Annotated in this window: 110 protein-coding genes, 3 pseudogenes and 2 riboswitches (2 of these 115 cut by a window edge); of the genes and pseudogenes, 82 read left to right on the forward strand and 31 right to left on the reverse strand. The window is 40.3% G+C overall.

What is annotated here, in order from left to right; genetic code table 11:
• Window positions 1–2: a 2-nt sliver of a multidrug effflux MFS transporter gene (locus tag QNH43_RS06530; RefSeq protein ID WP_283917222.1), read on the forward strand. 1,231 nt of this gene lie to the left of the window's left edge; just 2 of its 1,233 coding nucleotides fall inside the window; its start codon lies off the left edge, out of view; the stop codon is cut by the window's left edge — 2 of its three bases fall inside, at window positions 1–2.
• 49 nt (window positions 3–51) lie between these two features.
• Here QNH43_RS06530 and QNH43_RS06535 read toward each other — a convergent pair whose 3' ends face one another.
• Complete coding sequence (locus QNH43_RS06535) at window positions 52–837, reverse strand: SDR family oxidoreductase (protein ID WP_283917223.1); 786 nt, start codon at window positions 835–837, stop codon at window positions 52–54.
• 204 nt (window positions 838–1,041) lie between these two features.
• Here QNH43_RS06535 and QNH43_RS06540 point away from each other — a divergent pair, with 204 nt between their 5' ends.
• The 20 genes from QNH43_RS06540 to QNH43_RS06635 all read left to right on the forward strand — a co-directional run bounded on the left by QNH43_RS06540 (window position 1,042) and on the right by QNH43_RS06635 (window position 22,776).
• On the forward strand, window positions 1,042–2,028 hold the full coding sequence (locus tag QNH43_RS06540; protein WP_283918298.1) for a Gfo/Idh/MocA family protein: 987 nt from the start codon (window positions 1,042–1,044) through the stop codon (window positions 2,026–2,028).
• 109 nt (window positions 2,029–2,137) lie between these two features.
• Window positions 2,138–2,446 (forward strand): iron-sulfur cluster assembly accessory protein, encoded by a 309-nt coding sequence (locus QNH43_RS06545; RefSeq protein ID WP_230303648.1) that lies wholly within the window; start codon window positions 2,138–2,140, stop codon window positions 2,444–2,446.
• Between the two features lie 21 nt (window positions 2,447–2,467).
• Window positions 2,468–3,595, forward strand: coding sequence for an NADH-dependent flavin oxidoreductase (locus tag QNH43_RS06550; protein ID WP_283917224.1), 1,128 nt, complete (start codon window positions 2,468–2,470; stop codon window positions 3,593–3,595).
• A gap of 314 nt (window positions 3,596–3,909) precedes the next feature.
• Window positions 3,910–5,319, forward strand: a complete 1,410-nt coding sequence (locus QNH43_RS06555) for a GH1 family beta-glucosidase (RefSeq protein WP_283917225.1) — start codon at window positions 3,910–3,912, stop codon at window positions 5,317–5,319.
• Between the two features lie 550 nt (window positions 5,320–5,869).
• Window positions 5,870–7,510 carry a SulP family inorganic anion transporter gene (locus QNH43_RS06560; protein WP_283918299.1) on the forward strand — a complete coding sequence of 547 codons (1,641 nt, stop codon included), beginning with the start codon at window positions 5,870–5,872 and terminating at the stop codon, window positions 7,508–7,510.
• Window positions 7,511–7,594: 84 nt separating this feature from the next.
• Complete coding sequence (locus QNH43_RS06565) at window positions 7,595–8,008, forward strand: MerR family transcriptional regulator (RefSeq protein ID WP_283917226.1); 414 nt, start codon at window positions 7,595–7,597, stop codon at window positions 8,006–8,008.
• 224 nt (window positions 8,009–8,232) lie between these two features.
• Window positions 8,233–9,738: a carboxylesterase/lipase family protein gene (locus QNH43_RS06570; RefSeq protein WP_283917227.1), complete on the forward strand. Its 1,506-nt coding sequence runs from the start codon at window positions 8,233–8,235 to the stop codon at window positions 9,736–9,738.
• Window positions 9,739–9,770: 32 nt separating this feature from the next.
• Window positions 9,771–11,057 (forward strand): kynureninase, encoded by a 1,287-nt coding sequence (gene kynU, locus QNH43_RS06575; protein WP_283918300.1) that lies wholly within the window; start codon window positions 9,771–9,773, stop codon window positions 11,055–11,057.
• 14 nt (window positions 11,058–11,071) lie between these two features.
• Window positions 11,072–12,418: an amino acid permease gene (locus tag QNH43_RS06580; RefSeq protein ID WP_283917228.1), complete on the forward strand. Its 1,347-nt coding sequence runs from the start codon at window positions 11,072–11,074 to the stop codon at window positions 12,416–12,418.
• A gap of 17 nt (window positions 12,419–12,435) precedes the next feature.
• The gene (kynA, locus tag QNH43_RS06585) at window positions 12,436–13,281 is read left to right on the forward strand and encodes a tryptophan 2,3-dioxygenase (protein WP_283917229.1); all 846 of its coding nucleotides are present in this window, start codon (window positions 12,436–12,438) and stop codon (window positions 13,279–13,281) included.
• A gap of 316 nt (window positions 13,282–13,597) precedes the next feature.
• Window positions 13,598–13,768, forward strand: a complete 171-nt coding sequence (locus tag QNH43_RS06590; RefSeq protein ID WP_283917230.1) for a hypothetical protein — start codon at window positions 13,598–13,600, stop codon at window positions 13,766–13,768.
• A gap of 151 nt (window positions 13,769–13,919) precedes the next feature.
• Window positions 13,920–14,573, forward strand: coding sequence for a nicotinate (nicotinamide) nucleotide adenylyltransferase (gene nadD / locus QNH43_RS06595; RefSeq protein ID WP_283917231.1), 654 nt, complete (start codon window positions 13,920–13,922; stop codon window positions 14,571–14,573).
• A 253-nt stretch (window positions 14,574–14,826) separates the two neighbouring features.
• On the forward strand, window positions 14,827–15,855 hold the full coding sequence (locus QNH43_RS06600) for a sulfate ABC transporter substrate-binding protein (protein ID WP_283917232.1): 1,029 nt from the start codon (window positions 14,827–14,829) through the stop codon (window positions 15,853–15,855).
• A 70-nt stretch (window positions 15,856–15,925) separates the two neighbouring features.
• Window positions 15,926–16,765 carry a sulfate ABC transporter permease subunit CysT gene (gene cysT, locus QNH43_RS06605; RefSeq protein WP_283917233.1) on the forward strand — a complete coding sequence of 280 codons (840 nt, stop codon included), beginning with the start codon at window positions 15,926–15,928 and terminating at the stop codon, window positions 16,763–16,765.
• Window positions 16,766–16,776: 11 nt separating this feature from the next.
• Window positions 16,777–17,661 (forward strand): sulfate ABC transporter permease subunit CysW, encoded by an 885-nt coding sequence (gene cysW / locus QNH43_RS06610; RefSeq protein ID WP_283917234.1) that lies wholly within the window; start codon window positions 16,777–16,779, stop codon window positions 17,659–17,661.
• A 10-nt stretch (window positions 17,662–17,671) separates the two neighbouring features.
• Window positions 17,672–18,736: a sulfate/molybdate ABC transporter ATP-binding protein gene (locus QNH43_RS06615; RefSeq protein WP_283917235.1), complete on the forward strand. Its 1,065-nt coding sequence runs from the start codon at window positions 17,672–17,674 to the stop codon at window positions 18,734–18,736.
• Window positions 18,737–19,257: 521 nt separating this feature from the next.
• Window positions 19,258–20,652: a C40 family peptidase gene (locus QNH43_RS06620; protein WP_349654806.1), complete on the forward strand. Its 1,395-nt coding sequence runs from the start codon at window positions 19,258–19,260 to the stop codon at window positions 20,650–20,652.
• 201 nt (window positions 20,653–20,853) lie between these two features.
• Window positions 20,854–21,288 carry a hypothetical protein gene (locus QNH43_RS06625; RefSeq protein WP_283918301.1) on the forward strand — a complete coding sequence of 145 codons (435 nt, stop codon included), beginning with the start codon at window positions 20,854–20,856 and terminating at the stop codon, window positions 21,286–21,288.
• Window positions 21,276–21,575 carry a YxcD family protein gene (locus tag QNH43_RS06630; protein ID WP_076366987.1) on the forward strand — a complete coding sequence of 100 codons (300 nt, stop codon included), beginning with the start codon at window positions 21,276–21,278 and terminating at the stop codon, window positions 21,573–21,575. Before QNH43_RS06625 ends, QNH43_RS06630 begins: the two co-directional genes overlap by 13 nt.
• A 226-nt stretch (window positions 21,576–21,801) precedes the next feature.
• A complete protein-coding gene (locus QNH43_RS06635) occupies window positions 21,802–22,776 on the forward strand; it encodes an aldose 1-epimerase (protein WP_283917237.1) in 975 nt (324 codons plus the stop codon).
• 40 nt (window positions 22,777–22,816) lie between these two features.
• On the opposite strand, the gene QNH43_RS06640 is transcribed toward QNH43_RS06635, so the two are convergent.
• Window positions 22,817–24,205: an amino acid permease gene (locus QNH43_RS06640; RefSeq protein WP_283917238.1), complete on the reverse strand. Its 1,389-nt coding sequence runs from the start codon at window positions 24,203–24,205 to the stop codon at window positions 22,817–22,819.
• Between the two features lie 520 nt (window positions 24,206–24,725).
• Between QNH43_RS06640 and QNH43_RS06645 the strand changes: the two genes are divergently transcribed.
• The 3 genes from QNH43_RS06645 (at window position 24,726) to QNH43_RS06655 (ending at window position 26,554) form a co-directional block, all read left to right on the forward strand.
• Window positions 24,726–24,893, forward strand: a complete 168-nt coding sequence (locus QNH43_RS06645; protein WP_283917239.1) for a YezD family protein — start codon at window positions 24,726–24,728, stop codon at window positions 24,891–24,893.
• 170 nt (window positions 24,894–25,063) lie between these two features.
• A complete protein-coding gene (locus QNH43_RS06650; protein WP_283917240.1) occupies window positions 25,064–25,849 on the forward strand; it encodes a serine hydrolase in 786 nt (261 codons plus the stop codon).
• 90 nt (window positions 25,850–25,939) lie between these two features.
• A complete protein-coding gene (locus QNH43_RS06655) occupies window positions 25,940–26,554 on the forward strand; it encodes a YdcF family protein (RefSeq protein WP_283917241.1) in 615 nt (204 codons plus the stop codon).
• 34 nt (window positions 26,555–26,588) lie between these two features.
• On the opposite strand, the gene QNH43_RS06660 is transcribed toward QNH43_RS06655, so the two are convergent.
• A complete protein-coding gene (locus QNH43_RS06660; RefSeq protein WP_076366977.1) occupies window positions 26,589–26,849 on the reverse strand; it encodes a hypothetical protein in 261 nt (86 codons plus the stop codon).
• Window positions 26,850–27,129: 280 nt separating this feature from the next.
• Between QNH43_RS06660 and cspC the strand changes: the two genes are divergently transcribed.
• Complete coding sequence (gene cspC, locus QNH43_RS06665; RefSeq protein ID WP_010331195.1) at window positions 27,130–27,330, forward strand: cold shock protein CspC; 201 nt, start codon at window positions 27,130–27,132, stop codon at window positions 27,328–27,330.
• Window positions 27,331–27,455: 125 nt separating this feature from the next.
• On the opposite strand, the gene QNH43_RS06670 is transcribed toward cspC, so the two are convergent.
• On the reverse strand, window positions 27,456–27,623 hold the full coding sequence (locus QNH43_RS06670; protein WP_179086028.1) for a hypothetical protein: 168 nt from the start codon (window positions 27,621–27,623) through the stop codon (window positions 27,456–27,458).
• 333 nt (window positions 27,624–27,956) lie between these two features.
• On the opposite strand from QNH43_RS06670, the gene QNH43_RS06675 reads away from it, so the two are divergent.
• From QNH43_RS06675 to QNH43_RS27720, 4 genes are all read left to right on the forward strand, one after another.
• Window positions 27,957–28,148 carry a hypothetical protein gene (locus QNH43_RS06675; protein ID WP_283917242.1) on the forward strand — a complete coding sequence of 64 codons (192 nt, stop codon included), beginning with the start codon at window positions 27,957–27,959 and terminating at the stop codon, window positions 28,146–28,148.
• 416 nt (window positions 28,149–28,564) lie between these two features.
• Entirely contained in the window at window positions 28,565–29,152 is a 588-nt protein-coding gene (locus tag QNH43_RS06680) for a matrixin family metalloprotease (RefSeq protein ID WP_283917243.1), read from the forward strand.
• A gap of 19 nt (window positions 29,153–29,171) precedes the next feature.
• Window positions 29,172–29,972, forward strand: coding sequence for a hypothetical protein (locus tag QNH43_RS06685; protein ID WP_283917244.1), 801 nt, complete (start codon window positions 29,172–29,174; stop codon window positions 29,970–29,972).
• A 59-nt stretch (window positions 29,973–30,031) separates the two neighbouring features.
• A complete protein-coding gene (locus tag QNH43_RS27720) occupies window positions 30,032–30,358 on the forward strand; it encodes a phage integrase SAM-like domain-containing protein (protein WP_434060185.1) in 327 nt (108 codons plus the stop codon).
• A gap of 975 nt (window positions 30,359–31,333) precedes the next feature.
• On the opposite strand, the gene QNH43_RS06690 is transcribed toward QNH43_RS27720, so the two are convergent.
• The gene (locus QNH43_RS06690; protein ID WP_283917245.1) at window positions 31,334–32,167 is read right to left on the reverse strand and encodes a glycerophosphodiester phosphodiesterase; all 834 of its coding nucleotides are present in this window, start codon (window positions 32,165–32,167) and stop codon (window positions 31,334–31,336) included.
• A 302-nt stretch (window positions 32,168–32,469) separates the two neighbouring features.
• Between QNH43_RS06690 and QNH43_RS06695 the strand changes: the two genes are divergently transcribed.
• Window positions 32,470–33,858 (forward strand): M28 family peptidase, encoded by a 1,389-nt coding sequence (locus QNH43_RS06695; RefSeq protein WP_283917246.1) that lies wholly within the window; start codon window positions 32,470–32,472, stop codon window positions 33,856–33,858.
• 553 nt (window positions 33,859–34,411) lie between these two features.
• Here QNH43_RS06695 and QNH43_RS06700 read toward each other — a convergent pair.
• A pseudogene (locus QNH43_RS06700) lies at window positions 34,412–34,708 on the reverse strand (IS66 family transposase); the annotation flags it as partial.
• Window positions 34,709–34,721: 13 nt separating this feature from the next.
• Here QNH43_RS06700 and QNH43_RS06705 point away from each other — a divergent pair.
• Window positions 34,722–34,882 (forward strand): annotated as a pseudogene (locus QNH43_RS06705) (tyrosine-type recombinase/integrase); the annotation flags it as partial.
• A gap of 111 nt (window positions 34,883–34,993) precedes the next feature.
• On the opposite strand, the gene QNH43_RS06710 reads toward QNH43_RS06705, so the two are convergent.
• Window positions 34,994–36,226 (reverse strand): aminopeptidase, encoded by a 1,233-nt coding sequence (locus QNH43_RS06710; RefSeq protein WP_283917247.1) that lies wholly within the window; start codon window positions 36,224–36,226, stop codon window positions 34,994–34,996.
• A 352-nt stretch (window positions 36,227–36,578) separates the two neighbouring features.
• Window positions 36,579–38,066 carry an aldehyde dehydrogenase family protein gene (locus QNH43_RS06715; RefSeq protein WP_076366967.1) on the reverse strand — a complete coding sequence of 496 codons (1,488 nt, stop codon included), beginning with the start codon at window positions 38,064–38,066 and terminating at the stop codon, window positions 36,579–36,581.
• 271 nt (window positions 38,067–38,337) lie between these two features.
• On the opposite strand from QNH43_RS06715, the gene QNH43_RS06720 reads away from it, so the two are divergent.
• Window positions 38,338–39,543, forward strand: a complete 1,206-nt coding sequence (locus QNH43_RS06720) for an MFS transporter (protein WP_283917248.1) — start codon at window positions 38,338–38,340, stop codon at window positions 39,541–39,543.
• Window positions 39,544–39,581: 38 nt separating this feature from the next.
• Here QNH43_RS06720 and thiE read toward each other — a convergent pair whose 3' ends face one another.
• The 5 genes from thiE to tenA are packed head-to-tail and all read right to left on the reverse strand — an operon-like array spanning window position 39,582 to window position 43,008.
• Window positions 39,582–40,214, reverse strand: coding sequence for a thiamine phosphate synthase (gene thiE / locus QNH43_RS06725; protein WP_283917249.1), 633 nt, complete (start codon window positions 40,212–40,214; stop codon window positions 39,582–39,584).
• Complete coding sequence (gene thiM / locus QNH43_RS06730) at window positions 40,195–41,010, reverse strand: hydroxyethylthiazole kinase (protein ID WP_283917250.1); 816 nt, start codon at window positions 41,008–41,010, stop codon at window positions 40,195–40,197. The genes thiE and thiM overlap by 20 nt, the downstream gene beginning before the upstream one ends.
• A complete protein-coding gene (gene thiD / locus QNH43_RS06735; RefSeq protein ID WP_283917251.1) occupies window positions 41,007–41,813 on the reverse strand; it encodes a bifunctional hydroxymethylpyrimidine kinase/phosphomethylpyrimidine kinase in 807 nt (268 codons plus the stop codon). The genes thiM and thiD overlap by 4 nt, the downstream gene beginning before the upstream one ends.
• Window positions 41,782–42,303 (reverse strand): energy coupling factor transporter S component ThiW, encoded by a 522-nt coding sequence (gene thiW / locus QNH43_RS06740; RefSeq protein ID WP_283918302.1) that lies wholly within the window; start codon window positions 42,301–42,303, stop codon window positions 41,782–41,784. The genes thiD and thiW overlap by 32 nt, the downstream gene beginning before the upstream one ends.
• 15 nt (window positions 42,304–42,318) lie before the next feature.
• Window positions 42,319–43,008: a thiaminase II gene (gene tenA, locus QNH43_RS06745; RefSeq protein ID WP_283917252.1), complete on the reverse strand. Its 690-nt coding sequence runs from the start codon at window positions 43,006–43,008 to the stop codon at window positions 42,319–42,321.
• A gap of 89 nt (window positions 43,009–43,097) precedes the next feature.
• A riboswitch (TPP riboswitch) is annotated at window positions 43,098–43,202 on the reverse strand.
• 158 nt (window positions 43,203–43,360) lie between these two features.
• Window positions 43,361–43,465, forward strand: a riboswitch (SAM riboswitch).
• 176 nt (window positions 43,466–43,641) lie between these two features.
• Here tenA and QNH43_RS06750 point away from each other — a divergent pair.
• Entirely contained in the window at window positions 43,642–43,830 is a 189-nt protein-coding gene (locus QNH43_RS06750; protein WP_283917253.1) for a Fur-regulated basic protein FbpA, read from the forward strand.
• Window positions 43,831–44,091: 261 nt separating this feature from the next.
• On the forward strand, window positions 44,092–44,286 hold the full coding sequence (locus QNH43_RS06755; protein ID WP_283917254.1) for an aspartyl-phosphate phosphatase Spo0E family protein: 195 nt from the start codon (window positions 44,092–44,094) through the stop codon (window positions 44,284–44,286).
• A gap of 68 nt (window positions 44,287–44,354) precedes the next feature.
• Here the strand turns inward: QNH43_RS06755 and QNH43_RS06760 are convergent, their stop codons facing one another.
• Entirely contained in the window at window positions 44,355–44,861 is a 507-nt protein-coding gene (locus tag QNH43_RS06760) for a GNAT family N-acetyltransferase (RefSeq protein ID WP_076366951.1), read from the reverse strand.
• Window positions 44,862–45,079: 218 nt separating this feature from the next.
• On the opposite strand from QNH43_RS06760, the gene QNH43_RS06765 reads away from it, so the two are divergent.
• Entirely contained in the window at window positions 45,080–45,781 is a 702-nt protein-coding gene (locus QNH43_RS06765; protein WP_283917255.1) for a GDSL-type esterase/lipase family protein, read from the forward strand.
• Window positions 45,782–45,829: 48 nt separating this feature from the next.
• On the opposite strand, the gene QNH43_RS06770 is transcribed toward QNH43_RS06765, so the two are convergent.
• Complete coding sequence (locus QNH43_RS06770; protein WP_283917256.1) at window positions 45,830–47,647, reverse strand: ABC transporter ATP-binding protein; 1,818 nt, start codon at window positions 47,645–47,647, stop codon at window positions 45,830–45,832.
• Window positions 47,648–47,858: 211 nt separating this feature from the next.
• On the opposite strand from QNH43_RS06770, the gene QNH43_RS06775 reads away from it, so the two are divergent.
• The 3 genes from QNH43_RS06775 to QNH43_RS06785 all read left to right on the forward strand — a co-directional run bounded on the left by QNH43_RS06775 (window position 47,859) and on the right by QNH43_RS06785 (window position 49,627).
• Complete coding sequence (locus tag QNH43_RS06775; RefSeq protein ID WP_283917257.1) at window positions 47,859–48,341, forward strand: DinB family protein; 483 nt, start codon at window positions 47,859–47,861, stop codon at window positions 48,339–48,341.
• Window positions 48,342–48,448: 107 nt separating this feature from the next.
• Window positions 48,449–48,955, forward strand: coding sequence for a M15 family metallopeptidase (locus QNH43_RS06780; RefSeq protein WP_434060186.1), 507 nt, complete (start codon window positions 48,449–48,451; stop codon window positions 48,953–48,955).
• Window positions 48,956–49,084: 129 nt separating this feature from the next.
• Window positions 49,085–49,627 carry an acyl-CoA thioesterase gene (locus QNH43_RS06785; protein ID WP_076366945.1) on the forward strand — a complete coding sequence of 181 codons (543 nt, stop codon included), beginning with the start codon at window positions 49,085–49,087 and terminating at the stop codon, window positions 49,625–49,627.
• A gap of 208 nt (window positions 49,628–49,835) precedes the next feature.
• Here the strand turns inward: QNH43_RS06785 and QNH43_RS06790 are convergent, their stop codons facing one another.
• The gene (locus tag QNH43_RS06790; protein ID WP_283917258.1) at window positions 49,836–50,471 is read right to left on the reverse strand and encodes a Bax inhibitor-1/YccA family protein; all 636 of its coding nucleotides are present in this window, start codon (window positions 50,469–50,471) and stop codon (window positions 49,836–49,838) included.
• A gap of 493 nt (window positions 50,472–50,964) precedes the next feature.
• Between QNH43_RS06790 and QNH43_RS06795 the strand changes: the two genes are divergently transcribed.
• The 8 genes from QNH43_RS06795 to QNH43_RS06830 all read left to right on the forward strand — a co-directional run bounded on the left by QNH43_RS06795 (window position 50,965) and on the right by QNH43_RS06830 (window position 58,185).
• Entirely contained in the window at window positions 50,965–51,990 is a 1,026-nt protein-coding gene (locus tag QNH43_RS06795; protein ID WP_283917259.1) for an ABC transporter ATP-binding protein, read from the forward strand.
• Complete coding sequence (locus QNH43_RS06800) at window positions 51,968–52,894, forward strand: ABC transporter ATP-binding protein (RefSeq protein ID WP_053534228.1); 927 nt, start codon at window positions 51,968–51,970, stop codon at window positions 52,892–52,894. The genes QNH43_RS06795 and QNH43_RS06800 overlap by 23 nt, the downstream gene beginning before the upstream one ends.
• Window positions 52,895–52,909: 15 nt before the next feature.
• Complete coding sequence (gene opp4B, locus QNH43_RS06805) at window positions 52,910–53,875, forward strand: oligopeptide ABC transporter permease (RefSeq protein WP_214743605.1); 966 nt, start codon at window positions 52,910–52,912, stop codon at window positions 53,873–53,875.
• Window positions 53,876–53,897: 22 nt separating this feature from the next.
• On the forward strand, window positions 53,898–54,797 hold the full coding sequence (locus tag QNH43_RS06810; RefSeq protein ID WP_076367933.1) for an ABC transporter permease: 900 nt from the start codon (window positions 53,898–53,900) through the stop codon (window positions 54,795–54,797).
• Between the two features lie 18 nt (window positions 54,798–54,815).
• A complete protein-coding gene (gene opp4A, locus QNH43_RS06815) occupies window positions 54,816–56,579 on the forward strand; it encodes an oligopeptide ABC transporter substrate-binding protein (protein WP_283917260.1) in 1,764 nt (587 codons plus the stop codon).
• 109 nt (window positions 56,580–56,688) lie between these two features.
• Window positions 56,689–56,877 carry a hypothetical protein gene (locus QNH43_RS06820; protein WP_034314269.1) on the forward strand — a complete coding sequence of 63 codons (189 nt, stop codon included), beginning with the start codon at window positions 56,689–56,691 and terminating at the stop codon, window positions 56,875–56,877.
• A gap of 31 nt (window positions 56,878–56,908) precedes the next feature.
• Window positions 56,909–57,046: a hypothetical protein gene (locus QNH43_RS06825; RefSeq protein ID WP_283917261.1), complete on the forward strand. Its 138-nt coding sequence runs from the start codon at window positions 56,909–56,911 to the stop codon at window positions 57,044–57,046.
• A gap of 92 nt (window positions 57,047–57,138) precedes the next feature.
• A complete protein-coding gene (locus tag QNH43_RS06830; protein WP_283917262.1) occupies window positions 57,139–58,185 on the forward strand; it encodes a M42 family metallopeptidase in 1,047 nt (348 codons plus the stop codon).
• A 192-nt stretch (window positions 58,186–58,377) separates the two neighbouring features.
• Here the strand turns inward: QNH43_RS06830 and QNH43_RS06835 are convergent, their stop codons facing one another.
• Entirely contained in the window at window positions 58,378–58,800 is a 423-nt protein-coding gene (locus QNH43_RS06835) for a pyridoxamine 5'-phosphate oxidase family protein (protein ID WP_283917263.1), read from the reverse strand.
• A 174-nt stretch (window positions 58,801–58,974) separates the two neighbouring features.
• On the opposite strand from QNH43_RS06835, the gene QNH43_RS06840 reads away from it, so the two are divergent.
• On the forward strand, window positions 58,975–59,787 hold the full coding sequence (locus QNH43_RS06840; protein WP_283917264.1) for a cyanophycinase: 813 nt from the start codon (window positions 58,975–58,977) through the stop codon (window positions 59,785–59,787).
• Window positions 59,784–62,405: a cyanophycin synthetase gene (gene cphA, locus QNH43_RS06845; RefSeq protein WP_283917265.1), complete on the forward strand. Its 2,622-nt coding sequence runs from the start codon at window positions 59,784–59,786 to the stop codon at window positions 62,403–62,405. Before QNH43_RS06840 ends, cphA begins: the two co-directional genes overlap by 4 nt.
• Window positions 62,406–62,493: 88 nt before the next feature.
• Here the strand turns inward: cphA and QNH43_RS06850 are convergent, their stop codons facing one another.
• Window positions 62,494–63,018, reverse strand: a complete 525-nt coding sequence (locus QNH43_RS06850) for a HEAT repeat domain-containing protein (RefSeq protein WP_283917266.1) — start codon at window positions 63,016–63,018, stop codon at window positions 62,494–62,496.
• Window positions 63,019–63,296: 278 nt separating this feature from the next.
• Here QNH43_RS06850 and QNH43_RS06855 point away from each other — a divergent pair.
• Window positions 63,297–63,398: pseudogene (locus QNH43_RS06855) on the forward strand (IS3 family transposase); the annotation flags it as partial.
• Window positions 63,399–63,461: 63 nt separating this feature from the next.
• Here QNH43_RS06855 and yidC read toward each other — a convergent pair.
• From yidC to QNH43_RS06870, 3 genes are all read right to left on the reverse strand, one after another.
• On the reverse strand, window positions 63,462–64,247 hold the full coding sequence (gene yidC / locus QNH43_RS06860; protein ID WP_283917267.1) for a membrane protein insertase YidC: 786 nt from the start codon (window positions 64,245–64,247) through the stop codon (window positions 63,462–63,464).
• Between the two features lie 29 nt (window positions 64,248–64,276).
• Complete coding sequence (locus QNH43_RS06865; protein ID WP_076366923.1) at window positions 64,277–64,564, reverse strand: hypothetical protein; 288 nt, start codon at window positions 64,562–64,564, stop codon at window positions 64,277–64,279.
• 802 nt (window positions 64,565–65,366) lie between these two features.
• A complete protein-coding gene (locus QNH43_RS06870) occupies window positions 65,367–66,188 on the reverse strand; it encodes a glycerophosphodiester phosphodiesterase (RefSeq protein WP_283917268.1) in 822 nt (273 codons plus the stop codon).
• A 178-nt stretch (window positions 66,189–66,366) separates the two neighbouring features.
• Here QNH43_RS06870 and QNH43_RS06875 point away from each other — a divergent pair, with 178 nt between their 5' ends.
• Window positions 66,367–67,683 (forward strand): MFS transporter, encoded by a 1,317-nt coding sequence (locus QNH43_RS06875; RefSeq protein WP_283917269.1) that lies wholly within the window; start codon window positions 66,367–66,369, stop codon window positions 67,681–67,683.
• 52 nt (window positions 67,684–67,735) lie between these two features.
• Here the strand turns inward: QNH43_RS06875 and QNH43_RS06880 are convergent, their stop codons facing one another.
• Window positions 67,736–68,152 carry an organic hydroperoxide resistance protein gene (locus QNH43_RS06880; protein WP_283917270.1) on the reverse strand — a complete coding sequence of 139 codons (417 nt, stop codon included), beginning with the start codon at window positions 68,150–68,152 and terminating at the stop codon, window positions 67,736–67,738.
• Window positions 68,153–68,333: 181 nt separating this feature from the next.
• On the opposite strand from QNH43_RS06880, the gene QNH43_RS06885 reads away from it, so the two are divergent.
• Genes QNH43_RS06885 through QNH43_RS06895 form a run of 3 tightly spaced genes read left to right on the forward strand, consistent with a single transcriptional unit; the run spans window position 68,334 to window position 71,555 of the window.
• Complete coding sequence (locus QNH43_RS06885; RefSeq protein ID WP_076366917.1) at window positions 68,334–68,717, forward strand: GntR family transcriptional regulator; 384 nt, start codon at window positions 68,334–68,336, stop codon at window positions 68,715–68,717.
• Entirely contained in the window at window positions 68,714–69,613 is a 900-nt protein-coding gene (locus QNH43_RS06890; RefSeq protein ID WP_283917271.1) for an ABC transporter ATP-binding protein, read from the forward strand. The genes QNH43_RS06885 and QNH43_RS06890 overlap by 4 nt, the downstream gene beginning before the upstream one ends.
• Window positions 69,588–71,555, forward strand: coding sequence for a DUF6449 domain-containing protein (locus tag QNH43_RS06895; RefSeq protein ID WP_283917272.1), 1,968 nt, complete (start codon window positions 69,588–69,590; stop codon window positions 71,553–71,555). The genes QNH43_RS06890 and QNH43_RS06895 overlap by 26 nt, the downstream gene beginning before the upstream one ends.
• Before the next feature lie 91 nt (window positions 71,556–71,646).
• Here the strand turns inward: QNH43_RS06895 and QNH43_RS06900 are convergent, their stop codons facing one another.
• Entirely contained in the window at window positions 71,647–71,850 is a 204-nt protein-coding gene (locus tag QNH43_RS06900; RefSeq protein ID WP_061462203.1) for a cold-shock protein, read from the reverse strand.
• An 890-nt stretch (window positions 71,851–72,740) separates the two neighbouring features.
• On the opposite strand from QNH43_RS06900, the gene QNH43_RS06905 reads away from it, so the two are divergent.
• From QNH43_RS06905 to nhaC, 6 genes are all read left to right on the forward strand, one after another.
• Window positions 72,741–74,315, forward strand: coding sequence for a peptide chain release factor 3 (locus QNH43_RS06905; protein ID WP_076366909.1), 1,575 nt, complete (start codon window positions 72,741–72,743; stop codon window positions 74,313–74,315).
• Between the two features lie 1,003 nt (window positions 74,316–75,318).
• The gene (gene dcuS / locus QNH43_RS06910; protein WP_283917273.1) at window positions 75,319–76,914 is read left to right on the forward strand and encodes a DcuS/MalK family sensor histidine kinase; all 1,596 of its coding nucleotides are present in this window, start codon (window positions 75,319–75,321) and stop codon (window positions 76,912–76,914) included.
• Between the two features lies 1 nt (window position 76,915).
• Entirely contained in the window at window positions 76,916–77,623 is a 708-nt protein-coding gene (locus tag QNH43_RS06915) for a response regulator (RefSeq protein ID WP_283917274.1), read from the forward strand.
• Window positions 77,624–77,917: 294 nt separating this feature from the next.
• On the forward strand, window positions 77,918–79,612 hold the full coding sequence (locus tag QNH43_RS06920; RefSeq protein ID WP_283917275.1) for an NAD-dependent malic enzyme: 1,695 nt from the start codon (window positions 77,918–77,920) through the stop codon (window positions 79,610–79,612).
• A 121-nt stretch (window positions 79,613–79,733) separates the two neighbouring features.
• Window positions 79,734–80,681, forward strand: a complete 948-nt coding sequence (locus QNH43_RS06925) for an AEC family transporter (protein ID WP_076366901.1) — start codon at window positions 79,734–79,736, stop codon at window positions 80,679–80,681.
• A 727-nt stretch (window positions 80,682–81,408) separates the two neighbouring features.
• A complete protein-coding gene (gene nhaC / locus QNH43_RS06930) occupies window positions 81,409–82,788 on the forward strand; it encodes a Na+/H+ antiporter NhaC (RefSeq protein WP_283917276.1) in 1,380 nt (459 codons plus the stop codon).
• A gap of 102 nt (window positions 82,789–82,890) precedes the next feature.
• On the opposite strand, the gene QNH43_RS06935 is transcribed toward nhaC, so the two are convergent.
• A complete protein-coding gene (locus QNH43_RS06935; protein ID WP_283917277.1) occupies window positions 82,891–84,084 on the reverse strand; it encodes an FtsW/RodA/SpoVE family cell cycle protein in 1,194 nt (397 codons plus the stop codon).
• Between the two features lie 469 nt (window positions 84,085–84,553).
• On the opposite strand from QNH43_RS06935, the gene QNH43_RS06940 reads away from it, so the two are divergent.
• From QNH43_RS06940 to QNH43_RS06955, 4 genes are all read left to right on the forward strand, one after another.
• Window positions 84,554–86,326 carry an aldehyde dehydrogenase family protein gene (locus tag QNH43_RS06940; RefSeq protein WP_283917278.1) on the forward strand — a complete coding sequence of 591 codons (1,773 nt, stop codon included), beginning with the start codon at window positions 84,554–84,556 and terminating at the stop codon, window positions 86,324–86,326.
• A gap of 259 nt (window positions 86,327–86,585) precedes the next feature.
• A complete protein-coding gene (locus QNH43_RS06945; protein ID WP_283917279.1) occupies window positions 86,586–87,368 on the forward strand; it encodes a TerC family protein in 783 nt (260 codons plus the stop codon).
• 352 nt (window positions 87,369–87,720) lie between these two features.
• Window positions 87,721–88,464 (forward strand): RNA polymerase sigma factor SigI, encoded by a 744-nt coding sequence (gene sigI / locus QNH43_RS06950; protein WP_283917280.1) that lies wholly within the window; start codon window positions 87,721–87,723, stop codon window positions 88,462–88,464.
• Window positions 88,461–89,714, forward strand: a complete 1,254-nt coding sequence (locus tag QNH43_RS06955) for an anti-sigma factor domain-containing protein (protein ID WP_283917281.1) — start codon at window positions 88,461–88,463, stop codon at window positions 89,712–89,714. Before sigI ends, QNH43_RS06955 begins: the two co-directional genes overlap by 4 nt.
• A gap of 55 nt (window positions 89,715–89,769) precedes the next feature.
• Here QNH43_RS06955 and QNH43_RS06960 read toward each other — a convergent pair whose 3' ends face one another.
• On the reverse strand, window positions 89,770–89,961 hold the full coding sequence (locus tag QNH43_RS06960) for an alpha/beta-type small acid-soluble spore protein (RefSeq protein ID WP_034314196.1): 192 nt from the start codon (window positions 89,959–89,961) through the stop codon (window positions 89,770–89,772).
• A gap of 232 nt (window positions 89,962–90,193) precedes the next feature.
• Here QNH43_RS06960 and QNH43_RS06965 point away from each other — a divergent pair, with 232 nt between their 5' ends.
• The 14 genes from QNH43_RS06965 (at window position 90,194) to QNH43_RS07030 (ending at window position 104,029) form a co-directional block, all read left to right on the forward strand.
• Window positions 90,194–91,546, forward strand: coding sequence for a TrkH family potassium uptake protein (locus QNH43_RS06965; protein WP_283917282.1), 1,353 nt, complete (start codon window positions 90,194–90,196; stop codon window positions 91,544–91,546).
• A gap of 197 nt (window positions 91,547–91,743) precedes the next feature.
• Window positions 91,744–93,066: an ATP-binding protein gene (locus tag QNH43_RS06970; RefSeq protein ID WP_283917283.1), complete on the forward strand. Its 1,323-nt coding sequence runs from the start codon at window positions 91,744–91,746 to the stop codon at window positions 93,064–93,066.
• Between the two features lie 105 nt (window positions 93,067–93,171).
• Entirely contained in the window at window positions 93,172–94,401 is a 1,230-nt protein-coding gene (locus QNH43_RS06975; RefSeq protein ID WP_283917284.1) for an acyl-CoA dehydrogenase family protein, read from the forward strand.
• Window positions 94,398–95,171, forward strand: coding sequence for an SDR family oxidoreductase (locus QNH43_RS06980; protein ID WP_283917285.1), 774 nt, complete (start codon window positions 94,398–94,400; stop codon window positions 95,169–95,171). Before QNH43_RS06975 ends, QNH43_RS06980 begins: the two co-directional genes overlap by 4 nt.
• Window positions 95,172–95,205: 34 nt before the next feature.
• Window positions 95,206–96,819: a long-chain-fatty-acid--CoA ligase gene (locus tag QNH43_RS06985; protein WP_283917286.1), complete on the forward strand. Its 1,614-nt coding sequence runs from the start codon at window positions 95,206–95,208 to the stop codon at window positions 96,817–96,819.
• Between the two features lie 72 nt (window positions 96,820–96,891).
• On the forward strand, window positions 96,892–97,455 hold the full coding sequence (locus QNH43_RS06990; RefSeq protein ID WP_283917287.1) for a TetR/AcrR family transcriptional regulator: 564 nt from the start codon (window positions 96,892–96,894) through the stop codon (window positions 97,453–97,455).
• Window positions 97,456–97,498: 43 nt separating this feature from the next.
• Entirely contained in the window at window positions 97,499–98,383 is an 885-nt protein-coding gene (locus tag QNH43_RS06995; RefSeq protein WP_076366879.1) for a 3-hydroxyacyl-CoA dehydrogenase family protein, read from the forward strand.
• The gene (locus QNH43_RS07000; RefSeq protein ID WP_283917288.1) at window positions 98,383–99,162 is read left to right on the forward strand and encodes an enoyl-CoA hydratase; all 780 of its coding nucleotides are present in this window, start codon (window positions 98,383–98,385) and stop codon (window positions 99,160–99,162) included. The genes QNH43_RS06995 and QNH43_RS07000 overlap by 1 nt, the downstream gene beginning before the upstream one ends.
• Before the next feature lie 15 nt (window positions 99,163–99,177).
• Entirely contained in the window at window positions 99,178–99,579 is a 402-nt protein-coding gene (locus tag QNH43_RS07005) for an acyl-CoA thioesterase (protein WP_283917289.1), read from the forward strand.
• Window positions 99,580–99,609: 30 nt separating this feature from the next.
• Window positions 99,610–100,671: a phosphotransferase family protein gene (locus QNH43_RS07010; protein ID WP_283917290.1), complete on the forward strand. Its 1,062-nt coding sequence runs from the start codon at window positions 99,610–99,612 to the stop codon at window positions 100,669–100,671.
• A 4-nt stretch (window positions 100,672–100,675) separates the two neighbouring features.
• Window positions 100,676–101,434: a 2-phosphosulfolactate phosphatase gene (locus tag QNH43_RS07015; RefSeq protein WP_283917291.1), complete on the forward strand. Its 759-nt coding sequence runs from the start codon at window positions 100,676–100,678 to the stop codon at window positions 101,432–101,434.
• Between the two features lie 28 nt (window positions 101,435–101,462).
• Entirely contained in the window at window positions 101,463–102,239 is a 777-nt protein-coding gene (locus QNH43_RS07020) for an SDR family NAD(P)-dependent oxidoreductase (protein ID WP_076366872.1), read from the forward strand.
• Between the two features lie 16 nt (window positions 102,240–102,255).
• Complete coding sequence (locus QNH43_RS07025) at window positions 102,256–103,035, forward strand: enoyl-CoA hydratase/isomerase family protein (RefSeq protein WP_283917292.1); 780 nt, start codon at window positions 102,256–102,258, stop codon at window positions 103,033–103,035.
• Between the two features lie 16 nt (window positions 103,036–103,051).
• On the forward strand, window positions 103,052–104,029 hold the full coding sequence (locus tag QNH43_RS07030) for a quinone oxidoreductase family protein (RefSeq protein ID WP_283917293.1): 978 nt from the start codon (window positions 103,052–103,054) through the stop codon (window positions 104,027–104,029).
• Window positions 104,030–104,089: 60 nt separating this feature from the next.
• On the opposite strand, the gene QNH43_RS07035 is transcribed toward QNH43_RS07030, so the two are convergent.
• Window positions 104,090–104,425, reverse strand: a complete 336-nt coding sequence (locus tag QNH43_RS07035; protein ID WP_283917294.1) for a DUF3905 domain-containing protein — start codon at window positions 104,423–104,425, stop codon at window positions 104,090–104,092.
• A gap of 121 nt (window positions 104,426–104,546) precedes the next feature.
• Between QNH43_RS07035 and QNH43_RS07040 the strand changes: the two genes are divergently transcribed.
• Both QNH43_RS07040 and QNH43_RS07045 read left to right on the forward strand, forming a co-directional pair.
• Window positions 104,547–104,705, forward strand: a complete 159-nt coding sequence (locus QNH43_RS07040; RefSeq protein WP_098371175.1) for a hypothetical protein — start codon at window positions 104,547–104,549, stop codon at window positions 104,703–104,705.
• Window positions 104,705–104,851 (forward strand): hypothetical protein, encoded by a 147-nt coding sequence (locus QNH43_RS07045; RefSeq protein WP_283917295.1) that lies wholly within the window; start codon window positions 104,705–104,707, stop codon window positions 104,849–104,851. Before QNH43_RS07040 ends, QNH43_RS07045 begins: the two co-directional genes overlap by 1 nt.
• A gap of 37 nt (window positions 104,852–104,888) precedes the next feature.
• Here QNH43_RS07045 and QNH43_RS07050 read toward each other — a convergent pair whose 3' ends face one another.
• Together QNH43_RS07050 and QNH43_RS07055 are read right to left on the reverse strand one after the other, a co-directional pair.
• Window positions 104,889–106,649, reverse strand: coding sequence for a B12-binding domain-containing radical SAM protein (locus tag QNH43_RS07050; protein ID WP_283918304.1), 1,761 nt, complete (start codon window positions 106,647–106,649; stop codon window positions 104,889–104,891).
• 203 nt (window positions 106,650–106,852) lie between these two features.
• The gene (locus QNH43_RS07055; protein WP_283917296.1) at window positions 106,853–107,878 is read right to left on the reverse strand and encodes an acyltransferase family protein; all 1,026 of its coding nucleotides are present in this window, start codon (window positions 107,876–107,878) and stop codon (window positions 106,853–106,855) included.
• A gap of 276 nt (window positions 107,879–108,154) precedes the next feature.
• On the opposite strand from QNH43_RS07055, the gene QNH43_RS07060 reads away from it, so the two are divergent.
• Both QNH43_RS07060 and QNH43_RS07065 read left to right on the forward strand, forming a co-directional pair.
• A complete protein-coding gene (locus QNH43_RS07060; RefSeq protein WP_283917297.1) occupies window positions 108,155–110,314 on the forward strand; it encodes a PAS domain-containing sensor histidine kinase in 2,160 nt (719 codons plus the stop codon).
• Window positions 110,315–110,738: 424 nt separating this feature from the next.
• A complete protein-coding gene (locus QNH43_RS07065) occupies window positions 110,739–110,981 on the forward strand; it encodes an aspartyl-phosphate phosphatase Spo0E family protein (protein ID WP_076366858.1) in 243 nt (80 codons plus the stop codon).
• A gap of 309 nt (window positions 110,982–111,290) precedes the next feature.
• Here QNH43_RS07065 and QNH43_RS07070 read toward each other — a convergent pair whose 3' ends face one another.
• From QNH43_RS07070 to QNH43_RS07080, 3 genes are all read right to left on the reverse strand, one after another.
• The gene (locus tag QNH43_RS07070; RefSeq protein WP_076366856.1) at window positions 111,291–112,022 is read right to left on the reverse strand and encodes a ZIP family metal transporter; all 732 of its coding nucleotides are present in this window, start codon (window positions 112,020–112,022) and stop codon (window positions 111,291–111,293) included.
• Window positions 112,023–112,143: 121 nt separating this feature from the next.
• The gene (locus QNH43_RS07075; RefSeq protein WP_283918305.1) at window positions 112,144–113,367 is read right to left on the reverse strand and encodes an MFS transporter; all 1,224 of its coding nucleotides are present in this window, start codon (window positions 113,365–113,367) and stop codon (window positions 112,144–112,146) included.
• A gap of 142 nt (window positions 113,368–113,509) precedes the next feature.
• The gene (locus QNH43_RS07080; protein WP_283917298.1) at window positions 113,510–115,006 is read right to left on the reverse strand and encodes a sensor histidine kinase; all 1,497 of its coding nucleotides are present in this window, start codon (window positions 115,004–115,006) and stop codon (window positions 113,510–113,512) included.
• Window positions 115,007–115,162: 156 nt separating this feature from the next.
• Here QNH43_RS07080 and QNH43_RS07085 point away from each other — a divergent pair, with 156 nt between their 5' ends.
• Window positions 115,163–115,343, forward strand: partial view of a MarR family winged helix-turn-helix transcriptional regulator gene (locus tag QNH43_RS07085; RefSeq protein WP_076366852.1) — the 5' portion only. The gene runs 257 nt beyond the window's last position; the window shows 181 of its 438 coding nt (coding positions 1–181); its start codon is at window positions 115,163–115,165; its stop codon lies off the right edge, out of view.

Here is a 115,343-nt window from a genome sequence, read left to right on the forward strand (position 1 = left end):
AAAAAGGAAAAGCTGAGATCCTGATGTGGATTTCAGCTTTTCCTTTTTGAATCATAATAGTGATTCTGCTCCATCGATATAAACTTCCGTGCCCGTAATATGGGAAGACATGTCTGATGCTAGAAACAATACGAGATCACCAGCTTGTTCGGTAGTCCCCGCTTTCCTCGCCAGGGGCTGAGAGCCTTCCGGATATTCAATGGGAATCGTGATTTTTTTTAAGTTTTCATCTTCCGGGAATGTATTATCGTGAATATTCGTATCGATGGAGCCGGGACAAATGGTATTTACCCGGATTTTATATCTTGCCAATTCGAGTGCAGCCATTTTACCGAAAGCGACTTGACCGGCTTTGGATGAACTATAAGCGGAAAAACCAAAATTCTTGAAAAATCGGTTTCCATTGATGGAGCTGTTGATTACGATGCTGCCTCCCGTTTCCTTCATGTAGGGAATGGCGTATTTGATGGTGAGAAAGGTGCCTTTGAGGTTTATGGTATGTGTCTGATCCCAATCTTCCGGCTTTATATCTTCTATAGGGGCAATTACTCCGTTAATGCCTGCGTTTGCAAATACAAAATCAATTTTCCCAAAATGTTCATGGGCCGTCTTGTAGGCATGTTCAACTTGCTCAGCCTTGGAAACATCCGTTTTAATGATTAAAGCCTCTCGACCAAGGTTTTCCACTTCTTCCTTCACTTTTTCGGCATTTTCGACTGTACGGTCAAAAAAGATGATGTTCGCGCCGTTTTCAGCTAGTTTCAGTGCGGCACCCCGGCCAATTCCCGATCCTCCACCAGTAATGATGGCAACTTTGTTTTTCATTAATTCTGTCATACACTTCACACGCTCCTTTTAAGTTTGCATTCCCGTTAGGGAGTATGTAGAAACATCATGGCAGTGGTATTATAGAAAAATTATAAACGAACATTGCCTAAAAAATCCAATTTAAACAGTTGGAGTGTTCATTATACTTTGTTTTTCAGTGAAATGTCTGTATATTGAGGACATGATTAGGTTAGTTTGAAAGGGGATAGAATGTTGATAAGATTAGGGATAATAGGTACAAATTGGATCACGGAACGATTTTTGGAGGCTGCAAAGCATGTAGAGGATTTATCGTTAACTGCCGTGTACTCACGTACAGAAGAGAAAGCCAAGGAATTTGCCAATAAATACGAAGTACATACGACTTTTACGAATTTAGAAGCCATGGCCGCTAGTGATGAAATCGACGCAGTATACATAGCAAGCCCTAATTCTCATCATTGCAGGCAAGCCGTGTTGTTTTTACAAAATAAAAAACATGTATTATGTGAAAAACCAATGGCTTCAAATGCGGAAGAAGTAAGGGAAATGATTGAGGTTGCAAAACAAAACGATGTTCTATTGATGGAAGCGATGAAATCGACCATCATGCCGAATTTCGAAAGTATAAAGGGAAATCTGGATAAAATCGGGAAGGTAAGGCGTTTCTCGGGAAGCTTTTGTCAATATTCATCTCGATATGATTCGTATAAACAAGGCACTGTGCTGAATGCATTCAATCCTGAATTCTCCAGTGGCTCTTTAATGGATCTTGGTATTTACGTACTTTATCCGCTTGTTGTTCTGTTCGGTAAACCAAATAAGGTACAGGCATCAGGAACGATGCTTGAATCAGGAGTCGATGGGCAGGGTACGATTCTGCTTTCCTATGATGAAATGGAGGCAGTCGTCATGTTCTCCAAGATTACTGAATCCAATCTGCCTTCGGAAATTCAAGGTGAACATGGAAGCATCATCATTCAGAAAATTTCAGGACCGCAAGCGGTTGATATTCAGTATCGGGATGGAACCACTGAAAATATTTCGGTTAAACAGGATATGCCTACCATGTATTATGAAGCGAAAGAGTTTGTTGAATTGATACAGCAGGGGAAAACGGAGTCCGATATAAATTCATATTCGAATTCACTATTAACTATGGAAATCATGGATGAAGCAAGAAAGCAAATCGGCATCGTCTTTCCTTCAGACCGCTTATAAGCATTTGAGTGGACATGGCCAATAAGGAAGGGTAAAAATGGATGTTACTGATAACCCGTAATTGGGTAGAATTCAGTACAGGGATAATTTTATTGTTGGAGGAATGGACATGAAATGCAAAATTAATCGTAATGCAGCAAAGGTCTTACAAAAAATGCTGAGCACTGAAGAAGCTGAAGGGAAAATGATTCGTGTATATATCACCCATATGCATGGCGATCATGCCCATTATGACATGAAACTAGATACACCGGCAGAACATGATGAAATCGTCAAAACAGATAAAGATATCGATATTTTACTTGATTCACGTGAAGAATTTCTGGATGGTGTCTGGATTAAATATTTTTATGTACCTGAAGAAGGCTTTGAAATCACGAACCCTTCTAAAGAACCGCACGGACATCATCACCACTAAGAGTAAAGGGGGAGGATTGGCATGAATCAAAAATACGAAAAGATCTTTCAACCATATAAATTTCCATCTGGGGTAGAAGTGAAAAATCGTATCATGATGGCTCCTATGACCACTTATTCTTCGGATGATCAAGGCGTTGTAACCGATGATGAACTGGCCTATTACGCTGAGCGCTCGGCTGGTGTAGGTGCGGTGGTCACGGCATGTGCCTATGTATCTGCTGGAGGGAAGGGATTCCCGGGCCAGCTTAGTGCAGATGACGATTCCTTTATCCCATCCTTGAGAAAACTAGCCGAAACGATCCAATCCAATGGGTCCAAAGCGATTCTGCAAATATATCATGGAGGCCGTCAAAGTCCGCCGGAATTATTGCCTGATAACCAACCTGTTTCTGCAAGTGCCATTGCATCCAACGAGGAAGCACCTGTACCGCGGGAAATGAGTGAAGACGAGATACAATACGTCATTAAGGCATTTGGCGAAGCAACAAGAAGGGCCATCGAAGCAGGATTTGATGGTGTGGAAATCCATGGTGCCAATACGTACTTGCTTCAACAATTCTTCTCGCCACACTCGAACCGTCGTACGGATAACTGGGGTGGAACACTGGGACAACGATTGATTTTCCCGCTTACCATTGTGAATGAAGTCGAGAAAACGGTTGCCGAGCATGCGAAAAAGCCGTTTATCATCGGCTACCGCCTTTCTCCTGAAGAAGGCAGCAATCCTGGAATCACTTTAGATGATACAATCCAATTCGTTGACAGACTAGCTAATCAAAACCTGGATTATCTACATATATCTGTAGGTCACTTCTGGAATGGCTCATTCCGTGAGAGTAATAGGACAAAGTCGCGCATCGTTAAAATTTACGATAAAGTAGGTAATCGTATCCCTGTGGTCGGTGTAGGGTCACTGCATACACCTGATGAAGTTGCAGAGGCAATGGAAACGGGTGTCCCTTTTATCGCCCTTGGCCGTGAGCTTCTTATGGAACCGCATTGGATTGAAAAAATCAGGTCTGGAAAAGAAGCGGAAATACGGACTACCCTCTCAAAAAAAGATCAGGATGAACTGGTCATTCCAGATCCGCTTTGGGAAAAGTTGATCGGGATAAAAGGTTGGCTCCCGGTTGTGAGTGATTGTTAATGTCTTTAATAATATGTTACCCGTCCTCCAAAGGAGGACGGGTTTTGTATGTGTTCATATGAAACTAACAACTGGATGTAAGCCATTCATCTTTTGCTAAAAAAGTGAGATTGGTTCTGCAGAATCGATTTCATTTATTTTCGTATGTTATTGATTCTGGATTTATTCATTCTTCATAGTAAATACTATCTTTAATGCAAAGTTAATGTAGTCAAATATGAATGAAAGTAATATAATCATATTATTATTTGTACCAATGAATAAAATATATTATTATCAATTCTATAAGTAGGCATGAAAATGGAGGGTTTGCAATGAAATTTCCACACGATTTTTTATTCGGAGCAGCTTCTGCTTCTTTTCAAATAGAAGGAGCATGGGATGAAGATGGAAAAGGTATAACGAATTGGGATGTCTTTTCAAAGATTCCAGGGAAAACATATGAAGGTACAAACGGAGATGTAGCGATAGACCATTATCATCGTTACAAAGAAGATATAAAATTAATGGCGGAGATGGGACTTGAATCGTACCGGTTTTCCATTTCATGGGCACGCATTTTGCCGACAGGTGACGGGGAAGTAAACGAAAAAGGCGTGGAATTTTATAATAATGTTATTGATGAATGCTTAAAATATGGGATTGTTCCATTTGTTACGCTGTATCATTGGGATTTGCCTTTGACGCTTGAACAAGATGGGGGATGGATGAATAAGCGAACAGCTGAAGCATTCGTCAAGTATGCGGAAATTTGCTTTCGCGCATTCGGAGACCGCATCAAACATTGGATCACGTTTAATGAAACGGTTATGTTTTGCGGTCTGGGCTATTTAAAAGGAGCGCACCCGCCTGGAATCCAAAACGATGAAAATAAATACTTTCAAGCGACACATTATGTTTTTTATGCACATGCAAAAGCGGTAGAGGTATACAAGTCATTGAAGCATTACGGTGAAATTGGGATTACCCATGTTTTCCTGCCTGCTTACAGTATAAATGACAAACATGAGAATGTATTGGCTGCCCGGCATGCCAATGAATATGAAACTTTTTGGTATTATGACCCTATTTTAAAAGGTGAATATCCGGTTTATGTGGTTGAGCAATTAAAGGAAAAAGGCTGGACGCCAAGTTGGACCGAAGAAGAACTGGATACGCTAAAAAGAAATGCGGAGAAAAATGATTTTATTGGACTCAATTATTACCAGCCCATTCGCGTGGAAAAAAATCGGGAAGCCGTTTCAAACATGGAGCATTCAAGAGAAACATCTACTCTAGCTCCAGGGAACCCGTCTTTTGATGGCTTTTATCGGACCGTAAAAATGGATGATAAAACATATACAAAATGGGGCTGGGAAATTTCACCTCAAGGATTTTTAGATGGGCTGCATATGTTAAAAGAACGTTATGGTGATATTAAAATGTATGTTACAGAGAACGGACTTGGTGATGAGGATCCGATTATCGATGGTGAAATAGTCGATGTTCCCCGTATTAAATATATTGAGGAACACTTAAAAGTGATTAAACGTGCAATTAATGAAGGCATCCATTTAAAAGGATATTACGCATGGTCTGTCATTGATCTATTAAGTTGGTTAAACGGGTATAAGAAGCAATACGGATTTATTTACGTCGATCATCATGATCAGTTAAACCGGAAAAAGAAGCTGTCGTTTCATTGGTATAAGCATATTATCGAGACGAGAGGAGAAGAGCTGTAAACTAAAAAGAAAACCTCTTGATTTTAATCAAGAGGTTTTTGTGTATATGTAGAGCCTGAGCCGAAATACGAAATTAGGTTTATAGAGCATGGTTTGAGAAACCTTTCTCAAACCATGCTTTTTCTATTGTAATCAAGGTTTCCGGTATGGGGAATTAGTCTAAAGTTCAAACCTCCTGATTCGTAGTCTGAATCTCCGGCTTCATATTAACCAGACTGGAAGTATGGTCCCAAATTGTAATGTGAATGTAAAAAAATGCAAAAAGTTGTAAACAAATGTTAACGTTACTAACAATGTACAGTTCTACGTTTTACTGTATAATGTTGAAGCGTGGTCGAGACCATGTCAAATAACTTAACAAAGGAGATTACATATGACGATTAATTCTTACTTTTGAAAAGTCCCCCGCATGGTTTGTCCCGTTGAAAGAACTACAATAATTAGATTAATTTCGATCAAGCAACTCCCTCAAAAATGAAAGAACGTCATTTTTCCTGATGATGGTAGATTCCAATTTTAAAAAACGACTAAGGATGTGAGTTTGAAAAGGATGATAAAAGATTCTAGATTTCAAGGATATAATATGAAGGGTTTTCAAAAGGACGTAACGGCAGGATTGGTTGTAGGTGTTGTAGCCATTCCTTTAGGATTGGCTTTTGCAATTGCTTCAGGCGTCGAACCGATATATGGGTTATATACGACCATCATCGCTGGAATCCTCATATCGATTTTGGGTGGCTCCAAGTATCAAATTGGAGGACCAACCGGGGCGTTTGTTCCTTTATTATTTGGAATCGTTATGCAATACGGGTATGAAAGTCTGCTTATTGCCGGGTTTTTAGCGGGGATGATATTGGTCTTGATGGGTCTTCTTAAGTTGGGCAATTTGATGAAGTTCATTCCCCGTCCAGTCATCATTGGATTTACAACAGGAATTGCGATAATAATCTTTTCAGGGCAAATTGCCAACTTCTTTGGCATGAAAGTGGAAAAAAATGAAGCGTTCATGGATAACATGAAGGAACTGGTGATTAAAGCAGACACGATCAATATATATAGTGTGATTGTTGCAATTATATGTTTTGTCGTCATACTGCTGGCACCTAGACTTCTGCCCCGAGTGCCGGGACCGCTTCTGGGTCTGCTAATATCAACAATGGCAGCCTACTTTTTATTTCCCGATAAGGTGGCTACGATTGGTTCCACGTATGGAGCGATTCCGAAAGGATTTCCGGAATTCCAAGTGCCGGAGCTATCAGTGGAAGTCATTATCACACTCCTTCCCGTTGCATTTACAATTGCCTTGTTAGGCGGTGTCGAGTCATTGTTATCCGCTACCGTGGCCGATAACATGGGGGGAACCAAGCATGATAGCAATAAGGAATTGGTTGGACAAGGAATCGCGAACATCGCAACCCCATTCTTCGGCGGGATACCTGCAACAGGTGCTATTGCCAGGACAGCTACCAATATAAAAAGCGGGGCAGTCTCCCCGATGTCCGGAGTCATTCATGGTATCGTCGTTTTACTAGTGTTGCTGGTGTTTTCTCCATATGCAGCACATATACCTTTGGCTAGCATGGCGCCCATATTGATGTTTGTTGCCTGGAATATGAGTGAAAGAAAGGAATTCGCTCATGTATTGAAAACGAAGACGTCAGATTCTGCGGTTTTGCTGGTCACCTTCCTCGTCACTGTCTTCACTGATTTAATCATGGGAGTAGGAATCGGCTTATTGATTGCATTCATCACCTTCATTGCAAAAATGAGCCACACGTTAAAGGTTAGGGAAAGAAGTAATGAGATTACTGAGATTGTTCCAATTGATAATTCGGATTCAAAGATCAATGTATATAACTTGGAAGGTCCCCTCTTCTTTGGTTCGATAGACGTCCTGGAGTCATCGATATTGGAGAACTTGGATAATAAGACGAAAGTGTTGGTATTAAGCATGCGCCGGGTAACATATATGGACACTTCAGCAGAGGCTGCACTATTGGCGATTGTTAATCGCATCGGTAAATATAAGGGGAAATTAATCATTTCCGGAATCCAGCAGCAACCAAAGGAATTGTTACTCAGCACAGGTTTGTATCATAAGATAGAAAAACAGCACTTTTTTAAATCGAAGGAAGATGCCCTGTATTTTGCCAAGAAGCAGTTGAAGGGCAATTCGGATAAAGTAGTCTAATAGATTCATCCTCGAAGTCACCTTTTAGGCTAGTTATGTTATAGTATCGTTAACAGTAGATTTTAAAAGAAGGTGACTATCTGGGTGAATGTATATCGGATTGGCCAGCTTGCTGAACTTGCGAATGTTTCGCGAAGAACCATTGACTATTACACACAATTAGGAATGCTGAACTATGAACAAACTGGGTCAAGATATCGATATTACACAGAAGATGCTTTAAATCGTCTTCAAATGATTAATCGGTATAAGGAACAGAATATGCCATTGACTGAAATCAAGGAACGGTTACAAGTCTTGTCTGAAACCACAGTTGAGTCCGAGCAAGTACTCTTGATGGTGGACAAGATATCTACAGATCTTAAAGGACTGGAGAATGAATTGCTTGAATTAAAGCCGTTACTGGAACAGCTCGATGAGCAGCAATTAACATATGCTGCACAACAGCTTTCCGTTCGGGGGAGCTCTTTATTGAGCATCATTGCCATGCTCACCTAAGCTAATTGCCGAGTTCAACAAAAAGGACCTGATTGGGTCTTTTTTTGTTGAACTGGTCATTTGAAAATCTATATCCAAACTCATAACCTGAGCTTTATACGATAGCAGTACTTATTTTTGGCTGAATTGACTCTATAGATCTTTTTTCGATAAAGATGGAGGATATAAGGGAATGGAAAAAGAAGAACTTAAATATCTACTACTATATGAAGAGGTGAAAGGGAATGATTGGATCAATAGTTACGACGGTAAAAGGACATCTTCAAGGCACTATGGAAAACGATATATGCGTATGGCGTGGAGTCAGGTATGCGAAAGCTCCGATTGATGGTCTGCGTTTCCGCTCACCGGAACCAGTTGATAAGTGGAGCGGCGTCATGGATGCAGTGGATTTTGGTCCCATTCCCCCGCAGCCGATGGATCGGGCGGTAAGAACAGGAATGGCTGGAAATGAAAAAATGGATGAGGATTGTTTGTTCCTGAATATTTGGTCACCTAGAGCTGATGATAAAAAACGCCCGGTCATGGTCTGGATTCCTGGAGGAGCATATATAACGGGAGCTGGATCCATTGATATGTACAATGGACATTTACTGGCTAAAAATGGGGATGTAGTCGTAGTGAGCATCAACTATAGGCTGGGGGCACTGGGATATCTGGATTTTACCGAGTATGGGGAAATATTTGAAACCAATTTAGGTTTACGTGATCAAGTTGCGTCTCTTAAATGGGTTAAAGAGAATATAGAAGCGTTTGGAGGCGACCCTGATAATGTTACGATATTTGGTGAATCAGCGGGAGGCAATGCGGTTACGACTTTACTTACTGTTCCATCAGCGAGAGTTCTTTTTAAACAGGCCATTGCCGAAAGTCCCGCTCCGACATCTGTTTATGGAAAAGGATTTGCGCGCCAATTCAGTGAAAGGTTTCTTGAGATATTGGGCATTGGAAAGAATGAAATCCATCGCTTAAAAACACATCCAGTTCAAGAGATTGTCGCGGCCTCCTACCAACTCTTACGGGAAAACTCACAAGCCATGCCAGGCTCACTATCATTTGGACCTGTCGTAGATGGTGACTTCCTGCCCGATTATCCACTAGATTCGGTTCGATCCGGAAAAGCAAAGGGAATATCCTTGCTTATAGGAACAAATAAGGACGAAGCGACATTATTCGACCAGATGGATCCCCCATTAATTCCAACTAATGCGGCAATGATTCATAAAATGTTCGAAAATACAGATCCAGAGGCGAAAGCCCGAATTACGAATGCTTATATAAACTACCCAGAAAAGAAAGCTGTGCTTGGCATTGGCCGTGATGCGACTTTCCATATTCCCTCCGTTTGGTATGCGGAGGCATACAGCCGCTTTGAAAAAACTTGGATGTACCGTTTTGATTATAAAACGGCGGCAATGCGCATAAGTAAATTAGGGGCAACGCATGGTATGGAAATCCCTTTTGCCTTCCAGACTTTCGACTCGGCATTTGGAAAACGGATTACTTCATATGGTTCAAGGTCAGCTGCACTAAAGGTTTCCCATAGAATGCAGGAACATTGGGTCAACTTTGCGAAATATGGAAACCCCAATCCCCCGGAAGGTGAAATTTGGCCGAAATATGATGAAACCAACCACTACACCATGATTTTTGATAAAAAGGATTATATTGAAAAAGATCCTGACAGAATGATAAGGTTGGCATGGGAAGGGGTAGGGATTTACAAGTGAAAAAAAGTGGATGGGAAGAAAGCGGGGAGAGCATGGATATTAATAATTTCATGTCGACGAAAGATTATGCGAAAGCTTTGGATAAGGAAGATCCATTAGTTTCTTACAGAGAGGAGTTCTATTTGAACCAAGGGATGATTTATATGGATGGCAACTCATTGGGACTTTTATCGAAGCGGGCTGAGAAAAGTTTAATGAAGTCATTGGAAGATTGGAAAAGGTATGGAATAGACGGCTGGACGGAAGGGGCCGAGCCCTGGTTTTACTTTTCTGAGAGATTGGGTGAATTGAGTGCCCCATTGGTGGGGGCTTTAGAGGATGAAGTGATAATGGGAGGATCTACTACAGCTAATCTGCACCAGCTTGCGGCCACTTTTTTTGAACCGAGAGCTGGCAGGAATAAGATCCTTGCGGATGAACTAACATTTCCGAGTGATATCTATGCACTTCAAAGCCAACTCCAATTGCATGGGCTTGATCCCTCGGAACATTTAGTTCAGGTAAAAAGCCGAGATGGCAGATTCCTCGAAGAAGATGACATCATTGCAATGATGACCGGGGAAATCGCGTTGATTGTCCTTCCGACGGTTTTATATCGCAGCGGTCAGATCCTTGATATGGAGAGGTTAACGATGGAAGCGCATGCGCGTGGAATCATGATAGGTTTCGATGCCTGTCATTCCGTGGGTGCTGTTCCGCATTGGTTTGACAACTGGGAAGTGGATTTCGCGTTTTGGTGTAATTATAAGCATTTGAATGGCGGGCCAGGTTGTGTAGCGGGGTTATATGTGAACCGTAAACATTTTGCAAGGCAGCCCGGGTTGGCTGGATGGTTCGGCTCTAGGAAAGATAAGCAGTTCGATATGGAACATACCTTTACCCAGGCAAATACGGTTGGTGCCTTCCAGATTGGAACTCCCCATATATTAAGCATGGCCCCCCTTTTAGGCTCGCTTGAAATGTTTGCGGAAGCGGGGATAGAACAAGTCCGGAAGAAATCCTTGAGGCTGACCCAATATCTTATGGATGTAATACAATCGGAGTTAACGGGATATGGATTTGAAATCGGGAGCCCAATTCATGAAGCAAAAAGGGGCGGACATATCATCCTTGAACATCCAGAAGCTGCAAGAATATGTAAAGCATTGAAACAAGAGGCCATCATCCCCGATTATCGTGAACCGAATATGATTCGCTTAGCACCAGTTGCCCTTTACACCTCTTTCCAGGAAGTCTATGAAACGGTACAGGTACTTAAAAAGATCATGGACGGCAGATTATATGAAAACTATGAAAATAAAAGGGGAATCATTGCCTAGAATGGGAGCAACATATGGAGAAAAATAAGCTGCATCGTGAATTATCATCGAGTCAAATCACAATGATTGCCATGGGGTGTGCGATTGGCACCGGATTATTTTTGGGGAGCGGCCTTGCAATTTCTACGGCAGGTCCAAGTGTACTCATCAGCTATGCAATTGGTGCATTCATTGTCCTTCTGCTGATGGGCTGTTTGGCGGAAATGACTGTAGCCCATCCAACTTCGGGATCTTTTGGAACCATTGCTGAAAAATATATAAGTCCATTTGCGGGTTTTGTTGTGAGATATTCATATTGGATAGCGAATGTCCTTGCCATAGGTGTCGAAGTGAGTGCCATCGCTGTTTATATGAAATATTGGTTCCCGGATGTACCTGGGAGCGTTTGGATCTTCCTTTTTGCTGCACTGCTAATCTATGTAAATGCGACGAGTGTCAATACATTCGGGAATTTTGAATATGTATTTTCCATGATCAAAATCAGTGCCATTGTCATTTTCATACTACTGGGCGCCTACGTGGTGATTGGCGCCGAACCTTCAAGCGGGATTGGTGTAGAGAACTTTGCCAAAGATGGCGGTTTTATGCCTTTCGGTTTTTGGGGGCTCTGGGTCGCCATATTCATTTCTCTCTTCAGCTTTTTAGGAACTGAGTTGATTGCCGTGACGGCGGGGGAAGCAAAGGATCCGGATATTGCCGTCCCTAAAGCATTGAAGGCGACTGTCTTCAGGCTTGCCACTTTTTATGTACTGACAATCGGGATCATGTTAATGATTGTTCCCTGGCAATCGGCCGGTATTGATAAAAGCCCATTTGTTAGGGTAATGGAAATCCTGAATGTTCCCGGGGCATCGGGGATCATGAATTTCATTATTTTAACCGCTGCAATATCTGCAATGAACAGTCAATTATATGCCTCCACCAGAATGATATTTTCATTATCCGAGCAGAAGCAGGCTCCAGCCCTATTTCAAAAAGTGAGCAATAAAGGAGTCCCGGTAAGAGCCCTTCTCATATCCACTTTGGGCATATTTCTTGCTGCAGGAGTAAAGGTCCTGCTTCCTGATACTTCATATGCATTCATGATGGGCATATCGATGTTTGGAGCCATTTTTACCTGGTTCATGGTGTTCATTTCCCACTTGTTTTTCAGAAAAAGGTGGGAGAAATCAGGGCGCAAATTACCGGTTAAAATGTATGGATTTCCATATCTAACGATTCTTGGTGCATTTCTTTTGTTTGCTTTGACGGTATCCACCTGGTTCACTGGCCCGTTTAAAATTGTACTCCAGTTCGGTGTACCATGGCTGATCTTTCTTTGCATCGTATACGTATTGATGTCGAAAATCAAAAGAATGTAAAGGGAAAGAGGGATAGTATGGATAAGGGTCCAAGAGATGAACACCGTTTGGAAGAAAGTATGGTAATTGATTTTGAAAAAGATATGTCCTATGGGGACTACCTTCATTTAAACCAAATATTATCAAGTCAGCATCGGCTTTCCGGTCATCACGATGAAATGTTGTTCATCATCATTCACCAAACAAGTGAATTATGGATGAAATTGGTCCTCCATGAATTGACTGCAGCAACAGCCCTTATTGAGGCAGGACGATTGGAGCCTTCCTTTAAGATGCTATCCCGAGTGGCCAGGATCCAGCAGCAACTTGTTCAATCCTGGAATGTGCTTTCGACCTTGACGCCATCCGATTATATGGAATTCCGGGAGAAACTAGGAAACTCTTCAGGGTTTCAATCATTTCAGAACAGGTTGATAGAATTTGCAATGGGTCAAAAGAATTCACAAATATTGGCCGTTTTCCGTCATAAAACAGAGCTTTATGAGTCGATGATGGCAGCCTTGAATAAACCTAGTATTTATGATGCGGCCATAGGGGCTTTGGCTGCAAGAGGGCTTCCCATTGATCAATCTGTCCGAAACAGGGATTGGTCTGTAATTTATCAGGAAAATGCAAGTGTTGAAAACGCGTGGCTGACAGTTTACCATGATGTGCATAAATACTGGGATTTGTATGAGTTGGCCGAAAAGCTCGTTGATATTGGAAGTCAACAACAATTCTGGAGATTCAATCATATGAGCACCGTTGAACGGATCATCGGTAATAAAAAGGGAACTGGCGGATCGTCCGGTGTAAGTTATCTGAAGAAAGTGGTCGAACAGCCATTTTTTCCTGAGCTTTGGACATTAAGGACCAAACTGTAAGCTTGGACTTGCGGGAGAAATACATGAATCAACGGTTAGATATTATCAGTGCCGAATGAAAATACAGCATATTGGCCAGGAGATACGCAATAATCATATCGGCTGAAATCATTAATGGCTGAAGGGGCAACTGTCAATGTAGGGAAATCCGGATGAGTGGACATTAGGAACTCAAATTGATGCCCCCTTTCATTTTGATGGAAATGGGAAGAAATCATATTTATATATTGGCACTGCTACTGTAGTAAAGGTGGATGCAGCTGAAAGTATTGGCATTAAAGATTTTGAAGGTATCGAATTGACAGGGGACTGGCGGTTGTTGCTGGCAACAGGTCAATGGAAGGACTTCAGCCGTTTGCCTGAATGGATTTCACCGGTTGAACCATATTTAGCCCCCTTCCTTGCAAATAAAGGAAGGGTTGGGCTCGATTTGCCTTCCGTTGACTGTCTCGTCAGCAAAAAGTTGCCTGCCCGCAATAAATTGTAAGGATGTGGGATTCATATCCTCGAAGGGCTGGTCCTTGACGGTCTGGAGCCTGGACTGTACGATTTGTCTGCATTGCCGCTTGCATTAGAAGCAGGGGACGGATGTCCGGTCAGGCCGTGTGAAAAAGAAAGGCAGATGGGGGGAGATAAGGATGGGCAAAATTGGAGTTTATGGATCTTCCTTCGATCCGGTCACGAATGTGCATTTATGGACAGCATCGACCATTGCGCATCGTGCTAAGCTAGACAAGGTGATTTTTTTGCCTTGTGCAAATGGCCGTATCGATAAACAGATGAAAACGAGCAATGAACATCGTTGGGAAATGCTAAATTTGGCAATAGGAGGCAACCCGCTATTCGAAGTTAGTGATTATGAAATCAATGAACGCGCCGGAACGAGTAAACAATATACTTGGTATACGATGGAATATTTTAAATCCCGATTTCCAAAGGACGAAGTTTATTTCATAATGGGTGCAGATTTACTTGAAGATATTGATAATCAAGATTTACCGGTACACTTACGATGGAAATTCAGGGAGAAATTGATTGCCAATCATAAATTCATCGTCATGGCAAGGGATGGGATCGATATGCTGAAAATCATATCCAAAAGTCCATTGCTAAGAAATTATGATGATGGCAATACATTTCACCTTATAGATAAAGGTCTTTCCATGGAAATCAGTTCTACATATATAAGGGATGAATTCGCGATGGGCGGGGAACCAAGATATTTACTGCCTGATCAGTGTTATCAGTATATCGTGGATAATAAGCTGTATCATAAAGCATCTAATCCATAAGTGCTCGCCAGGTATTAAAGGGCTCGTTCTCAGGAACGAGCCCTTTTCGTTTGGGAAGTTCTTTAACTTTCTATAAATTTAAATAAAAGGACATGTAATACCTAGTTGACAACTATGTAAACTTTGTTTTATGGTAAGGATATACAAAAATCAGAATATTTGCTGATCAGAGAACTGAAGGCATACTATCTCCTGAATTAATGAATGAATGGAAATAGCATGCCTTTTTTGTTGTATAAAAAGGGGGAAGCTCATGAAAAAGTTGATGTTATTGACAAGTTTGATTTTATCCTTCGGTGTACTTGCTGGATGCAACTCGGAAAAAACGGAAGGGGAAGGGACATCAAAGTCAGTCGAGCTTTTGAATGTTTCATATGATCCGACACGGGAATTGTACCAGGAATTCAATGAAGCGTTCGTGAAGCATTGGAAAGAAGAATCCGGTCAAGATGTAACGATTCAACAATCACATGGCGGATCGGGTAAACAGGGCAGGGCCGTTATTGATGGATTGGAAGCGGATGTCGTTACATTGGCATTGGCTTATGATATTGATGCCATTTATGAAGCTAGTAACCTATTAGCGAAGGATTGGCAAAAACGTTTACCGGAAAACTCGACACCATACACATCAACGATTGTGTTTTTGGTGAAAAAAGATAACCCTAAAGGCATTAAAGATTGGGATGATCTTATTAAAAAGGATGTATCCGTCATAACACCAAATCCGAAGACAAGCGGAGGGGCAAGGTGGAATTATCTGGCTGCCTGGGCTTATGCGGAGAAGAATTTCGATAATGACGAAACAAAAGTGAAGGATTTCATGAAAAAACTTTATCAGAATGTTGAAGTCCTGGATTCAGGGGCCCGCGGTGCAACCACCACTTTTGTAGAAAGGGGAATTGGTGACGTACTTATCGCTTGGGAGAACGAAGCCTATTTAACACTGGAAGAATTCGGTGATGACAAATATGAAATCGTTAATCCTTCAATCAGTATATTAGCAGAGCCACCAGTAGCTGTTGTTGATGAAGTCGTTGACAAAAAAGGAACAAAGGAAGTGGCTGAAGCTTACCTGAAATACCTATATACGGTTACCGGTCAGGAAATTGCCGCGAAAAACTTCTATCGTCCAAGGGATGAGAAGGTTCTAGCTGAATACGAAGACCAATTTGCAAAAATCGATATGGTGACTGTTGAAGATACGTTTGGCGGTTGGAAAAAGGCCCAGGAAACACATTTTAATGATGGCGGTACATTTGACGAGATTTATCAACAGTAATAAGCATGAAGAGGGAGAGGGCTTTATCACCTTCTCCTTCATAAATCGGAAAAAGAGCTGAGGCGAAGCTATGAATATAGTGACAGAAGGTAAACAGACGAAAAAGAGGACCATACCCGGTTTTGGCTTGACGATGGGTTTTACGTTGCTGTATCTCTCCATCATCGTTTTGATCCCGTTATCCATGGTTTTTCTAAACACATTTTCAATGGGGCTTCACGACTTTTGGGCGACCATCACTGAGCCGAGGGTTGTTGCTTCGTATAAATTGAGTTTCATGACAGCGTTAACTGCGGCCTTTGTGAACGCAGTTTTTGGTGTGTTAATTGCCTGGGTGCTCACTCGTTATGAGTTTCCCGGCAAACGGATCATCGATGGACTGGTGGATTTGCCTTTTGCCCTCCCGACTGCCGTGGCAGGAATTACTTTGACCACCTTGTACTCACCGAACGGATGGATCGGGCAATTTTTCGGGTTTAAAATCGCTTTCACTCCTGCCGGGATCATCATCGCCCTAATATTCATCGGTCTTCCATTCGTGGTGCGGATGGTCCAACCGGTGCTTGAAAATATCGAAAAAGGGATGGAAGAAGCTTCTGCTTCTTTAGGGGCGAACCGAATGCAGACATTCATTAAAATTATTTTCCCTGAATTGATTCCAGCGATATTGACGGGTTTTGCACTTTCGTTTGCGAGGGCACTTGGAGAGTATGGTTCCGTTGTCTTCATTGCCGGAAATATGCCGTTCAAAACGGAGATTTCCCCGCTGATCATCATGACAAAGCTTGAACAATATGATTATGAAGGGGCAACAGCTGTTGCTGCCGTCATGCTCATGATTACATTTATAATTTTGTTCACCATCAATATCTTGCAATGGTGGACCGGCAAAAGATATTCAGGGAAGTAGGAGGGGATAGGATGGAACATGGTAATTCAGTTGTTGCTAAAACGAAGCACCCAGTCAGCATTACGAGAAACGCAACAAAAGAGCCTAAATCGATACAATGGGTCCTTATCTCCATTGTTTTGCTATTTTTGACTTTATTTTTAGTTGTCCCATTAATCGCAATCTTTGTAAAAGCTTTTGAAAAAGGTGCAGAAGCTTATTTTGCGGCCATTGCCCATCCTGATTCCTTGGCTGCGATTAAGTTAACATTGATTGTTGTCCTCATCACCTTGCCACTTAATGCCATATTCGGGGTTGTGGCTGCGTGGACCATAACAAAATATGATTTCAAGGGAAAAAACTTCTTAATAACACTGATAGATTTGCCTTTTTCCGTATCACCCGTCATTGCCGGGCTGATATTCGTCCTTCTGTTTGGCTTACATGGAACATTTGGTCCACTGCTGCAATCCTTTGACATTAAAGTGATTTTTTCAATACCAGGGATTGTCATCGCCTCCATTTTCATCACCTTCCCATTCATTGCACGCGAATTGATCCCGCTCATGCAAAGTCAGGGGACGTCTGAAGAAGAGGCCTCACTCACGCTGGGTGCTGGAGGGTTTAAGACATTTTGGTATGTGACGCTTCCCAATATAAAATGGGGACTACTATATGGAGTCATCCTTTGCAATGCAAGGACAATCGGGGAGTTTGGAGCTGTATCGGTCGTATCGGGCCATATACGTGGCATGACAAACACGATGCCGCTTCATATTGAAATCTTATACAATGAATATCAATTTTCGGCTGCTTTTGCCGTTGCATCCCTGATGTCCATCTTTGCAATCATGACCTTGATCATTAAAAGTTTCATTGAATGGAAAACGGACTTTAAATCGACCAAAGCGAGTTAGGAGGAATGAAATGAGTATCATCATTGAAAATGTTACAAAATATTACGGGTCCTATCAAGCACTTCAAAACATCAATTTGGAGATAAAGAGCGGTGAACTCGTAGCCCTCCTCGGCCCTTCCGGATCGGGAAAAACGTCATTACTGCGTATCATCGCCGGTCTTGAACAAGCAGAAAACGGGAAGATCCTCTTCAATGAAGAGAATTATACGCATAAACATGTAAAAGATCGAAATGTGGGTTTCGTCTTTCAGCATTATGCCCTTTTTCGTAATATGACGATTTTTGATAATATCGCCTATGGATTAAAGGTCCGCCCTAGAAAAATAAGGCCCAGTAAAAACGTTATTGGACAAAAGGTCACCGAATTGCTTCAGCTTGTCAAGTTGGAAGGATATAAAGATCGTTATCCATCCCAATTATCAGGCGGCCAGCGCCAGCGTGTCGCATTGGCAAGGGCACTTGCGGTTGAACCGAATATCCTTTTGCTTGATGAACCATTCGGGGCATTGGATGCCAAGGTTCGCAAAGAACTTCGGCGTTGGCTAAGAAGACTTCACGATGAATTCAATGTTACAAGTGTGTTCGTGACGCATGATCAAGAAGAGGCGATGGATGTTGCCGATCGGGTCGTAATCATGAATGAAGGGAAAATTGAACAGATTGGAACTCCGGAAGAAGTATATGATCACCCTGAAAATCCCTTTGTTTATGATTTTCTCGGCAGTGTCAATCTATTGAAGGGCAACGTCCATAAAGGGAAATTGGTAACTGGGAATGTGGAAATGAATGCACCGGACATTGAAGATGGAATGGGCACTGGTTATGTAAGGAATCATAACTTCATCATAGAAAGAGAACCATCGGAAAGGGACTCGATTGCATCCATCATTGACCATATCCATACAATTGGCCCCATCGTCCGGATTGAAGTCATTCGTCAGGATACAAACGAACCGCTGGAAATCGAACTGACGAAAGATCAATATTTGAATCTAGGAATAAGCAAAGGGGAAAGGGTATATGTCCGCCCGAAAGAATTGAGAGTTTTTGTCGACTTTATGGCTGGGATTTAAGAATGGGTCGAATATTGACGGAAAAACCGCTTAGAGCGGTTTTTTTGTTTTTTTAATGGTGCTGACAGCAGGATTTTCCTGTACGAAAGGTAAATATTCTTCAAATTGTTGCAAAAGGGCTTCCGTGCATTAGGGAATGGTGAGTTTTTACCCGTCAATAGTCTATGGTCACATGGAGCTAAACACTAGATAAAAAGTCTTGCATCAAAATAAGAAGAATGTTATGTAAGATATTGGATGTTTTATCACGAGAAAAAGTCGAATTTTTATGGTTAATGTTAAAATTGAAATATAATTGTAATATTGTTATTACGCATTTGACAAAATCTGATGATATACTACGACTTAGATGAAAACATAGTAGAGTTTAATAAATGTATTTAATATAATCACAACCTTGAAGATTACATAAAGAGTAAAAAAAATAGAGAAGAGTTCCCAGCAATTTATTTTGACTAATCATTTTTCATAGAGAAAAAGAAGTGGGTCGATGGAAATGCAAGGGGAGGAAAGCAGGGGAAATGAGTTTGAAGAAAAAACTTATCGTATTGAACACGACAATTATGCTTGGCTTAGGAAGCGCTTTTGCCATACCATCTGTAAAAGCTGAATCCATCTCGGATATTCAATCACAACGCACAGGAATACAATCAGATATTTCAGAGGCAGAACAAGTTATTCAGGAATTGAAAAAAGAACAAACGAAGATGAATGCCCAAATTGCCCAGATAGAATCGGCAATGAAAGAAAATGACCAAAAAATCAAAGATACTAAACAAGAAATTAAAGACACCGAAAAAGACATAGATTCTTTAAAGAAAGAAATTAAAGCTTTGGAAGAAAGAATCGCAAAACGCGAGGAAGTCTTGAAAGAGCGCGCGCGTTCTTTCCAAGAGAGCGGCGGGGATGTTGAGTACCTAGAAGTTGTTTTAGGTTCTAAAAGCTTTGGTGAATTCGTTAATCGTGTTGGAGCGGTAGCCACTATCGTGGAAGCTGACCAACAGATTCTTAGCGAACAGGAAGCGGATAAAGCTGACTTAGAAAAAAAACAAGCGACTGTTGAGAAAAAATTGCAAAGCCTAAAGGATATGGAAGTAGAGCTTAAAGGCATGCAATCTCAAATTAAAGATCAAAAAGCTGAAACTGTCAATATGAAGGCTAAGATTGAAGAGAAAGAATCGGAAACAGAGGCCGTAAAACAAGCTTTAGAGAATAAAGATGCCGGTTTAGAAGCACAAATTGCCTCCATTCGTGAAAATATCAAAAAAGAGGAAGAGCGTAAAGCATCAGAAAAAGCAGATCTTGACCGTGCTGCTGATGAAGTTAATTCTTCAAATGCTTCTAGTGAAGGATCATCAAGTTCTTCTAGTAAAGAATCATCAAGTTCTTCTAAAGCTGAATCGTCAGCATCTAGTTCGTCTAAAGGTGAATCATCATCAAATTCATCTGAAAACAGTTCTTCTGATAAACCTGCAGCAGCTAGTAAGCCTGCAGCCAGTAAAACTGAAACATCAAGCAAGCCTAGCAGTGCAAATACAGGCTCTGCAATTACAGCAGGTTATAAATATATCGGTAACTCCACATATAAATTTGGTGGCGGAAGAACGGCATCCGATATCGCTAATGGTCTTTTCGATTGTTCAGGATTCGTTGCATGGGCTTATAAACAAGCTGGTGTGAACCTTCCAGCCAGTACGGATGCATTGAAAAGTGCAGGACGTCAAGTATCTAGTAGTCAAAAACAACCTGGAGATTTAGTGTTCTTCAATACCTACAAAACTGATGGGCATGTCGGTATTTATGTCGGCGGCGGCAAATTTATCGGTTCCCAAAGTTCAACAGGTGTTGCGATCGCCAATATGGCAAGCGGATATTGGGCAGATAAATTCAACGGCCGTGTCGTTCGTGTAAACTAATCGTTCTTTAAGTAAGCAGGGGGAAAAATGCCCCTGCTTATTTTTTTTTTGAAAAAAATCGAAAAAAAAATGAAACTTATTTTGAAATTAAACGTAAATACTATAAGATTAAACAAGGATAGGTGATGTGGACTTTCAGTAATCTGGGTATAGATATAATGAAACAACATTCCATACTATTAAACGGAGGCAAAAAACATGATGAAAAAATTTATGGCTGCATTACTTACGATTACACTAGCATTCTCGCCAGTCGGCACTTATGTATTCCAAGACCATACGGAGTCAGTCGATGCAAGGGGTTACAAGTCTGGAAAAAGAAGCTTTAACAGCAACAACAATAATAATTCGAATTTCCAAAATAAACAAACGAAGAAATCCGATGCTACTACTGCCAATAAAGCCAAGACTGGAAACACATTCGCAAAAGGCGGCTTAATGAAAGGACTTATGCTAGGTGGACTGGCAGGTTTGCTTTTTGGTAGCCTATTCGCTAATATGGGAGCCCTCGGTTCTATACTTGGTCTATTAATCAACGTGTTAGCGGTCGTTGTATTGATCGTTGTAATCCGTAAAATATTCACCTATTTCAAAGATAAGAAGAAGAAAGAGGATACAAACCCATGGAGAGGCTAAAGATTTCCGAACAAGATATCATCAATGCGGTTTGTGTTTACATTGCCCGTAAAAAGCAGGTACAACCTAATGAGGTAGAAGTGGAGTTAATGTATGATGATGATTATGGCTTTTCGGCGGAAGCGTTCGTCGATGGCCGGAAACAAGTGTTAATTACCATCAACTTGATAGAAGCGCTTCGCTTATGGCTGGATGAATATATGAATAAAGATCCATACTCGGGTATTGAACTTGTTTTGGATGATGAAGAAGGCATAGTGGCTTTAGTAAGTGAAAGTAATAGATAAGTAAAAAAGGATGCCGTAAACGGCATCCTTTTTATTTTTAATATGGCACAAGTCGATTCTTTGGGAGGAAAAGGATAAAAGAGATAGAAAAGTAGTGAAGCGAACTAAGCAAAATCCAGATTACCAACACTTATTTCAGACTCTGAAATATATATTTTCCATTTGTTGCAAAAAATGGTCCGTGGAAGTAGGATGGATATATGTTCAAGTCAAAGGAGGAGAAAAAGTGAAAGGTTATATTGAAGATATCACTTTTTTAAATGAAAAGGCCATAAAGTTCGGCAATGAAAAAGTTGAAGCGATACTTGCGCCATCTTTAGGAAGCAATCTGCTTTCGTTGAAGTACAAGCATAAGGATATTGAGTTGCTGCGCACTCCGGAAAGTGTGGAAGAGTATAATAAAGCCCCCGTTTTGTATGGAATGCCAATCCTGTTTCCTCCTAATCGAATTGAAGATGGTCAATTTACATATAAGGGGACTGAGTATAAGTTTCCAATCAATGAAATGAAAAAATCCAATCATATTCATGGTTTTTTGCATGACAAGCCGTGGCAGGTCTGCAAAAAGGAAGTGAACGGGAAAGCGATCGTCATTCATACTGAATTTTCAAGCAGCGATTTTGATCTAAAAGGTAGCTTTCCGCAAGATATCACTGTGAATATGTCTTTCTCTTTAAAGGCAGAAATATTGGAAATACAATTGGAAATCACCAACAAGGGCATTGAACCCTTTCCGTGGGGAGCAGGTTATCACACTGTATTCAATTTTCCATTTGGACCAGGGAGTAACTTGGAGGATTGCAGAATATCTCTTCCTGTCAATAAACATTGGGAATTGAATGAAAGGTCATTGCCCACTGGTGCAATTCATGAAACGGCCAATACATTGGAAATCCAAAACGGTATTAGCTTGGATGGCAGGCTATTTGATGACCTATTTGGCTATGATGAGGAAAGAGCGCTGGAAAACGAGTGCATACTCACTGACCAAGAAGCTGGCGTACAGGTCATCTATCATGGCGATCAACATTTTAAGTTTTGGGTATTGTTCAACCAGGAAGGTTTCGTCTGTCCTGAACCATATACATGGGTAACGAATGCCCCTAATTTGGATTTGTCTGCAAAAATGACTGGATTGAGGGAGTTATGCTCAGGGGAAACGGTTCAGCTGAAAACTAGATTGATTATGAAAGATATATAAAAAAACACCTTGGCACTTATGGATGCCAAGGTGTTTAAGGTTATGCTTTTTTTCTCATCCATAGTGGGTATAGGACGATTCCGAATACATATAAGGCTATGCCAAGTATGAATGTATTCATATCAGCCGTACCGGTCTTGATGACCCAGATCGAGTAAATTAACGCCAAGATGGTGATGATGCCATCGCGTACCCTTGAGCCTTTCATGATGTCATAGGTTTCCCCCGTCATGACTAATTTCAATTGATACAGAACCGAAGCAAGATACGGGATCAAGTAAGCGAGTGTAGCGACGATCATCGAGAATTTATAAGCTTCCAAGATCGTACCCGAAATAGTGGAGAATAAGAATATCTGTGTCATGATATTTGTTATTGTCATAGAACGGACGGGTGTGCCATTTTTGTTCGCTTTTGCAAAATAGGCAGGAAACAGATCCGATTTTGCTGCCTGGTATGGAACCTCTGATGCAACGACAATCCATCCGATTGTAGATCCCAATAAGGAAATGACGGCAAGAGCAGCCATTAAATACGTGCCGCTTGAACCAACTACTGCTTGAAGTGCGTCAACAAGCGGTTTTTGTGATATTTTCAAATCGTCTTGTGATATGGCACCCATCGTCAATAAAGTAATGCCGATATAAATGGCAACAGCGATAAGTAAACCAAGAATCGTCGCTTTCTTTACATCATTTTGTGACTTGGCCCGGTTTGAAAGCATGACGGCAGCTTCAATACCGATGAAGGCCCATAATGTTGATATTGCAGCAGCATTCACTTGATCACCTAAAGAGATAGCAGATCCCGCCTTATCATAAAATTCAGCTCCGTTCCCTAGATTGGAAGTATCGAAGATGAATATTGTGATAATGATGAAAAATAAGAATCCAAGCACTTTGGTCACCGTAGCAAAAAGATTCATTTTCCCAGCACTGTTAAAACTTCTTACCAAGATTGCCTGAATCCCCCACAGGGCAACGGAACATACCGCAAACGTTAATGCTTTACCCAGTTCAAGCTGAAAAGAACCCGCTGTATAAATCACTTTCGCACTATGCATCACCGGGAAAAACGTTGATAGGTAACCAGCAAATGAAATGATGACAGAAGCTGTCGCTGCCCAATTCGCAGCCCAATAGCCCCAAGCCATGCTATACCCAGAAACCCTTCCTTTAGAAGGGGATTTAAATAATGATTGAGCATAACTTTGCGGTCCAGCCTTCAAATCCGGTTTCCGGACTGCCAGGTTCCCAAACACCAAAGCTATTAGAAAAACTCCCAGTCCAGTAACGATCCATGCCAATGTGGCCCCTAATGGACTGGATACCTGTGCTAATTGAGCAGGGAGCATGAAAATTCCGCCGCCGACCATATTCCCAATTACGAATGTGGTCAAAATCAATAAACCCCATTTTTTATTTACCATTTATATCGAACCTTTCTTAAATACAGTGTGTGTTTATACCGACAACTTATACTAAAATAGTATATCTCAAATAGTTTAGTTTGGTAAAGTGGTAAATAAGTAAAATATAAAACGCAGACTAATCAGAAAATTATAATTTATATTGACAAAACGAAGGAATTGGATTATATTAGTAAATACCAAGTTAGTTGGTAAGAATAATGCGGTTTTTGTTTTGAATCGTATTTTTCTATAATGTATGCAACTCCCGAATATTGCCGATTAGTCAACTAAAGGCACCCTTACATCTAATTCTGTTAGATGGCGGGTGCCTTTTATTTTTTATAGTGAGGGGAGGGGAATGTGGAGTTCCTATTAACTGGTTATTCTTATATGGAAAGTAATGATGAGGATATGATAGGTAAACCAAGTTCCTCAAGAAAACATGGAAAGCGGGAAGCATACGTTTGCTTTTCGTGCGAACGCTTTAAACATTTGGCATGCAACGAAGCTTTATTACCAGTAGTAAAGGGGAGATATTATGGAAAAGAAAGAAGAATTGAAAATCAGGCATATCATTTCAAGCTTGGAAGATTTGCAATATGGATCCGTGATAATAACCATACATGATGGTGAAATCACACAGGTGGATACAACCGAGAAGAAACGATTCCCATTAGTGAAGGGAAGGGCAATTAAATCTAGATGAATAATAGTTATTAACGGAGCTTTCGATATGAAGGCTCTTTTTTATGCAAAAAATTATTCAATTGGAATTTAGAAGAAGATTGTACTGCTTTTAACATGGTAGAATAAGTTAGGGAATAAGGGTGTTTTTTATAGAGGTTTAAATGATATCTAAGGAGGAACGGGGAATAGATGACCTTACAAACTATAGAACATGATATCTTGGCATTAATTGAATCATTTAAAGGGAAAATCGCATATAAAATTGAAAATGGTCATGGGGACATGATTGGATACCACGAGAATGAATCTTTTCAATCAGCGAGTCTTATCAAAATACCGATGATCATCGAAGGTTATCGTCAAAGTGAACAAAAGAAAATCTATTTGAATCAACCAGTGACCATCCCGCCTAATGAAGTGACAGGAGGATCTGGAGTCCTGCATGTCCTATCGAATAAGGTATTTTTAACTGTAGAGGATTTATTGACATTGATGATAACTGTTTCTGACAATACATCCACGAATATGATGATGAACCTGCTGGGATTTGAGGAAATTAATCAATGCATCAAGGAACTCGGGTTGAAAAATACTGTCCTTGAACGAAAAATGCAGGATTTTAAGGCATTAAAAGAAGGGCGCGACAATACCATATCGGCGGAAGATACGATTACCTGCTTGAAAGCGATACATACAGGAAACTTTTTAACGAAAGAAAGCCAGGAAAAAATATTGCGTGTATTTGACAATCAGCAACTAAGGGATAAACTTCCATCACTGATGGGCAAAGGGGTCAAGGTCGCCAGCAAAACGGGCGGAATTCGTGGAGTTTCCCATGATTGTGCAATCATTCGTTCAGAAACACAAACTGTTTATGCTGCAGTTCTTACTGAAGGTATGAAATCAGAGGAAGAAAGCCGTCAAGTAATCAGTAAAATTGGAAAATTGATATATGATGATATGGTCGCAGAATAAAAATGTCGTTTGAATATTTTTGGAAGAGCGGGAAGTCTTTTATGATTTCGCGCTCTTCGATCTTGGCCATAGAGGAGCCGGTGGGGAATAATGTTAAATGAAAGGAAAATGAAGCGGGGGAAAACCTTGAAAAGGGCGATGAAGTTAGTGGTAATGAGTGTTGTTATATTACTGGGGTATTTTGGTTTTTTACACATGAAAATTCAAGAAAGCATTCACCAGCAAGTTCCGGAAAATGCCGATTACCTCATTATTCTTGGAGCAAGGGTCAAAGGTTCGGTTCCATCATTATCCTTACAATACCGGATTGATAAAGCTGCAGAATATTTAACGGCCAATAAACATACAGTTGTCATTGTATCTGGCGGCAAAGGACCGGGGGAAGACATTTCGGAAGCGAAAGCAATGCAGCAGGGGCTGATCGCCCAGGGAATTGAAGAAGCGCGCATCATGATGGAAGACAAATCTACAACAACTCACGAAAATATTGTATTCTCAAAAGAACTCATTCCTGATACAGCAGCTTCAGGATTGATCGTAAGCAATGACTTTCATATCTACCGGGCAGTTGAAATAGCAAGAAAAGAAGGCTTGGACATGAAGGGAATGCCGGCAAAAACACCCAAAGTGTCACTGGTGAAATCATATTCCCGTGAATATCTTGCCATTACCAAATACTATTTGACAGAGTTGATTGGGAGATAACATCCAGTGGCTATAGATGGGGAGGTTGCTTTCTTTATTCAACTTCCACGACAACATTAGGAACTTCCCAAAAATCTTTCTCTTGATATAGTTCCTTAAGTGTCTTAAAAACGGGAAAACCCGTATAGGAAATCTCGACTTGTTCATCAGCATCCACTTCTACTACATCTATATCATCAACAAAACCAAGTTGATCATTGCTTTCCATTAAATAAAATCCGAGTGCCTCATACCCGCTATAGGCTACAATAACCTTACTGTCAAAACCGCTATTGGATACCTTGTAATATTTCATTGATTGACCTCCTTGTTGATCATACTTGGTACTGTTTCTTATTACTCTGATATACCCATTAATTGATATCTGAATCATTAAATTGGATAAGTAAAGAAAATGGGAAGGCAAAAAGAATGTGAACCCTGTCTTTAAAATATCACTGCATAATTTGCTATCTTCATCAATTCATGTTAATCTAATAAAGAATTGTTTTTGATTGTGGAAGAGGATAGTGATTATTTTCCAAATGATTAAAAATAGTAATACAATGTGTGTTATGCACTAGGAGGCAACAACAATGGAACAAGGTACAGTTAAATGGTTTAATGCAGAAAAAGGTTTTGGATTTATCGAACGTGAAAACGGAGACGACGTATTCGTACATTTCTCAGCTATCCAAAGCGAAGGCTTCAAATCTTTAGACGAAGGTCAAAAAGTAACTTTCGACGTTGAGCAAGGTGCTCGTGGAGCTCAAGCTGCTAACGTTCAAAAAGCTTAATTTTCAAATTAAATCGTAACCGATATGAACAGACTTCCTCGATGGGAGTCTGTATTTTATTGTGCTAAAAAATCAAAGCGAAAAAAATCCCACTCTGAAATGAGTAGGGTTTTAGTGACTTGTCATTAAGCTTTTTTTAATTCTTCTTCAAAGAAAAAAGTAGTTGGATGTTCTTTGACAGTATAAGAATATCTCTTCATATTCTTTACATATGCCCATTTATTAATGGTTACTGATTCATTAGTATCCTGAATGGTTACTGTTTCACCAGTATTATACTTATTGCTTCTCAATTTAGCCACCCTCTTTATTAATAGTATAACATATTTGCGAATGAAAGATGTGTTCAAGATATTCCAATGATATATTGGGGTTAAAAAATCAGGCTATGTATACGGAACTAGCCCAATTATTTTGGCTGGACCAAGCTAAAAGCCTGATGGTGATTTTAACAGTGCATAAAAAACAGCCACATGTTGCTAAGGAATCACGTGGCTATAATCAGTAAGTTATCAAGAATGTCAGTTATTTAAAACGCCCAGTTCCCATTACGGAAGACAGGTTCGTCGAACGGTTTAAGAATGATGAATTTGTGTTTTTACATGAGAATGAGGTTAATAAAGAAAATGGTTGTAGTAGAAAATGCAGAGAAGGAAGAAGAAAATCTCCTTAAACCAAGAGTGAATAAATTGAAATCTAAATTTGGCGGTCAAACCAAAAATACAGAACCAACTAGAAGCGATTACGTTTATGATGAAGATTATTATGCTTTGTATTTTGACAGGTTATATGCCAGACGAATCAAGGAACTTCAATAATTTTATGGACATAACTTTCAAAAATGGTTACCTCTCGTCAACAGGCAAAAAATTATGTATTGGAACTTATCAACTTTGAAGAGAAAACACTTGATGAACTTATTGATATATACCATTTTCTTTGTGATAAGGAAACAAAAGAACTTTCCAAGAAAATTAGGTGATTATGTCTACCGTCTTCATATCGCCTTAATAGGCTTATTCAGTTGGTTACAGTGTAATAAATGTCTAAGATAAACTTATTCATTTATTACACTGTAATTTTTTATGTCAAAGATAAAAGATGATTTTAATAATATAGATAATCGTTATTTTCATATTTTTCTCAATTTTTGGTAAAAATAGATTACTTATACACTTAAAGATAGTTATAAAATGTATATGTAACCATTTTTAAAAAAAGAGGAGTGAATTTTATGAGAAGACTTATGAGGAATAGCGTATTATTAAGCACCATTCTTGTTTTTCTGATTCCAGTTAGTGCAAATGCCTATAATACATTTAAAGGGCATAAAATGTCTTCAGGAATTGGAAACTATGGTAAAAGTACAAAGTTTTATTGGGTGGATTCATCTGCAAGTACTTACTCTACAAAAATAGCAAATTCATTTGACAGGTGGATATATTCTTCCAAATATGCAGGAATATTAACCCCAATATCTTATAGAAAGACAACAACTAAGAGTGCTAGTACTATTGATTTTTATCGTGTCAACTCTCTTTCTGGAACAAATGTTATTGGGCGAACTACATTTTTTGTTAACCAAAAAAAAGTTCTTCCTCAAAATCAAAACTGGTATTGGTCAGAAATTAAATTATCAAAAAGCCTAATGACTTCTATACCTAAACTTCAACAAGTAACGATTAGTCATGAAATCGGACATGCTTTTGGTTTGGCTCATACGGATAATCAATTAATGGATTCAAATGTAGATGATGCTTATAGGCTAGGAATTCAATATCCTAGAAAAGATGAATACAATGGTATCAATTACCTTTATTAAATAGTGGAGGAGAAGAAAAATGAATAAGATCAAATTTCTATTTTTTTGTTTGTTATCATTTTTCGCTTTAACAGCGTGTAGTAGTACTAATGATGAATCTCAAAATAAGGAACAAGACAATTTGGCAATAATGACTGAAGACGTTAAGTCAAGTGATTCTACCAAAGAAGGTGTTGTTACAGATAATGAAAATATTTCTAGGGATAATGTAACAGTCGTAGAATCTGAACTTGCCTTTGCTTTTAATTATGAGGAAGTTGAACGGTTAATAGAAGATTCAGAGTTAGCTGTTGAAGGAATAGTCGTGTCTACTGAAAACTATGTGTATATCGATAAAGATACTGGACAAGGTGAACCATTTACAAAACTATCCTTTAAAATTAATAAAGTTTTAAATGGGGATTCAAGATTAGAAGGAAAAGAGATAACAGTATTAGAGATGGGCGGATATATTACTGCTGAACAAAGTGGAATGGGAGATAAATTTCCAGATTTAACAGAAGAGGAATTAAATGAAACCTTTTTTGTAATACCTGATGGACATAAGCCATCTATAAAAGGTGATGAAATGGTTGCCTTTTTAACTAGTGAGACAGAGGGATTTGAAACTGGATTTGATTTCTATACATTTATTGGAGTATACCAATCAAAATTTGAATACAATGAAAATAGTGAAGAATATGTAAGACCATCTGAGGATTTCGAAGAATTGATAGAAGGTGCAGAAACAAAAAAGGAAAGAAGTATTATTGAAGAAGAGGAACAAATAGAAGAAAGTATTAATACTGAGGTAACTAAATTAGTAGAAGAAGCGGAATAAACATAATATTGCTTATAGAGAAATTACTTGATGAACAATGGCTCCATACCAATCCTAGAATGGGGCATTTTAGAGTACAAAAAATTGAACCTTTAATAATCCAAAGATTTATTTATGATTTGGTAGAGGAAACTGCTTTAAGTTCTAATACGATTAAGAAAATTATTGATATGTTGAAGGTTGTTTTTAGAAAGGCTGTTAGTTTAAAGTTAGTAAATGAAAATCCAGTTTTAAATGTGACGTTGCCAAAGCGAAACAATCTTGAAATGACCGCTTGGGATACTGAACAGGTTGAATATTTCATACAAGAGTCAAAGAAGCACCGAAACTTGATAATTTGTTTTATAAGGAAATGTGACCAATTCTGTGACCACTCAAGGTTTTAGACCTTCAAAACCCCTACGCCCTAATTAAAACGTCCAATCCCATTACGGAAAACAGGTTCTGAAGTGCCGTCCTGTTTGATGCCGTCGATGTTGTCTGGAAACGTTGATATATAAGGGTTTTGTAATTTTTAAATGAAAGGATAAAAATGGATAAGTGTAAGAAAAACTAATTTTCTGTGACCACTGCGTGACCAGAAATAGTCCAGTTATAATCAGCCTAAACAGTAAATATTGTTCCCTTACAATAAGCCTCTCCCAAACTTAGAGAGAGGCTTATTCGTATTCCTTATTAATTTGGAATACAAATAAATAGTAATGAATAATTGTGCTTCTTGATCGGGCGGTGCTTTTCACCAAAACCATGGTCTCATTTTTATATTCAATGATTAGCACTTCCACTCCCACACTCGAACTGCTATTTGTAATGATAATGGTATTATAGTTTTGTTCTCTTGTGGTTGAAACTCCGTTGCCCGCTCCTTACATTCAAAAATGGAACATCAAAATCCTTTTGCATTTAAGAAAGGTTTTTGATACGTAAAGGGAACAGGAACCTACGGAATGTAGGCGTTAGCCGTACAGACTGTGGTTATCGGGCCATTTAATGCCGAAGCGACAAGTACAGAATGACAGAAAGATGTTCTGCCTTTCTGATCAGTCTGTAGTGCTGCCGCCCAAATTATTTTTTATCCCTAAACGATTATATAAAAGCTAAACGCAAACCTAACTGAAAGTGAAAACATACCTTTTACCAGTCAAAAACACCTGTTTTTTAAATAATTTAAACTGAGAAACGCTCTACAACGAAATTAACTACCTTTAGACTTATAATTACCTATTCGATTCAAATAAATAGGGTCATACATTCCATAACGTCCGGAAAATGGGGATTTCAAACGTTAAGAAGGTTTCAACCCAAAAAAAGATCAATCTCCTGTAGAAATCGACCTTTTTTCTAATAACTATACAAAAATATTAGTTTCTTGGATCTACATAATCTGGATAATCCGTAATAATTGCGTCAACTCCCATATCTAATAGGAAATCTGCTGCCTCTTGACTACGTACTGTCCATGATCCAATTTTCATATCAAGAGAGTGAACTTGATTCACTAATTCTTTAGTAACAATTCCATAGCTTGGATTAAAATAGTCAGCATATGTTGAAAATTCCTGTAAGGCTTGTTCTGTTGTGTCAGCTCTTGAAGATGTTAACACACCGATTGGAACTTTAGGAACGAGATCATTCATTTTTTCCATTGATTCATGGTTAAATGATTGGAGAATGATTTTTTCATTTTGTGGTTTATCAAGATTTCGTTCTTTTAATTCTTCAGCTACACTTTCTTCCATCCCAGGATATAGCTCTGGAGCCTTTAATTCTATTAATATTCCAATTTTCCCGTGGTAACGATCAAGAATCTCATCAAATGTTGGGATTTGTTCACCAGCAAATTGCTCACCTTTCCAGCTGCCTGCATCAAGGCTTCTTAGTTCTTCAAACGTGAAATCACCAACCTTTCCAGATCCATCCGTTGTTCGATCAACTGTCGTATCATGGATAAGTACTAATTCTCCATCCTTGCTTCTTTGAACATCAATTTCAATATAATCTGCCTTCATTTTTACTGCTTTATCATAAGCAGCAATCGTATTTTCAGGTGCATATGCCGATGCACCACGATGGGCAACATTATCAACCTTTCTTAAGTCTCCCATTGTTATTGTTTCTGATGCAAAAGCTTGACTTAGTGGACTGAATAACAACGTAAACGCTACCCCGGCACCTGCTAGTAATTTTTTGTTCATTTTCTCCATCTCCAATCTAAAATATGTATACAGCTATAATTATAGAAAAGAAATGTTGAAGCAATATGTTTATAATGTATTGATTTTATATGTCTAATATCCTTTTTAATCAATTGTAGATTTACGGTTTAGATTCCCTATCAAGTATACTGTGAAATTAGGATTTCTTAATGTCTCATAAGACGTGTGAGAGCGGGGGTGTCAGACACCGATTGATAGTTAGGATTTAAAGACTTATGACTCATTTACAAACTATTCAGTTAAATACATAATTAGGTATATTATGGATAAGGTGGGATTACATGTATAGAAAATCACTAACAGTACTATTAGCTGCGGGTATGGTTCTATCAACTGGTACAGTATTTGCACAAACAAACGGGGCAACAAGTGCCCAGTCTGACACAGCTTTTGATAACAAAGTTATCAAAAAAATTAGTGCGGACAATATGTATAATACGATTGCCTATCTATCAGAGCAACCGAGGGCTGCTGGTACAGAAGGGGAGCTCCGTGCAGTCAAATACATAGAAAGTCAGTTTAAGAGTCTTGGTTTTGAAACAAAGGTACAGCCTTTTCCCATCTATGATACGGTGCAAAATGTAAAAGTGAAAATTGGTGACAGTGATTTAGGAGGAACACCGCGTGCCATTAGCGGCAGCATCAGCGGGAAGGTAACGGCCGAACTTGTTAATGTTGGAAAAGCAAAGCCAGAGGAAGTTGGAGAAAATGTATCTGGGAAAATTGCACTAGTTGAACGTGGTGACATTACCTTTGTTGAAAAGGTTCAGAATGTCCTGAATAAAGGAGCGGTTGGCGTTTTAATGTACAACAACTCACCATCAGGAAATAATTTTGGACAAGTATCAGCGGGGCAAAACATACCTGCTGTAGCCATTACCCAAGCCCAAGGGTTAGAGTTGGTCGAACAGCTTAAAACTAAACAAATTACGTCCACTCTGGAAGTGGGAAAAGCTGAAAGAATCGAAAAGACATCCTACAATGTCATCGCTTCCCTAAAACCAAAAGCTAATAAGGATAATGGTCAAATCGTGACTGTTGGAGCCCATCATGATTCTGTCCCGGGCGGCCCTGGTGCAAACGATGATGCTTCGGGTGTATCAGCTGTGCTGGAACTGGCAAGGATCCTGGCCAAAACGCCAATTGACACTGAAATTCGCTTCCTCACGTTCGGCTCTGAGGAAAGAGGGCTCGTTGGATCATCTTTCTATGCAGATTCCCTTCCCAAAGAGGATGTAGACCGCATGGTGGCTCACTTCCAAATGGATATGATAGGCGGACGTGATGCTGGCGAGGATAATCCTGCAGGTGGTTTGATTATGTATACCATTGATGGAATGAAAAACCTTGTGACGGACCTGGGTTCCTCAGCAGGGGCCAGAACGATGGATGTTCCGATTCCTTATGGACAGCTGGGCAGGAGTGACCACCAACCATTCCATGAGCTTGGCATTCCATCCGCCTTGTTTATCCATTCCCCTGTAGAGCCTTGGTATCACCAGCCTACAGATACACTGGATAAGATATCGAAAGAAAAATTGCAGCAAGCAGCTGAAATTGTCGGTGCCAGTGTGTATCAAATTGCCCGTCCGGAAACGCCGGCATTAACAAATGCACGTGTAGCTCCTGGCACGGTAGACTATGATTTTGATGACCGTCCGGTAGATTAAATACTTCATTGTACAGAATTACGAGATTAATAATGGATCTTGGAGATAATCAGGAGGGCAGCTGTGTAGTTTACAGATGCTCTCTTCTTTTTATCGGCCAGTGCCTCGTGCTTAATTTTTTCACTATTACTAAGTCTAAGTCTAGTGAAAATCCTATATGAAATATGTAATAAAACATACATGCTTATCCAACTCCAATATCATTCCCACTTAAATACTCAATATTATCAGTGTACCTCTCCAATACTACTTCACAGAAATAATTTCAACAATCAATAGATAGAAATCAAAAAACAGCTCAAACTTTAAAGGATGAGCTGTTTTTTGAAATTTTAGGTTACAAACTAAATTCATAGCGCTTTCTAAGTCGCAAGTAATATAGCCATGTTCTAACTGTGAATGAACTAAAGATAAAAATGAAAAATACAAACATAACCGGGTTCAGTAAACTCAAATTCGATGTATTGTTATTAATCAGCTGTCAACAGCTGACCCCATAAGAAAGTGAACGTCAAGTAGCCCCCAAATGCTACATGGGTGGTGTATTTCGGGACTATGTTTTGTTTGCTTCACTTTTTATCGGTACTCTGCATGCCGAGGGTAAACTAGATGACCACGGCAAGACTTTATCTATTTCTATTTTATTCCTTAGATCCATATTTGGCAGCGTCTCAAACAAATAGCGAAGATAATGATAGGGACTCAAATCTTTCTCTTTTGCCGTTTCAACCACACTATACATGATGGCACTCCCTCTAGCACCTCGCGGTGTATTAGAAAACATCCAATTTTTTCTCCCAATCACAAACGGCTTAATGGAACGTTCACTTCTGTTGTTGTCACAACTTAAAGCCCAAGCGGTAAAGCTAGGGTTACCCACAATCCGCTTTCATGATTTAAGACATACACATGTAACGATGTTATCAAACAAAATGTGAATGTAAAGGTCATTTCGGAAAGGTTGGGACATACATCCATTCAAATTACGCTAGACAAGTATAGCCACGTGCTTCCCAGTATGTAGAAACACGTGGCTGATGAACTTGATAATTTGTTTAAGGTTAAAGATATGTGACCAATTTTGTGACCACTCAAGGTTTTAGACGTTCAAAACCCCTCTATATCAACGCTTTATTTAAAACGCCCAGTCCCCATTACGGAAGACAGGTTCCGAAGTGCCGTCCTGTTTGATGCCGTCGATGTTCATTTTCTCTGATCCAATCATGAAATCGACATGTGTAAGGCTTTCATTCAGTCCGTTTTCTGCAAGCTCTTCTGGGCTCATGTTTTTTCCGCCTTCAATACAGAAAGCATAGGAGCTGCCGATAGCGAGATGGTTTGATGCATTTTCATCGAATAATGTGTTGAAGAATAAAACATTCGATTGGGAAATCGGTGAGTTGAATGGAACAAGTGCCACTTCTCCAAGATAGTGTGAACCTTCATCCGTTTCAACCAATTGTTTTAGGATTTCTTCCCCTTCTTCCGCTTTTACTTCAATGATCCGTCCTTCCTTAAAGGTCACGGAAAAATTATTAATGATGTTGCCGCCGTAACTAAGGGGTTTCGTGCTGGAAACCGTACCGTTAACACCCGTTTTCAATGGAACCGTAAACACTTCTTCGGTAGGCATGTTAGCCATGAATTCATGACCCTGTACGTTGACGCTTCCTGCTCCGACCCATAGGTGTTTGTCGGGTAACTCGATAGTCAGGTCGGTTCCAGGAGCCGTGTAATGCAATTTTTGGTAATGCTTGTCATTTAAATAATCAACCTTTTCATGCAGGGTATCATCGTGTTTTTTCCAGGCCTCCACAGGATCCTTCACATCAACACGAACTGCTTTGAAAATGGCTTCCCATAGCAGATCAATACGTTTTCCTTCTGTCTCTTCAGGGAATACTTTATCAGCCCAAGCCTTTGAAGGGACGGCAACGATGGACCAGCTTACTTTATCGGATTGCATATACTGGCGCCACTTCTTCAGTGCAGTCCCGGATGCTTTTTGGAAGTTGGCAATCCTTTCTGGCTTTACACCTTTTAATAAGTCAGGGCTGGAGGAGATGACGGATAGATAGGCAGCTCCATTTTCTGCAAGTTCGATCGTTTCTTCCGCTCGCCACTTTGGATACTCGTGGAAGACCTCATCCGGAGCCAGTTCATATTTGGTACGTGAAACGATATCGTCATTCCAATTAACGATGACATTACGCGCACCGTTCTCATAAGCCTTTTTTACAATGAGACGCACAAGGTCAGCACCCTCTAATGTCGTGTTTACGACGAGGGTTTGATCTTGTTGGATGTTTACGCCGACTTTTACGGCAAGTTCTGCATATTTTTCTAAATTCGTTTGAAAATCACTCATCATTTCAAAACTCCTTTTCCATTTTCTACATATATAATTGTACTTAATTGTCATATAAAAAAGAAACTTTTTACATCGTCTGAGAAAACTTATCGTTAAGAGGAGAAGGAGGTCATTATAACCGGCAAGGAGATGAAATCAGTTAAGGTTCATTCACTTTAGCACAAACCCCGGCATCATTATCGTATGAACCCAGCTCGAGCAGTCTATCTTCTGCATTCTACCAAAATAATAGAAGGAAAGACTATTGAAAAGGTTTGAATAGTTGAATAATTTAATTATTTGGGACAGTGGACAATGGACTGAAAGAAAGAGGGCCTCTTTGAGACCCTCTTTCTTAATAGTCAAAAAATCACTTACCCAAATTGATCCAGACACTTTTCACTTCAGAATAGTTGTCGAGTGCATAAGATCCCATTTCACGTCCGATTCCGGATTGTTTGTAACCGCCGAAAGGGGAAGCTGCGTCGAACGCGTTATAACAGTTCACCCATACAGTACCGGCACGGAGTTTCCCTGCAACATAATGGGCATTGGCTATATCGCTAGTCCATAAGCCGGCAGCCAATCCATATTCACTGGCATTTGCACGGTTAATGACATCATCTAAATCCTCGAATGGCATTGCCGCTATGACCGGCCCGAAAATCTCTTCTTTGGCTATCGTCATATCCTCTTCGACACCAGCAAATATAGTAGGGGAAACAAAGTAGCCTTGTTCACCCGGTTTATTTCCGCCGACAAGAACTTCCGCACCCTCATTTTTCCCTTTTTCAATATAGCCCATTACCCGATTTTGCTGCTCCTCGGAAACAAGCGGTCCAATTTGTGTACTTGGATCTAAACCTACCCCTTGTTTGATGTTTTTTGCATGGCTTGCCATATCGGCAACAACATTATCATAATGTTTCTTTTGGATATAAACCCTGGAACCGGCACAGCATACCTGACCTTGGTTAAACATGACCCCATTCAAAGCTCCAGGGATGGCTTTTGAGAAATCCGCATCAGGTAGGATGATGTTTGGCGATTTCCCTCCAAGTTCCAATGTGACCCGTTTCAATGAATATGAAGCGGAGCGCATGATCAGTTTTCCAACTTCGGTCGAACCGGTAAATGCAATTTTATTTACTTGCGGATGGTCGACAAGTGCTTGTCCAGCGGTTTCACCAAAACCGGGAACGATATTGACGACCCCATCCGGGAAACCGGCTTCAGCCAATAATTCAGCCAGGTAAAGAGCGGAAAGCGGTGTTTGCTCAGCAGGCTTTAATACAACCGTACAGCCTGTAGCAAGTGCCGCTCCCAGTTTCCACATCGCCATAAGAAGCGGAAAGTTCCATGGGATGATTTGGCCGACAACACCAACAGCCTCGTGTTTTGTGTAGTTAAAGTAATTTCCGCTTACTGGAATGGTCTGTCCGACAATCTTGGTGGACCAGCCGGCAAAATATCTCATATGTTCTATAGCTAAAGGAATGTCGGCATTGGTAGTTTCACTGATTGGTTTACCATTATCCAACGTTTCCAATTGAGCAAGTTCAGTTTTATTTTCTTCCATTAAATCGGCAAGTTTATACATTAGCCTACTGCGTGAAGCTGCGCTCATTCTTGACCAAGGCCCCTCATCGAATGCTTTGCGTGCAGCTTTGACGGCTAAGTCGATATCTTCTTTATCAGCTTCATAAACATCGGCAAGTTTTTGTCCTGTAGCAGGATTAGGTGTGGAGAAGGTTTTTTTTGAAGCACTTTCTACAAACTGACCATTAATATAGAGCTTTTTTGGTCCTGTTAAAAATTTTTGCAGCTTTCCACTTACTTCTAACGTTAGATTTGTCATAATTACCCTCCTGAATAAAATGTTTATCTTGGGCAAAACATGATGACTTATTGTTAACGCTATGATTTATGCCAATTTTTATGATAAATGAAAAAAAGGGAATATTCAATCTATATCATTCGACAGAATATTCAAGATTTCTTCATCATAAAAAAAATGAAGGATTATTTTGTCATGACATGTGTAAATACTATAGCAAAAATGAAAGTTAATAGTTAAAATGAATAAGGATAAAATAACAAGAAGGTCTAAAGTTCTTCAGGAGGAATATATGGGAAATGATGCAAAAATGATATCGCAACGTAAGATACTAGGTGTTGCGGGTCTTGGATGGATGTTCGATGCACTTGATGTCGGTATGCTTTCTTTCATTATTGTTGCTTTGAAACAGGACTGGAACTTAACCAGTGAGCAGGTTGGCTGGATTGGGAGCATAAACTCAATAGGAATGGCTGTTGGGGCCGTATTCTTTGGTGCGATGGCTGACAGGGTCGGACGGAAGAATGTCTTTATCATTACATTATTATTGTTTTCAATCGCAAGTGGCCTGTCTGCAGCAGTCAGTACACTCAGCTTGTTCTTGATATTGCGATTTTTGATTGGAATGGGACTTGGAGGAGAACTTCCGGTTGCCTCGACATTGGTCTCTGAAAGTGTTGAAGCAAGTAAAAGGGGAAGGGTTGTCGTCCTTCTTGAAAGTTTTTGGGCGGTTGGCTGGATTTTGGCAGCACTCATCTCCTATTTCATCATTCCGGCTTATGGTTGGCGCGTTGCATTGTTATTGAGCGCAGTTCCTGCTTTATATGCGCTGTATCTGCGCTTGAAACTGCCGGATTCACCGAAGTATACGGAACTAGAAAAAAAGCAGAGGCCATCTGTATTAAGCAATATGAAAAGTGTCTGGAAAAAGGAATACTCCCGTCAGACCCTTGTATTGTGGATTCTATGGTTTTGCGTGGTCTTTTCTTATTATGGGATGTTTTTATGGCTGCCAAGTGTGATGGTCCTAAAAGGCTTCAGCATGATTCAAAGCTTTGAATATGTTTTGATCATGACGCTTGCACAGCTTCCGGGCTATTTTTCAGCTGCATGGCTGATAGAGAAGATGGGACGTAAATTCGTTTTGATCACATACTTAATTGGAACGGCCGTCAGTGCCTTTTTCTTTGGATCATCAGAGGGGCTGGCACTGCTGATAGTTTCCGGGATGTTCCTATCTTTCTTCAACCTAGGGGCGTGGGGGGCACTATATGCATATACACCTGAGCAGTATCCAACAGCAGTTCGTGGTACAGGTGCTGGGTTAGCTGCAGGGATCGGGAGGATTGGCGGTGTCCTGGGACCGTTGCTTGTAGGGTATCTAGTTGCGGCAGACACCCCGATTTCATCGATTTTCACCATTTTTACAATCGCTATTCTAGTGGGTGCGATTGCCGTAGCTTTTGGGAAGGAAACAAAGAATACCGTTTTGAGATAAACAAAAGGAAGGGGACTGTAATCAGTCCCCTCTTTTCATTAAGTAAAGTCTTTTATGATTTTTAAAAGGGATTCAGAGGCGCTCTTCGGACTTTCTGCATTCATGATCGCCGATACGACAGCGGTACCGGATAGCCCTCTATCAGAAAGAGCGGAAATGTTATCTGCAGTGATACCCCCGATGGCTACGGCGGGAATGGATACGCTGCGGCAGATTTCCTCCAAATCCCCAATGGCCATCAGGGTTGCATCTTGTTTGGTCTTTGTAGGGAAAATGGAACCGACTCCGATATAGTCTGCTCCATTTCGTTCGGCTTCGAGAGCTTCTTCAAGTGTGGAGACAGATACACCGACAATCATGTCTTCAGGAACCATTTGTTTGACGACAGTCAGTGGAAGGTCATCTTGCCCAATATGAATTCCGTCCGCGGCAACCGCAAGTGCTATATCCACCCGGTCGTTGATGATAAGGGGAATGGATAGCTCATTCAATAACTGTTTTAATGCAGAAGCTTTTTTATAAAAGGAAAGGGAGGAATTGTTTTTCTCTCTAAGTTGTACGATCGAGACTCCTCCTGAAACTGATTCTGCAATGATTTTGGTCAATTCATCTAATGCTATGGACTCTTCCGTAACTAAATAAAGGCTTAAATCAATTTGGGACTTCTTCATTTATTTTCACCTCATGCATCCAGATTTCCTTATCCATTCTTGATATTGCATCGATTAATCGCATACGAAACGTTCCTGTTCCTTCATCATTTTGAAGGTTTGCGGCAGCTAGTTCCCCTGAAATGCTCATGGTTGAGATACCGGCAATTGCCGCAGAATAGAAATCGTCGGTGACTCCGGAAAAAGTGCCGATAAGAGCGGTGGACATGCAACCGGTACCTGTAACATCAGTTAAAAGGATGTTCCCATTGTTGATGATGGACGTATGTTTTCCATCGCTGATTGCATCCTTGGCTCCGCTGACCACGACGATACTATTCAATTTATTGGCTGCTCGTGCAGCCAGCTCTGCATTGCTAATCGCTAGTTCCCCCGAATCCACCCCGCGTGTAACGGTATCCCCACCCATCAATGAAAGGACCTCACTCGCATTCCCGCGAATGATTTGGAAAGTAACCTTACTTAGGAGCTCTTTGGCCTGCTCTGTACGATAGGGGGTGGCACCAACTCCCACCGGGTCTAAAATGACCGGGATATCCATGGTATTTGCCGTCTTACCTGCTATCTCCATCGCTTCCAAGGCTTTATCATCGATCGTACCGAAATTCAGTACCAATGCATCTGCTAATTTGACCATATCCGCCACTTCACTTGGGCTCGATGTCATTACTGGTGAACCCCCGATGGCAAGGGTGGCATTTGCACAGTCGTTGACCGTAACGAAGTTTGTGATTTGGTGAATGAGTGGTTTTCTTTCTTTTACCTTCACGAATAAATCGGCTGCAGAAACCTTCATATTAATTCACTCCGTTCTTTTTTTGAAAATGAATGAAAATGATGGACAGGCCCATGACCTTTACCGATGGAAAAGCTATTGCGTATCGCTTCAGAAATATAGGTCTTGGCCTGTTCGATCGACGCTTGCAATGACAGCCCATTTGCCATGTTTGATGTAATGGCGGATGATAGGGTACAGCCCGTGCCATGTGTGTTTTTTGTATGAATCCGCTCACCCTCGATCCAATGGAAGTCAGTCCCATCATAAAAAAGATCATTTGGATTTCCTGCTGCATGGCCTCCTTTAAGTAAAACGGCTTTGGGACCCATTTCTTTTATTGAAATGCATGCCTTGTAGAAATCTTGTTCCGTTCGAATCGACAAGCCAGTAAGTACTTCCGCTTCCGGTACATTTGGGGTTACAAGTGTTGCAAGCGGAAGCAAATCCATTTTTAAGGCAGAGACAGCCTTTTCGTCGAGCAAATGGTGGCCGCTTTTGGATATCATGACAGGGTCAAGGATAACGATGGCAGGCATGAAGGTTTTAAGGGACGCAGAAACTGTTTCCACGATTTCTTTTGATCCAAGCATGCCTATTTTTACTGCATCGACAGTAATATCTTCAAAGATAGCTGCAATTTGATCTGATATGATAGCTGTTTCAATTGGCTGTACTGAACGGACTTCCATTGTATTTTGTGCGGTTACGGCTGTGATGGCAGACATGCCAAAGACACCATGTGCAGAAAATGTTTTTAAATCCGCTTGGATTCCAGCCCCGCCCCCTGAATCAGAGCCTGCGATGGTTAATGCTGTTTTCATAAAAAAACCCCTTCATATAAGTATTTTTTAGAAGTATTTTAAGTAATATGAAAGCTAAAATCGCACCAGCGAATGAACTGAGCATAAAGGCCGGTAAAAAACCGAAAAGAGCAGCTTTTTCTCCCAATAGGAGGATGGCAAGTGGATAACAGGCTAGGGAACCGATAATGCCGGTCCCGATCACTTCCCCTAAACAAGCGAATTTTAAGCTTAGTGTTTTTTGATAAAGGATTGCGGCCAAAAGTGCACCGATCATGCTCCCGGGAAAGGCGAAAATTGAACCGGTACCAGACATGTTTCTAATGATGGAAACTAAAAAAGCTTGTGTCACAGCATAAGCCGGCCCCAAAAGAACGGCCGTCAGGACATTTGCCAGATGCTGAATAGGAAAGACCTTTGCAAATCCTGCAGGTATGAAAATAAATGAACTGGTCAGCGTCGTAATAGCCGTGATCATGGCAGTCAACGTCAGTTTCTTGATGGGATTCATCGTCATGTCAACGCCCTACAGCGGCCAATCCTGCTCATTATGAACCATATCCCAGAATAAATATTCATATCGGGAAGTAACCAAAAAGTGCTTTTCCAATCTAAGAAGTTCCGTTTCTGGCATGCCTTCCGTCAATTCTTCCAACAAAGCGATCAGCCATTTGTGTGCTTCCCCGAATTCAGGAGATGAATAGGACCTTATCCAATCTGCGTAGCGATTGTTTTCCAATGCCGCTCCATTTTGTTCTTTTAAAAGCAAACCGATTTCATAATAATCCCAGGCGCAGGGCAGGAGACAGGCGATCAAGTCTGCCAAAGTCCCATGCTGAGCAGCATTTAGCATGTATCCTGTATAGGCTAGAGTGGTTGGAGTAGGTTCTGTATCTTCCAATTCCTTGGAACTGATACCGAATTCGGAAGCATAATGCCGATGAATATCCATTTCCACTTGAAGGGTTTCATTTAAAATACTCGCAAACTTTGCCATCGTTTCGATGTTATGAGCTTTGATGACACCTAAAGCAAAGAGCTTGGAATAATCCATGAGGTAGATATAATCCTGCTTCAGGTAATAGGCAAATTTCTTTTCAGGAAGCGTACCATTTCCAATTGCCTGGACAAAGGGATGTGAATGGTTCTTTTTCCAAATCTCCTTTGACCGTGCATGTAGTCTATCACTGAATGTTTCTAATTTAACATTCTCCATTGTTCATCCTCCTTTAGAATGGATCCCCTTGTTAATGAAAAAACCCGTTCCTGAATTCGGAACGGGGTAGATGGATATAGTCTGTAAATGGACGATATCATCCACTTCCCTCCGCCGGTATGAGCCGGTTCAGGTTCAAAGGGTCCGGAACTAATTCCATCTCAGTCTTAAAAAAGACTCCCCTAGTGGTGTGAATTGTATGTAATTACTGACATCATATCAGAAAGACAAGAAAATGCAACCCGTATTTGAAAGAGGGACCATTTTATGCCCAGGGAAAAAGGGAGAACCAGGTAATTGACTTTTGATGTTTATTAGGATAAAATCATGTCTACATCATTTATATATCGATTTCTTATCCAGAGAGGTGGAGGGACTTGGCCCAAAGAAACCTCGGCAGCGGACCCGTTTTGGGAACTGTGCTAAATCCAACAAGCATATGCTTGGAAGATAAGAAGAGCCGTACGGACACTGTCAGCCTCTTCTTGAATTAGAAGGGGCTTTTATTTTTTGGAAATAACGTTTAGTGACATAATAGAAAAGGTATATATAATTTGGTGAAAATCAAACAAGTTGTTAAAGTTTAGCTAACTAGAAGCAGGCTCTAGGATGACTAGGAAAGGAGCCATTTCCATGGCAGAATTATTTAAGAGGATTGAACAGAGGAAGGCAGAGCTTATTGAAGAGTTATTGGCCAATGGAGTATACAAAACCTCTGATGAAAGGCACCTTTATGATGCCCCATTAAAAGTTCTTGAAGATGAATATAAGATTGTTATAAATAGACCCAATACCGAGTCACCTTCTGAATGGATGACATAGTAAACGATAAACGATGGGCTATAGTTGGGGATTTTGGATAAGGGATATGATGTAAGCATTCGCAGTCTACACTAGTGGATGCTTTTTTTGCGTTTGCTAGAAAATGACACAAAATATACATAATTATAGAATTAATAGTCATTTTGTCACATTTGACCTGTAAAATAACACATTTAATTTCTGAGAAATAGTTGATTTTAACTAGTAGTTTCATTATGATGAAGGTGTAAAAAAATTGAATAAATGGGAGGTGGCTATATAATGCCCTGCCGTAAGATAACTATAGAAAAAGTAGAAGAAAAGAGAAAAGAAATGATCAACTTGGCAGCAATTTACGGCTTATCAAGTCTGTTAACTGTTCAAGCCAGTCAAGAATTGGATACGCTATTAAATGCGTTAACAAGTAAAAGAGATTCTGAACGTTATCCCCTCCGTAAAGCATATAGGTATTTTTAAATTAGCCAATTCGGCCCCGATTAATATGAAAAAGCTACTGCTCAAGGCAATAGCTCTAAAGAATGATATTACATATCGACACGTTTACCAAGTATGACCAAATCCCGCTCAATGCCATCAAGCTCGGCAACTTGAGGTAAATGTGCCCATTCTTCAAACCCGAATTTGGAAAAAAGCTTAAGGCTAGGTGTATTGTGGGCAAAAATGAAACCCAATAGAGTCTTAACACCTAATTTTGGACTCAATTCAATTGCCTTTTGAATCGAAATTTGTCCGATTCCTTTTCCCCGGAAATAATCATCAATATAAATGCTGATTTCGGCAGTGGAATTATATGCCGGTCGGCCATAGAAGGATTGAAAGCTCATCCATCCAGCAGTTTTCCCTTCTATAGTAATGATAAATAGCGGTCTACTTTCTGAATGATGTTCCTCAAACCATTTCACCCTAGATTGGACGGATACAGGTTCCGTATCTGCCGTGACCATTCTTGAAGCAATTGTCGAATTATATATTTCAACAATTCTGGGTAGATCAGATAGTTCTGCCTCTCTAAACTCTATGTGCTCTTCCATGATGTAAACTCCTAACTATCATTTTATTCAATCTCCAGAATGAAGGGTAATCCCGTTTTTTGTTTAAGGGACGGTGAATGACACCCAATCCATTGAAAGTTTTTTATTATCATACACTCTTTACTCTTTATCTGACAATTTTTTTATGTTAAGACTGCAGATTTTTTGGGTATGTAAAAGATTAAATACTTCTAGTAAAGAGACAAAAGGAGAACGAAATGAAAAAATTGGCAGGTTTATTGATTATTGTATTGGTTATATGTTTTGCTGCATATGAATTTCAGGCCTCGGAGTCGGAAGATGTGCAAAGGGTGATGGCTTTTGGAGATTCATTAACCTATGGAAAAGGGGATAAGGACGGGGAAGGATATATAGAAGGCCTTGAGGATGAATTGAATAATCCGCAATCGAAACAAAAAGTGAGTTTTTGGAATTACGGTATAAAAGGCCAGGAAACGGATGGTGTGATGAAACAGCTTGATGATTACCGCATTAAAACGAAACTTGATGAAGCCGATACTTTCATCGTTTATATTGGAACGAATGACTTGATCAATAGTAATGGAGGGAACTTGGAGAAAATAAGTGACCGAAAAATCATTGAAGGTAAACGGGAGTATATCAGCCATCTGAAAAAGATTACATCAACATTGATAGAGGCAAACGATAAAGCGGATATCCTGGTAGTAGGACTATATAACCCAATTAAAGACAATCAAAAACTTGAAAAGCACATTCGAGATTATAACCTGTCAATAAAGGGAATAGCGGATAAAGATAAAAGGATGTTATTCATTCCTACTAATGATCTTTTTGAAGGTAAAAAGAAAACAGAGTATTTCAGTGATAAGTTACATCCGAATGAAAAAGGGTATCAGCTCATTGCGAATCGGGTTTTGGAAAGTTATGATTTCAAATGAGAAAAAATGCACAGGAAGTCTTTCTGTGCATTTTTGCCCGCTAAGTAGTTAGGAGCATGATAAAGCTTTTAGTTGAGGGAACTGCAAGTCATGGAGTTGCTTGTATCTGCCGTTGTTTTGCAGTAACTGTTCATGTGTTCCTTGTTCATGAACCTGCCCTTTTTCCAGAACGAAAATTTGATCGGCATCATGAATGGTTGATAAACGATGTGCTATTACTATTGAAGTCCGGTTCTTCATTAAACGTGATAATGCTTGCTGGATCAAATGTTCGGATTCTGTATCCAAGGCGGCCGTTGCTTCATCGAGAATGATGATTTGCGGATTTTTCAAAAGTGCCCTGGCAATGGCAATTCGCTGTTTTTGTCCTCCTGAAAGCTTGACTCCGCGCTCTCCAATCTGAGAACCATAACCATCAGGAAAGGCACTTATAAAGTCATGCGCATTTGCCGCTTTGGCGGATTCTATGATTTCATCATCAGTAGCATCAAGTTTGCCATACACGATGTTATCACGGATGGAACCATTGAATAAAATGATATCCTGGGAAACAATACCCATTTGTCCCCGTAATGATTTCAGTGACACTTCTTTGATATCATGACCATCCATTTTAATCGTGCCATCTTGCGGATCATAAAATCGGATCAAAAGGCTCGTGATGGTCGATTTTCCAGCGCCAGAGGAGCCGACCAGAGCAGTTACTTGACCAGCTTTCATGGTCAGCTTTAAATTGCTGAGCACAGGTACAATCCCGTCATAAGCAAAATCGACACATTGGAATTCAATTTGCTTTTTTAGGGCAGGGAGTTCAATGGCATTTCCCTTGTCACTTATTTCAGGTTGGGTTTCCAATATTTCAGTTATCCGCTCAAAGGCGGCTGCTGATTGCTGGACAATGCTGATGACCCGGCTGAAATTGCGAACCGGACTCTGCAGTAACCTCAAATAGGCGAGAAAGGCCACGATTAACCCAATTGTGAATTCACCTTCCATCACTTGCCAAGCACCGAACACAATGACTGCTACAAGACCGATATTGTTCAATAAATCAATAATCGGACCGAACATGGAACGTAGCCGAACGGACTTAAGGTTTGCAGCCATATTTTCCTGGTTACGCTCCCCAAACCTCCTTGATTCGAATTCTTCATTTGTAAAAGATTGAATGAGCCGCATTCCTGAAATGGAATCCTGTAACTGGTTGCTGACATCTCCTGCGGAACTTTGCACAGACCTAAATGACATCCTGATGCGTTTCCCGAATGCCCTTGTGATATAGAACATGAAAGGGAATGTAAAAAGAAGGACAATGGTCAGCTTCCAGTTAATGAAAAGCATATATACCGCCACGGCAATGAAAGTCACCGTGTCAGTCAAGACCTGGAGCATGCTCGAAGAGATGAGCTGCTGCAGTAAATTGACATCATTGGTCAACCGCGACATTAAGTCACCAGTACGGTTTTTATCAAAGAATTTCATATCCAGTGTTTGAATATGGTCATACATGCTATTCCGTATATCCATAATAGCCTTTTGACCGACCTTGGAAACGATATAGCTGTTAAAGTAGTTCAGTAAAGCCAATAAAATGGCAGCACATAGAATTCCTGCGCCAATCCAGATTAACGAGTCATATCTTTTTTCGGGAATGATTGTATCAATCGTAAATTGCGTCAACTGGGGGATGGAGAACTCAAGCAATGAAATGAAAAGCATGATACATAAAACCAAAGAGCAAAACTTCCACTTCGATGGTACCCGATTGAACATTTGCTGGAGCATCAACCAAATGCTTCCTTTTGAGGGTATTGCATGCATGGTACTGCGGCCTTTGTGGCTGAATGGAATATGTCCTCCACTCATAGCGATCACTCCTATTTAGACTATCCTTGATGTTTTGAAAGTCATTTGAATTAGATGATTTTTGCCTTTTTGACTATCATAGAGCTTTTCAAAAATTAGACAACATTTAAGCGGTTCGTTTCAGTCAAAAAGTATTATTATTTTACACTTTCCTATAGGACATGGAATAATTAAAGGAGATTAGCGAGGCTGATAAGAGGGGATGCTATAAGTGAATGAAAATGAAAAAGTCAGGGAAGAACTTTTAAATGCGGTCATCGGACTAACGGATGAACAGCTGAACACCCTTCCTGAACCAGGACGATGGAGCATCATGCAGGTTTTGGATCATTTATATTTAATGGAGAGGGCCATAACAAAGGGCATTTCCGATAAATTGAAAAGCGATGATAGCATTCCTGCTGTGGACAAACCGATCGAGCTTACTTTAAATCGTGAAATGAAGGTCCAGGCCCCGCCATTTGTCATTCCGTCAGGATCATACCAAACTTTGAGTGAGATTAAGGAAAAGTTGTCCGAATCCCGAAAAGCTTTTGTACAGGTCGTTGACCATGCAAGGGAAACTGACCTCGAACAAAAGTCTTTTCCACATCCTTTGTTTAAAGATTTAAGCTTGAAGCAATGGATCCCATTCGTGGGACTGCATGAAAAACGGCATTTATTGCAAATTGAAGAATTGAAAGCAAAGTTATAATAGAAGAAAAACTCATCCGTCTTTGGCTGAGTTTTTCACTTTCAGACAGATATTCGTAAAGGAAGGATTTTTCAGTGAAAGCCACTTGGGTAAGGACATGTTTGGTAATGGGCTTTTTCGGATTGATGCTGGGGCTCTTGTTCAAGTATATGCTTCCGCCTGATCTAGATGAAATCGAACTGACTGACGAGCTGAATCCGATCGTCGCCGAAAAAAAAGACGAGCTCATTCAACAGGCTAATGACAAAGGCATCCCGGTTATCATTACGGCGGGGTTCCGGTCTTTAGCCGAGCAAAATGAACTCTATGAAAAAGGCAGATCAGGCCCGGGCAACATCGTAACGAATGCAAGAGGCGGCGAGTCGCTGCATAATTTCGGTTTGGCGATAGATTTTGCCCTACTTAACAAACAAGGCGAGGCCATTTGGGATATGAGTTATGACGGCAACGATAATGGAAAGTCGGATTGGATGGAAGTTGTAACCATCGCTAAAGGGTTAGGTTTTGATTGGGGAGGGGATTGGGCAGGGTTCAAGGATTATCCGCATTTACAAATGACATTTGGCTTGAGCCTGCGTGAGCTGCAACTAGCCAAGCGGCCAAAAGGGCAGTGATATGGGTGGCTTCATTATGCCGCATAAATTTTGATTAAAAGCAGGAAAATAAGCATGTGAATTGCTTTACAGGTAAGAATTCGATAAAGTGGAATAGTGAGAAATCAGACATAAAGGAGTGCAGTCACCATGGAAGAAACAAAACATTGCCGGGACTCTTTGGTCATAAAAACTAGCCTTGTCCTCCCGCCGGATACAAATAATATTGGTACGATGTTCGGAGGCAAATTAATGGCATACATTGATGATGTAGCGGCTATATCAGCCATGCGTCATGCGCGAAGCAACGTCGTTACGGCATCAACTGATTCTGTCGATTTCCTGCACCCTATTCATGAAGGGAATGCCGTTTGCCTTGAAAGCTTCGTGACTTATACGGGCAGAACATCAATGGAAATCATCGTAAAGGTGATTGCAGAGGATTTAGTTACAGGAGATCGGAATTTATGCGTCATTTCTTTCTTGACATTTGTTGCCATTAATGAAGAAGGTAAACCAATTCCAGTCCCGCGTTTGGTTCCTGAAACAGAGATGGAAATGAATTTAAATGAATCAGCAAAACAACGGGCCCAAATAAGGAAAAAAAGAAGGGAAGATACACAGTTCATTGCAAGTACTTTCGGTGTGAAACTGCCATGGACCGATCAATCGAAGCCAGGATTATATAAATAAGATACGCATCTCTTTAGTCTTCTTATTGATGATTGAGACCGAATTCATTGTGATTTGGTCTTTTATTAATCGCCATTGGTTTTGTGAAAATCAGTACGCTCATTTTCAGCATGTTATTATCCGTATGGGAAAGTAACGTGAAAAGACGCTTGGATATGTCCAAAGCGTCTTTTTTATGTTACCTTGTTAGTTTGATCATATCCGCTTTTCAGTCATCGCTTGCTAAAATACCAAAGAAGCGCAAGATGTTAATGAATAGGTTTATGAAATCAAGATATAGATTCAAGGCCATGAGCGGTACTTCTTCGGCTGTTACCCCGTAATGCTTCATTCGATTGAAATCATATAAAATATAACCACTGAAAACTAAAATCCCAATAAAGGAAAAGACCAGCATGGCCGTAGAGCTTAATGGAGAGAAAATGTTGAAAATGCTAATGACCACTAAAGCTAGCAAGGCCGCGAATAACATTCCTCCCAAGAAAGAAAGGTCCCTTTTGGTGGTTGTGGCATAAACCGCCAGTCCACCAAATACGACTGTCGTCGTAACACCTGCCAGGATCACCACATTTGCCCCTGCAGCGGCTAGGTAGTGTGCAATGATCGGATATGTCGTAATTCCTGAAATCAATGTGAAACTATACAAAAATGTGTAACCGATGGCTTTTTTCCTCCGCATTATGAATGCTCCAATCAACATCGCGATCTCAAGTATCGCTAAGGGAAGAAACAAGGATGGCGGAACAAAAGTGCCGAGAGCCATCCCTAAGACGGAAACGGCAAGTGATAAAGCGAACGTCCGCATGACGGACGGCATATATGTTTGTACAGTTTGTGAATACATTCAATCACCTCATCATTTATTTTCTACCGTTTTCTACGAATCTGTTTTAAAAAGGTTTCATGGCATTTAATGAAAATAAAGTGTTTTTTTTGAAGTATTGAAATATATATGAAATAATTACCTATTTTATGATATTCTTACAAATATACTAACTTTTCTGAAATATCAAAAAAATCAAAACGGAAGCATTCTCCGGTATGTAAAACGACAAGGTAAATAAATAGGTATGAACGTTAAAATAGTTATCTTAGAATAATAAATTTAAAATGATTGGTTCTTTACATTTAATCGGACTTCAAAACTTTACTGTATAACCGTTATAAAGGAAACGATTTTTTATTGCAGAAAATTATTCCTAAAGTTATAAAATATGAAAAAAATGTGATTATTTTCTATAAAAACTATTGTATAATTGTAAAAAAATGATTAAAATTTTAAATAATTATCAGAAGATTAATTATTTTCCCGATAAAATAGTTTAGGGGGAGCAAGGATGAAGAAAGCTATTTTGCAAATAGAGAACCTAACTACCTCATTTCGAATCGGCAACAAATATCATGCAGCGGTGGATGATGTTTCGTTTACGGTGTATGAAAATGAAATTGTAGCAGTTGTTGGAGAATCAGGTTGTGGAAAGAGTGCATTGGCCTTATCCATCATTCAATTACATAATAAGCAGAGAACGAAATCCGAAGGAAACATCAATTATAAAGGTCAAAATCTACTAAAGTTGAATGATGTACAAATGAATAAAGTCCGGGGGAAGGAATTGGGTATGATATTCCAGGAACCTTTAACGGCTTTGAACCCGCTCATGACCATCGGAAAACAGATCGAGGAGAATCTTGATTACCATACTGAACTCTCCAGTGCTGAAAAAAAGAACAGAACGATCGAACTTTTGACACAAGTGGGAATTCCATACCCAGAACGGACGTACAAGCAATATCCGCATGAGCTCTCGGGCGGAATGCGTCAAAGGGCAATGATCTCGATTGCCATTGCTTGCAACCCTGCACTGGTCATCGCCGATGAACCCACGACGGCACTGGATGTTACGATTCAAGCGCAAATACTTGATCTGCTGAAAGATATCCAGAGCAGGACAAAAATGGGGATCATCTTAATTACACATGACCTGAGCGTCGTAGCAGAGGTCGCCGACAGGATCGTTGTCATGTATGCAGGCCAGGTAGTGGAAACGGGAAGTGTTAAAGAGATATTCAACAATCCGCTGCATCCATATACGAGGTCTTTATTAAATTCGATTCCTTCTGTTGCAAACGAGAAAAATCGTTTGCACGTTATCGAAGGAATCGTTCCATCGATAGCGAAAATGGATCGGATAGGATGTCGCTTCCAAGATAGGATTCCTTGGATACCTAAACATGCGCATGAAGAGACACCCCGGCTTCACGATGTGGGCAACGATCATCTTGTGCGCTGTACCTGCTATAAAGAATTTTATTTTAAAGCTGAAGGAGATGCATCGGCTCATGACATTACTCAAATTAGATAATCTCAAAGTGCATTTTCCGATAAGGGGCGGTTTTTTTCGAAGGGTGGTCGATCACGTAAAGGCCGTGGACGGTGTTTCCTTTGAGTTGCAGCAAGGGGAAACATATGGTTTGGTCGGTGAATCCGGAAGCGGCAAGTCCACGACAGGCAAGGCAGTGGTCAAACTGAATGAGGTGACATCCGGACAAATCCTGTTTGAAGGCAGGGATTTAGCATCTTTAAGTAGAAGAGAAATTAAACCATTCAGAAAAGATATCCAAATGATTTTCCAAGATCCGTATTCATCATTGAATCCGAAGAAGAGGGTACTGGACATCATTGCCGAACCGCTGAGGAACTTCGAACGGTTATCCCCTTCAGAGGAAAAGAAAATCGTACAGGACTTCTTGGACAAAGTCGGACTGAGTCCCGAATCGATTCACAAGTATCCTCATGAATTTTCAGGGGGACAGCGGCAGCGGATTGGGATCGCTCGATCATTGACATTGAAACCTAAACTGATCATTGCGGATGAACCGGTGTCAGCATTGGATGTTTCCGTTCAGGCGCAGGTATTGAATTTTCTTCAGGATCTCCAACAAGAGTTCAATTTGACTTATTTATTTGTCGGGCATGATTTAGGCGTAATCCGGCATATGTGTGACCGGATGGGTGTCATGTATCGCGGTAGATTGGTAGAGGAAGGCAAAAGCGAGGAAATCTATGAAAATCCCCAACATATATACACGAAGCGCCTGATTGCCGCCATTCCGGATTTAGAGCCGGAAGTTCGCGAAGATAAAGTGCAGCTTAGAAAAAAACTCACCTCAGAATATGAGTCTACCTACTCAAAATATTTCGATGAGAATGGACGTGCATACGATTTGAAGCCAATCTCATCGACACATAGAGTCGCATTACAATAAGGAGGTGGAAGGAATATGTGGAAGTTTATCCTAAGACGATTATTAGTAATGATCCCGCAGCTCTTTTTATTGAGCATCATCGTTTTCATGATGGCAAAAGCAATGCCGGGAGATGCACTGTCAGGCCAGGAAATCAACCCTAGGGCCAATCCTGCCGAGCTTGATAGGATCAGGGAAGAACTGGGTTTGAATGACCCTTGGTACCAACAATATTTAAGGTGGGCATCCAATGCAGTACAGGGGGATTTCGGTATTTCCTATACACATAAGACGCCCGTTATGGATGTGATCGAAGACAGGCTTTGGAACACGGTGTTCCTGGCGTTGGTCACGCTGATCTTTACATATATGCTTGCTATTCCATTAGGCATACTTAGCGGAAGGTATAACGATACCTGGGTGGATAAAACCGTTACGGGTTATAGCTATGTAGGGTTTGGCACGCCGATTTTCATTTTTGCTTTAATCATGTTATTCGTTTTCGGATTTGCCCTGGATTGGTTCCCGTCTGGGGGAAGTGTCGATTCAAAAGTGGATGAAGGAACATTCGCCTATGTTGTAAGCAAGATCAATCATTTGATTTTACCAGCTTTAAGTACAGCTTTAATTGCAACAACAAGTACGATCCAATATTTGCGAAATGAAATCATCGATAATAAAATCAAGGATTTCGTAAGGACAGCGCGTTCGAAGGGAGTGCCTGAATCAAAAGTATATTCACGGCATATCCTGAGAAATTCCTTTTTACCGATAGCAGCATTCTTAGGTTATGAAATTACTGGATTGATCGGCGGCGCGGTCATAATCGAGACCATTTTCAGTTATCCGGGACTTGGGCAGCTATTCCTTAGTTCAGTCAGTCTGCGGGATTTCAGCGTTGTCACGGCCATCGTCATGATGACGGGATTTGCCACTCTGCTTGGCACTCTTCTTTCGGACATCATACTTAGTGCGGTCGATCCGCGCATACGGATAGAATAGGAGCGGGGTGAGTCGTATGGAAATGAAAGTGGAAACAGGAAAGAACATACAAGTTAACGATGTGAGCCCTTCAGGAATCAAGATCATCTGGCAGGAAATCAAAAAGGATAAACTTGCCATGGGCTCATTGATTTTATTAGCAGCCATATTGCTTTTTGTTTACGGTGCGTCGTTTTTCATGGACGCCAAGGAAATAGCCAAGGTCGATTTTCTCTCCATTTATTTGGAACCATCTTCAGACTATTGGCTTGGAACCGATTATGGTGGCCGGGATGTATTCGGCCAACTGATAATAGGTACCAGAAATTCATTCACGATCAGTTTATTCATTACATTATTCACGGCTATCATCGGTTTATCATTAGGGCTTCTGGCGGGCTACTTCGGCGGGGCAACCGATAATGTCATCATGCGTATTATCGATTTCGTGATTGCCCTGCCGCAAATGATGTTCATCATCGTTGTAGTCACGATTGTGCCGATCTTCAATGTATATGTTTTCATTTTAATCATGACGATGTTTTTATGGACAGGAAAGGCACGGCTGATTCGTTCAAAGGCTTTGTCCGAGCGTGAGCTGGATTATATCCACGCCTCACAGACACTGGGGACACCACATTGGAAAATCATCCTGTTTCAGCTTCTGCCCAATGTCAGTTCATTGATCATCGTCAACTTCATTTTGAACCTTGCAGGCAATATTGGCTTAGAATCCAGTTTGACTTTCTTAGGGTTCGGTCTTCCGGAGAGCACACCGAGTCTCGGTACGCTCATCAGTTATGCTCGAAATCCAGATGTTCTGGAAAACAAGTGGTGGATATGGGTACCCGCATCACTCATGATTCTAGTGTTGATGCTGAGTATAAATTTCGTTGGTCAAGCGTTAAAACGCGCCGCCGATGCAAGACAAAGAAGAGGATAAAAAAGGGGAGTGTAGGATATGAAAATCAAAAGCTACAGTAAGGTATTAAGTGCATTGGCCATTTCGTCTCTACTGCTTGCTGCATGTTCGAATGATACGGAGAAATCGTCAACGAAAGAGAAAAAAGGGAAAGATGTCGAACAGGTCGATACCTCTAAATTCCCGACAAAGACGACAAATCAAGGAGAGCCGATTAAAGGCGGCCATTTGACATATGGTTTGGTATCCGATACTCCGTTTGAAGGGATATTAAACAAAGTTTTCTATCAAGGCGAACCAGATAATCAAGTTATCACATTCTTTGATGAAGATTTGCTGGATACAGATGAAAACTATGTATATACGAATGAAGGTGCCGCTTCCTATGAGATTTCAGACGATCATAAAACGGTTACGCTGACGATTAAGGATAATGTAAATTGGCAAGATGGAAAACCTGTGCTAGGTGCCGATTTAGAATATGCATATCTTGTCATGGGAAGCAAAGATTACAAAGGTGTACGCTATGATGAACAAATGGCTTTAATCGAGGGTATGGAAGAGTATCATGAAGGGAAAGCGGATAAGATTTCAGGCATTAAAGTCGACGGCAAGAAAATCACTATCACATTCAAAAAAGCGAATCCTTCCGTCACGACTGGATTATGGACATACCCGCTTCATAAAGAATACTTAAAAGATGTTCCGATTGCAGAGTTGGAATCTTCGGATAAAATTCGCAAAAACCCGATTGGTTTTGGACCATTCAAAGTGAAGAAAATCGTTCAAGGGGAAGCGGTCGAATTTGAAGCGAATAAAGATTATTACCGCGGTGAACCTAAATTGGACAGTGTCACATTGAAAGTCGTGAATCCGTCCGTCGTCGTTAAGTCACTTGAAAATGGTGACCTCGATGTAGCGGAGGTCCTGGCAGAGCAATATGATCAAGCCAAAGAATTGGATAATGTCGAATTATTGGGGAAAGTTGAATTGGCTTATACCTATATTGGTTTCAATTTCGGCCATTATGATAAGGAAAAAGAAGAAAGTGTTATGGATGAAAATCCAAAATTCGGTGACAAACGCCTTCGTCAGGCGATGGCGTATGCCATCAATAATGAAGAAGTTGGCGAAAAGATGTTCAAGGGTCTTCGCTTCCCTGCCAACTCTGTCATTACACCGAACTTTAAATATAATAATAAAGATGTAAAACCATATGAGTATGATCCTGAAAAAGCTAAAAAACTCTTGGATGAAGCAGGATTTGTAGATACGAATAAGGATGGCATTCGTGAAGATGCAGATGGAAAAGAGTTCAAGATCAACTTTGCTTCCATGAGCGGTTCCGATGTTTCCGAGCCACTAGCAAGATATTATATCCAACAATGGGAACAAGTTGGTTTGGACGTCGAATTGCAGGATGGTAGGCTACATGAGTTCAATTCATTCTACGACCTGCTGAAAAAGGATAATGACAAAGTGGATATTTATCAAGCTGCATGGGGTGTCGCTTCCGATCCGGATCCATCAGGAATATGGTCAAGGTCTGCGGAATTTAACTATACCCGCTGGGTGAATGAAAAAAATGATGAGCTTCTTGCTAAAGGGATCTCAGAGGAAGCCTTTGATGATCAATATCGGATCGATACGTATAATGAGTGGCAAGAATTGATCCATGAAGAGGTTCCGGTCATTCCGACATTATTCCGTTATCAATTGGCAGGAGTGAATGAACGAGTTACAGGTTATGATTATCTCGCAGGCCGCCAATATCAATGGCATAATGTGGGGGTAACGAAATAATTTAATTGATGACTATCGGCTGCCTTTATGGGCGGTCGATTTTTTTGCGTTTCAATGAAGTGGATAAAGGCTATATAGATAATAGTAAGTAATTGGAAGGGTGATATTGATGGAAGTGAGAAATCCTAATGAAACAAAGAGAGAGTTAGAAATATTGTTTACTGAATCGGTTGGCCGGTTACTGAAACCTCTTGAAGAGGAAATCATTGCAGACATTGTAGCCTATCCAGACGAAAAGAGAATTGCCTTCTTGGAATATATGAAGGAAATGTCCAACAAACAAAGACAGTTGAAGTAAGTTGAACTTTCATCATGAAGGAGGTCTTTTTATGAGGAACGAAGATATGAGCAGGTACAAAGTATGGCGTGATAAGTGGAAAAGAAAAGTAAATATGGAGAATTTAGCGTTATATGGCATTTCATCATTAGTTATGGCCATCTTGCCAGTTCTGGCCCATATGGGTTAAATCGATTAAAGGACCGTCTTTTTGGCGGTCTTTTAATATGTTAAAAGTTGCCATGAAAAGATATAATGAACAAGAGGAAAGGAGAGATTTGCATGAGTGTGATCGAAGAAAAAGAAATCGTATCTTACATAAAAGAATTGGTGTCCATACCCAGCCCCTCCGGTTATACAGAGCAAGCCATTAAATACGCGTCCAATTTCATGGAGCAAAGGAACGTTCCTTACAAGATCACGAATAAAGGGGCATTGCTTGCTTCATTAAAAGGCGAAGATGATGGCAAACACCGATTGCTGACTGCCCATGTCGATACTCTGGGAGCCATGATAAAGGAAATCAAGGCAAATGGCCGCCTTAAATTGACGATGATCGGCGGTTTTCGCTGGAACTCAGTGGAAGGGGAGTATTGTAAAATCCATACAGCTGACGGAGCAATTATCACCGGGACCATTTTAATCAATCAGACTTCTGTCCACGTATATAAAAATGCCGGGGATGCCAAGCGTGATGATGAGACAATTGAGGTCCGGATAGATGCTGCCGTGAAAACTAAAGCGGAAACCGAAGCCATTGGCATTTCTGTTGGAGATTTTGTCTCCTTTGAACCGAGAGTGGAAGTTACGGATACAGGCTTTTTGAAATCAAGGCATTTGGATGATAAAGCAAGCGTCGGCATCCTGCTTCATATCATTGACCTCATTTCTGCAGGAAAGATAAAATTGGCTTATACGACCCATTTCCTGATTTCAAACAATGAAGAAATCGGCTATGGCGGTAATTCCAATATCCCTGAGAAAACAGTGGAATATCTGGCTGTCGATATGGGAGCGATCGGTGATGGACAATCGACGGATGAATTCAGCGTTTCCATTTGCGCAAAAGACTCCTCGGGTCCTTATCATTATATATTACGTCAGCATCTAGTCGCCCTTGCTAAAGCAAATGCTGTCGACTACCGCGTCGATATTTATCCATATTATGGTTCGGACGCTTCCGCTGCGATCCGGGCAGGATATGATGTCGTACATGGTCTGATCGGACCGGGGATAGATGCTTCACATGCCTTCGAGCGGACGCATGTTTCTTCATTAAAGCATACAGCCAATCTGATTTTGCATTATATCCAATCAGAGTTGGCTTAATCGTGAAAATAGCCCGCACTTATATCAAATAAGTACGGGCTTTTACTGTTTTTTAGCGAAATTTTCATTATACTCGTGAGTTTCTGCGTAATACTCGTGAATTTCGTTGTTTTACTCGTGAGTTTGGGCGAAATACTCGTGAGTTTCGTTGTTTTACTCGTGAATTACGTTCAAATGCTCGTGAATGACAAATTATAATGATATTTCTTGTGGAGGTTCACCATTGTTGTTCATCAACCGAATGCTTTCCGGCTTAATTTGAAGGATTAAATAATTGGGATCTTTCGGACCTTCGAACCAATCTTCAAATGATTCATTCCATAATTTATCCTTCAGTTCCTGTGAATCGTTTATTTTCGAGGTACCTGAGATTTCCAGGTAGGAATCGCCTAATCCTTCATTATCATAGCCGATCAGAATATGAACATTGGGATTCTTTTCAATTTCATCAATTTTTTCCGTCTTTCCACTCGTTGGTGTGTATAAAGTTAATTCATCGTTAAAAAATGTCATATAGCGTGAATGTGGTTTGTTGTTTTCAACTGAAGATAAAACTCCTATTTTATGATCACGAATGATGTTCAATACTATTTCTTTTAATTGGTTTTGGCTCATTTTTGCACACTCCTTTTATTTTTTTACTCTATTACTTTTCCTCTTTTTCCATTAAGTTAAACAAAATTATGCAGTTTGCCATTTTTATGAATGAAGACTGAAAGAAGTTGCCATACTAGTCATTATGTGTTCTGTTTCATGATGTTAATCCATTTGTAAAGGTGAGTATGATGAATGAATTGTGGTGAATTACTTATCATTGGCGGGGCAGAGGATAAGTGCCTTGAAGGTGAAGTATTAAATAAATTTGTCGAGCTTGCAACCCATAGCGAGGGCGGAATAGGAATATTGCCTACAGCAAGTGAAATTCCTGAGGAAGTGAGTGCAGAGTATACCAAGATCTTCAGGGATTTAGGCGTGAACAGGGTGGAAGTGATCAAGCTGGATTCAAGGCAGGATGCAGACGATCCTGAAATTTGTGAACAGCTGACTTCCTTTTCTGCCATCTTCATTTCAGGGGGCAACCAAAGCCGATTGTCTGAACTGATTGGAAAGACCAAGTTCCACGATGCCCTTTCTAAAGCCTGGCATAAAGGAATGGTGATAGCAGGGACAAGTGCTGGCGCTTCGATTTTAGGTAAGTACATGATTGTCGCTGCTGACACGATGTTGAATGACAATAAGTTAAAGGTTGAAATTGGGGTAGGCTTCGGCTTCCTTGACGGCCTGATAATCGATCAACATTTTTCCCAGCGTGGCCGCTTTGACCGTCTGTTAAGTGCGATAGCGGGGAATAAGGAAATTATGGGTATTGGCATTGATGAAAATACAGCAATTTTAGTGAAAGACGGTCATTTTGAAGTAGTTGGCCAACATCAAGTATTGATTCTTGATGGCAGCACCAGTGATTATATCAATATCACATCTTCTGAAAATGGCAGTGAAGAGTTGACTCTTTCGGGATTTAACCTTCATACCCTAACAAGGGGATACCGTTTTGACCTGCTTACCAGGAAATTGTTGATGAAAAAGGGGATCCAACAATGATGATCAATCGAGTCCGTTATTTAAAAGGACCTAATTATTTTGCTTATACACCTACGATTTGCATTGAATTGGATATAGGGGAACTTGAACAGAAACCATCTGATTCAATACCTGGATTCAATGAAAAATTGTTAAAGGCGCTCCCGAACTTGGGAAGCCATACATGTTCAAAAGGGTATCGAGGCGGCTTTGCCGAAAGGCTGAGAAAAGGAACATGGATGGGACATATATTGGAGCATATGACGATTGAGCTTCAAAACTTGGCAGGAATCGAAGCCATTCGTGGAAAAACGATAATGATGGAAAAGAAGGGTGTTTATTATGTTACCTTTGACTATCAGGAGCCTCACTCAGGACTTCAAGCTTTTTTAGCAGCAAAAGATATCGTGGAAGCCATCCTGAATGGTGAAAAACTTATAAATGTACAATCTTATGTAAAACAAATAGAGGAGTTATATTATAAAAATAAGCTGGGGCCAAGTACTGAAGCCATTTTTAAAGCAGCGCAGGCAAAAGATATCCCTGTCGAGCGAATGGGTGATGAAAGCTTACTACGTTTAGGAACCGGTACAAGGCAGAAGTATGTCCAGGCGACAATATCTAGCCAAACTTCGAATATTGCCGTTGAGAATTCATGTGACAAATCATTGACTAAATCAATTTTAAGAGGGTGTGGACTCCCTGTACCTGAAGGGGAAGTTGCCCATTCCATTGAAGATATCTTTGCCTCGGCGGACAGGCTGGGTTTTCCACTGGTCATAAAACCGTATAATGGGAGACAGGGGCAGGGTGTCATCACTCATATCAAAAATAAGGATGAACTATTCAATGTAATTAATTGTTTGGAGTTGCATGTGGAGAAGTACATTGTCGAACGGCATATTGAAGGACATGATTATCGGTTATTGATAGTCAACGGAGAACTTATCGCCGCTAGTTTGAGGCTTCCTCCCTATGTTATTGGCAACGGTAAGGAAACGATACGCAGTTTGATAGAAAAGGAAAATTGCAATGAGTTGCGGGGAGAGGGTCATGAAAAGCCGATGTCAAAAATCCCGCTTACACATACCGTGACGTGTTACTTGGAAAAATCGAATCGGACGCTCGATACCATTCCGAATCAAGGGGAATTGGTACAAGTTGTCGGCAATGCAAATCTTTCGACCGGTGGAAAGGCAATCGATGTAACGGACCAGGTTCATCCCACCATTAAAAATATAACTGTTGCTGCCGCGAAAGCGATCGGCTTGGATATCGCCGGAATAGATTTTATTTGTGAGGATATATCAAAACCAATCGAACATTCAAGGACTGCAATTATTGAAGTGAATGCTGCACCGGGAATTCGAATGCATCATTATCCGAGTGAAGGGAAAAAAAGGGATGTAGGCAAAGCCATTGTCGATTACTTATTTCCGACTAGGGAAGAGGCGGCTATACCGATCATCGCAGTGACCGGAACAAATGGAAAGACGACAACAACCCGATTGATTCATTATTTTCTTACTAATGAAAAAACAAAGGTGGGCATGACAAATTCTGATGGAGTATATATCGGTGATGAGGTATTGGATCACGGTGACTGCAGTGGCCCTGTCAGTGCAAGAATGGTATTGTCCCATCCTGAAGTTGATATTGCCGTATTGGAAACGGCCCGGGGCGGGATTCTGCGTGAAGGTCTGGCTTTTCGTAAATGTGATGTGGGGATCATCACCAATGTAAGTGAGGATCACCTCGGCCATGATGGAATCGATACATTGGAGGATCTCATTAAATTAAAGAGGCTGGTAGCCGAAGTCGTAATGAAAACAGGCTATTGTGTACTGAATGCAGATGATCCGAATGTAGCTGCCATGAACGCCTATACAGATGGGGAGGTCATTTACACCTCTACTGATGCCACCCAGCCTCACGTGAAGGCTGCGATAAATAAGGGAGGTAAAGTTTGGTACGTCAATGAACAAGGCGTGATTTGTCATTCAGCTGATGGTGTCATCCATCAATTTATGGATTGCACCAGGGTTCCAGTAACGATTTCCGGCATGGCACGTCATAATATCGCCAATTTACTCCAGGCGTTAGCCGCAGCCGAAACACAAGGCGTTTCAATGGAAGAACTAAGAAGGAAGGCTGCCACATTTATGCCTGATACGAATTTGTCCAAAGGGCGCTTCAATTTAAAAAAGTTGAAAGAGCGCACGATCATCATCGACTATGCCCATAATGAAGCAGGATTGAAGGCCATATTCGAAACGGTCAGTGCCTATAGCAAAAATCGTCTTATCACTGTTTTGGCAGGACCGGGGGACCGTATTGATGAAGAGCTTATCAGGCTCTCCAAGGTGGCGGCCATGAATACTGATCTGTTCATCATTAAAGAAGACGATGATTTGCGGGGAAGGGAGCCGTTCGAAGTAGCCGGGCTGCTTCAGGAAGCTGCCATAGAAGCGGGGTTACATAAAGATCGGACATTCATCGAACCTAATGAATTGGACGCATTCGTAAAAGCCTGGGAAACATCACAACCGGGTGATCTATTATTGTTCTTTTACACGGATTTCGAATATGTAGAGAGGTTTTTCGAAAAGGTTTCAACAAATCCATTGCCGAAGAAATAAAAGAACGTGCATTCCGCCTTGCGGAGTGCACGTTCTTTTAATTTCCTTCTGGCTGATTAATCTTTAGCCAGATTGTAAAATTTAAATTTTAATCTTTTTTTATTATATTTCCCATTAACTTTGCTAATGCTTCTTGAGAAGCTGATTTCTCAATTATATTTTGAGTGTTTTCTCCTCTTTCGACTAGGATTGCTATTGAATCTTTATCGATTTCACTCGAATCAATCATGGCTAAAGCCCAACTAGCCCAAAAACGTACTTCTTCATTCATACTTTTTGAGATCTCTTCTTTTAAACTATGAATACTTTTAGTACCTATACGTACCAAGCTGAGACTGGCAGCCATTCTTATTTGATCATTTGTCGAATGTTCAAGTTCATTAATTAACTCAGGAACTGCTATTGAGGCTTTTTCTCCTATTTCTCCTAAAACAACAATAGCCATTGTTTTTAAGTCACTGTTTTCATTATTTCTGAGTGCTTCTCTTAAGATTGGAATTGCTTGTTCTCCCATGGAGCCAATTGTTTGTAAACCTTTTAACGAATCGTGTTGATTATTACTTATTAAAAGTTGATTTATTTCAGAAGTAATTAGTTCCTTATTATTATCCATATTAGATTCTCCTTTCTAAACTTATATGAAATAATTCGATAGAACTATTACAAAACCTTTAATATTTGAAATTAGGTTAATAAATCGGATACATTCATTTAAATTTCCTTTTTTTTCACTCAGATGAGCAAGCGTTAAAATAATCCTTCTTTCTAGTTTAGATCTAAGAGAAGATATTGACATAAAACTCATGATATTATAAATGAATGAAGTTGTTATTCACACAGTAGGACTATGTGATGCTGAGAATAGTATTTAAAAGAGGACTTTGAAAAGGAATTAGATCATATTTTTATTATTATAACCACAAACGTATGAAGGAAAAATTAAAAGACCTGAGTCCGATAGAAGATCGAACTCAGGTCTTAGAGGCTGTTTAAACTTTATTTCTAACTTTATTGGGGCAGATTAGTTTGTCTACAGTCTGAGCTAATCCAAGTGGATTAGCTTTTTTTAATAACCGTTTCATTTGCAGCCGGGACAGCGGCATGGTCTTTTTTATATATTCGCTGAAGCACGATTGACTGAACAATCATGAATATACCTCCGATCGACCAATACAGCGGCAATGCAGCAGGAGCAGAGAAAGAAATGAATAAAATCATTGCTGGCGAGAGCAAGCTCATCATCTTCATTTGTTTCTGCTGTTCTTCCGGCATTTGTCTCATGGAAATGACCGATTGGAAGTAATAAATGACACCAGCAATAATCGCCATGGCAATATTCGGCTGGCCTAGGCTGTACCAAAGGAAACTATGGGTAGCAATTTCATGGGAACCTTGAATCGCATAATAAAAGCCCATTAGGATCGGCATTTGAATTAAGAGCGGCAGACAGCCCATGTTTAAAGGATTGACTCCATGTTTTTGGTAAAGCTGCATCATTTCCTGTTGAAGGGCCTTTTGTTTAGCTGGATCTTTCGTCTCTTTTATTTTCTGCTGGATTGCTGTCATTTCCGGTTTAAGCCCATTCATCTTCGTTTTCATGCTAAGCTGCGTTTTATATTGCTTGGCAGTCAGTGGAAGCAAGACAAGTCGAATCAAAAATGTCATCATGATGATGCTTAAACCATAGTTGCCATTAAATAAATCAGCATTAAATTCTAGCATTTTTGTCATGGGGTTAACCAATGCAGTATGAAATGGACCGCTCGTTGCTGCTGAGCAACCTGTCAAAAGGGTCGTTGCCAAAAATAGGACGGCAATTAAAAACATGTTTTTCTTCTTCAATATAATTTCCTCCTCGAATTGTTAATGTTTTAAACAATGAGAAGGAGGCTTGGCTCATCGGAATCATCTGGTGAATCCTTTTGCCGGATAAATGTGAAAAAGCGCTGTGCGCCGCGCCAGTCAAAAGTGCTGCCTTTCTGAACAGGGGATTTACTTTTATCTGTATGAACGGAAGCTTGATATTTGTCGTTCAAGAGCGATTGCTTTTTATTTAAGAAGTAAAACGCAGCCAGTGGAAAGACAAAGGTAAATAAGTAACCTGCCCATACCGCATGGCGAACCGTTTGATAATCGAATTCTAATAATAATTCCCACATAGGAATCCCTCGTTTTTTCTAAGATAAGAAAATTTAGTTCGGTTGGTCCCCAAAAACGATTTAGGGACTGGCATAAGTTTAAATCATTAAGAACACTATATCAAATTTTAGTGCAAGTAAGCCAAAAAATATAGGGATTTTTTCAAAAAATAAACAGGGAATATTTTCTTGTTATCCAATTTCTGGTTAAAGGTCATGTGGAACCTAGATTCGAATATACGGATAAAAGGAAGTTCAATTCTTTCGATAAACAGAACCACCATAACTGTACTGAAAATAATTTATATCAAGATGCACATCCCCGAAACATGGATAATCCATTAAAAAATCAAATAATGGCTGTAAGTACTCCGCCTTTATTCATTCCACGACTTCACGAGGGAATGTATAAGGCAATGGACGCTTGTTTAATGTAATGGTGCTTATACCAACGTACTTATGTATGGCTTAAGAATGGCCTCTCATTTTGGTTTTATCCCACTTGTCGGTTAAATTCCGCTGGCAGGTTATCGATGGCGACGAGGCCGACAGCGATGGGCCTAATCTGTTAAGGACGCATGAGAAACAACCATTTCATGTTATTAAAAAAACAATCCGCATTTGCGGATTGTTCGGTTTGTCGACAAAGGGGGAGTTCGAAATGGTCTCACCCCGAACCATGATTATAAAAGAAGACTTGAAATGAAACCTTGACTGGATTTAAGGAATTTGCGACACCCCTACCGAATAACTGGCTAGCCAAGATCCCGCTATATGCTGTGAAATCAACTGGAACGTTAGTAAAGCAAACACATATAAAGTTTCAATCCAAGAAATAATCAGGAAAATCAGAAATGATACCATCTAATTGCATCTTTTTGAACATGCGCATTTGTTTTTTATTGTTGACGGTCCATGTATATACTTTCATCCCGTGCTTTTGGATTCGCATTTGCAGCTTCGTACTTAAAATCGTTTGCTTTGGATTCAAAAATGATGCAAACTCGGCAATCTCTTTTAATTTTTGGTCATTAATTCGCCGTTTTATCAAAACGCCCACTTGTATGTCCGGCATTAATTGATGGAACCTTTTCATGGATTCCATATCGAACGAATGTACCATTATCCTATTTTTACTTGTTGAATATTCTTGGAATTTCTCTAATTCTTCTGCAAGTTTCTGTTCAATGCCAGGATAAGCAGATGGATGTTTTATTTCGATTAAGATACCAACTTCTGGCCCGAAATTCTCCAATACCTCACTCAGTAAAGGAATCCTTTCGTTTTTATATCGAGAATGATACCAGCTTCCTGCATCAAGTTCCTTCAATTCGGCTGCCGTGTAATCACGGATGTTCCCTTTGCCGTTTGTGGTTCGATCCAGTGTGGGATCATGATGAACCACAAGTACATCATCTTTACTAAGATGGATATCCACTTCCAGGAAATCAGCTCCCAATTCAATTGCTTTAATATAAGATGCCATTGTATTCTCGGGGCAATATCCAGATGCACCGCGATGTCCAATTTTAAGGGGGGAATGCTGCATTATGAAGCTTTCAGGGAAATCACTCTTTGATCTTTTAGCGTAGATAGCGAACAGGACAAGTATGGTTAACAAGATAATAAGAATAATTGCAATCATCTTTCACACTCCTATTAGGCACATTATTTTAAATTACCCAGGACAGCTCATTTCATAATTTTACATGTTAGGCAGGAAAAAATCATGTTTTACACAATGTTATAATCCAGACTTAAAGGATTTATTGGAAAGGTATGGAATACATATAATTTAAGCATCTATAAAGGAGGGAAAGCGGATGGAATTGCAGGTGAAACCGAAGTCTAAAAAATGGAAGGGGAATTTTGGTTTATATTTTTCCCTGCCCATTCTCTCTTGGGCGTTTTACGATTTTGCCAATACGATTTTTTCTTCTAATATCAATACGATTTTCTTTCCATTCTTCCTCCAGGAACAGATTGGGGAAAATGCCGTTCTTGATCAGATTGCAAGTACCTTCATCTCATACGCTAATGCGATTGCCAGTTTGTTTCTTGTTTTGTTTTCCCCGCTGTTCGGTGTCATGATCGATCGAACGGGAAAAATGAAAAAATACATTATAATTTTTACACTCATTTCTGTTGTATGTACATTTTTAATGGGTGTATTTGGAGGGGCTTCGTTCGATGGAAAGCTTCTGGGCATTCCAATTTCCTTAGCGATCGTCATTCTTTTATTTGTGATAGCAAAGTTTTTCTATCATTCGAGTCTTGTTTTCTATGATACGATGATGAGTGATTTAGGCACGAAACAGCAATTGCCGCTTATATCAGGATTTGGAGTGGCGGTAGGCTATCTTGGAACGTTAGTGGGACTGACGATCTATCCATTCATCAGTAAAGGGAGTTCACATGAAGCTTTTATTCCCACGGCCATTTTATTTCTGTTTTTTTCCCTTCCTTTATTCTTTTTTTTAAAAGAGACTCCAAAACAGCAAAAAGCGAAACAACCTTTTTTATCCGGTTATAAGGATATTAAATCAACATTTAAAGAGATGCAATCCTATCGATCGGTTTTTACTTTCATGATTGCTTATTTCTTTTTAAATGATGCAATTGCGACCACTATCGGAATGATGGCCGTATATGCCAAGACTGTAGTTGGATTTTCCTCAAGCGGATTCATTTTGCTTTACTTGGTATCGACAGTATCGAGTATTGCCGGATCGTTTCTGTTTGGATATATCACGCAGTCGAAGGGACCGCGGCTGGCTGTGACATATGTGGGAGTTCTGCTTTTGGTCGCTTTATTTATAGCGGTCTTCGCACAAACGGCTCTTTGGTTCTGGATTGCAGGGAGTATGTTCGGCATTTCTCTGGGTTCGATGTGGGTGACATCCCGGACATATATCATTGAATTGACCCCGGTAGAGAAGAGGGGGCAATTTTTTGGACTATTTGCATTTTCCGGAAAAGTTTCTTCCATAATCGGTCCGTTTTTATATGGAACGATAACGTTGGTATTCCATGACCTCGGTACATTGGCGAGCCGGATGGCATTAGGGTCACTGATCATCATGGCAGTAATAGGTCTGGGCTTTCTTTTGAAGCTGAAGGGTTTGGAAGAAGTGAAATAGTAAATAGGGAATGGAACCGGCCTTAATGCCGTATCCATTCCCTTGCATATTCTTATACTAAAATCAAGGTGACATCGACGTTCCCGCGAGTCGCTTTTGAATAAGGGCAGGTCATGTGAGCTTTTTTGGCAAAGTCTTCGGCTTCTTCCCTGCTTAGGTCGGGGATTGAAACATCCAACCTTACAGCCAATTTAAAACCGCCGTCTTCCTCATCTTTACCGATCGTGACATTTGCCGACACGGAAGTATCGACTTTTTTCTTTTCTTTTTGCAGAACAAGATTCAAGGCACTGTCAAAACAAGCTGCATAGCCGGCTGCAAATAACTGTTCAGGATTTGTAGCGCGCTCACCGGAACCACCTAATTCCTTCGGTGACCTTACATCGAAATCCAGAATCCCGTCCTCTGATTTAACATGTCCCTCACGACCACCGTGTACGGTAACTATAGCTGTATATAATGGTTTCAATGAAAACAACTCCTTTGTTTATTCTTACCATCTTTAGTTCCCTACTGTAGGCCTTGTTAAACAAAATGAAAGCAAATGTATGGATAGTAATGTTTGAAATCGGTTTTAAATTGGAAGATATTGTTTTATAATGTACTGTATTAGGAGATGTAATACACCCATTTGCTAGGAGGGGTTGATGATGTTTGAGTTGGATGTCGCGAGTGGAAAGCCAATATATGAGCAATTGATTGATAAGTTTAAGGAACTAATGATCAATGAAGTTTTACAGGAACATAATCAACTCCCCTCGATACGAATATTGGCTCAGGAATTGACCATCAATCCAAATACGATCCAGAAAGCGTACAAGCAGCTTGAATCTGAAGGGTTTATATATACATTGCCAGGCAAAGGGAATTTCGTGGCACCTCCTAAATCTTTAAAAAACTCCTTAAAAGAAGAAAAAATCAGAAACCAGCTTTCAAAGGTACTCGCTGAAGCCCTGTATATCGGAATCGATAAACATGAAATTTATAGACTAATAAAGGAAATCAGTCCATTGGCAAAGGGGGGAGAATCATGATTGAAATGAAACAGGTGAGTAAATTATATGAAGGAAAAGAAGCGGTCAAAAACGTCACCTTTGTCATACAAAAAGGCTCCATATTCGGGTTATTAGGTTCAAATGGGGCAGGGAAAACGACTTTATTAAAAATGCTATCAGGCAATCTGGTACAGGACGCAGGTGAAGTTCTGATTGATCGATCATATGTGTTTGAAAACCGAGAAGTGAAAAATCGTTGTTTCTTCCTTCCTGATATGCCTTATTTCCTGGCTAACTATACGATCATGCAAATGGCAGGTTTTTATAGTCATATTTATAGTGAGTGGAATCAAGAACGTTTCTATCAATTACAGGAAGTTTTCCAGATCCCCATCCAATCTAAAATACATAAACTATCGAAGGGGATGCAGAGACAGGTTGCTTTTTGGCTCGCACTCTCGACGATGCCGGAAGTTCTCATCCTGGATGAACCGTTTGATGGATTAGATCCAGTCATGCGTAAAAATGTGAGACAGTTGTTGTTTCAGGATGTATCGGAAAGGGATATGACGATTTTACTATCGTCCCATAATCTGCGGGAAATTGAAGATTTAGCCGATCATGTAGGGATTTTGCACAAGGGTGAACTTGTTATCCAAAAGGATTTGAATGACTTGAAAGCGGATGTACACAAAGTGCAAATTGCCTTTAAACATAAAATTCCCCACGGTTTATACCGCGGAATTCAAATTCTAAACAAGGAAAGACGCGGCAGCGTGATCGTTTGCATCGTTAAAGGTAAAGAATCCATGATTAAATCGCACTTTAATCAGTTCCAGCCAGAAATATTAGATATTCTTCCACTTACTCTAGAGGAGATATTCATTTACGAAATGGGGGATATCGGTTATGTCATCCAGAATAACCTGGTTTAATAGAGAACTGATTATCTATATTTTCAGAAGCACTGGCTGGATTGGTTTCCTGTATCTCGTAGGCCTCATATTTGCACTGCCTCTGAAATTGTTAGCGATTATCTTGAATGAGAACAATGAATATGTGGAATTCGAAAACCTTTTTTCCTGTCAGCAGATGATACAGTTTGTCTTGGTCATCGTTATTCCAGTATTGCTTGCCATCTTCCTTTTTCGATTCTTGCAAATGAAACAAGCTTCAGACTTCATTCATAGTTTACCGATTACTAGACGCAGCATCTACATTCATATGATTGGGACGGGAATTGGCTTCATAGGTTTGCCGATTTTACTTACAGGTTCAATATTGATATTATTTCACTCGGCAATTGATATAGAAAGGCTATATACCATGACGGATATTTGGTCTTGGATGGGGATTACATTTATTTTGGAAGCCTTGATCTTTTCTGTTGCCGTTTTAATTGGAATGGTGACGGGATTATCAGCATTTCAAGGATTGCTGACCTATATTTTTCTTGCTTTGCCGGTGGGGCTGTTTGTTTTGTTTGCGGCCAATGTGAAGTTTTTGATAGCAGGATTCTCAGCAGATTATTATCTAGGTGAAGATATGAATGGCATCACCCCCTTATTAGCAGCAACAGAGATGGAAAAAATCACTTTTTTCTCTATTAATACATTTATTTATAGTATATTAACCTTTCTATTTCTGATCAGTTCTCTTTTTCTCTATGAGAGGAGAAAGCTGGAGCATGTGTCGCAGGCATTTGTTTACCCGATGATTAAGCCATTATTTAAATTCGGACTGACATTATGCATGATGCTGTTTACAGGGCTTTATTTTAGCGAAACGACAGGTGAACCTGGGTGGATTTTCTTCGGATATGCCGTCGGTTCGTTGCTTGGATATTATTTAGGGGAAATCTTCCTGCAAAAGACTTGGCGTATACGGGTCAACCTTAAAGGTTATGTAGCATTTATGGTGGCTATCATTGTGCTGGCACTCATAATAAAAATAGATCCCCTTCAGTATAGGGTCAAGATTCCAGGTGAAAAGATGATTAGCCAAATTTATATTGGCGATTCTCCTTTATTTTTTGAAGATGATGACGCGTCGAATAAAGCTTTCAATTATCTTAAAGAGAAGGAGAATATAGAAGCGATCAGGTTATTGCATCAGGAAATTATCGATAAGGGTAAAAAGGTTTCCATTGGTGAAGTGAATGATGGACAAACCGTATTTCTGATGTATGAACTCAAGAATGGAAAACGGCTAGCAAGAGAGTATCATTTGCAAAATTACGACTCTTACATACCACTGTTGGCGAAAATTTATGAGTCGAATGAATATAAAAAAATGGTTAATGAGTTATTGAATGTATCCGCTGTAGACGTTTCTAAAATCAAGATAACGGCGAGCGGACAAGTGGACAAATCAATAACGATCACGGACGGTCAAGAGCTGGAAGCTGCTGTAAAGTCATTGTCGGAGGATCTGAAAAATCAATCGTTCGCCCAAATGACATCTTCTTTTGGTGATTATGCCTCCATCGAAATTCTTTTGAACAATAACAAAACCATTTATATGAATTGGGACTCTTCATATACTCAGTTTTCAAAATGGATGGAAAGTACCGGACAATCTGCAAAAGCGCGGTTAATGGCTGATGATATATCTTATATCCTGGTTGCGAAGACCGATTCGGAATTTTATCATTCGAATTCTGAAAGTGAACTTGCACAGCAGATTGAACAACAGCCAAATCGCATGAAACTCAAGACGGCTTTGGAAATCGAGACGGCCATTGATAATGCTCAAATCGATTGGGGCGGAGAGTATTCAGCTGCCTTTTATTATAAAGAAAGCAGAGATGTGGATATCAAGAGTTTTTCTGGCGAACATGTTCCTGGCTTCATTTTGGATCATTTTAATGAAAGATAATGTGAATATTTCGCTTGTACATAGAAGGAGGCCGCCCAATATGGCGGCCTCCTTCTGCAATGCCTATAAAATATGTTTGTGTATCTATGCTTTAGAGTTTTACGACGTTTTTAGCTTGAGGTCCACGGTTACCTTCTTCGATCTCAAATTCAACCTCTTGACCTTCATCAAGGCTCTTGAAACCTTCTCCTTGAATGGCGGAAAAATGAACGAAAACATCATCTTCGTTTGGTACTTCAATGAATCCAAATCCTTTGTCACTATTGAACCATTTCACTTTACCTGTTACTGTCATTCGATGAATCCTCCTAAAAAGTTAAAAATATTAATGGTGATGATTTTACCTGGATGGAAAAATCAATTTCACACATTATCCAGCACCCTCAATCAAGTTAAAGTTATCATACGAAGATGATTGATAATATGTGAAAGCCTAAAGGAAAAATTAATCCACTAACCTCTGGAGTAATTTCCAGTTTTTTAGTATATACCCACCTTTATAAAGGATAAAACAAATGGAAGCAAATTATACATTCCCTTTTGGGGAAAATAATTTTAGGAAGGTTTAATAATGGCAAGCATAACGGTATTGTCGCGCAGGATTTTCCTCGATTGAAATTAGACTGGGGTGCCATGACCAACAGCAAAAGCCTTTATGGATGAAATTAGGAAAACTATTTGTCAATAAGTTTTTTACGAGAATAATCGGGTATAGGTTAAGAAAGAAAGGACTGATGGAAAATGAAGAAATTATTAAAAAGGGCCCTCATTTTTGCTGCTCCCATCATATTCAAGGAAGTAAAAAAACGCTGGAAGAACAAGCGGAATCAAAAAGCGATTAAAACTGCACGGTAAATGTTAAATCATGAATAAATGAACGATAACCATATGGATTAAGATAAGGGGCGCTAATTTAGCGTCTTTTGTTTTGCCATCTGAACAAATCCTCTAATGGTGTTTCATTCACCTCTACATCTTTCCTTCATATCGTGTTAAAATAGAAAGGTTGATTGACATGAATGCAGAGTAGCCAAGGCTTATGCCTTATGATATATTTTTTCTTACATATATTGTGTAGGATCAGGATTTTTGCATACAAAGAAAGGTTGCCATACCAATGTGAAAAATACAGTAAACCTCCTATAAATTTTTTTTTGATGACTCCAATTATGAAAGGAACATTTTATGACTACATTAAAAGACGAGGTTCAATCCCGACGGACCTTCGCAATCATCTCTCACCCGGATGCCGGGAAAACGACTTTGACAGAAAAATTATTGCTGTTTGGCGGCGCGATCCGTGATGCCGGAACAGTTAAAGCTAGAAAAACAGGGAAGTATGCAACAAGTGACTGGATGGAGATTGAAAAGCAACGGGGAATTTCCGTTACATCTTCAGTCATGCAATTCGATTATGATGATTTCCGAGTCAATATTCTCGATACACCAGGCCACCAAGATTTCAGTGAAGACACATATCGTACACTGATGGCTGTTGATAGCGCCGTGATGATCATCGATTCGGCAAAGGGTATCGAGGATCAGACAGTTAAATTATTCAAAGTATGCCGGATGAGGGGCATCCCGATTTTCACTTTTATCAATAAAATGGACCGACAAGGTAAAACGCCGCTTGAATTGCTTGCCGAACTCGAAGAGGTATTAGGCATAGAAACATATCCAATGAACTGGCCGATTGGAATGGGAAAAGACTTCGTGGGCATTTACGACAGGTTCAATAACCGGATTGAACAGTTCAAAACTGAAGGGGAAGAGCGTTTCCTTCCGTTGAATGACGAAGGTGAACTCGAAGTGGATCATAAACTTAAGGATTCCCAGTTATATGAGCAAACTTTGGAAGAAATCATGCTGTTGACGGAAGCGGGTAACCAATTCTCTGAAGAAAACATTGCGAATGGAAAACTTAGTCCCGTATTTTTCGGAAGTGCTTTAACGACATTCGGTGTTCAGACGTTTTTGGATGCTTATTTGAAATTTGCACCAGCTCCACAAGCACGGATGACAACGTCTGGTGAAATGGACCCTGTCAGTAATGATTTTTCTGGCTTCATTTTCAAGATCCAAGCGAATATGAACCCGAAACACCGTGACCGGATCGCTTTCCTTCGTATCTGCTCCGGTAAATTCGAGCGCGGAATGAGCGTAAACTTGAGCAGGACAGGAAAACCGATTAACCTGTCTTCTTCTACCCAATTCATGGCTGATGATCGGAACACCGTAAATGAAGCGGTAAGCGGAGATATCATCGGTTTATATGATACCGGTAACTACCAGATTGGAGATACGATCACAACCAGCAAAGACATGTTCCAGTTTGAAAGGCTGCCTCAGTTTACACCGGAACTATTCATGAGGGTAACAGCTAAAAACGTCATGAAACAGAAACATTTCCATAAAGGAATTAACCAACTTGTACAAGAAGGGGCAATTCAGCTCTTCAAAACAGTTCGGATGGAAGAATATCTGCTTGGTGCGGTTGGTCAACTTCAATTCGAAGTATTCGAGCATCGAATGAGGAACGAGTACAATGTTGAAGTCGTGATGGAGCGCATGGGCAGTAAGATTACACGTTGGGCTGAAGATGAAAAGCTTGATGAAAACCTTCATAGCTCAAGAAGCATCCTTGTTAAAGACCGGTTTGATAAATATGCATTCTTATTTGAAAATGAGTTTGCACTTCGTTGGTTCCAAGATAAAAATCCTGACGTGGAATTATATAATCCAATGGATTTGAAGTAATGGAGAAGCCCGTGTAATATACACGGGCTTTTTTCATGATCTGGGAGCATTGTTTAAATATCGAAAGGTTCTTGGTATCAGGTGAGCCTATATTGAATGGAAATGGTTGGTGAAGGTACCATATATCATTCTAATCAATAGTTTAACTGGAAAACTTCGGATAGGAGGTTGTTCAGCTTGTAGAATAAGGTCCCTTTTAAGGTCTAAATCTGCAAGCTTTTTTTGTGGAATCCCCAAAAAACAGATTCCAGATAAAAGTAATGTAAACAATAAAGACTGATGTTATAAATACACTAAGTAGGATTTGCATGCATTTTCGATTTATAGGTTTCAATTGCCCCTTTTACATCCGCACTAATGTCTACAATTACTAATCTTTTTTCAAAATCATTAACATAAATCTAGTAATTAAATGATCTTTTCTATGTCTAGGCCATTTTACACAATTGATGACTAAGTCTAAACCTTGAGTACTGTCTAAATACATTGTTGATTTGAAATCTGTTGAGAATGCGGGTATTTTAATCATTATCCCCTGTTTTAAACATGTCGACTTTAGATAAACGGAAACAGGGAGATAGAAGATGTTAGACAGCTGTATTTTTGAAAATTAAATAGTAACTAATTGGAAAGGTTAAATAAGAAAATCGTAGTAACTTTTAGCATGGTAAGAATTGCTGGGATATTCCGCGAAACTTCTTAATGAACTGCATAATACTAATAGAAAAGTGATGGCTTTAACCCTGGTGCAGGAGGAGTATAGCAAAAATAACTTCGGTTTTATCATTGAAAAATATTGCAGATGAATCCGTATTTTTAAGGATACCATTGGCAAATGGTTAGGTTATATCTTATCACAATTGATTTAAATCACTTGGCCACCTTTTTGGAACTTGATAAAGTACCGAATGATTGTGTGAGTGTAAGCAAAATGAACATACTTAACATAAAAAGTATCTTCCTTAAAGTAAATAGAGGTTTTAGACCAAAGAGGTGTGTAGCAGTGAAAAAAGGGAAATGGAGTCTACAGTTTACTATTATGATACTGGTGTGTGGGGTAGTAGCCCTATCATTATTTATTACAGATATTCTTATTAGCCAAACGGTTGCGGATACAATAGAGAAGAGCCAGACTGAAAAGGCAGTAAACGTAGCACGCATGGCAGCACAAACACCGCTTGTAATCGAAGCGTTAAGTGGAAGTGAGAACAATCAGGAAGTTCAGCAATTTACCAATAAGATAAAAAAATCGACAGATGTAGAATTTGTAGTAATAATCGATAATAATGGAATCCGGAAAACTCACCCCGATCCAAGTAAAATAGGAAAAAAATTTGTTGGAGGGGATGAGAAAGATGTATTACGAGGTAGAGAGCACATATCGATTTCCAAAGGAACTTTAGGCAGGTCTTTGCGTTCTTTCACCCCTGTTTATGATTCAGAGGATAATCAAATTGGCGCCGTGGTGGTCGGTATTTCTCTTCAAAGAGTTAATGATGCTGTTTTAAAAAGCCGTTTTAATATTTATGTAGGAACCGTTTTTGGAATATTAACCGGAATTGCGGGCGCAATACTTTTGGCAAGGTATATTAAGAAAATATTATTTGGGCTGGAACCTTTTGCTATTGCGAAGGTTTTAAAAGAGCGAAGTGCCATTTTACAATCAGTTCGGGAGGGAATTATTGCGGTAGATCAGAGTTCAACCATTACTCTCGTAAACAAAGCAGCTTTAAAGATATTTAAAAAAGCGGGTATTAATGAAAATCCAACGGGTAAAAAGCTAACTAGTTACATGCCTGACTCAAACCTGGATAGAATCCTGGAGACCGGCGAGGTCGAATTAGATAAAGAGCAGGATTTAAAAGATAGTGTCTTGCTAGTGAATAGGGTACCAGTATTTGTGAAGGATGAAATCGTAGGTGCCGTGGCAACATTTCGTGATAAAACAGAAATACATCTGCTGGCGGAACAGCTGACTGGAGTCCGTTTATATGCTGAATCGTTAAGGGCCCAGTCGCACGAATTCATGAACAAACTCCATGTAATACTTGGTATGGTGCATATGCATTATTATGATCAGCTTGCAGCATATATTAGTGATCTTGTTGACCACAGAGAAAACGAGATTGGATTTATTACCAAAACCGTTAAAGATCCAGTACTAGCCGGTTTTTTAATTGGAAAACTAAGTTATGCAAGGGAAGCAGGTGCTAAGCTGGCATTATCCTCTGACTTTCAATTGCCAGAACCAGAAAATGCATCTATTACTCATGAGCTAATTACGATAATAGGAAATTTGATTGACAATGCTATAGAAGCAGTGGAAAAAAGTCCCGTTAAACGAATTGAATTAAAGTTTGATTATGCAGATGATATTTTAACTATTGAAGTTCATGATACTGGACAGGGAATATCTGATGCCAATCTTCATCATATCCTTCTAAAAGGATTTACAACAAAAGGAGAGGACAGGGGGATTGGTTTATATTTGGTTAAGGCAAGCCTGGATAAGCTAGGTGGAGATCTCAATATTAGTTCAAAAGAAGGTCAAGAAACAACGTTTGTGGTTTATATACCATACAAAGCAAGGATGATGTAGGATGATTAAGGTAATGATCGTAGAAGATGACCCGATGGTTGCAGAGTTCAATAAGCGCTATTTGAATCAAGTCGATGGCTACGAATTAGCTGCTGTCTGTTCCTCGGTGGATCAAGCTCTGAATGTATTGGAAAATCAAAGAATAGGGTTAGTTCTATTAGACATTTTCATGCCTGGGAAAAATGGACTCGATTTACTCTCACAAATTCGAGAAAGTGAAAAAGAGATAGATGTTATTGTCATTTCTGCGGCGTCAGACATTGAGAGGATTCAGAAAGCATTAAGACTAGGTGCTGTTGATTATTTAATTAAGCCGTTTGAATTTGAACGTTTTAACGCGGCCTTATCAGCATATCGGAACAAATCAGATTTTATTCAAGATAAAAATATGCTAAATCAAGAAGAATTAGATTATCGAATATTGCATCAAGAAGAAATTCATTTACCAGAGGAATTACCGAAAGGATTGTCTCAAGATACCTTAAAGATTATATGGAATGTGATACTGGTATTTAAAAATGCTCCCTTTTCAACAGAGGAAGTCGTAAATGTGGCGGGTATATCCAGGGTATCAGTAAGGAAATATTTAAAATTCATGAAGGATATCGGTGTCCTTGATGTTAAGGTAATCTATGGAACGGTAGGCCGACCAGTCTCCCAACACAAATTTAATGATGACAAGGGCCATATTATTCAACGTTATCTGTAAGTAGCCAATGGCTGCTTACTTTTTTTAATTACATAATACTAAAATTAGTTAAATAAGCTAGTGTCCCCCGTAAATGACTACTAAGATATAGACTGGCGATTGAGTTATTTATAAATTTTTCACAAGATTGAACAGATAAGCAGTATGAGGAAATATTTAAGTTTTTATTTGCTGTATATTTATTTTCCTTTTTACAGTTTTCTTTTAGTAAATACACTTCCCCAGGGAAGAATATACTCTATTGTCTGGTAATGATCATTTTTAAATATACATTTTTAGGAAGAGGGAACGTCTATGACAGCTTATGAAAAGACAAAAAAGGGCTTGGAAACAACTTTAAGAGGAAAAGGTATCCTGTCAAACCCTTTTATTAATAAAGGGGTTGCTTTCACTAAGGAAGAAAGAAATGAACTAGGATTGGTAGGATTGCTACCATCCCAGGTGCTTACTCTTGAGGAACAAGTAAAAAGAGCTTATGAACAATTCTCCACTCAACCTAGCAATATTCGGAAGAATGGAATGTTATATGATTTATTTAATAGGAATGTGGTACTGTTTTACCGCCTGCTTAAAGACCATCTAAGTGAAATACTGCCGATCATTTACACACCTACTGTAGGAGAGGCCATTCAACAGTACTCCCAAGAATATCACCGTCCAGGAGGCCTATACCTATCAATTGATAATATGGAGGGAATGGAAGATGCATTTAAAAACCTGGACCTTTCATCTGATGATATCGATTTAATAGTTGTTACAGATTCTGAAAGTATTCTTGGAATCGGAGATCAGGGAGTTGGTGGAATTAACATAGCCATTGGCAAATTGGCAGTCTACACTGCAGCTGCGGGAATTGATCCAAGCAGGGTGCTGCCTATTGTCCTGGATGTTGGGACTGACAATGAAAGCCTGATTAGTGATCCACTGTATATTGGTAACAGGTTTGGGCGTGTTCGCGGTGATGAATACACCGAATTCATTGATTTATTTGTTAAAAATTCTCAAGCCTTCTTCCCAAGGGCATTACTTCACTGGGAAGACTTTGGAAATATAAATGCTCGAAATATAATCGATAATTATGGCGAAAAGATTCTCACTTTTAATGATGATATACAAGGTACGGGTGCGGTAACACTAGCCGCCGTAAAGTCTGCATTACAAGTAACTGGTGTTCCTTTAAAGGAACAAAGAGTTGTTGTTTTTGGTCCAGGTGCAGCAGGAATCGGTAATGCTGATCAAATGGTTGAAGCCATGATCCTTGATGGCATTTCCAGAGAAGAGGCATATGGGAACTTTTGGGCCGTCGATTATCGTGGATTGTTGATAGAGGACATTCCGGATGTTTTGAAATTCCAAAAGCCGTATTGCCGGAAAGCTGAAGAAGTCGAGGAATGGGCTCGGAATGAAGTCGGAATTATCCCATTATTAGAGGTAATAAAAAGGGTTAAACCAACCATCTTAATCGGCACTTCTGGTCAAACAGGGGCTTTCTCAGAAGAAGTTGTAAAAGAAATGGCAAAGCACGTGGAACATCCAATTATTATGCCGATGTCAAATCCGACTCCCTTAGCGGAAGCTGTTCCTGAAGACCTTATAAAGTGGACTCAAGGTAAAGCCTTAATAGCGACAGGAAGCCCGTTTGATGATGTTGACTATAATGGTGTGATTTATACAATCGGACAATCTAATAATGCATATATTTTCCCAGGACTTGGACTTGGTGCGATTGTCGCAGAAGCAACAAAAATCTCTAAGGGCATGCTTGCAGCAGCCTCATCTGCTGTTTCAAGTTTATCGGATAGCAGTAAGCATGGTGCTTCTTTACTCCCTTCAATCAAACAATTGCAAGAGGTTTCTAAATCTGTAGCCATTGAAGTGGCAAAGACAGCCATTGAAGAAGGGGTTGCGAAAGCGGTTATAACAGATATTGAAAAAGCAATTGCAGAATCCATGTGGAAGCCAGAGTACAAAACTATTCATGGGAAATAAATCCAGATTACTTTGTTGTCTCAAAAGAAAGGGGATCCGTTTTAGGGGACTCTCCGTATAAGTCAGTCAAAGTAGAACCTTTTAAATAGGACAATTTTTTGGAAAGAGAAGTGCATCACGAGTGAATATTGGGAATATATTTTTAACATTAATACCAATCTTTTTTACAATTATTATTGGTTATTTGGGTGGCTATTTTAAAGTTTTTAATGCAGAATCATCTAAAGGGCTTAATACGTTAGTTACAAAATTTGCTTTACCTGCACACTTATTCATTGGGATCACAACAACCTCAAAACAAACCTTAATTAATCAATGGTCATTTTTCTTAACTATGACCATAGGTGTTATTGGCTTTTACATTATCCTTTTAATAGTGGCTCGTTTGGTGTTTAAATACGATTTAACTGCAGCATCTATGTTTTCATTAAACGCAACACAGCCAGCCTTTGCTTTTATGGGGATATCTGTATTAGGCAGTTTGTTCGGGGCGCAAGAGATAGCTATACCTATTGCGATTACCGGTATTGTGGTGAATGCCCTTCTGGATCCATTAGCAACAATAGTTGGTACGGTCGGACAATCCAGATTGGGTAAATCAAAAGATGAAAAAACAAACATTCTGGGTATCGTTTTGCATGGTCTTAGCGAACCGCTTGCATGTATTCCCTTACTTGCTGTTGTATTAACACTTTCAGGGTTCCAGGCACCGGATATCATAAAAAATGCGCTCGATCAAATTGGGTCAGTGACATCTGGGGTTGCATTATTTGCTGTTGGTGTAACCGTGGGTATCCGGAAGATTAGCTTACGACCAATTGCTTTTGGTATTTCCATTTTAAAAGTTGTGGCTATTCCATTATATATGATTCTGGTTGCTCATCTAATTGGCCTTGATCATGCAGATACAATTAAAGCTATTTTGCTAGTCTCATTTCCGGGATCTGCTGTAGCGGCAATGATTTCAACTAGATTTGATTCGTTATCAACTGAAACAGCATCTTCATTTGTAATTAGTACCATTCTATCTTTAATTACATTACCTATTTATATATCCTTGTTAATGTAGCCATCTAAGTATCCACCCTTCTTGGGTGGATACTTTTCAACGGAAGTTTGTGAAATACTTAACAAACTTATTGTATAACATTAACCTTTTTTTGAAAAGAGGAGATGTTGGCTATTTTTATTTAAGGGGATGGCGTTTGATTAAAGGTGTAAGCCCAGGAAAATGTGTCGCAAAAGTACAGATTGTAAAAAAATACCATTAATCAAAATAAGATTGTACTAAAAGGATTTGTGTAATTACATATTCGAATGCAGCAGTTGATGAAATCTAAAATATAAGTCTTTGGTGTACAGGAATCATTTTTTTACTTACAAAACGTGGTTTGTACACAATAATAATTTTTTTAATTGGTAAGTTTAAAAGATGATCAGGAACGGTTTGCAGTTCATTTAGGTGGGCCTGCGGCATAACTGAAAGAATTGTAGGGACATCGGTATTGGATTAAGATAGGGCCTTATTTGGGGGCTAAGCTAAGAAGAGGACTTATATCTTAGGGTATATTAGGCTGAACCTATACGAGGCGAAGTATGGGTTTTTGTTTTGTGATAAAAAGGAATGAAGAATCGAATTCTACTAAAATAGATTATTATTCCTTTGACAATATCCTGAAACTCCTTTATATTTATCTAGTACTTTAGTGCTTAAAAGCGTTTCAGTATTTATGAGGAGTGAAAAGGTCCGATCCTTACCTCAGAGAATATACAACATGAAAGCGGGGAAATACATCATGCGTCTTGAAGATGCAAAGCTAAAACTTTCCTTACCTGAAGCAATTGGGGTTTTGGCCGTTCTATTCTTAATTATTGCAACTGGTATCATACATTATGGACTTGCCCCCCATATTCCAATAATAGCGGCAATCCTATTTCTATTTGTTTATGGAAAGATCAAGAAGCTGCCATTTTCAATTATGGAGGCGGCTATCGTCAAAGGTGCAGTTACTGGTATGGGAGCCATTTATATATTCTTTTTCATTGGAATGCTGATTTCCATCTGGATGGCAAGCGGGACGATCCCTACCATCATGTACTATGGGTTTGACTGGATTTCTGGTGAATATTTCTATGCGATCACATTTCTGGTGTGTTCGCTAATTGGGCTTTGTATCGGGAGTTCACTTACAACATCAGCCACAATCGGCGTTGCTTTAATAGGTATGGCGGCGGCGATGGATTTATCGTTGGCGATTACAGCCGGTGCAATCATTTCCGGTGCATTTCTTGGGGATAAAATGTCTCCATTATCCGACTCGACCAATCTTGCATCGGGAACGGTTGGAGCACCATTATTTGAACATATTAATAATATGCTTTGGACTACGATTCCAGGTTTTTTAATATCGCTTATCAGCTTTTACTTCCTTTCACCGAATGTCAAAGTTGCTCGTGTTGAGGAAATCGAAGCCATGACCAAAGCCCTGGAAATGGAAACGAATATAAGCATATGGAGTATGATTCCGTTTGTCATCGTTCTAGTCATGGCTTTGAAAAAGGTGTCGGCGATTCCGACATTGTCAGCAGGAATCATTTCGGCGGCTGTGATTGCTTTCATACAAACGCCAAATTTGACCGTTGCAAAACTAGCGGATATCTTATATGGAGGTTTTGTACTGAAGAGTGGAATGGATCAACTTGACTCAATCCTATCGCGGGGCGGCATTGAAAGTATGATGTTCTCCGTTTCGATGGTGTTGTTGGCATTGGCCATGGGCGGACTATTGTTCGAATTGGGAGTCATCCCTTCTATTTTAAAAGCGGTCCAGGATTCATTGACGAGTGTAGCGAAAGTGATTTCCGCTACTGTATTTGCGGGAATCAGTGTAAATTTCCTGGTGGGTGAACAGTATTTGTCAGTTATATTGCCTGGGAAAGCCTTTCAGCAGAAATATGAAGATTTAGGCTTGCAGCCAAAAACGCTTGCGAGGGTACTAGAAGATGCGGGAACAGTTGTGAATCCTCTGGTTCCTTGGGGTGTCTGCGGTGTTTTCCTGACACAGGTATTGGGTGTTTCAACCCTTGAATATGCCCCATTTGCATTCTTCTGTTTACTTTGTCCTTTACTCAGTCTGATTTCTGGCTTTACGAAAATCGGTATCCATTATAAATGAAAAAACAGGCGGTCGGTTTCGACTGCCTGTTTTTTATATGAATTTCAATAGGGAAAACCCCCTGACATGAACAGAAATGTCAGGGGGTATAGGATTTTATGTTTATTTTGAAGACGCAATCTCATCTTTTGGGATGGACACGACCTTTTCTTTCTGTTCAAGTAAATTCATTCGCATGACGACATTTTGGAATATGCCCATTGATAGCATGAGCAGCAGTAAGGAAGATCCTCCATAACTGATGAATGGAAGGGTGATTCCTGTAATTGGGATAAGACCAGTCACTCCGCCGACGTTAATTCCTACTTGAATGCCGATCATGGATGAGATGCCGATCAATAAAAGACTTCCAAATGGATCTTTGCATTTTGCTGAAAGTACAAATCCCCTCAGGACGATAAAACCTAGTGTCAATAGAACGAATCCCACTCCGAATATCCCGAGCTCTTCTGCAATGACGGCCATGATGAAATCAGTATGTGATTCAGGCAGGTACCCGTATTTTTGTACACTGTCACCAAGTCCCACTCCAGTAAGGCCGCCGGATCCTATTGCGAATAAGGAATTCACGAGTTGATACCCGCTTTCTCCTGCCTTTCCGAAAGGGTCTGCAAACCCGGTAAAACGAGACACCTTATTTTCAGAGAGGACGGATGAGAAATTACCTGTCACGAGTACACCTAATGCGAATATCGCAACGAATATCGCAGTAATCAAAGAGAGTTTGAATATACTCTTAAAAGACATCCCGGATGAAATGATCATGGTACTTGAAATCAGGAAAATGACTGCTGCCGTTCCATAGTCAGGCTGTATTCCGATTAAAAAACAGATGAATACCAGAAAGAAAATAGGGGGAATGACGGCTTTATCAATACTATTGATACGATCCTGCCTTTTTCCGTAAATGGCTGCCAGATAAATGATCATCGCCAATTTGGAAAATTCGGCGGGTTGAATCGATGCTGTCCCTAACTTGAACCAGCTTGTGGCATTTCCTGCTGTATGGCCGAAGATAAATAGCAACAAAAGAATACCGGCCATTCCAAACATCATGGACATCAGAAACATTTTGTTTTTGTACATCTTATAAGGAAGAATCATCGTGACGATCATTGCCAGGAATGAAATGAGAAAGGCCGTTTTTTGTTTCTCAAAGAAGAAATCCATGGGCTTGTCGTATCGAGCAACAGCAGTAATCATGCTCGAACTGTAAATCATGACTAAACCAAACAAACAGAGTAATACGACAGCGATGAAAATAGGGAAGTCGTATGCTTTAATTATTCTTTTCACTTGTGCGCTCACCTCAAATATGTATGCGCGAAAAAATCGCCTTCTTATATAGTAACGGAAAATCGGTTATATAGAAAATAATTTTTATTCGATAATATGAATTTATCCTCTATTACCAAATATTAAACACTAAAACCGATAAACTAGTCTCCCGGATTTCCTTTTTGCTTATAGTTTGGATGCCTATACATTACCTTCGATAGCAAACGTGAATACTCCTTTTAAAATCGAAAATTTTTTACTATATATTCCATTTATGCAGTGCTATAGAGATTACTATTCAAGGTTATCGTTGAATGGGCTGTAGTTCATGTGTTTCACCAAATGAGTTGTAACACGTGATGTGATGTCGCGGATACTGTAATCGAATTTTTAAATAAAATGACTCATCTTAAGAGGTATACTTATTTTAGCTCCAATTATGTTGCAGGGAATCGGACAGGAATTTTATGGAGAGAGGGTAACGGTTGTGAACTTGATTTCAATCGATTATATTATACAGGCTGCTGCGTCTCTGTCATTATATAAGAGTGTTCAAGAAAAGCGGTCAGGCGCTCTTATCAATCCGTCCTGGCATATTAAGAAGTGGAATAGAGTCGCTCCTATAATGTCACTTGGAAAGGGCGTTTTGACAGCACTGCAGCCGAGAAGTTTTGCTGCATTTCAAGGAAGGGGAGTAGTTATGGAAGAAATACATGACAAGTTGGAAGTGTTTTCTCCGGCAACAGGTGAGAAGATTGCGGAAATCGTCCCAACGCCATTGAAGTCGATTCCTCATATATATAAGAAATCAAGACATGCGTTCCAATCATGGTCGAATCTTCCCATCAAGGAACGGCTGCACTATTTAAAACGGCTTCGTTTATTGATGGTTGAAAAAATGGATGAAATAGCTGAAGTCGTTTCAAAAGATACGGGAAAAGTGAAAATTGAAGCGCTGGTTGCTGACATCATGCCAACGATTGATGCAATCAAGCATATCGAGAAACATGCAGTGAAGGCTCTTTCCGGACGGAAGGTCACCACTCCACTCATGTTAATTGGTAAAAAATCTTATATCCATTATATGCCCCGAGGAACGATTCTCGTCATTTCACCATGGAATTATCCGCTGCAGCTTTCCATGGTTCCGATTCTTAATGCTTTAGCAGCGGGAAATACAGTCATCGCCAAGCCATCTGAGGTAACTCCTTTAGTTGGGGTGTGCATCGAAAATCTGTTTATTGAAGCTGGTTTCCCAGAGGGGACTATACAGTTTGCCCATGGAGGGAAAGAATTGGGTGCGGCATTAACTGAGCAAAAACCAGATTATATATTTTTTACTGGATCTGTAAGGACTGGAAAAGTGATTGGCGAGGTCGCAGCAAGACACCTGATCCCAACGACTCTGGAGCTTGGCGGTAAGGATCCGATGATCGTCCTGCGTGATGCTAACTTGGAGCGGGCTGTGAATGGGGCTCTATGGGGGGCTTTCACAAATAGTGGTCAGGTGTGCATGAGTGTTGAAAGGGTTTATGTGGAACGTCCTGTTTATAAGGAGTTCCTGATGCTTCTTAAAGAAAAAACGAAGTCCATGAGGCAGGGAGTGCAATCGAACGATGATATCGGTTCAATGACTTTCCCGGCACAAGTTGATATTGTGGCTGGACACCTGGAGGATGCACTGGATAAGGGGGCCGTACTTGAGGCCGGAACACCTCCGAAAGAGTGGAAAATGGGACAGACCCATTTCATTCCGCCGACAATTCTGTCCAATGTCGATCATTCCATGAAAATCATGAAAGAAGAAACGTTCGGACCCGTTTTGCCTGTTATACCTTTCGATACGGAGGAAGAAGTGATCGCCCTGGCAAATGAAAGTGAATATGGACTCAATTCCAGCGTTTGGACCATGGATAGGGAAAAAGCAAGCAGGATTGCGTCACGGTTAGTAACCGGTGCGGTGACGATCAATGATGTGCTAATAACGGTTGCTAATCATCATTTACCATTTGGCGGTGCCAAACAAAGTGGGGTTGGCCGCTATCATGGCGAACATGGATTGAAGATTTTCTGCCATGAAAAAGCGATCATGATCGATAATGGTAAAAACAATACAGAAATACAATGGTATCCATATGAGGGGAAATACACGAGTTTTTTATCGTTGTTTCAGAACTACTTTTCTGCCAAACCGAACTGGATTCGTTTCGGCAAAGAATATTTGCGATTGATTAAATTATCCAAAGGAAATCGAAAATGAGATCCATTTATAAAAAAGATTGTTATTTTCATAACTCGCGCGTATACTATTAATATACTTAATAACTGATTTTCCTTTTCAAAGGGGAGTAGCGTTAGGGTTCGCCCTAAAACAAAGTCGTCATTACGTGGATGTTAAACATTCATCGGCTTTGTTGACATGATTTCATGTTCAGCAAGACCTTTGCCTATATGGCAGAGGTCTTTTTATTTTGCCAATGCCAATAGGAAGGAAATACTAACTATTGGAGGTTGAATGGATGGAAGCATCAATATTATTGGAATATGGCTGGGTCCTTCTCATCTTGGTTGGATTGGAAGGGATACTTGCTGCGGATAATGCAGTTGTCATGGCTGTCATGGTTAAGCATTTGCCAAAAGAACAACAGCGAAAAGCCTTGTTTTATGGTCTGATGGGAGCTTTTGTTTTCCGCTTTGCAAGTTTATTCCTTATTTCCTTTCTTGTCGACGTGTGGCAAGTTCAAGCAATCGGTGCGATTTATTTACTTTTCATTGCTTTTCAGAACATTTACAAAAAATACGCTGGTAAAAGTGAGAAGGAAATCACGAAACCCAAAAAGCAATCTGGCTTCTGGATGACCGTGGTAAAGGTTGAAGCGGCTGATATAGCCTTCGCAATCGATTCCATGTTGGCTGCCGTCGCACTGGCTGTTACACTTCCTGCAACAGGCTGGATGAAAGTCGGCGGTATTGACGGAGGGCAATTCGCTGTCATGTTCCTCGGAGGTTTGATTGGATTGGTCATTATGCGATTTGCAGCAAATGGATTCGTGAAGTTGCTTCATCAGCGTCCTTCACTTGAAATGGCAGCATTTTTGATTGTGGGATGGGTTGGAGTGAAATTGGCGGTACACACACTCGCACACCCTTCATTGGCTGTCATCGATCATCATTTCCCTGAATCAACTCTTTGGAAATCGATTTTCTGGACCGTTTTGATTGGAATTGCGGCAGGTGCATGGATCCTTTCAAGCAAGAAAGAAAAAAAAGAAAAAGAAGAGAAAAAAATACAGGAAGCTTAAAAAAAAAGGCGTGCTGGTCGCGCCTTTTTTTTGCTTTTTAATGTATTTATGGGGATGACCCTCAAAAGCGCAGGGATGTTTACGTATGATATGTTAAAAGATGTGAATATTAAATTCCGGTTATAAAAATGACAATTGTCCCATTGAATTGGACGAAAATCCGGAAAAAGTTATTTTACTGTAATTGCACTGTAATAAACGAGAAAAAACTAAGTATTTTATCATGTTGATATATTATGTGATTTCATTTAAATCGCAAAAATAGTTCTTTTGGTACTGTCTTTTAGACTCCCTCCGCTTAAGATAAGTATGTTGATGCGTATTTTATGTTCAACAGGAGCGAGGTGAGCAAATGCTTGGATTGTTGTTTACAGCATTCAAAAAAAAGCGTTCTTTAGAAGAAACCGTATTGAAAATTCAACAAGGCGATATTAGCCTTCGTAATGATACTATAGAGTCATTCAAACCTTTTATTGCGAAAACCGTCTCATCGGTTTGCAAACGTTACATATACGAATCGGATGATGAATTCAGTATTGGTATGATTGCTTTTAACGAGGCAATCGATAAATATTCCCCGGAAAAAGGCCGTTCTTTATTGGCATTTGCCGAAACTCTCGTTAAACGAAGGGTTATAGATTATTTAAGAAGCCAGTCCAAACAAAAAGAAGTACTATTGGATTTATCACTGAATGATGTTAATGATCAAAACCATATATATATCGATAATGAAAATTCCATCAATGAATACGAGAAGCAAAAGGAATCGGAAAGAAGAAAAGAAGAAATTCAACTTTATATAAGCCATCTACAGGATTTTGGTCTGTCATTTGAGGATTTAGTTGAAAACTCTCCCAAACATGCAGATGCCAGGAAGGGAGCTATCATGATCGCTAAATTGTTAATGGAAGATGACGAACTGAAAGAAACCCTGTTTGCAAAAAAGCGGCTGCCCGTAAAACAGCTTGAGGGAAAAGTGGAAGTAAGCAGAAAAACGATTGAACGGAACAGAAAATACATCATTGCTGTGGCAATCATAATAAACGGAGATTTTTTGTATTTGAATGATTATATAAAAGGGGCTATCGATGGATGAAAAAAGGAGTTATTCTTTCAGTTAATAAGCGATATGTAACCCTATTGACCCCCGAGGGTGAATTTCTGAAAACCAAAAGGCAGGAACGGGTATATGAAGTGGGTGAGGAAATCACTTTTTCACCTGCTGAACAAAAGTTCACTTTAGCTTTTTCCAATTTTCATTCATCTTTCAAAAAAACGGCCGTGCTAAGCATTGCCTCCACTTTCTTGATACTCTTTTCGATTCTTCCTTCTTATTTCTCTGGTCCCGTGTCGGCATATATGACGATAGATGTGAATCCAAGCATTGAATTGGAGCTTGACGATGATTTAGAAGTTCTCAAACTTACCGGTTTAAATGAAGACGGCAAGCTTGTGATTGATCATCTGAAGGACTGGAAAGGCAAGAATATAAGGACTGTTACAAACCGAATCGTTGAAACGACGAAGCAACTTGGTTATTTGAAAGGAAATAAACAAATAGTCGTTTCCACAACGTTATTGGAAAAAAATAAAGAACTGGATAAGAATTTAAAAGAAGAGATAAAAGAAATATCAGAGCAGGATAATGTTTCTGATACAAGAATGAAAGTGCTCCAGGCAACAAAAAGCGATCGGAAGCAAGCAAGGAAACAAGGCATATCCACGGGTAGGTATCTTGATAAGAAGTTGAATGAAGATAAAGGAAAGGTAAAAGTCAATAAAAGGGAGCCTGCTCCAGCGCCAGATAAAAAGGTCGAGGAAAAGGTTATTATTCCGAAAGAGAAGGGCGTAACGCTGAGAACGGATAATCCGGATGGGGAAAAGAAAAAAGAGAATGATGAAATTGAAATAAAGCAAAAGGCGGACAATGAAGCAAAAACGACTGAACGGAAAAGCCCGGGAATTGAAGTTACCAAAATTAAGGAACAAACTGAACGGGAAGATACAATTGGAAAACGGAATGCGATAAATGGATATAAGGATAAACACAACGAGTCAAAAGGGAAATCGGATAGCTATCATACCAACCAATCAAAGAACATGCAGAAAAATGAACAGAAAGAGTTCAATGTGAAAAAAGTTTCATCAGCCAATGAAAATAAAAATGATGATTCTATAAAGCACGAAAAAAAAAATAAACAAGCTAGACAGAATAAGCAAGCTAAACAAGTGAAGCAAGTTAAACAGAATAAGCAAAATAAACAAGATAAGCAAAATAGGAAAGATTGGGATAAGTCGAAATGGGGTAAAGGCAATAGTGGAAAAGGAAATGGACATAATGATTAAAAAGAGTCCAGCATGCAGCTGGACTCTTAGCCATGGATATTTAATTGTAAAAAGATTATTGACCTTTAAGTTGAGATTGTGCTTGTTGTACAAGACGTTTCGTGATTTCTCCGCCAACTGAACCATTGGCACGTGCTGAAGTATCGGAACCTAATTGTACACCGAATTCGGATGCAATTTCATATTTGATTTGTTCTAATGCTTGTTCGATTCCAGGAACAAGAAGATTGTTACTGCTGTTAGCCATTTGAATCTCCCCTTTACTTTTTCAACGGCTTTTGCCGCTGTAATGATAGTATAAGTAGAATGTGGAGTTTTACTTATATGAGCGGCATCAAAGTTATTGGTAAACCTGCCTTTTTGTTGTAAGTAAGTCAGTTTTAAAAGAGAATGGAAAAAAGAATGAAAAAAGGGTAAACTAGATTTTTAATGGTTATGTGATTCGCATAACCATAAAGGAGTAAGAAAGGAAACTCTTTATGGTTGCTATCAAAAAAATATTATCAAAGTTAACACCCGCTCAGCTTATCGTCGGTTATTACTTTTTGGCCGTAAGTATCTCGACCATACTGTTGAGTCTGCCGGTTGCTCTTAAACCAGGCGTGGAATTTAAATTCATGGATGCATTATTCACAGCCGTAAGTGCAGTTAGTGTGACTGGTCTAACTGTTGTTAGTTTACCTGAAGTGTATAATGAGGTAGGCTATTTCATTCTAATGTTTGTTCTCCAATTTGGCGGTATTGGCATTATGACACTTGGAACGTTTTTCTGGTTGATTTTGGGTAAGAAAATCGGTTTGAAGGAAAGACAATTGATCATGACGGATCAGAACCAATCGAATCTTTCGGGGCTTGTTAAATTATTGATTCAAATCATTCAGATATTTGTCGTAATTGAAATGATTGGAGCTCTAGTTTTAGGCATTTACTTTCTGAATTATTTTCCAAGCTGGCAAGAAGCCTTTTTAAATGGCTTGTTTTTGGCCATAAGTGCCACCACGAATGCTGGTTTTGATATTACCGGCATTTCAATGATTCCATTTAAAAACGATTATTTTGTACAGTTCATCACGATTATCCTGCTTACCCTTGGAGCTATCGGGTTTCCTGTCTTGATTGAGTTGAAAGAGTTTTTATCCAATAAAGCCCGTACTTATAAGTTTCATTTTTCTTTGTTCACGAAGCTGACATCAGTCACTTTCTTTTCCCTTATCATTGGGGGAACGATCCTGATTTACTTGCTGGAAATGAACGGTTTTTTTAAAGATAAGAGCTGGCATGAATCTTTTTTTTACTCACTATTTATGTCATCGAATACGAGAAGTGGTGGCCTTACGACGATGAATGTGAGCGATTTCTCGGAACCGACCCTTTTATTGATGAGCATTTTGATGTTCATTGGAGCATCCCCAAGTTCAGTCGGGGGAGGGATACGGACAACGACCCTGGCCATCATGATTCTATTTTTATGGAATTTCATGAGGGGAAGGCGTTCCATTAAAGTGTTCAAGCGGGAGATTCATCCCGATGATATTCGAAAGGCGACGGCAGTTATGATCATGGGATCGCTCCTTTGCATAATCGCTGTTTTCATTTTATCGATTACTGAGAATTTTACTTTGATGCAAATCATTTTTGAAGTATGTTCGGCTTTCGGTTCAGTCGGTCTTTCGATGGGAATTACGCCTGAACTCAGCAATACCGGTAAAATTGTCATTATGATCATTATGTTCATCGGCCGTGTCGGGATAACTTCCCTCTTGTATATCATAGGCCATAAAGAAGTTACGGAAAATTTCCATTATCCTAAAGAACGCGTCATCATTGGGTAAATGAATTAAGTAGAACAGTGACCTTTCCATCGAGGAAAGGTTTTTTGTTTTGTTTGCAGGAATCATGAACAAAATGTTGAAATTTACCTATAAGTGAGTATTCCACCACTTTTATATACAAAAATTGCTTGATTTGACCCCTTACTTCGAATTCAATCAAATGAAGTATAAATCATTTTGGTAAGGAGGTGGAAGAAGTGAAGAAATATACTGGAAGGATTATTGTCCCTGCCCTTTTCTTCATATTGATATTACCCTATTTAGGGTGGCTGGGGCATGAAGAACGAAGGTTTTCCGCCTTTGCAGTAATATATTTAATCGTAATTTTAACCATTGCCTGGTGTTTGGGTGCCATCTTCGATCATAACCGAAAAACGATTGCTTTGTTGCAGGATAGCGAAGGGCGTTATCGCATTATCTCCAATTACTCTAAAGAATTGATCAATAGCTTCAATGAAGTCGTTTTCCAAACGGATGAAAAAGGGAAATGGTTGTATTTAAACCCGGCATGGAAATCGATGAGCGGTGCAACCGTGAATGAATCCCTGGGGCTTCACTTTTCTAAACATATGGATAACGCTTCTTATCAAGAGGTATTGAAGACCTTTGAGGACTCCTTTCATCGAGGGGATAAATATTTTCGTGCGGACATTAAACTAAATGCAAAAAAGGGAACAAGTTGGGTTGAAGCATTCGTTAAACTAATTTACGATGACGCTGGGAAATTCATCGGGACGGTGGGCATATTATCGGAAATCAATGAACGGAAACATGCGGAGGAAAAGCTTGTTAGCCTAAACGAACACCTGGCAATAACATCAAGCAAATTATCAACGGCTGCCCAACTTGCGGCAGGGATTGCACATGAGGTCAGGAATCCGATGACAGCGATAATGGGATTCGTGAAATTGATTAAAGATGGCGGTTCTGAAAAGCAGGAATACTATGATATTATTTTTTCAGAAATAAATCGAATCGAGCAGGTGCTGAATGAACTCTTGCTGCTATCGAAACCTGCTGAGGCGGTTTTTCTCGAGAAGGATTTAAAGGAAAGCTGCAACCATGTCGTAACGCTGTTGGAGACCAACGCCGTACTGAACAATATCCAAATTCATAAAAATTATGATTCAGAACCTATTTTTATGTACTTTGATGAAAACCAAATCAAGCAAGTATTAATAAACATGATAAAAAATTCCATAGAATCGATGCCGAATGGCGGAAATATTTTTGTGAGCATAAATGAAAAAAATGGGGAAGTTTTTTTGAGCATTTTGGATGAAGGTGAAGGTATCCCGGAAAACTCCCTTCAAAAGGTAGGAGAACCATTTTTCACCACAAAAACATCAGGAACGGGATTGGGTCTTTCCGTTTGTTTTAGAATCATCGAAAAGCACGGCGGAAAAGTTTTCATCACAAGTGAACTGAAAAAAGGTACGAAAATCGTTTGTATATTTCCAACCGTCCAACAAAGGGAATGTAGTGAGAACGAAAAGGTCCGGATGCAAGGCCGCGAATGACTAGAAAATAATGATTTAATCGTTGTAAAAATCTGAATATTATGTATATAATTTAAGAGCAATAACATACTAACCGGTTAGTAAGTTTAAAAGGAGGAATTCAATTTGAACTTTGAACATACTCAAAAGGTGAAAGATCTGGAAAAGAAGTTAACGGAATTCATGGAAAAGCATGTTTACCCAAATGAATCAATATACAAAAAGCAGCTCGAAGCACAGAAGAGCCGCTGGAGTGAAATACCCCCGATAATATCTGAATTGACGGCAAAAGCAAAAGAAGAAGGATTATGGAATTTATTTTTACCTGATAGCGGTTATGGCGCGGGTTTAACAAATCTAGAGTATGCCCCGCTTTGTGAAATCATGGGTAGATCGACGATAGGGCCTGAAATCTTCAACTGTAATGCGCCGGATACTGGTAATATGGAAGTGTTGGTGAGATACGGTTCAGATGAACATAAAGAACGCTGGCTGAAGCCCTTGCTTGCTGGGGAAATCCGCTCATGCTTCTCGATGACAGAACCGGAAGTGGCGTCTTCCGATGCGACCAATATCGAATGCAGGATTGAAAAGACGGGTAATGAGTATGTCATAAACGGCCGAAAATGGTGGTCTTCAGGAGCAGGCGATCCCCGATGCAAGATTGCCATCGTCATGGGTAAGACAGATCCTGAGGCGTCCAAGCATGAACAACAGTCAATGATTCTTGTACCGCTGGATACACCGGGTGTCAAAATCGAGAGAATGCTCCCTGTGTTTGGTTATGATCATGCCCCGCATGGCCATGCCGAAATCACTTTTGAAAATGTGAGGGTCCCGGCAACGAACATTCTATGGGGTGAAGGCAAAGGATTTGCGATTGCCCAAGGAAGGCTCGGACCCGGGAGGATACATCATTGCATGAGGCTGATCGGCGCTGCTGAAAGAGCTCTTGAAGAATTATGTAAGCGCATACAAAAACGTGTCGCTTTTGGTAAAACATTGGCGAGACAAGGTGTGATCATGGAGTGGGTTGCTGATTCACGCATTGAAATCGAACAAGCAAGACTTCTGACCTTAAAAGCTGCTTATATGATGGATACTGTCGGGAACAAGGAAGCGAAAGCGGAGATTGCCATGATAAAAGTGGTGGCACCAAATATGGCATTGAATGTGCTGGACAGGGCCATCCAAGGCTTTGGAGCTGCTGGGATTTCCGATGATTTCCCTTTTGCTGCACATTGGGCCAATGCAAGGACTTTAAGGCTTGCTGATGGTCCCGATGAAGTTCACCGCTCACAAGTTGCTAAGATAGAACTTCGAAAATACCAACAAAAGCATGAGGTGAAAATATGAAAGTTACCGACTTATTCGATTTAACTGGAAAGACGGCGATCATAACCGGTGGAGGGAGAGGATTGGGAGCACAAATTGCGACCGGCTTTGCCGAAGCTGGTGCAAATGTCGTTCTTTGTTCAAGGAAGAAGGAGGCATGCGATGAAGTTGCTTCACAAATCGAAAAGCTTGGAGTCAAGGCGCTTTCCCTGAAGTGTGATATCACCAATCCGTCAGATGTACAGGAAGTTGTTAACGAAACTTACCGTGAATTCGGTGCCATCGACATTTTAGTAAACAATAGCGGGGCATCCTGGGGGGCACCGGCCGTCGACATGCCCCTTGAAGCATGGCAGAAGGTGATGAATGTCAATGTAACCGGAACCTTTATCATGAGCCAGATAACAGGCAGGGTCATGATTGAGCAGGGACATGGGAAAATCATAAACATCGCTTCCGTTGCCGGATTAGGGGGGACCGACCCGAGGGTGCTCGATACTGTCGGATATAATACGAGTAAAGGGGCGGTCATTACTTTAACGAAGGATTTAGCTGTTAAATGGGGTCAGCATAATATCAATGTTAATGCAATTGCACCCGGGTTCTTTCCGACAAAAATGACGAAAGGGGTTCTTGAGCAAGGAAAGAATCCTATCTTGGATTCGACTCCGCTAAAAAGATTAGGGAGTGATGATGATTTGAAAGGGGCAGCGGTTTTCCTGGCTTCAAAGGCATCCGATTTTGTGACTGGGAATATCCTGATTGTCGATGGGGGTTCACATGCAAAGTAATGAAAGGTAAGTAAATTTGGCTGGAGGGTATGAAATGATAAATGAAAAAAAATGGCTTTCCGTTTATCCTGATTCAATTTCAAAGGAAATAAAAGTCCCTGAGTTTCCGATGCAAGAGATCCTTCAAAATGCATGTCAGTCCTATCCAAACAATACAGCTATTACCTTTTATGACCAAAAGATATCCTATCAGGAACTTTTTCATGCGTCGCAAGCCTTTGCTTCAGCCCTGCAAAAAAAAGGTGTTCAAAAAGGCGATCGTGTCGCCATCATGCTACCTAACTGTCCGCAATACGTTATCGCTTATTATGGATCGTTGGCAACAGGAGCCATTATCACCCAAATCAACCCAATGCTGGTTGAAAGGGAGCTGCAGCATATTTTACAGGACTCCGGTGCTGAAACGATCGTTGTATTGGATGGATTATACCCGAAAGTGAAAAGTGTGCAGCAACATGCAAATCTGAAAAATATCATCGCCGTAAGCCTTCAGTCTTCGGATGCAGATTTCCAGCCTGATGCTTCTTTTGACCAATTCATGAAGACAGGGGACGGCAAAATCAATCACGTATCAATCGATCCGGAAAATGATATAGCCGTTCTTCAGTATACAGGAGGAACGACCGGCCGTTCAAAAGGGGCGATGCTGACTCACAGCAATATCCTGGCCAATGTCGTTCAATCGTATGAGTTCTTCAAGCATGAATTAAAAATGGGCTCTGAAAGAACGCTGTCGGTTATCCCGCTTTTTCATGTTTTTGGAATGACGTCCGCAATGAATTTATCCGTGTATATCGCGGGTGATTCCATCATGCTGCCGCGATTTGAAATAGAAGAAGTGCTGGAAACGATTAAGCGTGAACAGCCGACCACTTTTCCGGGTGTACCGACCATGTATGTAGCGTTGACGAATCATCCAAAGGCAGAAGAATATGGAATGGGCTCAATTCGGGTCTGTAACAGCGGAAGTGCACCGATGCCCGTGGAACTGCTGCGTGAGTTCGAACGAAAATCAGGTGCGAAGATATTGGAAGGCTACGGTCTAACGGAAGCTTCGCCAACAACGCATTGTAACCCGGCATTTGCAAAAAGGAAGCCTGGGAGCGTCGGGATTGGTTTCCCTTCGACTGAATATAAAGTGATGGACCTGGGGGACGGGACAAAAGAAATGTCCCATGGCGAATTGGGGGAATTGGTCGTCAAAGGACCTCAAGTGATGAAAGGTTACTGGAATATGCCGGAGGAAACGGCGGTGACCCTTAGGGATGGTTGGCTTTATACGGGTGATATCGCCAAAGTTGATGAAGACGGGTATCTCTATATTGTCGACAGGAAAAAAGATTTGATCATCGCAAGTGGCTATAATATATATCCGCGAGATGTGGAGGAAGTTCTCTATGAACATCCTGCTGTTCAGGAAGCGGTTGTCATCGGAGTTCCAGATGCTTACCGAGGGGAGTCGGTAAAAGCTGTGCTCGTACTTAAACAAAATAAAACGGCAAATGAACGGGAAATCATCGATTACTGCCGAGCTAACCTATCGGCTTATAAAGTTCCGCATTTCGTTGAATTTCGTGATGAGTTACCGAAAACAAATGTCGGAAAGATTTTAAGGCGGGCTTTAAGAGAAGAACTTTCCAGGAAATAAGAGGGCTTTGATAGTACGAACGCGTATGATATCAATTCAGCTGAAATTTTAACAGATTGAGAGGATGCAAACATGAAAGAAAAAATGACAGAACATAGCATACGCTTATTTGAAAAGAAGGGCTTTAGTGAAACGTCGATTTCCGATATCGTCGAATCGGTCGGGGTTACGAAGGGAACGTTTTATTATTACTTTACGAGTAAAGAGCAGTTGCTTATGGATATTCATCTAGCTTATATAGACGAGTTGCTTAGTGAGCAGGAAATAATCATGTTGGAGCCTGGGAAAAGCTGTAAGGATAAGCTTTTCGATATGGTATTGATGCTTTTAAAAAGCATCAAAACCAAAAAATCCAGCGCAACGGTCTTTTTCCGTGAAATGAAAAATCTAAGTGACGAAAAACTTGCACAAATCCTTCCTAAGCGTGATGAGTTCCGAAATAAAATCGAGCAAGTGCTGATTAGCGGCATCGAGAGCGGAGAACTACGTTCCAATCTCGATGCATCCATCATCTCTTTTGCTATTTTGGGTGTGGCCAATTGGAGCTATCATTGGTTCGACCCGGAAGGTGAAAAAACCGAAAAGGAAGTTGCAGCCATTTTTATGGGGATGATTCTGCAGGGAATCGAAGCGTGACCAGGTTACATACTAACCAGTTAGTAGAAGGGAGATAGAAGGCATGACCAACAAGCAAATTCAATCAATAACCGTAATTGGGGCTGGGCAGATGGGGCATCAAATTGCGATGCTTGCTGCACTTGGAGGTTACGAAACGATTCTTCAGGATGTTCAAGAAAACGCGTTGAATACAGCCCAAGAAAAATTGGACGTCATTTTGACTAAATGGGTTCAAAAAGGAAAATTGTCTGAAGATCGTAAGTTGGCTGCTTTTAGCCGTCTTCAATATACCACCGATCTTGAGAAAGCGGCCAGTGGAGCTGATTTGATCATTGAAGCGGTCATTGAAAAGCTTGATGTGAAACAGGAAGTCTTCGCTAAACTTGAGGAATTGGCCCCAGCAGAAACCATCTTTGCAACGAATAGTTCAACGATTGTCAATAGCCTGATTGCGAGTGTGACGAATCGTCCGGATAAGTTCATTAATATGCATTTCTTTTTCCCGCCTCTAGTAATGGATTGTGTTGAGGTTGTGATGAGTGACCAAACATCTGAGGAAACAGCGAAGCTTGCGATGGAAGTAACAGAGAATATGAATAGGACAGGAGTTTTGTTGAGGAAAGAGATATCGGGATTCGTAGCCAACCGAATTTTGGGAGCGTTGCAGCGTGAGGCCTTATATTTGTATGAAGAAGGAATTGTTGACTATAAGGAAATCGATTTGATTTGCAGGAAAGCTCTCGGCCATCCCATTGGTCCTTTTGAACTGATGGATCTATCAGGTATTGATGTGGGGTATTTTGTCATGCAGCAGCGTTACAATGAAACGGGAAATCCAGAAGACAAGCCAAATGCTTGTATAGAAGAAAAGGTGAATAAAGGACAATTAGGCAGGAAAACAGGAAAAGGCTGGTATGATTATCCAAACCAAGGAGTGAAGAATTGATGACAAAATTACTTAAAGTGGTTAAGGAAAATAAGCTTGCGGTCATCACCATCGATAATCCCCCATTAAACGTAATCAGTAAACAAGTATTCAGGGAATTGGGAGAAACATTCGATGAACTTTCAAAAGATATTGATACTGTTGCGGTACTCATAACCGGTGCAGGCAATATCGCATTTGCGGCTGGTGCTGATATAAAAGAATTCCCTAAAATGATGGGGAACCCGAAAATGAAGGAAATCGTAAAGGAAGGTCATGCCGTCCTAACCAAAATTGGCCAGTTCCCTAAACCTACGATAGCTGTATTAAACGGCCTGACTTTGGGCGGCGGATGCGAACTGGCTCTGGCCTGTGATTTGCGAGTGGCAGAAACACAGGTTCAAATTGGTCTGCCGGAAGTGAAATTAGGTTTATTTCCTGGAGCTGGCGGTACACAGCGTTTGTCCAGACTTGTCGGAAACGCAAAAGCAAAAGAGATTATATTCACCGGTGATCCGCTTGGTGCCATAGAAGCGGAAAAAATCGGGCTTGTCAATAAAGTCGTCGAGCAAGGCTGCGGCTTGACGGAAGCGAAAATCTTGGCCTCACGAATGACAAGGCACTCACTTCAGGCACTTTCGAGAATCAAGAAGGCCATTAATGAAGGAAGTGAAGCCACGCTTGAACAAGGTCTAGAGATTGAAACGGATCTTTTTGGAGAAATCTTCCAAACTGAGGATGTTAAAGAAGGGGTTTCCGCTTTCTTGGATAAACGTAAACCTGCTTTTGTACATCGTTAATCAAGGAGGGATTTTATGCATGAATTCGAAGTCAACGTTCGTTTTTCCGAAACGGATGCTTTGGGGCACATCAATAACACAAGCTATTTCATTTACCTCGAAGAAGCACGCATGAAATTTTTTGAAGCTTTGGGCCTAGCGACGAATGTTGAATCATGGAACTTTTTGTTAGCTTCCACGAAATGCGACTTTATTGCTCAGGGATATTTCAATCAACTCTTGACCATTCGTTCATCTATAAAAAAGGTAGGTACGAAAAGTTGTGAAATGGTCCATGATATCCTCTGCTCACAAACTGGGGAAGTCATTGCCAAGGGTAGTGCTGTTTTAGTCTGTTTTAATTTTTTGAATCAAAAAAGTGAGCCTATCCCTGAAATGATTAAAGAAAAGCTCATTTCACATCTTGTTCAAAATTAGAATGACAAAAGTCTAAAGGAGTGGAAGAAATTGGTTAGCGATACGATTCCTGTTCGGCCCGGCGAGGAACTGAATGTTGGTGCATTAGAAGGTTTCCTAAGAAAAAATATATTGGACCTTCCAAATGAACCGTTAGAATTGCAACAGTTTTCAACGGGCTATTCCAATTTGACCTATCAGCTGAAAATGGGCGAATGGGAGGCTGTTCTCAGAAGGCCCCCGCTTGGTCCTGTTGCTCCAAAGGCACATGATATGAAGCGCGAACATCATATCCTTTCCTCTATCCACCCATATTTCCAAGCGGCTCCCGAGCCTATTCTGTTCTCGGATGACGAATCGATTGCGGGGGCCCCTTTTTTCCTAATGGAAAGGAAACATGGAATTGTAATAGATACCGAATTTCCAAAGGATATCGAGCCAACGGTGGAAAAGTGCCGACAGCTTTCATATGTCATGGTCAATCGGCTTGCTGATCTTCACTCGATTCCTTATGAGAAAACCCGGTTGGTGGAAATTTCCAAACCTGAAGGGTTCATTGAAAGACAAGTGCAAGGATGGATTTCCCGCTATGAGAGAGCAAAAACTGATGAAATCAAGGAAATTCGACCGCTTATCGATTATTTTCAACTGAATGTCCCGAAACATAGCCAGACTTCCATTATCCATTATGATTATAAGATCAATAATGCCATGTTTAACATGGATCTTACAGAGATGGTTGGTTTATTCGATTGGGAAATGTCCACCGTTGGTGATCCGTTAGCCGATCTAGGAGTGGCTTTAAGCTACTGGACGGAAAGCGGTGATCCGGAACTTATCAAAATCGGTGTGGGTCAAGCGTCCATCACGACTTTAAACGGTTTCCTGACACGAAGGGAATTCATCGAGATGTATGCAGCAAGAAGCGGAAGGGATGTTTCCAACGTCGATTTTTATTTAACATTTGGTTACTTTAAGTTGGCCGTCATTCTTCAGCAAATCTATTATCGATATAAAAAAGGCCAGACTAATGATCCCCGTTTTTCCAATCTCGGAAAAACGGTTAAAAGCTTACTCACTCATGCTGCATATGTAGCTGCGAAGGAAGTTTAAGTAAATGGAATATATACAAAACATTCATTTACTACTAAAAAAAGAAGAGATAGATGGGGAAAAGCTCAAAGAGGGGGAGAAAGTTGCGGTCGTACTTGATGTGTTATTAGCGACCACTACGATTATTTCAGCACTGAATGAGGGAGCGTGCCAGGTTATACCCGTCATGGATCCAGTGGATGCCTTGGTGAAAAGCCAGGAATTGGACCATGGGGATTTTGTAGTGGCAGGGGAACTAAAAGCTAAGCCTGTTGAGGATTTGATGTATCCAAGTCCGACGCTATTGAGTAAGTTGGTACCTGGCAAAACTTTAATATTGTCCACGACTAATGGAACGGTTGCGCTGAGGAATTCAGCAGCTGCCAAAAAGGTTTATATCGCATCTTTATTAAATAATCCGTCTGTTGCTGAGAAAATAAAAAAACATCATAAAACAGAAACGATCATCATCGTTTGTTCGGGAAACTCAGGTGAATTCAGTCTGGAAGACTTTTATGGTGCAGGTCATTTGATAGATTGCCTGATTGCTGGATCACAAGGTACGTTCATACTCAACGATGCCGCAAAGGCTGCAAAAGCGTTTTATCGAACGAATAGCGAAAATGCCTTTGATATCCTGAAATCATCATATGTCGGACAGTTATTTGACAAACACAGCTTGATCGCAGATTTGGAATTGGCGGCGCAAAAAGGTTCGCTGGATATTGTCCCAGAGTTGGTGGATGGAAATATCGAAGCTGAATTGAAAAGGCAGGAAACGTAGTTCAAAACCTGGATAAGGAGTGAATGGCATGAGGTTTTCACAATCAATAGCGGTGGTGACGGGTGCAGGTTCCGGTATTGGGAAGGCTACAGCGATGCGCCTGTCGGACGAAGGGGCAAAAGTGTTGTTGGTAGGGAGGACGAAAGGGAAGCTGGAGGAAGCAGCTGCAGAAATCAATGCCAGGCACACGATTCCCATGGCTGACATTTTCGCTGCAGATGTTACCATCGAGGAAGAGGTAAAGAAGCTGGCCATGTATGTGAAGGAACAATATCGTGACCTTCACATTTTGATCAATAACGCAGGTGGGTCAAAGTCCTCGAAGCTTTTGGATACATCTGCAGCTGATTGGGACATGATTCAACAAGTCAATTTGAAAAGTGTCTTTCTTGTTTCCAAGTACTTGGGGAAAGTGATGGAAGAAAAAGCGGGCAGCGGAAATGAAGCCACCAATCGGGCAATCGTGAATGTGGCTTCACTGTCAGGACATCAGGCAGGGGCATTCATCCCGCATTACAGCTCTGCTAAAGCAGGGGTCATCAGTTTAACGAAATCATTGGCATTGGAACTCGCCGCAGCCGGCATCCGGGTCAATTCCGTATCACCGGGATTCATTGAAACGCCATTAACGGAGGATAAATTGCAGAATGAAAAATTCGTTAAGTCGATCCGACGGAACACAGCACTGGAAAGAGTGGGGAAGGCGGAGGAAATAAGTAATGTCATTACCTTTGCCGCTTCCCCTGAGGCTTCCTATATGACTGGGACGGATTTATTGGTGGATGGCGGCTGGTTGATCAAATAGAAAAGGGGATGGGTAAATGTTAAAAGAACACTTATTGACAGAAGTAATCGATAATGTAATGATCCTGACTTTGAATCGTCCTGAAAGCCTAAATGCGTTTAGTCCGGATATGATCGCAAGCTTGACGAAAGCGATTAAGGATGTAAAACATACACCACATATAAGGGCCGTCATCATCAAAGGGGCGGGAAGGTCGTTCACTGCAGGAGGAGACGTAAAGTCGATGGGGAAGGCCTCTGCAGGTCAATTGTATGATCATGTCGGCAGAATGAACGAATGCATTTTGGCTCTGGATGCTTCTGAGGTTCCCGTAATCGCAGCCGTCCATGGATTTGCGGCAGGGGCAGGATTCAATTTGGCACTCGCTTGTGATTTGATCGTAGCTTCCGATGATAGTCAATTTGCCATGAGTTTTTCACAGGTAGGCCTAATTTCTGATGGAGGGGGTTCTTATTTCTTACCTAAATTAGTGGGGCCCCACCTTGCAAAGCAGCTCTTCTTTTCTGCAGAACCGATTTCTGCGGAGCGCTTAAACCAGTTAGGTGTCATTAATTATATTTATCCACTCAATCAACTGGAAGAAGAATCATTGAAACTTGCGGAAAAGCTGGCAAATGGACCGACTAAAGCTTTTGGAATGATGAAAAAGCTCGTTAGCCATTCATTTACGGCTACACTTGATGAAATACTCGAACAGGAGCGCATCACGCAAACCTTGATGGCTTCCACAGAAGATCATCTGGAGGGAGTTGCAGCATTCAAAGAGAAGAGAAAACCGGAATTCACAGGAAATTAATAAGGGAGGGATAAAGATGAGAGCCATTCATTTTGAAGAATACGGCGGACCGGAAGTACTGAAATTGACTGAAATGGAAAGACCCGTGCCAACTGGACATGAAGTTCTGATTGAAATCGATTGTGTCGGCGTCAATTATGCAGATACAGCCAGAAGGGAAGGGCAATATGTAGTGCCTACGCCGCTTCCATTCATTCCAGGTGCGGAAGTGGCTGGCGTTGTGGTGGAAGTTGGCGGAAAGGTGACTAAAATCAAACCTGGTACAAGGGTCGTGAGTTTAATTGAATCAGGTGGATATTCAGAATATGCCCTATCTGATGAATTCTCCGCCATTCCGCTTCCTGATGCCATTCAGTTCCATGAAGCTGTTGCCCTGCCACTTCAAGGCCTTAGCGCCTATCATATTTTAAAGACAATGGGACGCATGCAACAGGGGGATACGGTTTTGGTCCATGCTGCTGCAGGCGGTGTGGGAACGATTGCGGTCCAGCTAGCCAAAATCTTCGGGGCTGGAAAAGTGATTGCAACCGCCAGTACAGTGGAAAAGTTGGAACTGGCTAAAGAGATGGGGGCAGATGAACTCATCGATTACACGAAAGAAGGATGGGAAATGGAAGTCCGTGAGGTCACGTCCGGCAAGGGAGTCGACGTGGCGTTGGAGATGGCTGGAGGGGATATTTTCAATAAAACATTGAAATGTTTGGCACCATTTGGACGTCTTGTTGTGTTTGGTAATGCCAGTCGTAAGCCTTATACGATGAACCCGCAGCAATTAATGAGGCGCAATCAATCCGTCGTAGGTTTTTTCCTGCCACAGATCATGAAGCACCCAGATTTACTGTTGCCTAGCATTCAAGAACTTTTTGTATACGTCGCGTCCGGGGAACTTAAGCTAACCATCGGCGGCATCTATCCAATTGAAAAGGCCGCAGCCGTCCATGAGGTAATGAACGCCCGTCAAACGAAAGGGAAGTTGATTTTGCAGGTTAAATGAGAAGAAGGGGTGTGATGCACCCCTTTTATGATAATGGGATTTTTGACCTTCTAGAGAGACTCAATCCGCATCAGTGCTCACATCCTTATCGGGATGCATGAAAGGTGGCTGCGGCGCTTTTTTGGACTCTAACAGTTCACGGTTTTCAGTTGAATTCCAGCCTATATCATTGGTAGGGTGTATCCATTCGTCTCCAGCCATGATTTCCGGGTCTGTCTCTTCACTCCAATTTTCGAGTGGTGAGTTTTCGGATGCATATTTACTGTCGCCGATGACGACTCCATAATCATTGACGAATGGAGCTTGTGGTTTTATGCCGGTTCCCTTAAAGCTTGGTGCGTTAATTTGGTGAGGCTGTGTACCGTCGATGATTGGTGAATCCAATTTCTTTTTCATATGGTGTCTCCCTTCCCGTTTTACGGTTATTTTTCTCGTCTGTCCCTATATTATCCCTGAATAATTTCCGGCATTTTTACCCCATTCTAAAATGTAAACTATATGAAAAGGGTGGATGAAAATGAAACGGAAAGCTAATGTGGATGGAGCTGTCAAAGCAAGTAAAACGCCAAAAAGAAACCAAGCTGAAAATGAATTTTCCAATGAGTTCGCATTGGAGGAAAACGCAATGAAAGGTGCCAACCGTAATTCTAAGCAGGGCAGAAAAGGCAGAAGTTAATGGATAAAGAAAGACAGAACAGCCAGGAAAAGTTGGGAAAGCATGTACGAACTGAATTTGGAATCGAATTCAGCGGCGATATGAACGCAACTAAAATTTATGAAATTTTGGCAAAAGAAAATAAAAAACGTGATAGTGATAAGTAAATAAGGACGGACCCAATTCTTGGGTCCGTCCTTATTCTTAAAAAATGATGCTTCCAGATTTTGTGAGAGGGAATATTGTTGAGCCCTTACCACTCGGATCAAAATAGGCAAGCATGAACGATGGTTTCTCGACGATTATTCCCTCAGCTAAATATGTTTCCAAATCAAAGGGAAGTGCCTCGAGCAATGTGTGTTTGTGTATTTCTTTTTCATTAAGTGACAAAGCTGTGAAAGAGGAACCAAGCTGTTCAGGCTTATTCAGAATCTCTTCATATATCTCTTTCCGACCATTTTTATCTAATGAAGCTTCCCACCAAGGTTTACGTGGTTTATATTTTTGATTCATGAAATAATCCAACTTCATGAGTCCGATAATGTTTTTCAGTTCAGCAGATTCCCGGGAAGCCAGAAACTGCTGTAAACGTCTGAACAAGTCTTCAAGCTGATGTCCGATTCGTGACCATCCTTGTTCATCCCAATAGGTACCGAAATCTTGAAAGAAGTCGAATGGTGATTGAAATACCGTTTTGACAAGATATTCCGTGGTATGATCCATTCTATGGTCATTCCAGTACTTTTCAAGGACATCTTCAACCTGTTTAATGCGGACAATGTCATCAAAGGATAAAACATTATTTCCCAGGATTTCATAGGGAGCATGTTCGCTGTATATATATTGGTGTTCAGCGGCACGTATCCGTAAGCCAGTGCCACGAAGCATCTTTAAGAAACCAAGTTGCATCTCTTCGGGTCTGAGCTCGAAAACATCATTGAAAGTTTTTCTGAAAGAATGATAATCTTCTTCTGGTAAACCGGCAATAAGGTCTAAATGTTGATCAATTTTCTGCCCTTCTTTGACCATGGTTACGGTCCTGGTCAATTTTTCGAAGTTCTGCCTTCTCATGACTAAATCATTCGTATGATCATTCGTCGATTGCACCCCTATTTCAAAGCGAAACAGTCCTGCAGGGGCATTATCGTTCAAGAACTGGATAACCTCCGGACGCATGATGTCAGCCGTGATCTCGAACTGGAAAACCACACCGGGAAGATGTTCATCGATTAAGAATTGAAACATCTCCATTGCATAGCTTCGGCTAATGTTGAAGGTTCGGTCAACGAACTTAATGGTCTTGGCACCATTAGCCATAAGGTATCTGATATCTTCTTTAATCTTTTCACGATCAAAATACCTGACACCCACTTCAATCGATGAAAGGCAAAATTGGCAGCTGAACGGGCACCCTCGGCTAGTTTCGATATAGGTGACACGTTTAGATAGGTCGCCGCGGTCTTCCTCCAAACGATATGGAGAAGGAAGGGATTTCAAATCAACCTTGCCGTTCTGAGGCTGGATGATTTTTTTTCCATCCTGTCGATACGCAATGCCGCCGACCTTCTTATAGTCATTCGAACCTTCAATTTCAGATAAAAGGGCCTTGAAGGTGACTTCACCTTCGCCAATTACGATGAAATCAGCCCCGGGAATCTGATCAAGCCATTCCCCAACATCATAGGTGACTTCAGGTCCGCCGAGAATGATAACCAATTCTGGATTGATCTTCTTCAGCATGGCTACGACTTTCATCGTTTCCTCGATGTTCCAAATATAGCAGCTGAACCCTATGACATCAGGTTTTTTGGAATGAAGGTCACCAACTATGTTCATAATTGGATCTTTTATCGTATATTCTGCCAGCTGTACATCATAATCGGGCTGGGCATAAGCTTTTAAATATCGAATGGATAGCGATGTATGGATATATTTTGCGTTAAGAGTACTGATTATTATATTCATGTTAAAGGGCGTCAAAGAAACGCCTGGCTCCTTTCGTGTACATGTCTTTTTAAGCCAACAAGCACTAACGAGTAATTTTACCATAGCGTGCTCCATTTGAAAAATGGGTTATGGTATTGGATGGGGAATCTTTCAGCTTGAAAGTCGAAATGAAATGGACTTTGAAAAAACGGATAAAGCATAAAATGCTTCATCCGTTTTATTTAAAAAGCTTGTTTAATATACTTTTTCGTTTTAGTCATGAGTCGTTTTGTTTTGGTCGCTTTCAATTCGATGATCGGCTGCGCCATCGTAGCGATCATTTGACTTGATAATAACACGGTAATCAAGAAAGCGAGGCCAGCGAGCATGATAAAGCTCTCTGTATTGCTGAAGTATTCCTGTATGGAGCTTTCACGGAAAAACCGAATGAAGAAACCATGCAGCAGATAGACATAAAGGGTTTGTTTCCCCCAGTTCGTAAAGAAATATTGTCCGCGTGGAATGAACGAAAGGAAGCTGAACACTGAAATTATGCTCAATCCATAAAATCCTAGGCGTTTAAACATGGACACGATCGTCGCATCTTCAAGTTCGGCATAAGGTTTCGAACCGAGCAGCCATTTATAATTGATATCGGCATTTAAATAAAAACCGATAAAAATCACTAACATTACACTAAGTGAAGCCAAACGAACTTTGGGAGTGAATAGTATTTTTAAATGTTCCTTGCTTAAATGGTATCCGATCAAAAACATCGGGAAAAAAACGAATGTCCTGGAGAGACTAAGGTAATTGGAGATAATATCAATATATCCAATCAATAATGCGATTATAAAAGATAAACCTATGCCTGCTGATGGCTTTAGCTTTGAGAAACCAAGGAGCATGATGTTCCAACAGAATAAACTGATCAGGAACCATAGCGACCATTGGGGGTCAAGCAGGTCTATAGTGATGGCAGAACGTTCATATAAGAAATAGTAGTAAACGGTATATATCAATTGGAAAATGATATAGGGCAAAATCAGTTTTTTAGTAATTTTACCTAAATACCCTTTTTGATAAAAACCTTTCGCAAAGAACCCTGAAACAAGGATAAAGGCAGGCATGTGAAAGGAATAAATGGTTTTATATAAAGCGTTTATCGTTTCACTGTCATGTATATACGTATTCAGCAAATGTCCAAAGACGACAAAAGCCATGAGAATGAACTTGGCGTTATCGAAGAAAAAATCACGTTGTTTCATCGTGGCCTCCATTTAATAAATTTTTAAGGTAGCTAGAAAGCATTGTTATTTCTTATACCCTAAATACCTTGTACTAAATCGATATTTATTAAATTTATTATAAAAACCTTAAATTAAGCTTAACGCTAAGTTTTATTGTATTCAATATACTATAATTTGATATATAGGATAATTTTGGAATTGTGTGATTGCGCCGATTTTCGAAAAATACCGAGGAAAATCAAGATGGATGTCGAATAAAGTTGGTAAGTATGGGTTTTGATGAGGGGGGTTAATATGAAAATCGGTTATGGGAATGAAACGGAATATAAACAGGAAATTTTAAAATTGAATAAACGGATCGAAGGGTTTTTGAACATTTTCAATTCGATGTCAGAGCCTTATATTAGGGTTGATGAGGAACTGCGTCTCACTTATGCCAATGATGCCGCTTGTGCCCTGCTTGAAACCGGGAAAGAGCAGCTGGAGTCAATGAAGATAACTGATTTTCTCGATGTCATCCCTTTAAATAACCAGGAAGTGTCAAGTTCCCTAAAAACCTCGAATGAAAGTGAAAGGCAAATTATCCAGCTACATACCGGAGCCCTTAAGCAAATAGAGTTTATACGTATAGGCTTACTTTCAGAAGGACAGCAGTTCTACCGTTTGGGGGATGTGACATTGGATGTTTCTTCGTCAAGGGAAACAGGGATGTCAAGGCAGATGTTTTTGGACATTTTCGATACAGCCATAGAAAGCATCGTTCTATTCGACAGTTCAGGAATAATAATGGAAGTGAACCATGCCTTTATTTATGTCTTGGGCATCCCGAAAAAAGAGATTGTCGGTAAGAATATAAGTGACCTCATATCCCCAGATTATAGGGAGTATTGGGATGAGAGCATACAAAGAGCCTTTGATGAGTCGAACTTCAAAGGAGAGGTAGAGATAAAGGTTGGGGAAGAACTGCATCATTTCACTTTCTCGATGAGTTCAACGGTAGGAAATGAATTATATATGTCGGTGCTTCGAAAAATTACAGAATCAAATATAATAGAAAAAAAGTTAGAGACTAGCGAACGGATTTTTGCGGAATTATTCGACCAGTCCATGGACGCGATCATATTCTGGAATGATGACGGGATCATTTTTCGGGTCAATCATTCAGCATGTAAAATATTCGAATCCAGCAGGGAGGATTTGATAGGCAGTCATATCTGGAAATACGTATACAGCAATAACCACCATTTTGATCAGATGATGGAAACGTTTGAAAGAGACACCCAGGTGCGGGGTGAGCTGATTTATAAAATGCCTAATAACCAAATTAAATTGCTTGAATTGACTGCCAAAAAACATGAAGGTGACGGATATAACGTAACGATCTTTCGAAATGTCAGTGAGCGCTGGCTGATTGAGAAGGAATTAAGGGATAGTGAAAAGAAGTTCAGGAAGATTTTTGAGGGAACATTAGACGGCTTGATTTTATGGAATCATGAAGGGTTCACCGACATTAATGAAGCGGGTCAGAAAATATTGGAGATTTCGAAGCGCAAACTGCTTTCATTATCTGTAAAGGGATTCATCGAAAAAATTCCTGAAAATGCTCCTGTCTTGAACGCTCACATTGAAAATGTGTATAAGCATGAGGTCTACTCTTCCATCATTCCGATAACATTCGAAGATGGAAGGGTTAAGCATATTGAATTTTTGACGAGGAAAAATTTATATTCGAACCTGAATTTAAGCATTTTCCGTGATGTGAGTAAAAATCTCGAAATGCAGGAACAAATCCGAAAATCGGATACTTTGAATGTCGTTGGTGAACTGGCGGCCGGAATTGCTCACGAAATCAGGAATCCAATGACAGCCTTAAAAGGTTTTATCCAGTTGCTTGAGGATGGTGTGAAAGGGGAGTTTTCCACATATTTTCATGTGATTACATCCGAAATTAAGCGAATCGAAACCATTATCACGGAATTTTTGGTATTGGCAAAGCCGCAGGCGCTGAAAATTTTCAAGCAGGATGTTCATACCATATTGAGAGAGACACTGGAATTAATGGCCGCTCAGGCACTGTTGGAAAATATTCAATTCGTGACAGAATTTGAAGAAGATGAATGTAAGGTATTATGCGAAGCGAACCAGTTAAAGCAAGTGTTCATTAACATCATCAAGAATGCATTGGAAGTCATGCCGGATGGCGGATCTGTTCACATTAGAACTAGCCGATTTTCAGAGAAATACGTTTGCATTTCAATTACCGACAAAGGCATGGGGATTTCAACGGAAATGCTAAAAAAATTGGGTGAACCTTTTTATACGACGAAGGATAGGGGAACCGGGCTTGGGCTCATGGTCAGCTATAAAATCATTGAAGAGCACAATGGCTATATAGAAGTGGAGAGCGAAGTGGGAATAGGGACGAGCTTTCATATTTATTTGCCATTCGAGTAATGTAGAAGGGAATGTTCTAAACCTTTTAAGTTAACGGAAATTATATGAAATTTTCATTAGTTAATGGGGAATCCTTTATTGGATTCCTTTTTTTTGTTCCATCATTCATTATCTTGGAATCACAATCGAGGGTTGTAACCATGAAAAAAGTTACCAAAGGGTGTAAGCGGAAATAATGATGGCATCCAAATTGGGGAACTTTCGAATCGATTTTCGGAGCTGGATTCATTTGCAATCTTCCTAATCGATATAAGTGTTTTATGCTTAGAAATTTCCGTCATATCCTGTCTGCTGGTGGGTAAAGCATTATCGCAATTTAAGAAGTTTTGTCTTTTTTTGCGAATCTATTTACATATAAGGCATATTTTGTAATACTTCTTTATTATAATGTAACTTTAAAAAGGCAGGAGTAGTGAATGTAGTTATGAATTCTAGGTGTGCAATGGAGATTTGTTCTGAGATTCGAATGAAGCGTTGGGAAATGATGGAGCTGGCCAAAATGTATGGACTAGGTCATGAATATACCCTTCGCCAAAGTGAGCAGCTTGACAAACTTATAAATGAGTATTTGATCCTTCAACATCATTCATCAGTGGAAGTGAGAAATAAGCGGGAAGAGATGGTTGTTATTGTGCAGCAGCCGTTTAATGACGACATTACCTTTTAGAGGGAACTGAATGCATGCATGACTTTTTGAATTAGCAGGCAAGGAGAAAAGCGCCTTTGTGTGACTTTTGGTGAAATGAACCATTAAAACATTTCATGAAAACAATTAAAGAAAGACTTATATAAACAAGACAATATATCTTTTGATTTTCCTAGGGATTTGGGGTATATATCGAGGGGAGGCCACCAGAAGGTGTCCTTCATGCATCGGGATTGGTTTAGAAGTCTTGATTCTTCTGAATGGATTACTCTGATAAATAAAAAGTAAGAGCTGACTCACTTGATGGAGCCAGCCATGGAAGTTCGGGAATTACAAAACTTCCAATAATATGACCATGAACAAAAGGCCGACAATGAAGGAATAGGTGGATGTGCGTTCATTACCATCACCATGGCTTTCAGGAATCAATTCCTTATAAACGATGAAAAGCATGGCCCCGGCGGCGAAAGCTAGGCCGTATGGAACCAGGAACCCAATGTAAGAAGTTAAATAATAACCCAGTAAGCCTGTAATTATTTCGATGGTACCGGTTAGGGTTGCTATCAGGAACGCTGTGAGTTTACCGATTTTTTGATTAATTAAAAACAAGGCGACTAGTAAGCCTTCCGGAGCATTTTGCAAGCCGATGGCAAAAGCGATCAAGTTACCAGTATCAGCTGAATCAGAGGCGTAACTGACCCCAACAGAAAGACCCTCAGGAATATTATGGAGTGTGATGGCAGTGATGATGAGCAAAGCCTTTTCATCGAACTGAATGCCACTTTTCGTATGGCTGAGATCAATATGAGGAATGTTTTTTTCCATGATCGTTAATGTCATTACCCCGAGAAAAACCCCAATGACTAGCTGCATATACCCTCCGGTGGCCAGAGACTCCGGGATCAGGCTCAATAACGAAGCAGCCATCATAATTCCAGCAGTAAATGCCAGAAGCGTGTCTCTGAATCGATGTGTGATTGAACCTTGAATGAACAAGATTGGTAACGCACCAAACCCTGTAGACATAGCAGATAGGATGCTGCCTAATAAAACTCCACTCATAAATTTCTCCTTTTTGTATGGAACGTATCGTTACTCATCAGTGAATTTTTGGGTGGAACAATAATTTATTGTATTTAGACATAAAGAAAATGTTCCAGGAAAAATACCATTTTGTTTGCAGTCATTCTTCTGTATACCATTTTTTCAATGTCAGATCAGTCGGCAGCAATATGCTGATGATTCCCAGTAATGGCAGGAATCCCACTAGCTTAATCATGGATTCGATTCCAATTATATCTGCAATGGCTCCCAATGAAACGGATCCAATGGCACCCATTCCAAAGGCTAACCCCACTGTCAAGCCTGCCATCGTTCCGACTTTTCCCGGGACCAATTCCTGTGCGTATATTACAGTGACGGAAAAACTGCTCATTATAATGAATCCCGCCATCAATAATAAAACAAAAGCGGCTGTAGGGGGTACGAATGGTAAAAGTGCGGTTATTGGCATGCTGGCAGCGAAAGAAAAGAGAATGACATTTTTACGCCCGAATCTATCAGCAAGCGGACCTCCGAAAAATGTACCTACAGCACCGGCTGCCAAAAAGGCAAATAGGAAAAATTGTGCGGATTTTATCGTGAACGAATACTGCTCGATCAAATAAAAACTGTAAAAGTTCGTCATGCACGATACATACCAGGAACGGGCAAAGATTATGAATAATATCAATACCAGGGCCTTGGCCACTTTATGGGACCGCTCTTTATTGATTATTTTTGCAGCAAGCTTTTTAGGCTGGAAGTGAACTAATTTTTGGGAATACCACTTGGCAATATACAGCAATAGGATAACGGCCATTAAGGCCACCAGGGCAAACCAGAGTGCGCCTTTTTGACCAAAAGGAACAAGCACGATGGCTGTGATGAGTGGGGCAAGTGCCTGCCCGCTATTCCCGCCGACCTGATAAATTGATTGTGCCAGGCCTCTCTTTGGTCCGCCTGCCATATAGGCAACCCTGGAGCCTTCCGGATGGAATATGGCCGACCCTAAGCCCATCAAGAGGACTGCACCAAGGATAATGGTATAGTTTGGGGCAATTGCCAGAATGATGACCCCGATTAAAGTACTGGTCAACCCAATGGGCAATGCATAAGGAATTGGCTTTTTATCCGTATAGAATCCAACTGCCGGTTGCAGGAGCGATGAGACGATATTCAGGCAGAATGCAATCATTCCCAGCTGTGTATATGTTAGCGACATTGATTTTTCGAGGATTGGGAACATGGCCGGTACGACGGCCTGAAGAGAATCATTCATTAAATGGCATATGCCAATGATGATCATGATTTTCAGAGTCATATCTTGTTTTTGCGGTTTTGTTTTAATGGCAGCGATACTTCCCATCTGTATATTTCCTTCTTCCTGATTAAGTTTTTTACCTATTCCATAAATAGATTCAAGAAGCATGCACCGTATGCATGACACCTTTAAATAAATCGGAATCGTTACTGGTCTTCATAAAAAAAATGAAACTCTCAAAGTATTGCTAATGGTAGTCTTTTATCAGCGGTAAGCTGATTGTTACGGTTGTACCGTTCAGAGGTTTACTTGAAAACTCGATGGTGCCGTTAAAAGATTCAATTATTCGTTTACACACAAATAGCCCTAATCCCGTTCCTTCCTTTTTTGTTGTATAGAAGGGATTGAACACTTTACCTATTTCCTTTTCATTCAGTCCTTGCCCGGTGTCGATGATCATGATTTTAGCCCATTCATTTTCATGGTGAATTCGGATCCTTAACTTTTTCCCAACTTCCATGGCCTCGAAACCGTTTTTGGCAATGTTGAGTATGACTTGTTTGAGTTGGTCATTTGTACAATGAACCAGGATCGGCTCCTTTATGATATTCCATTCCACTTCAATATTGAAGTGACGTGCTTCTGATTCTATTATTGGTCTCAATTCTGCAATGATACTGCGAATATCATATAAGGATAAAGTTTGGGCCATCGGCTTCCCTAAAATCAAAAATTCGCTGACGATACTATTGATCCGTTCAATTTCCTTCATGATGACAGAGTAATAGAACTGATCTTGTTCTTCCGGGTGTTTTTCAACCAATAACTGCACTAGCCCCTTAATGCCGGTAAGTGGGTTTTTTATTTCATGTGCAGTACTGGCAGCCAATGTACCGACAAAATCTATTTTTTTCCTTTCGTTTAGTAACCTTTGGTTTCTGGTATTCCTGCGAACGATCAGCTCCTCCACGATGGTATAAATCATGTGAGTAAAAAAGAAGGTGAAAAAGACAAGCATCAAAAATGCATTCATGCTATTTGTGTTAATCTTGTCTGGCACTTTGACGGACAATTTCCAATCGACTTCGGTCAAAGGAACATCCACCCATTTAGAACGTCCAGTGAACCCGTCGGCATTTATATCCAAAATTCGGGTTTTGTCCTTTGTTTCCAATATAAAGGTATGACCAGGGCTGAGAATCTTTAATATATTTTCCATATGATCCAGCCTGATATGTGCCAATAAAAACCCTTGCACTTTTTTATCATGATCCAGAATGGGAGCAAAAATGGAAAAATAATTGTAATCAGGATTGTATAGTTCCTTTGTTCCTACAACAACGGCTTTTTGGGTTTTTACTGCAAGTTCTATATCATTCTGTTCAATTAAATAGTAATGATTGAAATTCTTATTCGTCCCTGAAATGGAGACACCGTCGCGATTTAGCCAATATATTCCGGCATACTTGGAATCTGTATCTTTGATCCATTTCATAAGAAGTTCGGTTTTTTTGTTATCCATATAAAGCACGGAACTGCTAAGGCTAAGCAGCTCAAGGTTTTCCTTCGTTTCTCTGATAACTTGATCTATGTATTCTTGATAAACCGTTCCCGCCCATTCAGCTTGTTCCTGCCTTTCTTTTTGAATGGAACGTTCTAAATGCATCCAATAAATGATTGAGAGAATAATTAATGGTAAAATAACAATAAGTAGATATGTGGTGAATTTATGCCTTGTTTTCATGAATGTCACTACTTTAGCTTTTTTTTCAAGTATATCAAAATGAATGATTAAACAATAGTGCATACTAACAGGGTAGATTGACAAAAAAGTCTTTATGCCATATAATAACTTTTAATTCAAGATATTTTAATTAAAAATTTTTAAGGTTGTGAAGTTATGGAGAATAATAACATCCAACAGTCTTTGAAACTGTTCATTGTGATGTCTAGAGCCCATCGATCAATTAATGATGTGGTAAATAAACATATAGCTGAAGAGGGTTTGAATCCAACTGAGTTTGCAGTACTGGAATTACTTTACCATAAAGGGGATCAGCCCCTTCAGCAAATAGGCGGAA

The sequence above is a fragment of the Peribacillus simplex genome, from assembly GCF_030123325.1.
GTDB lineage: Bacteria > Bacillota > Bacilli > Bacillales > DSM-1321 > Peribacillus > Peribacillus simplex_D.

What these genes read in the sequence shown, in the direction of transcription:
- QNH43_RS06535 (WP_283917223.1), bottom strand. Translation starts at nt 837, where the DNA reads ATGACAGAATTAATGAAAAACAAAGTTGCCATCATTACTGGTGGAGGA.
- QNH43_RS06545 (WP_230303648.1), top strand. Translation starts at nt 2,138, where the DNA reads ATGAAATGCAAAATTAATCGTAATGCAGCAAAGGTCTTACAAAAAATG.
- QNH43_RS06550 (WP_283917224.1), top strand. Translation starts at nt 2,468, where the DNA reads ATGAATCAAAAATACGAAAAGATCTTTCAACCATATAAATTTCCATCT.
- QNH43_RS06555 (WP_283917225.1), top strand. Translation starts at nt 3,910, where the DNA reads ATGAAATTTCCACACGATTTTTTATTCGGAGCAGCTTCTGCTTCTTTT.
- QNH43_RS06560 (WP_283918299.1), top strand. Translation starts at nt 5,870, where the DNA reads ATGATAAAAGATTCTAGATTTCAAGGATATAATATGAAGGGTTTTCAA.
- QNH43_RS06570 (WP_283917227.1), top strand. Translation starts at nt 8,233, where the DNA reads ATGATTGGATCAATAGTTACGACGGTAAAAGGACATCTTCAAGGCACT.
- kynU (WP_283918300.1), top strand. Translation starts at nt 9,771, where the DNA reads ATGGATATTAATAATTTCATGTCGACGAAAGATTATGCGAAAGCTTTG.
- QNH43_RS06580 (WP_283917228.1), top strand. Translation starts at nt 11,072, where the DNA reads ATGGAGAAAAATAAGCTGCATCGTGAATTATCATCGAGTCAAATCACA.
- kynA (WP_283917229.1), top strand. Translation starts at nt 12,436, where the DNA reads ATGGATAAGGGTCCAAGAGATGAACACCGTTTGGAAGAAAGTATGGTA.
- nadD (WP_283917231.1), top strand. Translation starts at nt 13,920, where the DNA reads ATGGGCAAAATTGGAGTTTATGGATCTTCCTTCGATCCGGTCACGAAT.
- QNH43_RS06600 (WP_283917232.1), top strand. Translation starts at nt 14,827, where the DNA reads ATGAAAAAGTTGATGTTATTGACAAGTTTGATTTTATCCTTCGGTGTA.
- cysT (WP_283917233.1), top strand. Translation starts at nt 15,926, where the DNA reads ATGAATATAGTGACAGAAGGTAAACAGACGAAAAAGAGGACCATACCC.
- cysW (WP_283917234.1), top strand. Translation starts at nt 16,777, where the DNA reads ATGGAACATGGTAATTCAGTTGTTGCTAAAACGAAGCACCCAGTCAGC.
- QNH43_RS06615 (WP_283917235.1), top strand. Translation starts at nt 17,672, where the DNA reads ATGAGTATCATCATTGAAAATGTTACAAAATATTACGGGTCCTATCAA.
- QNH43_RS06620 (WP_349654806.1), top strand. Translation starts at nt 19,258, where the DNA reads ATGAGTTTGAAGAAAAAACTTATCGTATTGAACACGACAATTATGCTT.
- QNH43_RS06625 (WP_283918301.1), top strand. Translation starts at nt 20,854, where the DNA reads ATGAAAAAATTTATGGCTGCATTACTTACGATTACACTAGCATTCTCG.
- QNH43_RS06630 (WP_076366987.1), top strand. Translation starts at nt 21,276, where the DNA reads ATGGAGAGGCTAAAGATTTCCGAACAAGATATCATCAATGCGGTTTGT.
- QNH43_RS06640 (WP_283917238.1), bottom strand. Translation starts at nt 24,205, where the DNA reads ATGGTAAATAAAAAATGGGGTTTATTGATTTTGACCACATTCGTAATT.
- QNH43_RS06645 (WP_283917239.1), top strand. Translation starts at nt 24,726, where the DNA reads ATGGAAAAGAAAGAAGAATTGAAAATCAGGCATATCATTTCAAGCTTG.
- QNH43_RS06650 (WP_283917240.1), top strand. Translation starts at nt 25,064, where the DNA reads ATGACCTTACAAACTATAGAACATGATATCTTGGCATTAATTGAATCA.
- QNH43_RS06655 (WP_283917241.1), top strand. Translation starts at nt 25,940, where the DNA reads ATGTTAAATGAAAGGAAAATGAAGCGGGGGAAAACCTTGAAAAGGGCG.
- QNH43_RS06660 (WP_076366977.1), bottom strand. Translation starts at nt 26,849, where the DNA reads ATGAAATATTACAAGGTATCCAATAGCGGTTTTGACAGTAAGGTTATT.
- cspC (WP_010331195.1), top strand. Translation starts at nt 27,130, where the DNA reads ATGGAACAAGGTACAGTTAAATGGTTTAATGCAGAAAAAGGTTTTGGA.
- QNH43_RS06675 (WP_283917242.1), top strand. Translation starts at nt 27,957, where the DNA reads ATGGTTGTAGTAGAAAATGCAGAGAAGGAAGAAGAAAATCTCCTTAAA.
- QNH43_RS06680 (WP_283917243.1), top strand. Translation starts at nt 28,565, where the DNA reads ATGAGAAGACTTATGAGGAATAGCGTATTATTAAGCACCATTCTTGTT.
- QNH43_RS06685 (WP_283917244.1), top strand. Translation starts at nt 29,172, where the DNA reads ATGAATAAGATCAAATTTCTATTTTTTTGTTTGTTATCATTTTTCGCT.
- QNH43_RS27720 (WP_434060185.1), top strand. Translation starts at nt 30,032, where the DNA reads ATGGGGCATTTTAGAGTACAAAAAATTGAACCTTTAATAATCCAAAGA.
- QNH43_RS06690 (WP_283917245.1), bottom strand. Translation starts at nt 32,167, where the DNA reads ATGAACAAAAAATTACTAGCAGGTGCCGGGGTAGCGTTTACGTTGTTA.
- QNH43_RS06695 (WP_283917246.1), top strand. Translation starts at nt 32,470, where the DNA reads ATGTATAGAAAATCACTAACAGTACTATTAGCTGCGGGTATGGTTCTA.
- QNH43_RS06710 (WP_283917247.1), bottom strand. Translation starts at nt 36,226, where the DNA reads ATGAGTGATTTTCAAACGAATTTAGAAAAATATGCAGAACTTGCCGTA.
- QNH43_RS06715 (WP_076366967.1), bottom strand. Translation starts at nt 38,066, where the DNA reads ATGACAAATCTAACGTTAGAAGTAAGTGGAAAGCTGCAAAAATTTTTA.
- QNH43_RS06720 (WP_283917248.1), top strand. Translation starts at nt 38,338, where the DNA reads ATGGGAAATGATGCAAAAATGATATCGCAACGTAAGATACTAGGTGTT.
- thiE (WP_283917249.1), bottom strand. Translation starts at nt 40,214, where the DNA reads ATGAAGAAGTCCCAAATTGATTTAAGCCTTTATTTAGTTACGGAAGAG.
- thiM (WP_283917250.1), bottom strand. Translation starts at nt 41,010, where the DNA reads ATGAAGGTTTCTGCAGCCGATTTATTCGTGAAGGTAAAAGAAAGAAAA.
- thiD (WP_283917251.1), bottom strand. Translation starts at nt 41,813, where the DNA reads ATGAAAACAGCATTAACCATCGCAGGCTCTGATTCAGGGGGCGGGGCT.
- thiW (WP_283918302.1), bottom strand. Translation starts at nt 42,303, where the DNA reads ATGAATCCCATCAAGAAACTGACGTTGACTGCCATGATCACGGCTATT.
- tenA (WP_283917252.1), bottom strand. Translation starts at nt 43,008, where the DNA reads ATGGAGAATGTTAAATTAGAAACATTCAGTGATAGACTACATGCACGG.
- QNH43_RS06750 (WP_283917253.1), top strand. Translation starts at nt 43,642, where the DNA reads ATGGCAGAATTATTTAAGAGGATTGAACAGAGGAAGGCAGAGCTTATT.
- QNH43_RS06755 (WP_283917254.1), top strand. Translation starts at nt 44,092, where the DNA reads ATGCCCTGCCGTAAGATAACTATAGAAAAAGTAGAAGAAAAGAGAAAA.
- QNH43_RS06760 (WP_076366951.1), bottom strand. Translation starts at nt 44,861, where the DNA reads ATGGAAGAGCACATAGAGTTTAGAGAGGCAGAACTATCTGATCTACCC.
- QNH43_RS06765 (WP_283917255.1), top strand. Translation starts at nt 45,080, where the DNA reads ATGAAAAAATTGGCAGGTTTATTGATTATTGTATTGGTTATATGTTTT.
- QNH43_RS06770 (WP_283917256.1), bottom strand. Translation starts at nt 47,647, where the DNA reads ATGAGTGGAGGACATATTCCATTCAGCCACAAAGGCCGCAGTACCATG.
- QNH43_RS06780 (WP_434060186.1), top strand. Translation starts at nt 48,449, where the DNA reads ATGGGCTTTTTCGGATTGATGCTGGGGCTCTTGTTCAAGTATATGCTT.
- QNH43_RS06785 (WP_076366945.1), top strand. Translation starts at nt 49,085, where the DNA reads ATGGAAGAAACAAAACATTGCCGGGACTCTTTGGTCATAAAAACTAGC.
- QNH43_RS06790 (WP_283917258.1), bottom strand. Translation starts at nt 50,471, where the DNA reads ATGTATTCACAAACTGTACAAACATATATGCCGTCCGTCATGCGGACG.
- QNH43_RS06795 (WP_283917259.1), top strand. Translation starts at nt 50,965, where the DNA reads ATGAAGAAAGCTATTTTGCAAATAGAGAACCTAACTACCTCATTTCGA.
- QNH43_RS06800 (WP_053534228.1), top strand. Translation starts at nt 51,968, where the DNA reads ATGACATTACTCAAATTAGATAATCTCAAAGTGCATTTTCCGATAAGG.
- opp4B (WP_214743605.1), top strand. Translation starts at nt 52,910, where the DNA reads ATGTGGAAGTTTATCCTAAGACGATTATTAGTAATGATCCCGCAGCTC.
- QNH43_RS06810 (WP_076367933.1), top strand. Translation starts at nt 53,898, where the DNA reads ATGAAAGTGGAAACAGGAAAGAACATACAAGTTAACGATGTGAGCCCT.
- opp4A (WP_283917260.1), top strand. Translation starts at nt 54,816, where the DNA reads ATGAAAATCAAAAGCTACAGTAAGGTATTAAGTGCATTGGCCATTTCG.
- QNH43_RS06820 (WP_034314269.1), top strand. Translation starts at nt 56,689, where the DNA reads ATGGAAGTGAGAAATCCTAATGAAACAAAGAGAGAGTTAGAAATATTG.
- QNH43_RS06825 (WP_283917261.1), top strand. Translation starts at nt 56,909, where the DNA reads ATGAGGAACGAAGATATGAGCAGGTACAAAGTATGGCGTGATAAGTGG.
- QNH43_RS06830 (WP_283917262.1), top strand. Translation starts at nt 57,139, where the DNA reads ATGAGTGTGATCGAAGAAAAAGAAATCGTATCTTACATAAAAGAATTG.
- QNH43_RS06835 (WP_283917263.1), bottom strand. Translation starts at nt 58,800, where the DNA reads ATGAGCCAAAACCAATTAAAAGAAATAGTATTGAACATCATTCGTGAT.
- QNH43_RS06840 (WP_283917264.1), top strand. Translation starts at nt 58,975, where the DNA reads ATGAATTGTGGTGAATTACTTATCATTGGCGGGGCAGAGGATAAGTGC.
- cphA (WP_283917265.1), top strand. Translation starts at nt 59,784, where the DNA reads ATGATGATCAATCGAGTCCGTTATTTAAAAGGACCTAATTATTTTGCT.
- QNH43_RS06850 (WP_283917266.1), bottom strand. Translation starts at nt 63,018, where the DNA reads ATGGATAATAATAAGGAACTAATTACTTCTGAAATAAATCAACTTTTA.
- QNH43_RS06865 (WP_076366923.1), bottom strand. Translation starts at nt 64,564, where the DNA reads ATGTGGGAATTATTATTAGAATTCGATTATCAAACGGTTCGCCATGCG.
- QNH43_RS06870 (WP_283917268.1), bottom strand. Translation starts at nt 66,188, where the DNA reads ATGATTGCAATTATTCTTATTATCTTGTTAACCATACTTGTCCTGTTC.
- QNH43_RS06875 (WP_283917269.1), top strand. Translation starts at nt 66,367, where the DNA reads ATGGAATTGCAGGTGAAACCGAAGTCTAAAAAATGGAAGGGGAATTTT.
- QNH43_RS06885 (WP_076366917.1), top strand. Translation starts at nt 68,334, where the DNA reads ATGTTTGAGTTGGATGTCGCGAGTGGAAAGCCAATATATGAGCAATTG.
- QNH43_RS06890 (WP_283917271.1), top strand. Translation starts at nt 68,714, where the DNA reads ATGATTGAAATGAAACAGGTGAGTAAATTATATGAAGGAAAAGAAGCG.
- QNH43_RS06895 (WP_283917272.1), top strand. Translation starts at nt 69,588, where the DNA reads ATGTCATCCAGAATAACCTGGTTTAATAGAGAACTGATTATCTATATT.
- QNH43_RS06900 (WP_061462203.1), bottom strand. Translation starts at nt 71,850, where the DNA reads ATGACAGTAACAGGTAAAGTGAAATGGTTCAATAGTGACAAAGGATTT.
- QNH43_RS06905 (WP_076366909.1), top strand. Translation starts at nt 72,741, where the DNA reads ATGACTACATTAAAAGACGAGGTTCAATCCCGACGGACCTTCGCAATC.
- QNH43_RS06915 (WP_283917274.1), top strand. Translation starts at nt 76,916, where the DNA reads ATGATTAAGGTAATGATCGTAGAAGATGACCCGATGGTTGCAGAGTTC.
- QNH43_RS06920 (WP_283917275.1), top strand. Translation starts at nt 77,918, where the DNA reads ATGACAGCTTATGAAAAGACAAAAAAGGGCTTGGAAACAACTTTAAGA.
- nhaC (WP_283917276.1), top strand. Translation starts at nt 81,409, where the DNA reads ATGCGTCTTGAAGATGCAAAGCTAAAACTTTCCTTACCTGAAGCAATT.
- QNH43_RS06945 (WP_283917279.1), top strand. Translation starts at nt 86,586, where the DNA reads ATGGAAGCATCAATATTATTGGAATATGGCTGGGTCCTTCTCATCTTG.
- sigI (WP_283917280.1), top strand. Translation starts at nt 87,721, where the DNA reads ATGCTTGGATTGTTGTTTACAGCATTCAAAAAAAAGCGTTCTTTAGAA.
- QNH43_RS06955 (WP_283917281.1), top strand. Translation starts at nt 88,461, where the DNA reads ATGAAAAAAGGAGTTATTCTTTCAGTTAATAAGCGATATGTAACCCTA.
- QNH43_RS06960 (WP_034314196.1), bottom strand. Translation starts at nt 89,961, where the DNA reads ATGGCTAACAGCAGTAACAATCTTCTTGTTCCTGGAATCGAACAAGCA.
- QNH43_RS06965 (WP_283917282.1), top strand. Translation starts at nt 90,194, where the DNA reads ATGGTTGCTATCAAAAAAATATTATCAAAGTTAACACCCGCTCAGCTT.
- QNH43_RS06980 (WP_283917285.1), top strand. Translation starts at nt 94,398, where the DNA reads ATGAAAGTTACCGACTTATTCGATTTAACTGGAAAGACGGCGATCATA.
- QNH43_RS06985 (WP_283917286.1), top strand. Translation starts at nt 95,206, where the DNA reads ATGATAAATGAAAAAAAATGGCTTTCCGTTTATCCTGATTCAATTTCA.
- QNH43_RS06990 (WP_283917287.1), top strand. Translation starts at nt 96,892, where the DNA reads ATGAAAGAAAAAATGACAGAACATAGCATACGCTTATTTGAAAAGAAG.
- QNH43_RS06995 (WP_076366879.1), top strand. Translation starts at nt 97,499, where the DNA reads ATGACCAACAAGCAAATTCAATCAATAACCGTAATTGGGGCTGGGCAG.
- QNH43_RS07000 (WP_283917288.1), top strand. Translation starts at nt 98,383, where the DNA reads ATGACAAAATTACTTAAAGTGGTTAAGGAAAATAAGCTTGCGGTCATC.
- QNH43_RS07005 (WP_283917289.1), top strand. Translation starts at nt 99,178, where the DNA reads ATGCATGAATTCGAAGTCAACGTTCGTTTTTCCGAAACGGATGCTTTG.
- QNH43_RS07015 (WP_283917291.1), top strand. Translation starts at nt 100,676, where the DNA reads ATGGAATATATACAAAACATTCATTTACTACTAAAAAAAGAAGAGATA.
- QNH43_RS07020 (WP_076366872.1), top strand. Translation starts at nt 101,463, where the DNA reads ATGAGGTTTTCACAATCAATAGCGGTGGTGACGGGTGCAGGTTCCGGT.
- QNH43_RS07025 (WP_283917292.1), top strand. Translation starts at nt 102,256, where the DNA reads ATGTTAAAAGAACACTTATTGACAGAAGTAATCGATAATGTAATGATC.
- QNH43_RS07030 (WP_283917293.1), top strand. Translation starts at nt 103,052, where the DNA reads ATGAGAGCCATTCATTTTGAAGAATACGGCGGACCGGAAGTACTGAAA.
- QNH43_RS07035 (WP_283917294.1), bottom strand. Translation starts at nt 104,425, where the DNA reads ATGAAAAAGAAATTGGATTCACCAATCATCGACGGTACACAGCCTCAC.
- QNH43_RS07040 (WP_098371175.1), top strand. Translation starts at nt 104,547, where the DNA reads ATGAAACGGAAAGCTAATGTGGATGGAGCTGTCAAAGCAAGTAAAACG.
- QNH43_RS07045 (WP_283917295.1), top strand. Translation starts at nt 104,705, where the DNA reads ATGGATAAAGAAAGACAGAACAGCCAGGAAAAGTTGGGAAAGCATGTA.
- QNH43_RS07050 (WP_283918304.1), bottom strand. Translation starts at nt 106,649, where the DNA reads ATGAATATAATAATCAGTACTCTTAACGCAAAATATATCCATACATCG.
- QNH43_RS07055 (WP_283917296.1), bottom strand. Translation starts at nt 107,878, where the DNA reads ATGAAACAACGTGATTTTTTCTTCGATAACGCCAAGTTCATTCTCATG.
- QNH43_RS07060 (WP_283917297.1), top strand. Translation starts at nt 108,155, where the DNA reads ATGAAAATCGGTTATGGGAATGAAACGGAATATAAACAGGAAATTTTA.
- QNH43_RS07065 (WP_076366858.1), top strand. Translation starts at nt 110,739, where the DNA reads ATGAATTCTAGGTGTGCAATGGAGATTTGTTCTGAGATTCGAATGAAG.
- QNH43_RS07070 (WP_076366856.1), bottom strand. Translation starts at nt 112,022, where the DNA reads ATGAGTGGAGTTTTATTAGGCAGCATCCTATCTGCTATGTCTACAGGG.
- QNH43_RS07075 (WP_283918305.1), bottom strand. Translation starts at nt 113,367, where the DNA reads ATGGGAAGTATCGCTGCCATTAAAACAAAACCGCAAAAACAAGATATG.
- QNH43_RS07080 (WP_283917298.1), bottom strand. Translation starts at nt 115,006, where the DNA reads ATGAAAACAAGGCATAAATTCACCACATATCTACTTATTGTTATTTTA.